The sequence below is a fragment of the Halorubrum sp. Ib24 genome (genome assembly GCF_002252745.1).
Lineage (GTDB): Archaea > Halobacteriota > Halobacteria > Halobacteriales > Haloferacaceae > Halorubrum.
On sequence record NZ_NHOX01000044.1, the window covers coordinates 1 to 113,691 of the forward strand.

Annotated in this window: 98 protein-coding genes, 4 tRNA genes and 8 pseudogenes; 55 read left to right on the forward strand and 55 right to left on the reverse strand. The window is 67.9% G+C overall.

The genetic code is table 11. The annotated features are described in order from the left end of the window. Positions 1–240: pseudogene (locus tag DJ82_RS12740) on the forward strand (nodulation protein); the annotation flags it as partial. A 76-nt stretch (positions 241–316) separates the two neighbouring features. Here DJ82_RS12740 and DJ82_RS12745 read toward each other — a convergent pair. Further along, positions 317–1,177 (reverse strand): polysaccharide deacetylase family protein, encoded by an 861-nt coding sequence (locus DJ82_RS12745; protein ID WP_094581978.1) that lies wholly within the window; start codon positions 1,175–1,177, stop codon positions 317–319. 229 nt (positions 1,178–1,406) lie between these two features. Here DJ82_RS12745 and DJ82_RS12750 point away from each other — a divergent pair, with 229 nt between their 5' ends. The 3 genes from DJ82_RS12750 to DJ82_RS12760 all read left to right on the forward strand — a co-directional run bounded on the left by DJ82_RS12750 (position 1,407) and on the right by DJ82_RS12760 (position 5,526). After that, positions 1,407–2,486, forward strand: coding sequence for a DUF1616 domain-containing protein (locus DJ82_RS12750; protein ID WP_158217307.1), 1,080 nt, complete (start codon positions 1,407–1,409; stop codon positions 2,484–2,486). Continuing rightward, positions 2,486–4,396, forward strand: a complete 1,911-nt coding sequence (locus tag DJ82_RS12755; protein WP_094581980.1) for a DUF6541 family protein — start codon at positions 2,486–2,488, stop codon at positions 4,394–4,396. Before DJ82_RS12750 ends, DJ82_RS12755 begins: the two co-directional genes overlap by 1 nt. 71 nt (positions 4,397–4,467) lie before the next feature. Then, positions 4,468–5,526, forward strand: a complete 1,059-nt coding sequence (locus DJ82_RS12760) for a glycosyltransferase family 4 protein (protein ID WP_241881526.1) — start codon at positions 4,468–4,470, stop codon at positions 5,524–5,526. On the opposite strand, the gene DJ82_RS12765 is transcribed toward DJ82_RS12760, so the two are convergent. Then, positions 5,511–5,732 carry a hypothetical protein gene (locus tag DJ82_RS12765; protein ID WP_094581982.1) on the reverse strand — a complete coding sequence of 74 codons (222 nt, stop codon included), beginning with the start codon at positions 5,730–5,732 and terminating at the stop codon, positions 5,511–5,513. The genes DJ82_RS12760 and DJ82_RS12765 overlap by 16 nt on opposite strands. Before the next feature lie 245 nt (positions 5,733–5,977). Here DJ82_RS12765 and DJ82_RS12770 point away from each other — a divergent pair, with 245 nt between their 5' ends. After that, a complete protein-coding gene (locus DJ82_RS12770) occupies positions 5,978–7,186 on the forward strand; it encodes a sulfatase (RefSeq protein ID WP_094581983.1) in 1,209 nt (402 codons plus the stop codon). A gap of 59 nt (positions 7,187–7,245) precedes the next feature. On the opposite strand, the gene DJ82_RS12775 is transcribed toward DJ82_RS12770, so the two are convergent. Continuing rightward, complete coding sequence (locus tag DJ82_RS12775) at positions 7,246–8,175, reverse strand: glycosyltransferase family A protein (protein ID WP_094581984.1); 930 nt, start codon at positions 8,173–8,175, stop codon at positions 7,246–7,248. 239 nt (positions 8,176–8,414) lie between these two features. On the opposite strand from DJ82_RS12775, the gene DJ82_RS12780 reads away from it, so the two are divergent. From DJ82_RS12780 to DJ82_RS12790, 3 genes are all read left to right on the forward strand, one after another. Continuing rightward, positions 8,415–8,729, forward strand: coding sequence for a HalOD1 output domain-containing protein (locus tag DJ82_RS12780; protein ID WP_241881519.1), 315 nt, complete (start codon positions 8,415–8,417; stop codon positions 8,727–8,729). 312 nt (positions 8,730–9,041) lie between these two features. Then, on the forward strand, positions 9,042–10,442 hold the full coding sequence (locus DJ82_RS12785) for a sulfatase (protein ID WP_094581985.1): 1,401 nt from the start codon (positions 9,042–9,044) through the stop codon (positions 10,440–10,442). A gap of 256 nt (positions 10,443–10,698) precedes the next feature. Beyond that, a complete protein-coding gene (locus DJ82_RS12790; protein ID WP_094581986.1) occupies positions 10,699–12,339 on the forward strand; it encodes an alkaline phosphatase family protein in 1,641 nt (546 codons plus the stop codon). Between the two features lie 73 nt (positions 12,340–12,412). On the opposite strand, the gene DJ82_RS12795 is transcribed toward DJ82_RS12790, so the two are convergent. Beyond that, positions 12,413–13,168: a glycosyltransferase family 2 protein gene (locus DJ82_RS12795; protein WP_241881520.1), complete on the reverse strand. Its 756-nt coding sequence runs from the start codon at positions 13,166–13,168 to the stop codon at positions 12,413–12,415. A gap of 379 nt (positions 13,169–13,547) precedes the next feature. Here DJ82_RS12795 and DJ82_RS12800 point away from each other — a divergent pair, with 379 nt between their 5' ends. After that, positions 13,548–14,684 (forward strand): hypothetical protein, encoded by a 1,137-nt coding sequence (locus tag DJ82_RS12800; RefSeq protein ID WP_094581987.1) that lies wholly within the window; start codon positions 13,548–13,550, stop codon positions 14,682–14,684. A gap of 84 nt (positions 14,685–14,768) precedes the next feature. On the opposite strand, the gene DJ82_RS12805 is transcribed toward DJ82_RS12800, so the two are convergent. The 4 genes from DJ82_RS12805 to DJ82_RS12820 form a co-directional block, all read right to left on the reverse strand. Next, the gene (locus tag DJ82_RS12805) at positions 14,769–15,389 is read right to left on the reverse strand and encodes a hypothetical protein (protein ID WP_094581988.1); all 621 of its coding nucleotides are present in this window, start codon (positions 15,387–15,389) and stop codon (positions 14,769–14,771) included. 377 nt (positions 15,390–15,766) lie between these two features. Next, positions 15,767–16,390 (reverse strand): cohesin domain-containing protein, encoded by a 624-nt coding sequence (locus tag DJ82_RS12810; protein WP_094581989.1) that lies wholly within the window; start codon positions 16,388–16,390, stop codon positions 15,767–15,769. Continuing rightward, positions 16,387–16,800 carry a dockerin type I domain-containing protein gene (locus DJ82_RS15050; protein WP_143420565.1) on the reverse strand — a complete coding sequence of 138 codons (414 nt, stop codon included), beginning with the start codon at positions 16,798–16,800 and terminating at the stop codon, positions 16,387–16,389. The genes DJ82_RS12810 and DJ82_RS15050 overlap by 4 nt, the downstream gene beginning before the upstream one ends. A gap of 1,596 nt (positions 16,801–18,396) precedes the next feature. Further along, positions 18,397–19,416 carry a sugar-transfer associated ATP-grasp domain-containing protein gene (locus DJ82_RS12820; protein ID WP_158217308.1) on the reverse strand — a complete coding sequence of 340 codons (1,020 nt, stop codon included), beginning with the start codon at positions 19,414–19,416 and terminating at the stop codon, positions 18,397–18,399. A gap of 562 nt (positions 19,417–19,978) precedes the next feature. Here DJ82_RS12820 and DJ82_RS12825 point away from each other — a divergent pair. The 5 genes from DJ82_RS12825 to DJ82_RS12845 all read left to right on the forward strand — a co-directional run bounded on the left by DJ82_RS12825 (position 19,979) and on the right by DJ82_RS12845 (position 25,462). Beyond that, positions 19,979–21,199, forward strand: coding sequence for a Gfo/Idh/MocA family protein (locus DJ82_RS12825; RefSeq protein WP_321166846.1), 1,221 nt, complete (start codon positions 19,979–19,981; stop codon positions 21,197–21,199). 147 nt (positions 21,200–21,346) lie between these two features. Next, positions 21,347–22,009: an acyltransferase gene (locus tag DJ82_RS12830; protein ID WP_094581992.1), complete on the forward strand. Its 663-nt coding sequence runs from the start codon at positions 21,347–21,349 to the stop codon at positions 22,007–22,009. Beyond that, entirely contained in the window at positions 22,006–23,085 is a 1,080-nt protein-coding gene (locus DJ82_RS12835; RefSeq protein WP_094581993.1) for a DegT/DnrJ/EryC1/StrS aminotransferase family protein, read from the forward strand. The genes DJ82_RS12830 and DJ82_RS12835 overlap by 4 nt, the downstream gene beginning before the upstream one ends. Next, on the forward strand, positions 23,082–24,098 hold the full coding sequence (locus tag DJ82_RS12840; RefSeq protein WP_094581994.1) for a Gfo/Idh/MocA family protein: 1,017 nt from the start codon (positions 23,082–23,084) through the stop codon (positions 24,096–24,098). The genes DJ82_RS12835 and DJ82_RS12840 overlap by 4 nt, the downstream gene beginning before the upstream one ends. Next, on the forward strand, positions 24,095–25,462 hold the full coding sequence (locus DJ82_RS12845; protein ID WP_094581995.1) for a nucleotide sugar dehydrogenase: 1,368 nt from the start codon (positions 24,095–24,097) through the stop codon (positions 25,460–25,462). Before DJ82_RS12840 ends, DJ82_RS12845 begins: the two co-directional genes overlap by 4 nt. Positions 25,463–25,528: 66 nt before the next feature. On the opposite strand, the gene DJ82_RS12850 is transcribed toward DJ82_RS12845, so the two are convergent. Then, a complete protein-coding gene (locus DJ82_RS12850) occupies positions 25,529–26,944 on the reverse strand; it encodes a sulfatase (RefSeq protein WP_094581996.1) in 1,416 nt (471 codons plus the stop codon). A 160-nt stretch (positions 26,945–27,104) separates the two neighbouring features. After that, a complete protein-coding gene (locus DJ82_RS12855; protein ID WP_094581997.1) occupies positions 27,105–27,659 on the reverse strand; it encodes a metal-dependent hydrolase in 555 nt (184 codons plus the stop codon). A 285-nt stretch (positions 27,660–27,944) separates the two neighbouring features. Between DJ82_RS12855 and DJ82_RS12860 the strand changes: the two genes are divergently transcribed. Beyond that, positions 27,945–28,172, forward strand: coding sequence for a hypothetical protein (locus DJ82_RS12860; protein WP_094581998.1), 228 nt, complete (start codon positions 27,945–27,947; stop codon positions 28,170–28,172). Positions 28,173–28,250: 78 nt separating this feature from the next. Here the strand turns inward: DJ82_RS12860 and DJ82_RS12865 are convergent, their stop codons facing one another. Both DJ82_RS12865 and DJ82_RS12870 read right to left on the reverse strand, forming a co-directional pair. After that, entirely contained in the window at positions 28,251–29,411 is a 1,161-nt protein-coding gene (locus tag DJ82_RS12865) for a VCBS repeat-containing protein (protein WP_241881521.1), read from the reverse strand. 102 nt (positions 29,412–29,513) lie between these two features. Then, positions 29,514–31,025, reverse strand: coding sequence for a lipopolysaccharide biosynthesis protein (locus tag DJ82_RS12870; protein ID WP_241881522.1), 1,512 nt, complete (start codon positions 31,023–31,025; stop codon positions 29,514–29,516). A gap of 526 nt (positions 31,026–31,551) precedes the next feature. Between DJ82_RS12870 and wecB the strand changes: the two genes are divergently transcribed. Continuing rightward, positions 31,552–32,652 (forward strand): non-hydrolyzing UDP-N-acetylglucosamine 2-epimerase, encoded by a 1,101-nt coding sequence (gene wecB, locus DJ82_RS12875; protein WP_094581999.1) that lies wholly within the window; start codon positions 31,552–31,554, stop codon positions 32,650–32,652. Positions 32,653–32,742: 90 nt separating this feature from the next. On the opposite strand, the gene DJ82_RS12880 is transcribed toward wecB, so the two are convergent. Next, the gene (locus tag DJ82_RS12880; protein WP_094582000.1) at positions 32,743–34,467 is read right to left on the reverse strand and encodes a hypothetical protein; all 1,725 of its coding nucleotides are present in this window, start codon (positions 34,465–34,467) and stop codon (positions 32,743–32,745) included. A gap of 1,197 nt (positions 34,468–35,664) precedes the next feature. Continuing rightward, positions 35,665–37,236 (reverse strand): hypothetical protein, encoded by a 1,572-nt coding sequence (locus DJ82_RS12885; protein ID WP_094582001.1) that lies wholly within the window; start codon positions 37,234–37,236, stop codon positions 35,665–35,667. A gap of 230 nt (positions 37,237–37,466) precedes the next feature. Here DJ82_RS12885 and DJ82_RS12890 point away from each other — a divergent pair, with 230 nt between their 5' ends. Beyond that, a complete protein-coding gene (locus DJ82_RS12890) occupies positions 37,467–38,576 on the forward strand; it encodes a DUF354 domain-containing protein (protein ID WP_094582002.1) in 1,110 nt (369 codons plus the stop codon). A gap of 152 nt (positions 38,577–38,728) precedes the next feature. Here the strand turns inward: DJ82_RS12890 and DJ82_RS12895 are convergent, their stop codons facing one another. Continuing rightward, positions 38,729–40,006, reverse strand: a complete 1,278-nt coding sequence (locus DJ82_RS12895; RefSeq protein ID WP_094582003.1) for a GNAT family N-acetyltransferase — start codon at positions 40,004–40,006, stop codon at positions 38,729–38,731. A 280-nt stretch (positions 40,007–40,286) separates the two neighbouring features. On the opposite strand from DJ82_RS12895, the gene DJ82_RS12900 reads away from it, so the two are divergent. Both DJ82_RS12900 and DJ82_RS12905 read left to right on the forward strand, forming a co-directional pair. Further along, complete coding sequence (locus DJ82_RS12900) at positions 40,287–41,549, forward strand: right-handed parallel beta-helix repeat-containing protein (RefSeq protein WP_158217309.1); 1,263 nt, start codon at positions 40,287–40,289, stop codon at positions 41,547–41,549. Further along, the gene (locus tag DJ82_RS12905) at positions 41,546–43,471 is read left to right on the forward strand and encodes a hypothetical protein (protein ID WP_094582005.1); all 1,926 of its coding nucleotides are present in this window, start codon (positions 41,546–41,548) and stop codon (positions 43,469–43,471) included. The genes DJ82_RS12900 and DJ82_RS12905 overlap by 4 nt, the downstream gene beginning before the upstream one ends. 371 nt (positions 43,472–43,842) lie before the next feature. Here DJ82_RS12905 and DJ82_RS12910 read toward each other — a convergent pair whose 3' ends face one another. The 3 genes from DJ82_RS12910 to fmdA all read right to left on the reverse strand — a co-directional run bounded on the left by DJ82_RS12910 (position 43,843) and on the right by fmdA (position 47,978). Then, complete coding sequence (locus DJ82_RS12910; RefSeq protein WP_094582006.1) at positions 43,843–44,916, reverse strand: aldo/keto reductase; 1,074 nt, start codon at positions 44,914–44,916, stop codon at positions 43,843–43,845. A gap of 101 nt (positions 44,917–45,017) precedes the next feature. Continuing rightward, complete coding sequence (locus DJ82_RS12915; protein WP_094582007.1) at positions 45,018–46,691, reverse strand: TCP-1/cpn60 chaperonin family protein; 1,674 nt, start codon at positions 46,689–46,691, stop codon at positions 45,018–45,020. A gap of 15 nt (positions 46,692–46,706) precedes the next feature. Next, on the reverse strand, positions 46,707–47,978 hold the full coding sequence (fmdA, locus tag DJ82_RS12920) for a formamidase (RefSeq protein ID WP_094582008.1): 1,272 nt from the start codon (positions 47,976–47,978) through the stop codon (positions 46,707–46,709). Positions 47,979–48,219: 241 nt separating this feature from the next. On the opposite strand from fmdA, the gene DJ82_RS12925 reads away from it, so the two are divergent. From DJ82_RS12925 to DJ82_RS12960, 8 genes are all read left to right on the forward strand, one after another. Beyond that, positions 48,220–49,122, forward strand: a complete 903-nt coding sequence (locus DJ82_RS12925) for an acyltransferase (RefSeq protein ID WP_094582009.1) — start codon at positions 48,220–48,222, stop codon at positions 49,120–49,122. Positions 49,123–49,522: 400 nt separating this feature from the next. After that, positions 49,523–50,116 carry a DJ-1/PfpI family protein gene (locus DJ82_RS12930; protein WP_094582010.1) on the forward strand — a complete coding sequence of 198 codons (594 nt, stop codon included), beginning with the start codon at positions 49,523–49,525 and terminating at the stop codon, positions 50,114–50,116. A gap of 22 nt (positions 50,117–50,138) precedes the next feature. Beyond that, entirely contained in the window at positions 50,139–50,411 is a 273-nt protein-coding gene (locus DJ82_RS15745) for a hypothetical protein (RefSeq protein WP_394338202.1), read from the forward strand. 788 nt (positions 50,412–51,199) lie between these two features. Further along, positions 51,200–52,153: an ABC transporter substrate-binding protein gene (locus DJ82_RS12940; RefSeq protein WP_094525858.1), complete on the forward strand. Its 954-nt coding sequence runs from the start codon at positions 51,200–51,202 to the stop codon at positions 52,151–52,153. Between the two features lie 3 nt (positions 52,154–52,156). Further along, positions 52,157–53,011 carry an ABC transporter ATP-binding protein gene (locus DJ82_RS12945; protein WP_094557616.1) on the forward strand — a complete coding sequence of 285 codons (855 nt, stop codon included), beginning with the start codon at positions 52,157–52,159 and terminating at the stop codon, positions 53,009–53,011. Beyond that, positions 53,008–54,318, forward strand: a complete 1,311-nt coding sequence (locus DJ82_RS12950) for an ABC transporter substrate-binding protein (RefSeq protein WP_094527253.1) — start codon at positions 53,008–53,010, stop codon at positions 54,316–54,318. Before DJ82_RS12945 ends, DJ82_RS12950 begins: the two co-directional genes overlap by 4 nt. After that, positions 54,284–55,063, forward strand: coding sequence for an ABC transporter permease (locus DJ82_RS12955; protein WP_094582011.1), 780 nt, complete (start codon positions 54,284–54,286; stop codon positions 55,061–55,063). The genes DJ82_RS12950 and DJ82_RS12955 overlap by 35 nt, the downstream gene beginning before the upstream one ends. Positions 55,064–55,169: 106 nt before the next feature. Then, positions 55,170–55,619 carry a DoxX family protein gene (locus tag DJ82_RS12960; protein WP_094525851.1) on the forward strand — a complete coding sequence of 150 codons (450 nt, stop codon included), beginning with the start codon at positions 55,170–55,172 and terminating at the stop codon, positions 55,617–55,619. Positions 55,620–55,689: 70 nt separating this feature from the next. Here DJ82_RS12960 and DJ82_RS12965 read toward each other — a convergent pair whose 3' ends face one another. The 3 genes from DJ82_RS12965 to DJ82_RS12975 form a co-directional block, all read right to left on the reverse strand. Continuing rightward, complete coding sequence (locus DJ82_RS12965; protein ID WP_094582012.1) at positions 55,690–56,766, reverse strand: CNNM domain-containing protein; 1,077 nt, start codon at positions 56,764–56,766, stop codon at positions 55,690–55,692. Between the two features lie 79 nt (positions 56,767–56,845). Continuing rightward, complete coding sequence (gene hisS / locus DJ82_RS12970) at positions 56,846–58,168, reverse strand: histidine--tRNA ligase (RefSeq protein ID WP_094582013.1); 1,323 nt, start codon at positions 58,166–58,168, stop codon at positions 56,846–56,848. Positions 58,169–58,277: 109 nt separating this feature from the next. Then, positions 58,278–59,264: a GTPase gene (locus DJ82_RS12975; protein WP_094582014.1), complete on the reverse strand. Its 987-nt coding sequence runs from the start codon at positions 59,262–59,264 to the stop codon at positions 58,278–58,280. Between the two features lie 224 nt (positions 59,265–59,488). Between DJ82_RS12975 and DJ82_RS12980 the strand changes: the two genes are divergently transcribed. After that, positions 59,489–60,952, forward strand: coding sequence for a Na+/H+ antiporter NhaC family protein (locus tag DJ82_RS12980; RefSeq protein ID WP_094582015.1), 1,464 nt, complete (start codon positions 59,489–59,491; stop codon positions 60,950–60,952). Positions 60,953–61,039: 87 nt separating this feature from the next. On the opposite strand, the gene DJ82_RS12985 is transcribed toward DJ82_RS12980, so the two are convergent. The 3 genes from DJ82_RS12985 to DJ82_RS12995 form a co-directional block, all read right to left on the reverse strand. Further along, positions 61,040–61,402: a hypothetical protein gene (locus tag DJ82_RS12985; RefSeq protein ID WP_094527259.1), complete on the reverse strand. Its 363-nt coding sequence runs from the start codon at positions 61,400–61,402 to the stop codon at positions 61,040–61,042. A 113-nt stretch (positions 61,403–61,515) separates the two neighbouring features. Continuing rightward, complete coding sequence (locus DJ82_RS12990; protein ID WP_094582016.1) at positions 61,516–62,295, reverse strand: class I SAM-dependent methyltransferase; 780 nt, start codon at positions 62,293–62,295, stop codon at positions 61,516–61,518. A 9-nt stretch (positions 62,296–62,304) separates the two neighbouring features. Continuing rightward, positions 62,305–63,189 carry an aldo/keto reductase gene (locus tag DJ82_RS12995; RefSeq protein ID WP_094582017.1) on the reverse strand — a complete coding sequence of 295 codons (885 nt, stop codon included), beginning with the start codon at positions 63,187–63,189 and terminating at the stop codon, positions 62,305–62,307. A 130-nt stretch (positions 63,190–63,319) separates the two neighbouring features. On the opposite strand from DJ82_RS12995, the gene DJ82_RS13000 reads away from it, so the two are divergent. After that, positions 63,320–63,823, forward strand: a complete 504-nt coding sequence (locus DJ82_RS13000; protein WP_198948063.1) for a DUF2240 family protein — start codon at positions 63,320–63,322, stop codon at positions 63,821–63,823. Further along, positions 63,823–64,243: pseudogene (locus DJ82_RS13005) on the forward strand (hypothetical protein). Before DJ82_RS13000 ends, DJ82_RS13005 begins: the two are co-directional and overlap by 1 nt. Before the next feature lie 34 nt (positions 64,244–64,277). Here the strand turns inward: DJ82_RS13005 and DJ82_RS13010 are convergent. Continuing rightward, on the reverse strand, positions 64,278–66,188 hold the full coding sequence (locus DJ82_RS13010; protein WP_094527263.1) for a methyl-accepting chemotaxis protein: 1,911 nt from the start codon (positions 66,186–66,188) through the stop codon (positions 64,278–64,280). A gap of 273 nt (positions 66,189–66,461) precedes the next feature. Here DJ82_RS13010 and DJ82_RS13015 point away from each other — a divergent pair, with 273 nt between their 5' ends. Then, a complete protein-coding gene (locus tag DJ82_RS13015; protein ID WP_241881523.1) occupies positions 66,462–66,794 on the forward strand; it encodes a hypothetical protein in 333 nt (110 codons plus the stop codon). Between the two features lie 160 nt (positions 66,795–66,954). Then, positions 66,955–68,253: pseudogene (locus DJ82_RS13020) on the forward strand (DNA double-strand break repair nuclease NurA). Between the two features lie 1,005 nt (positions 68,254–69,258). Here DJ82_RS13020 and DJ82_RS13025 read toward each other — a convergent pair. From DJ82_RS13025 to mvk, 3 genes and pseudogenes are all read right to left on the reverse strand, one after another. Beyond that, a pseudogene (locus DJ82_RS13025) lies at positions 69,259–70,308 on the reverse strand (Mrp/NBP35 family ATP-binding protein). A 45-nt stretch (positions 70,309–70,353) separates the two neighbouring features. Beyond that, positions 70,354–71,097 carry an isopentenyl phosphate kinase gene (locus tag DJ82_RS13030; RefSeq protein ID WP_241881528.1) on the reverse strand — a complete coding sequence of 248 codons (744 nt, stop codon included), beginning with the start codon at positions 71,095–71,097 and terminating at the stop codon, positions 70,354–70,356. A 77-nt stretch (positions 71,098–71,174) separates the two neighbouring features. Then, a complete protein-coding gene (gene mvk, locus DJ82_RS13035) occupies positions 71,175–72,227 on the reverse strand; it encodes a mevalonate kinase (RefSeq protein WP_094523904.1) in 1,053 nt (350 codons plus the stop codon). A gap of 127 nt (positions 72,228–72,354) precedes the next feature. Between mvk and DJ82_RS13040 the strand changes: the two genes are divergently transcribed. Together DJ82_RS13040 and DJ82_RS13045 are read left to right on the forward strand one after the other, a co-directional pair. Continuing rightward, on the forward strand, positions 72,355–72,903 hold the full coding sequence (locus DJ82_RS13040) for a mechanosensitive ion channel domain-containing protein (protein ID WP_094523905.1): 549 nt from the start codon (positions 72,355–72,357) through the stop codon (positions 72,901–72,903). Positions 72,904–72,967: 64 nt separating this feature from the next. Beyond that, positions 72,968–73,318, forward strand: coding sequence for a DUF4870 domain-containing protein (locus tag DJ82_RS13045; protein ID WP_094523906.1), 351 nt, complete (start codon positions 72,968–72,970; stop codon positions 73,316–73,318). Positions 73,319–73,417: 99 nt separating this feature from the next. Here the strand turns inward: DJ82_RS13045 and rpsB are convergent. The 13 genes and pseudogenes from rpsB to DJ82_RS13110 form a co-directional block, all read right to left on the reverse strand. After that, positions 73,418–74,210: pseudogene (gene rpsB / locus DJ82_RS13050) on the reverse strand (30S ribosomal protein S2). A gap of 16 nt (positions 74,211–74,226) precedes the next feature. Next, the gene (gene eno / locus DJ82_RS13055) at positions 74,227–75,429 is read right to left on the reverse strand and encodes a phosphopyruvate hydratase (RefSeq protein WP_094523908.1); all 1,203 of its coding nucleotides are present in this window, start codon (positions 75,427–75,429) and stop codon (positions 74,227–74,229) included. Then, positions 75,429–75,608, reverse strand: coding sequence for a DNA-directed RNA polymerase subunit K (locus tag DJ82_RS13060; protein ID WP_094523909.1), 180 nt, complete (start codon positions 75,606–75,608; stop codon positions 75,429–75,431). The genes eno and DJ82_RS13060 overlap by 1 nt, the downstream gene beginning before the upstream one ends. A gap of 2 nt (positions 75,609–75,610) precedes the next feature. Further along, a complete protein-coding gene (locus DJ82_RS13065; RefSeq protein ID WP_094523910.1) occupies positions 75,611–75,805 on the reverse strand; it encodes a DNA-directed RNA polymerase subunit N in 195 nt (64 codons plus the stop codon). Positions 75,806–75,817: 12 nt separating this feature from the next. Beyond that, entirely contained in the window at positions 75,818–76,216 is a 399-nt protein-coding gene (locus tag DJ82_RS13070; protein ID WP_094523911.1) for a 30S ribosomal protein S9, read from the reverse strand. Beyond that, positions 76,210–76,659, reverse strand: a complete 450-nt coding sequence (locus DJ82_RS13075) for a 50S ribosomal protein L13 (RefSeq protein ID WP_094523912.1) — start codon at positions 76,657–76,659, stop codon at positions 76,210–76,212. The genes DJ82_RS13070 and DJ82_RS13075 overlap by 7 nt, the downstream gene beginning before the upstream one ends. Further along, on the reverse strand, positions 76,656–77,009 hold the full coding sequence (locus DJ82_RS13080) for a 50S ribosomal protein L18e (protein WP_094523913.1): 354 nt from the start codon (positions 77,007–77,009) through the stop codon (positions 76,656–76,658). The genes DJ82_RS13075 and DJ82_RS13080 overlap by 4 nt, the downstream gene beginning before the upstream one ends. A 39-nt stretch (positions 77,010–77,048) precedes the next feature. Continuing rightward, positions 77,049–77,133: transfer RNA gene (locus tag DJ82_RS13085), tRNA-Leu, on the reverse strand. A gap of 167 nt (positions 77,134–77,300) precedes the next feature. Beyond that, positions 77,301–78,053, reverse strand: a complete 753-nt coding sequence (locus DJ82_RS13090) for a DNA-directed RNA polymerase subunit D (protein ID WP_094582019.1) — start codon at positions 78,051–78,053, stop codon at positions 77,301–77,303. 1 nt (position 78,054) lies between these two features. Then, positions 78,055–78,444 (reverse strand): 30S ribosomal protein S11, encoded by a 390-nt coding sequence (locus tag DJ82_RS13095; RefSeq protein WP_004046448.1) that lies wholly within the window; start codon positions 78,442–78,444, stop codon positions 78,055–78,057. A 6-nt stretch (positions 78,445–78,450) separates the two neighbouring features. Continuing rightward, the gene (locus tag DJ82_RS13100; protein ID WP_094523915.1) at positions 78,451–78,978 is read right to left on the reverse strand and encodes a 30S ribosomal protein S4; all 528 of its coding nucleotides are present in this window, start codon (positions 78,976–78,978) and stop codon (positions 78,451–78,453) included. Beyond that, complete coding sequence (locus DJ82_RS13105) at positions 78,975–79,496, reverse strand: 30S ribosomal protein S13 (protein WP_094523916.1); 522 nt, start codon at positions 79,494–79,496, stop codon at positions 78,975–78,977. The genes DJ82_RS13100 and DJ82_RS13105 overlap by 4 nt, the downstream gene beginning before the upstream one ends. A 57-nt stretch (positions 79,497–79,553) precedes the next feature. Then, positions 79,554–79,639, reverse strand: a tRNA-Ser gene (locus DJ82_RS13110). A gap of 292 nt (positions 79,640–79,931) precedes the next feature. Between DJ82_RS13110 and DJ82_RS13115 the strand changes: the two genes are divergently transcribed. The 6 genes from DJ82_RS13115 to DJ82_RS13140 all read left to right on the forward strand — a co-directional run bounded on the left by DJ82_RS13115 (position 79,932) and on the right by DJ82_RS13140 (position 84,407). Next, the gene (locus DJ82_RS13115; RefSeq protein WP_094523917.1) at positions 79,932–80,972 is read left to right on the forward strand and encodes a zinc-binding dehydrogenase; all 1,041 of its coding nucleotides are present in this window, start codon (positions 79,932–79,934) and stop codon (positions 80,970–80,972) included. Beyond that, on the forward strand, positions 80,962–81,327 hold the full coding sequence (locus tag DJ82_RS13120; RefSeq protein ID WP_094523918.1) for a hypothetical protein: 366 nt from the start codon (positions 80,962–80,964) through the stop codon (positions 81,325–81,327). The genes DJ82_RS13115 and DJ82_RS13120 overlap by 11 nt, the downstream gene beginning before the upstream one ends. An 82-nt stretch (positions 81,328–81,409) precedes the next feature. Further along, entirely contained in the window at positions 81,410–81,988 is a 579-nt protein-coding gene (gene cmk, locus DJ82_RS13125) for a (d)CMP kinase (RefSeq protein ID WP_094523919.1), read from the forward strand. 24 nt (positions 81,989–82,012) lie between these two features. Beyond that, positions 82,013–82,987 carry an RNA-guided pseudouridylation complex pseudouridine synthase subunit Cbf5 gene (locus DJ82_RS13130; RefSeq protein WP_094582020.1) on the forward strand — a complete coding sequence of 325 codons (975 nt, stop codon included), beginning with the start codon at positions 82,013–82,015 and terminating at the stop codon, positions 82,985–82,987. A gap of 22 nt (positions 82,988–83,009) precedes the next feature. Further along, the gene (locus DJ82_RS13135) at positions 83,010–84,290 is read left to right on the forward strand and encodes a succinylglutamate desuccinylase/aspartoacylase family protein (protein WP_094582021.1); all 1,281 of its coding nucleotides are present in this window, start codon (positions 83,010–83,012) and stop codon (positions 84,288–84,290) included. Between the two features lie 46 nt (positions 84,291–84,336). Next, positions 84,337–84,407 (forward strand) — tRNA-Pro (locus tag DJ82_RS13140). Positions 84,408–84,456: 49 nt separating this feature from the next. On the opposite strand, the pseudogene DJ82_RS13145 reads toward DJ82_RS13140, so the two are convergent. Together DJ82_RS13145 and DJ82_RS13150 are read right to left on the reverse strand one after the other, a co-directional pair. Then, positions 84,457–85,060: pseudogene (locus DJ82_RS13145) on the reverse strand (DsbA family protein); the annotation flags it as partial. Between the two features lie 91 nt (positions 85,061–85,151). Continuing rightward, positions 85,152–85,988: an alpha/beta fold hydrolase gene (locus DJ82_RS13150; RefSeq protein WP_094582022.1), complete on the reverse strand. Its 837-nt coding sequence runs from the start codon at positions 85,986–85,988 to the stop codon at positions 85,152–85,154. A 173-nt stretch (positions 85,989–86,161) separates the two neighbouring features. Between DJ82_RS13150 and DJ82_RS13155 the strand changes: the two are divergent. Beyond that, positions 86,162–87,678: pseudogene (locus DJ82_RS13155) on the forward strand (replication factor C large subunit). Between the two features lie 23 nt (positions 87,679–87,701). On the opposite strand, the gene DJ82_RS13160 reads toward DJ82_RS13155, so the two are convergent. Beyond that, a complete protein-coding gene (locus DJ82_RS13160; protein ID WP_094582023.1) occupies positions 87,702–88,805 on the reverse strand; it encodes a HAMP domain-containing sensor histidine kinase in 1,104 nt (367 codons plus the stop codon). Positions 88,806–89,114: 309 nt separating this feature from the next. On the opposite strand from DJ82_RS13160, the gene DJ82_RS13165 reads away from it, so the two are divergent. Further along, positions 89,115–90,200: a zinc-dependent alcohol dehydrogenase family protein gene (locus tag DJ82_RS13165; RefSeq protein ID WP_094582024.1), complete on the forward strand. Its 1,086-nt coding sequence runs from the start codon at positions 89,115–89,117 to the stop codon at positions 90,198–90,200. Between the two features lie 24 nt (positions 90,201–90,224). Here DJ82_RS13165 and DJ82_RS13170 read toward each other — a convergent pair whose 3' ends face one another. The 6 genes and pseudogenes from DJ82_RS13170 to DJ82_RS13195 form a co-directional block, all read right to left on the reverse strand. Further along, the gene (locus DJ82_RS13170) at positions 90,225–91,151 is read right to left on the reverse strand and encodes an amino acid ABC transporter permease (protein ID WP_094582025.1); all 927 of its coding nucleotides are present in this window, start codon (positions 91,149–91,151) and stop codon (positions 90,225–90,227) included. Next, positions 91,151–91,897, reverse strand: a complete 747-nt coding sequence (locus tag DJ82_RS13175) for an amino acid ABC transporter ATP-binding protein (RefSeq protein WP_094582026.1) — start codon at positions 91,895–91,897, stop codon at positions 91,151–91,153. The genes DJ82_RS13170 and DJ82_RS13175 overlap by 1 nt, the downstream gene beginning before the upstream one ends. Beyond that, positions 91,894–92,661, reverse strand: a complete 768-nt coding sequence (locus DJ82_RS13180; protein WP_094522081.1) for an amino acid ABC transporter permease — start codon at positions 92,659–92,661, stop codon at positions 91,894–91,896. Before DJ82_RS13180 ends, DJ82_RS13175 begins: the two co-directional genes overlap by 4 nt. A 1-nt stretch (position 92,662) precedes the next feature. Further along, on the reverse strand, positions 92,663–93,466 hold the full coding sequence (locus DJ82_RS13185; RefSeq protein ID WP_094522080.1) for a basic amino acid ABC transporter substrate-binding protein: 804 nt from the start codon (positions 93,464–93,466) through the stop codon (positions 92,663–92,665). 148 nt (positions 93,467–93,614) lie between these two features. After that, a pseudogene (locus tag DJ82_RS13190) lies at positions 93,615–94,450 on the reverse strand (COX15/CtaA family protein). Between the two features lie 728 nt (positions 94,451–95,178). Then, positions 95,179–95,634, reverse strand: coding sequence for a DUF5814 domain-containing protein (locus tag DJ82_RS13195; RefSeq protein WP_094526118.1), 456 nt, complete (start codon positions 95,632–95,634; stop codon positions 95,179–95,181). A 197-nt stretch (positions 95,635–95,831) separates the two neighbouring features. Here DJ82_RS13195 and DJ82_RS13200 point away from each other — a divergent pair. Continuing rightward, positions 95,832–95,904 (forward strand) — tRNA-His (locus tag DJ82_RS13200). Positions 95,905–96,047: 143 nt separating this feature from the next. On the opposite strand, the gene DJ82_RS13205 is transcribed toward DJ82_RS13200, so the two are convergent. Continuing rightward, positions 96,048–96,779, reverse strand: coding sequence for an MBL fold metallo-hydrolase (locus tag DJ82_RS13205; RefSeq protein WP_094582027.1), 732 nt, complete (start codon positions 96,777–96,779; stop codon positions 96,048–96,050). 328 nt (positions 96,780–97,107) lie between these two features. On the opposite strand from DJ82_RS13205, the gene DJ82_RS13210 reads away from it, so the two are divergent. Together DJ82_RS13210 and DJ82_RS13215 are read left to right on the forward strand one after the other, a co-directional pair. Beyond that, positions 97,108–97,296 carry a hypothetical protein gene (locus DJ82_RS13210; RefSeq protein ID WP_094522077.1) on the forward strand — a complete coding sequence of 63 codons (189 nt, stop codon included), beginning with the start codon at positions 97,108–97,110 and terminating at the stop codon, positions 97,294–97,296. Beyond that, a complete protein-coding gene (locus DJ82_RS13215) occupies positions 97,293–98,384 on the forward strand; it encodes a hypothetical protein (protein ID WP_094557072.1) in 1,092 nt (363 codons plus the stop codon). Before DJ82_RS13210 ends, DJ82_RS13215 begins: the two co-directional genes overlap by 4 nt. Before the next feature lie 264 nt (positions 98,385–98,648). Here the strand turns inward: DJ82_RS13215 and DJ82_RS13220 are convergent, their stop codons facing one another. Then, a complete protein-coding gene (locus tag DJ82_RS13220; protein WP_094582028.1) occupies positions 98,649–100,328 on the reverse strand; it encodes a Na+/H+ antiporter NhaC family protein in 1,680 nt (559 codons plus the stop codon). 254 nt (positions 100,329–100,582) lie between these two features. On the opposite strand from DJ82_RS13220, the gene asd reads away from it, so the two are divergent. From asd to DJ82_RS13235, 3 genes are all read left to right on the forward strand, one after another. After that, positions 100,583–101,629, forward strand: a complete 1,047-nt coding sequence (gene asd / locus DJ82_RS13225) for an aspartate-semialdehyde dehydrogenase (protein ID WP_094526104.1) — start codon at positions 100,583–100,585, stop codon at positions 101,627–101,629. Between the two features lie 56 nt (positions 101,630–101,685). Then, positions 101,686–101,898: a hypothetical protein gene (locus DJ82_RS13230; RefSeq protein ID WP_094522073.1), complete on the forward strand. Its 213-nt coding sequence runs from the start codon at positions 101,686–101,688 to the stop codon at positions 101,896–101,898. Positions 101,899–101,976: 78 nt separating this feature from the next. Continuing rightward, positions 101,977–102,603, forward strand: coding sequence for a class I SAM-dependent methyltransferase (locus DJ82_RS13235; protein ID WP_094522072.1), 627 nt, complete (start codon positions 101,977–101,979; stop codon positions 102,601–102,603). 17 nt (positions 102,604–102,620) lie between these two features. On the opposite strand, the gene DJ82_RS13240 is transcribed toward DJ82_RS13235, so the two are convergent. Beyond that, entirely contained in the window at positions 102,621–104,612 is a 1,992-nt protein-coding gene (locus DJ82_RS13240; RefSeq protein WP_094557071.1) for a 3-hydroxyacyl-CoA dehydrogenase/enoyl-CoA hydratase family protein, read from the reverse strand. A gap of 164 nt (positions 104,613–104,776) precedes the next feature. On the opposite strand from DJ82_RS13240, the gene DJ82_RS13245 reads away from it, so the two are divergent. Then, the gene (locus tag DJ82_RS13245) at positions 104,777–105,373 is read left to right on the forward strand and encodes a DNA-3-methyladenine glycosylase (protein ID WP_094522070.1); all 597 of its coding nucleotides are present in this window, start codon (positions 104,777–104,779) and stop codon (positions 105,371–105,373) included. A gap of 346 nt (positions 105,374–105,719) precedes the next feature. On the opposite strand, the gene DJ82_RS13250 is transcribed toward DJ82_RS13245, so the two are convergent. Then, the gene (locus DJ82_RS13250; protein WP_176451048.1) at positions 105,720–107,075 is read right to left on the reverse strand and encodes a RimK/LysX family protein; all 1,356 of its coding nucleotides are present in this window, start codon (positions 107,073–107,075) and stop codon (positions 105,720–105,722) included. Between the two features lie 120 nt (positions 107,076–107,195). Here DJ82_RS13250 and DJ82_RS13255 point away from each other — a divergent pair, with 120 nt between their 5' ends. Together DJ82_RS13255 and DJ82_RS13260 are read left to right on the forward strand one after the other, a co-directional pair. Then, on the forward strand, positions 107,196–108,464 hold the full coding sequence (locus tag DJ82_RS13255; RefSeq protein WP_094582029.1) for a hypothetical protein: 1,269 nt from the start codon (positions 107,196–107,198) through the stop codon (positions 108,462–108,464). A gap of 73 nt (positions 108,465–108,537) precedes the next feature. After that, positions 108,538–109,593: a succinylglutamate desuccinylase/aspartoacylase family protein gene (locus tag DJ82_RS13260; RefSeq protein ID WP_094582030.1), complete on the forward strand. Its 1,056-nt coding sequence runs from the start codon at positions 108,538–108,540 to the stop codon at positions 109,591–109,593. A 70-nt stretch (positions 109,594–109,663) separates the two neighbouring features. On the opposite strand, the gene DJ82_RS13265 is transcribed toward DJ82_RS13260, so the two are convergent. Next, positions 109,664–110,182: a hypothetical protein gene (locus DJ82_RS13265; protein ID WP_094582031.1), complete on the reverse strand. Its 519-nt coding sequence runs from the start codon at positions 110,180–110,182 to the stop codon at positions 109,664–109,666. A gap of 137 nt (positions 110,183–110,319) precedes the next feature. Between DJ82_RS13265 and DJ82_RS13270 the strand changes: the two genes are divergently transcribed. The 4 genes from DJ82_RS13270 to DJ82_RS13285 all read left to right on the forward strand — a co-directional run bounded on the left by DJ82_RS13270 (position 110,320) and on the right by DJ82_RS13285 (position 113,627). Further along, positions 110,320–110,775, forward strand: coding sequence for a YbhB/YbcL family Raf kinase inhibitor-like protein (locus DJ82_RS13270; protein ID WP_094522066.1), 456 nt, complete (start codon positions 110,320–110,322; stop codon positions 110,773–110,775). A 76-nt stretch (positions 110,776–110,851) separates the two neighbouring features. After that, entirely contained in the window at positions 110,852–111,712 is an 861-nt protein-coding gene (locus tag DJ82_RS13275; protein ID WP_094582032.1) for a TatD family hydrolase, read from the forward strand. Continuing rightward, entirely contained in the window at positions 111,709–112,869 is a 1,161-nt protein-coding gene (locus DJ82_RS13280; RefSeq protein WP_094582033.1) for an SDR family oxidoreductase, read from the forward strand. The genes DJ82_RS13275 and DJ82_RS13280 overlap by 4 nt, the downstream gene beginning before the upstream one ends. Before the next feature lie 176 nt (positions 112,870–113,045). Beyond that, positions 113,046–113,627: a DUF2150 family protein gene (locus tag DJ82_RS13285; RefSeq protein WP_094582034.1), complete on the forward strand. Its 582-nt coding sequence runs from the start codon at positions 113,046–113,048 to the stop codon at positions 113,625–113,627. Positions 113,628–113,691 lie beyond the last annotated feature (64 nt).

Below are 113,691 nucleotides of genomic sequence, written 5' to 3' on the forward strand. Positions count from 1 at the left end.
GACGAGGGGTACGTCCCCGACTCGGCCGAGGACCTCCCCGACGGAGTCACCCAGGAAGACGTCCCCATCTCGCCGAAGTACTTCGCGGGCTTCCGCTCGCTCGGCAGCGAAGTCAGCACGGACAAGACGACCGAGGAACCGGCGTGGCTCCAAGACCTCGAGGGGACGACCGAGCGCGCCGGCCGCGCTCAGGACAAAGAGGACCTGATGGAGCGGCTCCGCGACCTCGGCTACATGTGAGAGCGGCCGCCGCGACGGACCTTCTCCGAGATCACTCCCGCTGAGCGCGGGGGAGTCGACCTCTCCGCGCTCGACGCTACGCTTCGAGCTCCGCGGTCGTGCGCTCCGAGCGGATCTCGGTCGAATCGAGGTACCGCTCGGTCGTCGTGAAGTCGAAGTCGTTCAGCAGTCGCTGGAACTTCCGTGCCGCTCCGCCGAGGCGGTGGTAGTAAAACCAGGCGTACTCGTCGACGCGCGGGATCGTCGGATCGAGCTCCCACGGGTGAACGTAACAGACCGCCGGGTGTCCGGCCGCGACCCGGCGTTCGAGCGCGTGTCTGAGGAAGCGATACGGGAGCGCTCGGAGATAGAACCCGCCGGCGACGGGCAAATTGAATTCGAGGCCGGGGACCCGATACGTGCTGAGCGGCACTTCCCACAACCCGTCTTCGCGGGGACGCGTCAGGTCGTCGGACCCGACCTTGTACGGCCGTCTCGGCGCGTCAGGCACACCGTACAGCGGGGTTTTCACGGGGAAGATGCTCGAATCGTATCGGAACCCCCGTTCTTCGAGGACGTCGATCGCCCACGCCGTGGACTCGTTGAGGGAGAACTTGGGCGCACGGAACCCCTCGATACCGTCGACGCCGGCGTCGCGGAGCGCGTCCACGGAGCGTTCGATCTCGTCGTCGAGCTCCGCCGGGGACAGCTCGGAGAGGAGTCGATGCGAAACCCCGTGCGAGCCGATCTCGTGGCCGGCGTCGCGGATGCGTCCGACCAGGTCCGGGTGGTTCCTCGCGACGTCTTCGAGCACGAAGAACGTCGCCTCGTTGTCCGTCCGCGAGAGCATCGCCAGGATCTTGTCGACGTTCTCTACCACCCGATCGGTACGCGCGTCCCACCGCTCCATCGGGAGATCGCAGTACCAGGGTTCGACGTCGATCTGTAACACGTTCATCGGGCGCTTCTACCCCGGAGGATCCGGTTCGGGTGGCATAGTTATGCGGCGGCAAGCGAGATGCCCCCGGTCACGGATCTCGACCGACGAACGGTCCGCGTACGGAAATCGCCGTCAATGGGCGATTAGCTGAGGTATAACTATTCCACGCTGACGCGGACGTGTGGACAGTCTAATGACGGCTCGTCAAGCTTCTCGATCCGCGCCCAACCTCAGTTTTCTGTGGCCGGTGCTAACCGTTCTCCTGACCTGCCTCCTCGTGATCGGGCTCCCCGAGGGGTCCGCGGTCCGTCTGGTGGCAGCCGGCACAGCGTTGCTGTTCCTCCCCGGCTACGCGCTCACGCTCGCCGTCTTTCCGGGGAGCCGAACCGAAGAGAACGAGGCCCGGACACCGCTGAACCGCCGCTACTTCGAATCAGCCATGTCGTCTCTCGACCCCTTCGAACGGCTCGCGCTGGCGGTCGGATTCAGCGTCTGTCTGATGCCCATATACGGCTTCGTCGTCGAAATGACGGGAGCCGCGTACGACTCGTGGACAGTGATCGGCCTCGTTTCGGCCGCGACGACGTTGTTTACGGCTCTCGCGGCCATCAGATACCGAATATCTCCGACCCAGATCGACCCTCCGTCGCCGTTCGCGTATCTGGCGGAAACAGTTGCCGACGAGGTCTCCGCACCCACACCGGGGAAGCGGGCGCTGAACGTCGCGGTGGTCGTGATGCTCGTCATCGCGACCGCGACCGTGACCGTCGCGATGGCGTCCCCGGCCGAGAGCCCCGAGTACACCACCGCCGTGTTGCTGACCGAGACGGACGATGGCGAACTCGTCGCGGCCGGGTACCCGGACCGGCTACAGGCGGGCGAAACCGCGGACCTCGTCTTCCGAGTGGAAAACCGGGAGTCACTGGCGGTCACGTACGAGGTCGTCGTCCAGCTCCAGCGGGTGAGCGACGACGGGACCGTCACCGAGGTCTCCATCCGCGACCAGTTCGAACAAACCGTCGACCCCGGCTCGGCGTGGGAGCAGGACCACCGAGTTACCTCCGACATGTCTGGGGAACGGCTCCGACTCGCCTACCTCATTTATAAAGGAGAGAGCCCCGCGGAGCCGACTCTCAGCAACTCGTACCGGAATCTCACACTCTGGGTCGGCACCGAAGGGTCCGGCGTCGAGGAGAACGTGATAGACGAGCCGGTGACACCGTCGATCTCGACGGTGGATCCGGGACATCTCGATCCCGAATCGCTCACCAGTGGTCACCGCGGGACCGAAATAAATCCGGCTGAGATCGGCGCGGAGGCTATCTGATGTCTCCCGACCTCTCGAAGGCACCTGAGGATCGAAGCGCCGTGTCGGTAGCGCTGTTGATCGGGTCAGCTTGCTTTTTTGCGGCCGTAACGGTCGCGGAGGCGAACCCGGCAGCCGGATACGAGGTGTCCATCTACCGTAGCACGCCGCTCATCTTCTGGATCGGTATCGCCGTCTCACTGCTGACAGGCATCGGCGCGTTGGCACTGGGCACCTCGTTGATACAGTGGGCTGAGGGCATCGTATTAACCGGTCTCTCGATGCTGTCGGTTCCCGCGCTCCCGCTCATCCGCGGCTACTTTTTTTACGGCCTCGGTGATGGGCTCCGACACTTGGGCAGAGCCCGAGGCCTCGTGACTGGCGAGGTGGAGTTTTTCGACACCGTGTACCCCGGAGCGTACAGCTTCAGCGGGTTCTTGAGCGTATTCTCGGGGATCTCGCTGGAGCAGTCGATGCTGTTCGTCGCGTTCGCCGCGTCGGCCCTCTACGTCGTCTTCGTCGTCCTCTGCGTACGAACGATACTGCCGGGCCGACGAGCGGTTGCAATCGCAACTCTCTCCGCGCTCATGTTCCTCCCGATCAACCACATCAGCTTCCACCCGCACTTCCACACGTTCTCGATGGCGACGTTCCTAACGCCGATACTCCTCTACGTGGTGATCAAACACATCACCGACCGCGGAGCGGACGAGACGATCCCCCGGCGGCTCTCCTCGACCGACCTCGGATTCGCGGTGACCGCGCTCGCGATCGTCTTATACCACCCACAGGTCGCGCTGAACGTCATCATCGTCTTGGGAGCAATCGCGGTGATACAGAAGCTTAACGGCCGATTAATTGCGGATAACGCTCTGTCCAGTTCCCCACCTGTCTACGGCCAGTTGCTGTTCTTGGTGGTGTTTTTCGCGTTGTGGAACTTCCAGCACGACGCGGTGTTCCGCATGTCCTCGTTCCTCTTCTCGTCCGTGAACGGGTGGCTACTCGGCACCGAGCAGGCCGGACAGATAGTCACACAGCGGACCGAGTCCGCTAACACGGTTGGCCTAGGAATCGGCGAGTTGTTCGTGAAACTGTTCCTAGTGCCGGCGTTCTACGCTCTCGTTGCGGGAGCGGTCGTTGTAACGAACCTGTTATCTGATCAGTTCGACGAGAAAAGCCGGATAATAACGACGACGTTCTCGCTCGCCGGTGTCGGGCTCGGTATCTACTCGCTGGCGCACTTCGTGGGCGAGGTATCTGGCTACTTTTTCCGACACATCGGGTTCGGGATGGTGCTCGTCACGATTCTCGCCGGAATCGGGCTGACGAAAGCGGGCGCCCATGTCGACGAACTGCATTCCTCGCCCTCGCGGGCAGTGAAGATGATCACGGTCATCGGACTCGTGACTATGCTGGTGCTGTCCGTTCTCATGGTGTTCCCATCACCGTATCTCAACCAGCCGTCACAGCATGTCTCCGAACAAACGTACTTGGGTCACGAGACCGCGATGGAGTATCGAGCGGATGGTGCAGCGTTGGCGTCGCCACGCAGTGACCCCCGTCGCTATTCGACGGCGATGGGACTGGATGTCGCCTGGGGCCTCGGATGGGCCGTTCCGCCTGACGCGCTCCCATCTGACCTGCGTCGATTCCGAGGTAACAACTTCCCGACACGGGAGTTCTACTACTATATCCAGACCGATCAGGACAAGCAGGAGGAGTTGATCGCCTACGGGGGGATTCGGTACGAGGAGTCGGACTTCACGGGAGTGGACGAGACAGTCGGTGTGAGTCAGATCATAACCAATGGTGAAACCGAGGTCTATCACGTCAAGTACGACGAGCAGACCGTTGAAAACCCGCAGATCAGATCACCCGAACTGTCGTCCGATCAGGCAACGAAACCCCCGCAGAGAGGGGTAAATGCATGAGCTCTCGAACGGCACACGACGACACTGAGGTGCTCATCATCGGACCGTATCGCCCGGGCGGCAGCGGCGGGATGAATCAGTACATCTCCGAACAGTGCCGACACCTGCCGGAACGCATCCGGACGCGGGTGTACAGCGTGGCGGTCCCGCCGGGAACCGGTTCGATTCGGTTCGCCCTCGCAATGCTCGTCGCCCTCAAGCAGATGCTGCTGTTCCCGTTCCGACGCCGGCCGGACATCGTCCACGTCCACTCGGCGCAGTGGCACTCGTTCTACCAGTCGTCGTGGTACGTGTTGATCGCGTCGTTCGTGTGGCGCCGCCCGGTCGTCCTCCACGTTCACGGGTCGTCGTTCGACGAGTTTCTGGACGTGGACTCGCTTCCCATTCAGCTGCTCCAGTCCGCCGTCTTCAGCGCGAGCGACGTCGTCGTGGCGCTCTCGGACGGCTGGGCGGACGTGCTCGAAGAGCACATCGATCCCCGGAAGGTGGTCGTCCTCCACAACGCGGTCGATGTCTCCGACTACGATCCGTCGTTCTCGGTCTCGCCGGTGCGGATCTCGTTCGTCTCGAATCACATCGAGAGGAAAGGTATCCGCGAGCTTGTCGACGCCGTCGACCAGCTCGCCGAAGAGGAATCCCTAGACATCACGATCGCGGGTAAAGGCTCGCTGTCGCACCTCGCCGAGGATCTCGCTGATTCCCGAGCGGGGGTGGAGTACGCCGGGTTCATCTCCGAGGAAAGTAAGCGCGAACTCCTCAACCAGTCGACTGTGAACGTCCTCCCGACGTACGCCGAGGGCGTTCCCATTGCCATCCTAGAGGCGATGGCCGGCGGAAACGCTATCGTTTCGACCGACGTCGGAGGTATCCCGAGCGTCGTCGACGAAACGAACGGCGTGCTCGTCGAGCCCGGCGACGCGGACGAACTTGCGGACGCCCTCCGGACGCTCCTCTCGGATCCGGATCGTATCCGGTCGATGGCCAAGGAGAGCCGGCGACGCGTTGAGATGTCTCACTCGTGGAGGACGGTGTCCGACGATCTGACCGAACTGTACGACTCGCTCGTGCCGAGGGAGAGGGAAACCGCGGACGCTCCCCCGGCCACGGACGAACCCTACGCATCCAAATAGCCCAGTGAACGCAGCCGCGCTTGGACGTCTTCCTCGTCAACCTCCTCGTGCGCCTCGTCCACGTCGTCGCAGGCGACGACCTCTTCGAGAACGAACGTCACGTACTCGTCCACCGACTCGAAGTTCGTCTTCGCGATACGGCGTTCGACGCGCTCGTAGAGATGCTCTTCTATCGCCACGGACCGGCTGTCGACCTCGGTACTCATTCTGAATCCCCTCACACACCCTATCGTGGAGATTGACTTCAGTATCCCCCTGCTAATGTGATGATCCGTCGGTTCCGACTACCGGTGTCGTCACCTCCGATACGCGCGAATTCTTTCGAACCCGGCACTTCGGAGGTCACAACTCTGCCGTCTCAGATATCCCAACTCGTCCTCTCAGGGGCCGCACGGATTGTATGGAGTAAGTCGCCTATAACAATACTCGCGCTGAGGAACCGACTGGTACGATGGCAGAACCACGGAACGTCGTGCTTGTCACGGTCGACAGCCTCCGCGCCGACAGATGCGGCCACCTCGGTTCCGATGGAAATCTCACGCCGACCGTGGACGAGCTCGCAGCGGAGGGGCTGCAGTTCGACAACGCGATCGCCCCCGCCGGGGCGACGCGCGGATCGTCAACTTCGTTTATGACTGGTGACTACCCCTTCTCGCGCCCGGGAGCCGACCGGCGGGAGTCGCTTCGCGACCAGATGCGCGCCCGCGACACAATTGCTGAACGGTTCAACCGGATGGGATACGAGACGGCCGCGTTCACCGCGAATCCGTGGACGTCCCGCTCGTTCGGCTTCGACAATGGGTTCGATCACTTCGAGGACTTCATAGAGGAGACGACGTCGAATCGGTTCCGCGACGGCGGCGACGACGACGCGGGCCCCGTCAGGGAGACGGCGACGCGGCTCGTGGACTGGTGGGCGGGCCAGGAGATGTTCATGTCGTGGGAGTCGTTCTACGACGATGTCGACCGGTGGCGGCGCTCGGCAGAGGAGCCGTACTTCCTCTGGGTGTTCCTCGTCGACGTCCATATGCCGTACATCCCTCAGAGGAAGTTTCTCTCCCTCTGGCCGCTGACCTACGCCGCGAACGCTTGGCTCTTCGGCGGGGCTGACCAACGACTGAGCCCGCTGTTCCGCGACCGACTCCTCTCGGCGTACGACAGGACGATCGAGTACACAGACGAGTTCGTCGCCACCCTCCGCGACGACGTCGGCGACGACACCGCCATCTGCGTCCACGCAGACCACGGTGAGCTGTTCGGCGAGGAAGGGCGGTACGGCCACGGGCACCTCCACGAGTCGGTCATCCACGTTCCCCTCGTCGTCGGTAACGTCCCCTCCGAGCGTGTCAAAGATCCAGTCTCGCTCAGATCGCTTCCGGAGCTTCTCACGGGGGTCGCCGTCGGAGGCCGTCCGACCGTCGAACGCCCGTACGTGACCACGCGGAACAACGACGGGATGTACGTCGTTCGTGGTCGGAAATGGCGATATCAACGGACCTATGACGGTGAATCGGTCTCCGTCCGGAAGGACGGGCGGTGGCAGCGACAAGGTGACGATCACCCTCTCCACGAGATCGGTCGCTCCATCGTCGAGCAGCAGCGGGCGACGGAGGCGGAGAAACAACACGTCGTCTCGACAGTGCAGAACATCGACGCCTAATCCGGTGAATCCGTCTTCTGCAGGCGCTCCGAATCAGAACCGTTCCCGACCAGGGGTCGTCACCGAGCGATACCGAGCCGTTTCACTCGTTGCGCGAGTTCATGCGTTACCGGTCCCCCGGCCGCGGCCGCCATCGTCGCCCAGGCGAGTCCGTATGTCGGCCGGTATCTGAGGGAGACGAGCGCGTGTCGCATCGCGGCTCCGTAGCGGCCGCTCTGTAGGGCGGAGCCTGCGAGAGATCGGCTTAAGTAGGCGAGAAACTCGTCTTCACAGCCGTACTTTCTGGCGAGCCCGCGGTGTTTCTCCAGCAACAGCGGGTACGACACGTCGCGTTTCGTCTCGTAGTCGCCGCTGATCTGTTCGTGTCCCATCCGCCTGACGACGAGAGGCTCCGGGATCGCGGCGAACTCGCAGCGGGTCGACAGCCTGAAGTACCACTCGCGGTCCTGCCAGCTGGGGAAACGAACGTCAAGTGGCCCGGCCGCCTCGACGACGGCCGCATCCACCAGCATGCACGAGAACGGATTAAGCGAGGCGCCTCTCAGGATCGCCGCGGTGACGTCCCCGCTGGTGGTCGGCGCTCGGACGTTTGTCGTCTCGCCGCCCGTGACGACGCGCTGCCCGGTGTACACGGCGCCCACGTCGGGGTCGGACGACTCCATGACCTCGACTTGGCGTTCCAGCTTCGTCTCCAGCCAGACGTCGTCGTCGTCGATGAACCCGACGTACTCCCCGCCGGCCTCGTCGATGCCCGTGTTTCGGGCGGCGCAGGCCCCGCGGTTCTCCTCGTGGCGGACGAGCGTGACGTCGACACCCGCGGTGTCGACCTCGTCGAGCAGGGGCGCCACCGGCTCGGGCGAGCAGTCGTCAACGACGATCAGCTCCACCGCCGGGTACGTCTGACTCGCGACGCTGCCGACCGCCTCTTCGAAGTACTCCGGGCGGCCGTACGTCGGAAGCACGACGCTCACCGTGCCCTCGTCACTCATTCCGTCTCCCTAATCCGACTCGGTACTTCGTTATCACCCCGATACCGCCCCCTACCGGTCCGGATCGGACACAACTCTCCGCCGGAGAGGCTTTCTGTCTCGTCGTCGGTCGGTACGGAAGACGTCTCGGACAGCCAGAACCGGCCGAACGCCGATCCAAATATTTCCGGTAGAAGTTATTTATTTCTTTACCTCTATCTATTCGAATCAACGGACATCCGTCTCATCCCAGAAAGATCATGGACACGCAAAACACGCCGGACGAGACTGCTCCCGTGTACAAAGTCGACCTGAACGAGGCCAACGACCGATCGACGAGTCAGATAGTGGTCGAAAGCATTGCCGATCTGACCGACCGAGAGCCGGAGGATCTCGAACCGCTGTGGGATTACGTGGACCCGGAAGCGTTGAACTCGTTCGTCGCTCACGCGGCCGACGCTTCGACGCCGTGTCGACTCGCCTTCCGGTATCAGGGCTACACGGTCGAAATCGTCGAGAACCGCTGGCTTCGGCTCGTTCCGGACGGAGACGGGTCCTCCTCTACGAACGCGTAGTTCGACTGGGTATCGCAGTTTCGCGTCTCCCGCTCGTGTGATCCCCTCGCGGAGCGGCGGGACTGCACCCGTCAGCGAACGGAGGTTCCGCTCGACAACGCGTCCGAGCGGGTTTCAACGGAATCTCGGAGGTTAATCCGGTCGTAAACCGGCTCGGCGCCACTCCGTTGAGCGGGCGTCCCGGTCCCGGTCTGTCGTCGCGAGACCCGGTTGAAACCGGCGTTTCGACGGCGGCGCTCTCGGCTCGTTCGCCCGGGCACGGACCGGTTAGCGAGTCATGAATTAAACGCGCCTGCGGTCTGATGTCCTCCAATGACCGATCGGGACATCGTGTGGCTCACGCTCGAGAGCGTCCGGTACGACCGGACGTCCGTCGGCGGCCACGAGCGCGACACGACACCGTTCCTCCGCCGCCTCGCGAGCGAGGCCGACAGCGCCGCGTTCGAGAACTGCACTACTCACGCCATCTGGACCCGGCCGTCGTCGACGTCGATACTGACCGGCCGAGCCCCCTCGAACCACCGGACGTGGTCGACGGAACTCGCGCTCTCGGACGACGTCCCGACGATTCCGGAGGGGCTACGCGACGCCGGGTACCGGACGGTGGGCATCTCTCCCATCGCGCAGGTGAGCGCCGCGACCGGCCTCGACCGCGGGTTCGAGCGCTTTCATTACCTGGGAAAAGAGCAGCTCCTCGAGCAGGTCGGCCCCCGTATCCTCGCGCGGTATCTCCTGAACCTCCGACGGCACTCGGCCGGCTGGACGACCGACACGCGGAAGCACAGCACTGGCTACATGATCGACGCGCTGGCGAGCCGCGACATCCGCCGGGCGTCCGCCGCCGACGACCCGGTCTTCCTCTACGCGCATCTCGCGGACAGCCATCACCCCTACTACCCGCCGAAGGGCTGGAGAAGTCGGTTCGAGGAAGACCTCGACGCGCCGATGGACCGGGCTCTCGCCGCGTCCCTCGACATGTCCGATCGGGTCCACGAGCACATCGCCGACGGGCTCCCGGTCGACGCGGAGACGTGGAACGCGATCGACGTGATGTACGATTCGGCCCTAGCGTACGTCGACGCCGTCGCCTCGTCCATCGTCGAGACGGCCCGAGCCGAGCTCGACGACCCGATAATCGTCGTCACCGCCGACCACGGCGAGTTCTTCGGCGAAGAGGGACTGCTGGCGCACATGCTCTCGACGCACACGGCGGTCACGATCGTCCCGCTCGTCGTCGCGGGACTGGACGGCCTCTCCGGTGCACGGAGGGATGTCGTGCAGCACGCCGACGTGATGCGGACCGTCGTCGCGGCGCTCGGACTGGACGTGCCGGTCCCGATCGGACAGGATATTCGGACCGACCCGAGAGAGATCGCGTTCACCCAGCGCGGCGAACCCCGGAGTGAGACGAAGATCGAAGAGTTCCGCCGTCACAACCCGACGTTCGATGCGAGTCGATTCCTCACCGGGGTCGTCACCAGCGCCCGGACGACTGAGCACCGGTACCAGCGCGGCGACGACCGCGCGGAGCTCTACCGGCTCCCGGACGAGTCCGCGGACGTCTCCGAGTCGGCGCCCGACGTCGTGGAGCGTTTGGACGGCGAGATCGATTCGTGGCTCGCGACCCACGGCGCACCGGACGATTCCCGGGAACGAACCGCCGACTTCAGTCCGGAGATGGCGGAGCAGCTGGAGGACTTGGGCTACCTCTGAGTCCCCCCACCGCGGCCTGACCCGCCCGTTCCGCCCGATAGGTCGGGAGTAACAATGTGGTGGAAGGCGGTATGGACGTGACAGCTATGGACTCACTCAGCGGAGAGCGCAGTGATCGCGCCCGCGAGAGACGTGACGGCTCTCAACGCGCGCGCGCCAGCTTTCGGTCCGCGCGGGAAGACTATCGTCCCGCCCGATCGACGCCCGGCGATCGCTGCCGCGCGACGGCGAGACGTGCGACCGGGGCGATACCGCGATGACCGCGTTCGAGCCGGAGCGGGCGTTCGTTCTCGGGCTGGACGGCGTCCCGTGGTCATTGATCGAGAAATGGATGAACTCGGGAGACCTACCGACGTTTGAGCGGCTCCGACGGGGGGGCCGCGCGGGGCCGTTCGAGAGCACGGTTCCGGCCAACACGCCGGTCGCGTGGCCGTCGATAGCGACCGGCTGTGACCCCGCCGGCCACGGGCTGTTCGAGTTCACGAAACTGAACCCCCAGTACGGGCAGCGACCGAACACCGGCGCGGATCGAACCCGACCGGCGATATGGGACATCGTCTCTCCGGCCGTCGTCGGCAACGTCCCGATGACCTTCCCCGCCCGGGAGTTCGACGGCGAGATGGCCACCGGGATGATGACGCCAGAGGACGCCTCGGAGTTCACCTATCCCCCGGAGCTCGGAGCGGCGATCGACCGCCGGATCCCCGACTACGAGATCGGGCTGGACTGGAAGGAGTACTTCGGCCGGCGGGAGGCGTTCCTCGACGCGCTCGACGGGCTGCTGTCGAACCGTCGAGAGCTCATGCGACTACTCCTCGAACGGACCGACTGGAAGCTCTCCTTTTTCGTGTACACCGCGCCCGATCGACTCCAGCACCTCGTCTGGGACGAGGCGGTGCTCAAGGCGCACTACGAGGAGCTCGACGACCTGCTGGCCGAAGTCGTCGAGCGCTGCGAGCGGACCGGCGCCGTCCTCTTCGTCGTCTCGGACCACGGCTTCGGCCCCGTCTCCAGACAGGTGAACGTCAACGAGATACTTCGCCGGGAGGGTCTCATCGCGCGGCAGGAGCAGGAGGGAGTGCGGGGCGTCATGTCGTTCGCTGGCTTGGACAAGGACGACGTGCTCGACGCGTTACGGCGAGTCGGGATCGACGAGGGGACGCTCGTTCGATACCTGCCCGAGGGACTGATCAGCCGCGCGGCGACCCGCATACCGGGCGACCACGCGCTGTACGACGCCGACTTCTCGCGAACCGAGGCGTTCCTCCACGGGCTCGGGAGCGTCTACGTCAACGACACCGCCCGGTTCGCGTCGGGGACCGTTCCCCCCTCGGAGGTTCCGGCGGTCAAACGCCGCGTGACGGAGATCCTCGAAAACGTCCGGGATCCGGAGACGGGCGACCGGCCGCTCGTCGTTGTCGATCCCGGCCGCGAGACGCCGGACGCGGACGGTCCCGATCACGGAGCGGCCGCCGCGGGCGACACGCTCGAACCGGACCTCTTGGTCGAGTCGATCGACGGGTATACGGTGAACTGGCAGTTCGCCGACGAGCCGTTCACCGTCCCGGAAAAGGCCGCAGACCACGAATCTGAGGGGATCTTCTTCGCGCACGGTCCCGGGATCGAGGCGGGGTCGCGGCCGGCGGACGCCTCGGCCGTCGATCTCGTTCCCACGCTCCTGCACCTCCTCGACCGTCCGGTGCCGTCCCACGCCGACGGCGCCGTGCTCGAGGAGATATTCGCGACGGGGTCGCCCGCGGCGGGCCGGCCCATCCGGTCCGCGGAGTACGACGCCGGCGAGCCGCGGGAGGAGGGCGACGGCGAGTCGCAAGCGGAGGTCGACGGCGACTTCGACGAGGTCGAAGACCGGTTGCGCGGGCTGGGATACATGGAGTGACCGACGGACGGGCGGCCGCGGTCGTGACTCCTCGGAAGCGGCGTTCCGAGCGGCCGCCGAGCCGCTCTCGGCGTCAGTCCCGGTCGTTTGACTGCCGGTACATTCCGACCGCACGCCCCGCGAACCGCATCAGGTTCGCGCCCGAGCGGACGAGCGCGTGTTTCGGCGTGGCTCCCACGTAGTTCATCGGGTTCAGCACCGTCTGCAGCGTCCGGAAGTACTGACTCGACGACGGGACGTCGTTCATCTCCCAGAGCTGTGGCGTCTGCAGCTCCAGTTCGTACTGCTTGCGCCAGTAGTCGGTGATCGAGTCGGCGTAGGCGTGATACACGAGCAGCTCGGGGTCGTAGTAGATCGGATAGTGATTCAGTATCCGCTCTGCAAGCTCTTTCTCCTCGTGTCCCCAAGTGATGTCCTCGTTCCACATCCCGGCGTCGTCGAACACCTCCTTTCGGCAGGCCGCGTTGCAGCCCCAAAACCGGGTGACGTAGCGGGGATCGGACCCCTGGTCGTAGTGGGATGTCAGTCGCTTGATGACATCGTTTCGCGGATGGATGATCTTCCCCGTCACGACGGCTTCGCGCTCCAACAGGTCTGAGACCCGGTCGAGGTATCCTTCGACGGGCATCGAATCGTCGTCGAGGAACACGAGCTTCTCCGCGCTCGCCCGTCGAATCCCTGCGTTCCTGGCTTTCGTCGCCGAATCCTCGCTCTGCACGAGCACCTCGTAGTCGGAGAACTCGTGCTGTTCGAGCCTCGCGACGGACTCGACCTCGTCTTTCGGCTTAAGCGTCGGGACGATTATGCTCAGTTCGGGCATGGATTCCATCTGTCGCCGTCGGTCGGTTCGTCTCTTGGGTGGATAGTATCGGCCACGACTGACGAATAAATTGTTATTCCGTACATACCGAGCCGACACGCAGCACGGGACGCTCGCAAGCCGCCGCCGACGACCGCAGCCGCGACCTGACCCCGCCTCGATGGCGAAGACGACCGAACCGAGGTCCGCACGGCGCCGGCGCCGCTCGCCGGCCACGGTCGCACCCGGCGAGTTTATGAGGGGCGGCGTGCGATACGGCGGGATAGTAGCTTCATAACAAACCCGATCGAACGCGGTTCCACTCATGTCAAATGCTTCGAAGAAATCCCTCCCCTCAACAGTCGTCCGCCTCGTCGATTCGACCACGTCTTCCCGGAGTGTCGCATCGATGAAACGACAGTCATTCGACTTCTTCGGGTCGGTGCTGTTGGAGGTTCGCGGCGACGGCGGCCGCTCGACCCAACAGTTCTACACGATGTTCGATCACTTCGCGGTCGACGATCCGGAGCGAGAGCCGGATGTCGTGGTCGAACGGACGACCGAGGAGCCGGACCTCGACGCGGTTCTCGGCGACCCCTCGGACCACTACGGCTGGACCGGTGACCGGTTCGTCGTCCGCAACGGGTCGAACTTCATGACCGTCGAACCCGGGTGGGACCACATCTACGTGTCGCCGAACTGGGAGCCGTTCCTGGCAACCTATCCCGTCGAGTTCCGGATCAGACAGGAGCTCGCGAAGGAGGGGCGCGCGCTGATCCACGCGTCTGGGATCGAACTCGACGGAGAGACGACGTTGTTCCCGGCCTGGCGCGGCGGCGGGAAGACGAACACGCTCCTGTCGCTGTTGCGGGAGGGCGCGGGCTACCTCTCCGACGACCGGCTGTGGGTCGGCACCGATGGCACCGCCCTCGGCTACCCGTTATCGGTCAACCTCCAACCGTACAACATCCGGTCGTTCCCCGAGATCGAGGTCGGACACGACGACTTTCAGGACTATGTCCAGGACGAGGTGAGCCAGTTCATCGAGATGAACGTAAACGCCAGCGACGGCGTCGTTCAGAAGGTCATCAGCTTCCTGAACGAGCGGTATCTACAGGAGAACGGCCGGGAGTTCACCGACGTCTCGATGGTGTTCCCGGGTTCACAACACGTCCCCGAGTCGACGGTGGACAACGTCGTCGCCCTCAGAGCGGCGCCGAACAGCACCCACGTCGACATCGAGGAGATGTCGTCCGAGCAGATGGTGACGGAGGTCGACGCGATCAGCTACTACGAGTGGAACGAAGTCCTCATGGAGTACTTCTTGGCGTACGATGCGCTCTGCCCCGGCCCCTCCTTCGCCGACAAGTTGGACGACGTGATCGAGGCCGAAGAGGACGCGTTCCGAGAACTGTGCGAAGGCGTCGACACCTATCAGGCGCGGATCCCGCGCACCGCCGACTGGAAGTCGGACGGAATCGACCGAGAAATAGTCGACCGCATCGAATCGCTCTCTACCCGGACGCAGGCTCCCGCCACCGACTGAACTTCGACGCAACCGTCCTCCGGCTAACCACGTCGCGGCCGCCCTCTCGAACTGCCGACCGACTGTCCTCCTCTCGAGTCGAGGTCATCGCCCGCGTCGCCCGATGCGCAGCACTCCGTACAGCAACGCGAGGGCGGCGAGAACGTTGGTCACGCCGAACCCCGGCACCTCCGACTGCGTGATGCCGTCCCCTTCGGTGGACGAGGAACCCATCGTCCCGGAGCCGTTAGCCGTCGCGTCGGTTTCGTCTGCGGCGTCGTCGGAGCCGTCCGCTGAGGCGTCTCCTGCCCCCGCGGAGTCGGTCGGCGTTCCGTTCGGACTCTCGTCCGATCCGGGTGCCGTCCCGTTCGTTTCGTTCGCAGGGCGGACTGCGTGGTCGGCCCGAGACGAGTTCCCCGCCGCGACGACGAACCAACCGAGGCGCGGCGGCGCGCCGGTGAGCGTCACGGTCCCCTCGTTCGACTCGTCGACCGGTTTCGCGAGCGTCTCCCACTCCCCTGTCACCGCGTCGTAGCGCTCCATCCGCAGCCGGGTAACGTTCGCGTCCGACGCCTCGACCGCGCTCCGGTTGAGCGCGAGCGTCAGCTGGTCCGCCGCGCCGTCGGACGCCTCGGGCGAAGTGAACCTCATCACGGTAACTACCTCGCTGGCGTTGTCCCCCCTCGAGTCGGCGACGTCGCCGGGGAGCCGCTCGAACTCGGTCACGACGTAGTCGCCGGAGGCACCGGCTTCGAGTAGGAGTTCGACTCGGTCGATCGTCGGGCTACTCCCGTTGAACGTCGTGACGATCGACGCGGTTCCGTTCGGCGACGCGGTGTCGGAGGCGACGAGCGGGGGGCCCGCGGGCGACTCGTCTCTCTCGCCGGCATCGCCGGTTCCCCCACCGTTCGCGCTCCCCCCGAACTCCCGCCGCTCGCCCCGCCGCCGTTATTGCGGTCGTCGTTCGTCGCATCGTCTCCGTCATCGTTCGAATCGCGGTCGTCCGGTTACTGTCACCGTCACCTCCGTCGTACGGTCCCCGTCACTGCCGTCGGTTTCCCATCTCACCATCGCTGCCGATCGCTCCCATCTCACACATCGCATCATCGCTGTGGCGGTCTCCATCGCTCCGTCTCCACCGTCGTCCTACTCTCATCGTCCCCATCGTCACCGTCTGACCCGCCATCAGCACCGTCGTCCGACTCTGGCTCGACGGTGAGCCTAATGCCGTCGTACCCCTGTGGGTTCTGCTCCTGCGCCACGGCGTCGGAGAGCTTGGTGTCGGACTCCACGAACGCGAGCGTCGTCTCGTTTCCGGGCTGTCCGACGAGTTCGACCGTCACCGTCGCGAGCCGCGGATCGGTGACGTTCGACGCCCGGTACTGATTGAACGCGACCCAGCCGCTATCGTTGTCGACGTTGGTCACCGGGTCGTCGAAATCGTCGGTCCCCGACACGGACACGACCCGCACGATGTCCGAATCGAACGTCAGGTTGGCTTGGTAAGCGGACACGTTCGACGCGTTCACATCGACCGTCACCGTGACCGTCTCTCCGGCGGGGGCACTGGCGGTGCTGCCGCCCGATTCGTTGGTGAGCGCGACCGACGGTGCGTCCGCGCTGGCGACGCCGACGGCGGCGCCCGCGAGGGCCGCTCCGAGGAGCAACGCTGTCGCCGCGACGACCACCGTTGCCCGTCGCGATCCGCCGTCGGTTCGTCGGGTCATTCTGCCCCCGTCTCGTCGATGATCTCAACGATGTCCGTGATGTCGACGTCCCCGTCGCCGTCCATGTCTGCCGCCTCGCGGTCGATGTCGACGTCCTCGTTAGCGACGTGTCGCTGGGCGAGATCGACGTCGCGTCGTCCACATTGGCCGTCTCCGTTCACGTCGCGGCTTCCCCGCCGTCCGCTCCCGTCACCGCCGTCACTCCGTCGTCCGTCGTCCCGTCGCTGCGTCACTCCCGTCGCTGCCGTCACTCCCGTCACCCCGTCACTTCCGTCGCTCCCGTCACCGCCGTTGACTCCCTTCATTCGCGTCATTCCGTCGCTCCCGTCACCGCCGTCACCGCCGTCGGCCGGGCTCGAAGTCACGGTCAGGCGCGGCGGCGTCTCCCCCTCTGCGTCGCAAAGTCCCATCGTCGGTGCCGGAGAAGGAAGGATTCGCCCAGCCTGTGATTTAGGCTCGCCGCCGCCCACGCGCCGGACGCCGGCTGTGACGTCGATCTCTCCCTCGGGTCCTCCGGAGACGCCCGTCTTCGCTTCCGCGCCCGCCTCGCGTCGGAACGTCGGCGCTGACGCCGCCGCGACGAGTTCCAGGTAGCGCTCTCGTCCAGTTCCCTGAGCAGTCGATGTTACGCCACCGCATCGCCCATTCACGGTCTCCGACCGTTAGCGTCGCCGATTTCACGGTCGCGTCTCCTCCTTCTCTCCGAGACGCCCCAACCACGCCCCTCGGTTGTCGGTGTTCGCGTCCTTTGCACTCACCTCAACTCCTACTCTTCTGTTTGCCTCCGACTTTTCTCTTCCCTCGTAGCCGCGGTGCCCGCTGGACGAGACGGTTTCTGTCTGCAACCCTTCCCAAGTCATTCAACAAGCCTTTCATCTCTTCGTACTGTCTTTATACTTTATCCACCCAATTCGGTCGGGTCGCCCTCCCACTCGAGCATCAGTCTGAGATCTACTCTTCTCTCTCTGATTCCAATCCTACCCGACACCCGCTTTCTCGGAGTCTATACTCCCCGTTTCTAGAATGCTTAGTACCATGAACACCTGCGGGTTTCGGCTTGATGAGCCGCTGCCAGATCTGTTCGCCGGATTTCCGTTATCGTTTTTTTCCTCGACGAACTGGGGTTCGTCCCGGATTTTCATCCCAGTTCGCTACTTTCCCCTCCGTCGATACGCTGCGTCGTGACGATCGTCGCGCTCGGTACTGTCGAGCACGCTCTGTGCCCAGTCGGCGCGGCGTCTCTGGTCTCCCACTCCAGGCATAAATCGTGCCCCGTGCAGAACAGCTTAGGAGTTCATCCTCTCCCCCCTCCGCCTCAGTCGTCATGTCGAACCCATCCAATTCTAGTTTACGAGCCCACTCGTCGGACGTCGTAATCGTGATTGGCCGGGAAGCACGCTGTAAGGAACGCGCCTTGCCAATTTGACCATCGCCTGATCATAACGTTCACTGGCCGCTCTACTCTTGACGATCACTTTCGTGAGTGGACGAAGACCGGATGTTCTCCGCGTCGGCGTTCTCGGGATCCAATCGGTCTGTGGTAGGCTATACTCGTTCGGCATCTCTTTCCGCGTTAGTACTGGGTGTCAGGAAGGGCAGCGACGTTCCACGACCCCAGCGTCGGGCCATATCGGTGCTCGACGCCCCCGCGAGAGCGACACCGCCGCTGCCGATCCACCGATTCCGCACGAAACGACCGCCGCGAATCATTGGTTAGGAACCGCGCTATCCGGACCGTGATCGGGAACTGTCGGACGGGTGGCAGCCGCGTCGTCACCGTCCCTCCGGTCGGCATTGGGAAGCATTGTGACGTGACTTGCGGGAATAATTGTTTATTTGATACAAAGGTATACATCGCTTACCTTCGACCGTAATCGGGTTATCGGGAAAATAGAATGTTCGAGGAGCTCTCTCTGCGAGAATCACCGTCGGTTAAGTGGGTTCAGCAGCGGACGAACCCGTCGCAACTGTAGCTCCGTTTATGACAGCGGATATCGCTACCATCGTCAACTCACATCGTGCGGTGCGAGGGTGTTCAGAAACGCCACCACTCGTTCGTCCTCGAGCAGGCCGCATCCTAACTGTTGGAGGGACAAACCGGGAGCGCAGTTCCCTTCAATGACGACTGGCCCGTCGTCCGTCAGCACGATATCCCACCCGACGTACGGGTTCTCGCGGTGGTGCTCGGCCATTTCTATCGCCGCTTCCTTCGCCGACTCCCAGCCGGGAATCCTCTCGCCGCTCACTCTGGTTCCCGTCTCGGGATGACACTTCAGACGCTGGAGACCGCCGTCAGAAGAGTACGTGTGTAAGTCGCCGAACTCACCGGTCTCGACGTCGACGGGAGCGGCGAATCCGCCGCCACTCCAGTTGTCTACGGGGCCAGTGGAATCGTTCCCGAACCGGTGGACCGCGCTGGCCGCGAAGAACTCGCCCGTGTCCGGATTCCGCATCGTTAAGATGCGGATCGTATTTACAGAGGTCGGCGATATCGACTCAGCGTACGCGTGATTTTCCACGTACTCGGTTACGACGGAGGACTCAGTTCCATCGATCAATTCGATCACCTCCGCCTCGGAACTAGGCTCATCGTTGATACGATACCCGTCTTGGTTCGTTGAGAGATGGAAGACCCCTCTCCCGTGGGTTCCCGTTACCGGTTTGAGTATCAGGTCGCCCTCGTCGTGGAGCGCGTCCAGTAGACTACCTCCGGTCTTGGAGTACGCATGGAACTGTCCGTCCCTGATTAATCCGTAGAATTCTGAGATATGATCGACATGGCCCTCCGTCGAGAGATGGTATGCGGCTTTGTTTTCGAGGACGTCGGCGTATGCGGGGTTGACAGCTGGCCAGATGTACTTCAACTGCTGAGTTGCTGATAAGTAATTAGACGGATCGCTGTTGTCCAGATCCAGGAGAACGAAAATTCGAGAGTTAAAGCCGTGACGCCAAGCGTAGAGCCGTTTCCAAGCGGGAATCGGATATTCGTTCCACAGTTTGATTTCTCTCAACAGGTACTGTAGCACATTCCTCAGGAGTTGAAGTACGGATATCACCTGAGAAACGACCGATTTCACCTGTGTGAGCGCGAACCGTATTGATCGAAATGTGCGAGACCGGGGCGTGCGAGAGCCCATACTCTCAACAGAACTATGTGTATAATAATAATAAATAGCATAACATGAGCGGTTCACAACCCGTGATCCGTCTCTAACGAGACAGTGCCGAAATTGCTTGCAAACGATGGTCTTCCACATTCCGAAAGACACGTTAGACAGTATGTTAATATCATATAGATGATATAAAATTAATGAATATAGATCCGAGAGTTAGCGGAAGGCAATCGGAATCGTCAACGAGACACTTCACCTCGATGGGCTGGTAGCGGTGGCATCGATAAGTCAGGCACCGCCGTCTCTCTGTCTCGTTGCGGTAGAGTTGAGGGGTAAACGTCCGCAGTGAACGGATCAACCGTGTCGTGCAGCCAGCGGTGCTACCCGCGGAGACGGGCCATTTTTCCGATCCCGACGAAGGGGGAGGCGATTAATCAACGCATAGTCTAGTGCGTGTCATCGGCATGACTCGGTAATGGCAGTGAGAGCCGCGATCATCGGCACCGGAGAGAAATCCGACGACCCCGACCGGACCGGCTACGCGATGGCGTACCGACACGCGCCGGGGTATCAGCGACTCGACGGGGTCGAACTCGTGGCCTGCGCGGACATCGTCCGGGAGAACGCCGAGTCGTTCGCCGACTCGTTCGACATTCGGTCCGAGCACGTGTACGAGGACTACGAAGAGATGCTCGAGGGCGCGGAGCCGGACGTTGTGAGCGTCTGTGTCCCCCCCGCGATCCACGCACAAATCGTCGTCGACTGCGCCGAGAGCGGCGTTCCCCTCGCGATCCACTGCGAGAAGCCGATGGCGACGACGTGGGGCGACTGCCGGCGGATGGTCGAGGTGTGCGACCGCGAGGGCGTGCAGCTCTCGATCAACCACCAGCGGCGCTTCGGGGCCCCCTTCACCCGCGCGAAGTCGCTGATCGACGACGGGACGATCGGGGACCTCGACCGGATCGAGTTCGGTGAGGTGAACCTCTCCGACGCCGCCGTTCACCAGTTCGACCTCGCCGGCTACTTCACCGACTGGTCGCCCGTCGAGTGGGTGCTGGCGGGCGCCGACTTCAGCGAGGAGAACGAGTGGTTCGGCACGCGACACGAGCACCAGGGGCTCACCCAATGGTACACCGAAAGCGGCGTTCACGGTATCGCCTCCTCGGGCGAGGAACCGGGGATGGGCGCCGAGTTCGTCGGGTGTTACATGCGACTGATCGGCGAAAACGGAACGATAGAGCTCGGCGCCGAGGACGGGCCCCACCTCAGATACCGTACCGACGGCGGGTGGAACACGGTCGACACCGGCGAGACGATTCACCGACCGCAACCCGGGAAACTCCGATTGGGGCTCGGAAAAGTCGTCGAACGGGCCCCCTTCGGCGACAAGCGCTCCTTCCTCCCCACCTCGTTCGTCGAACGGGCCATCGAGGACGTCGTCGACGCGCTCCGAGAGGACCGGGAACCGGCGACCAGCGGCGACCGGTCCCTGTACGCGGCGGAGCTGCCGTTCGCGTCGTGGGAGTCGGTCAGGCGGCGCGGTCGCGTGACGCTCCCGCTGGAGATCGACGACAACCCGCTCGAGGCGCTCGTCGAGACCGAGGAGGGCGCCGACGGATCCGCCGGCGAAACCGCCGACGGCGCGAACGTCGACGGCGGGACCGACCACTCGGCGGCGACGGAGCCGAACGAGTGAGATCGGACCGGGACCGACCCCGCGATCTCGGCTTCGTCCGTTAGTTCGCTGCTACCGCGCCGTTTTCGCGAAGCATAACAAAACGTCACTGTCCTAACGTCATAACGAGATGTACAGCCACGCAGGCATCGAGATCGGGGTCACGACATGAGTTCGTCGGACGACGACGGGAACGGTGCGTCCGACGGCGACGTCGCGTCGGCCGACGACGAGCGCGCAACGCCGGACGGCGACGACACTGACATCGCGTCGGACGTGACGATCGGGACCGGAGACGGAACCGAGCCGGTCATCGGCACCGACGCGACGATTCGTTCCGATTCGGTGATCTACGACGACGTCGTCGTCGGCGACGGCTTCCAGACCGGACACGGCGTACTCGTCCGCGAGGAGACCGAGATCGGCGACGACGTGCTCGTCGGAACGCAGACGGTCATCGACGGATACTCCACCATCGGATCCGGCGTAAGCCTCCAGAGTCAGGTGTACGTACCGTCGAACACGACGATCGGCGACGACGTCTTCGTCGGCCCGGGCGCCGTGTTAACGAACGATCCGTTTCCGGTCCGCCGCGACGTGGAGCTGACCGGACCGACGATCGAGGACCACGCGTCCATCGGCGCGAACGCGACCGTCCTCCCCGGGGTCACCGTCGGCCGCGGCGCGTTCGTCGCCGCGGGTGCGATAGTCACGAAGGACGTGCCGCCGGAGACGCTCGCCGTCGGCTGTCCCGCAAGCATCGAACCGCTTCCGGACGAACTGAGCGGGAACAACCAGATCCGGGACCAGTCCGAGGCCGATACGCAATGATTCCCAGCGCGAACCCGTCGCTCGGAGCCGAGGAGAAACGCCGCGTCGAGGCGGTGATCGACTCCGGGATGTTGGCGGAGGGCGAGGTCGTCGAGGAGTTCCAGTCGGAGTTCGCCGACTACTGCGGCGTCGACCGCGGAATCGCGACCACGAACGGGACAACGGCCCTCCACGCCGCGCTCGTCCGGCTCGGCGTCGGAGAGGGAGACCGGGTGCTCACGACGCCGTTCAGCTTCATCGCGACGGCGAACGCGGTCAGACTGGCCGGGGCCGAGGTGGACTTCGTCGACGTGGACCCGCGGACGTACAACATCGACCCGGACGCGCTCGAAGCGCGGCTCCGCGACGGCGAGCCGGTCGACGCCGTCATCGCGGTCCACCTGTACGGACTCCCCGCGGACGTCGGCAGACTGGGCGAGCTCGCCGACGAGTACGACTTCCGGCTCCTCGAGGACGCGGCGCAGGCGCACGGCGCGCGCTACGACGGCGAGCGCGTCGGAAGCTTCGGCGACGCGGCCTGCTTCTCGTTTTACCCGACGAAGAACATGACGACCGGGGAGGGGGGAATGATCCTCACCGACGACGAGGCGGTCGCCGAGCGGGCGCGCCGGTTCGTCGACCACGGGCGAACGACGGGATACGAACACGCGTCGGTCGGCCACAACTTCCGGATGACGAACCTCGCGGCGGCGATCGGTCGCGCCCAGCTCGACCGCTTGCCGGAGTTCACTCGGGCGAGGCGGGAGAACGCGGCCGGGCTGACGCAGCGGCTCGCCGACGTCCCCGACGTCGTGACGCCGCTCGAACCGGACGGGTACGAGCACGTGTACCATCAGTACACGGTCCGGGTGCCGGACCGCGACGCGCTCAAAGAGCACCTCGCGAGCCGCGACATCGGCTCGGGAGTGTACTACCCGATCCCGATCCACGAGCAGCCGGCGTACGAGGACGTCTCGGGGTCGTATCCCGTCGCGGAGGCCTGCGCAGAGGAGGTGCTGTCGCTCCCCGTCCACCCCGAGCTGGACGAGTCCGACCTCGACGAGATCGCCGAGGCGACGGCGGGGGCGATCGTATGACGGCGGACGACGGCGACGGTGACGTCGACGTCGGCGTCATCGGCGTCGGCGCGATGGGACGGAACCACGCGCGAGTGTACGCGGAGCTCTCCGGCGCGCACCTCGTCGGAATCGCCGACGCTGACGCCGAGCGCGCCTCGGAGGTCGCCGGCGAGATCGGCACGACGTCGCACGCGACCGGGACGCTGCTCGACCGCGCCGACGCGGTCTCGATCGCCGTCCCGACGGAGTATCACGCGGACCTCGCCGGCGAGTGCATCGACGCGGGGGTTCACGTCCTCGTCGAGAAGCCGTTCGTGGCCTCGCTCTCGGAGGGCCGGGACCTGATCGAGCGGGCGGAGGCGGCCGACGTGCTCCTCCAGGTCGGCCACATCGAGCGGTTCAACCCGGCGGTGACGGAACTGACCCGGATCGTCGAGGGCGTCTCTCCCATCTCCGTCGACGCCCGGCGCCTCGGACCGCCGAGCGACGACGCGCGGTCGCTGGACGAGAACGTCGTCCACGACCTGATGATACACGACCTCGACATCGTCCGGTCGCTCGTCTCCGGAGAGATCGCCCGGATAAACGCCCTCCGGACCGATGACGGGCAGCACGCGAACGCGCAGCTTCGATTCGACGACGGCACCATCGCCACTCTCACCGCCAGTCGCGTGACCCAGCAGAAGGTCCGCGATCTCACGATCACGGCGGAGGAGTGTTACATCGAGCTCGACTACCTCACGCAGACGATCGAGATCCACCGGCAGTCCCGCCCGGAGTACATGGAGATCGGGGGGAACATCCGCTATCACCACGAGGGGATCACGGAGCGTCCGATGGTCCAGTCGGGCGAGCCGCTGCGATACGAGCTCGAGTCGTTCGTCGAGTCGGTCGCGGAGCACGCGGCCCCGCGGATCACGGGCGAGGACGGGCTCCGTGCGGTCGAGCTGGCGGGCGCCGTCCTCGAACGCGCGAAAGCGACCGAGGAGTCTCGAACCGACGCCCCACGCGTTGTTCGGTCGGACCGATGACCCGACCGACGACGAAGCCGGGGTCGCTGTACGACGCCGACCGAAGCGACGAGGAACTGCGCGCGCTCGTCGACGGTCGGAACGCCTCCGTCGCGGTGTACGGGCTCGGAAAGATGGGGCTCCCGCTGGCGACCGTGTACGCCGGTCGGGTCGGCGACGTGGTCGGCGTCGACGTCGACGAGTCGGTCGTCGACTCGGTCAACCGCGGCGACTGCCACATCGACGGGGAGCCGGGGTTACCTGAAACGGTCGCCGAGGCCGTCGGGAACGACGCGCTCCGCGCGACGACCGACGCCCGCGCGGCCGCGGAACGGGCGACAGTTCACGTCGTCATCGTCCCGACCCCAATCACCCACACGAAGGAGCCGGACCTCTCGATCTTCGATACGGTCATCGAATCGGTCGCTCACGGGCTCTCGCCGGGCGACACCGTGTTCGTCGAGTGCACCGTTCCCCCGGGGACGTGCCGCGACCGGCTCGTCCCGACGCTCGTCGATCGGAGCGGCCTCTCGGCGGACGAGTTCGGCGCCGCCTTCTGTCCGGAGCGCACGTCGAGCGGCCGGGCCCTCGAAGACATCACGGGCGCGTATCCGAAGGTCGTCGGCGGCGTCGACGACGAGAGCGCCCGCGTGGCCGAGTTCGTCTACGGGAACGTCACCGACAACGACGTCATCCGGGTCTCCGACGCGACGACGGCGGAGGCCGTCAAGCTGTTCGAGGGCCTCTACCGCGACGTCAACATCGCCCTCGCGAACGAGCTCGGGACCCTGGCCGACGACCTCGGGATCGACGTGCGGGAGGCGGCCGACGCGGCCAACACGCAGCCGTTCTGTCACCTCCACAGCCCCGGCGCCGGCGTCGGCGGTCACTGCATCCCGTGGTACCCGTACTTCGTGATGAGCCGGGTGGACACGCCGACGCCGCTGCTCAGAACCGCGAGGGAGGTGAACGACTCGATGCCGTCGTTCACCGCGGGGATCGTGGAGCGCGAGCTCGCGGAGCGAGGCACGTCGATCGAGGGGTCTCGGGTGCTCGTCCTCGGCGTCACGTACCGTCCGGGCGTCAAGGAGACGCGCGCGACGCCCGCCGGGCCGCTCATCACCGACCTGAAGCGCCGCGGCGCGGAGACGCTCGCGACGGACCCCATGCTCGACGACGAGACGATCTCGTCGTTCGGCGCGGAGCCGCTCTCGCTGGCCGAGGTCGGCCGCTCCGACCCGGACGCCGTCGTCGTCGTCACCCCCCACGAGGCCTTCGACGGCGTCGAGTGGGACGGCTTCGACGACGTGGTCGTGGTCGACGGCCGGGACACGCTCGGCGACATCGGCCACCCGACGTACACCATCGGCTCCGGGCGGAACTGATCGCCTCCGCGGAACGGTCCTGATCCCCTCCGCGGAGCGAACCGACCGGAGCGTGATCTACGGCCCTCAGAGGTATCCCAGGTCGGTTAGCTGCTGTTCCATCGCGTCGGAGTATGTCGCCTCGGCCTCCCCCGCGTCCGGCGTGGTCATGTCTTGGAGCCGCGCCCCTAAGCGCTCGTCGAGCTCGTCGCGGACCGTCGGATACTCGTCGCCCACCTCCGTCTCCTCGTCCGGGAGTCTGAACAGCTCCGCCTTCTCGGACCCCTTTAGGTACTTGAACTCGTCCGTGCGGAACGCCGTCATTGGCGTCTCGTGGTACCGGGAGGTGTCGAACGCCGGGTCGGCCTCTAGGTACTCGTCGAAGTGGGGAATCCCCCGCTGGCTGATCGCGCCGTCCGGGGTGGTCTCCCTGAGGTCGACACCGCTGAACTGGTCGTGAGAGACGCCGAGCCGCTCCGCGACCGTGCGCGTGACGTCGATGTGCTGGACCACGTCGTCCCGGGCATGTTCCAGTCCCTCGATCCCGGAGACGACCATCGGAACGTTCGTCAGGTGGTCGTCGAGAACGAGGTTGTGGCCGAGGATGCCCTGTTCCCCGAACAGGTCCCCGTGGTCGCCGGTGACGACGAAAACGGTCTCACCGTCGGCCACCTCCCGCACGTGGTCGAACAGCGCTCCGACGAACTCGTCCGCGTACGCGATTTCGGCGTCGTACAACGCTTTGAGCGCCTCCCAATCCTCGTCGGAGAACGGACAGCCGTCGACGATGCGCTGAATCATTCGGTCTCGGCTCGCGTACGTGTCCAGCGACAGCTCCAGCGCCTCCTGCGTCGAGTACGCGATCTCGTCGGTGAACCGGTCGATCCACTTCCGCGGCGGTGCGTACGGGAGGTGCGGATTCGGACAGTGCGTGTAGAGGAAAAAGGGGTCGTCGTCGGCCGCGAGCGAGTCGAGCCATCGCTTCAGGGCCTCGCGCATGATGTACGTCTGGTTGTGCCGCCGCACGTTGAGCGAGAATCCGGGGCCGTACTCCCAGGCGCGGAAGAGGTACTTTAACGCCGCCGTCCGCGTTTCCGGTTCGTGAAACGCGCGACGGAGCAAGGAGTGGTGATATTTCTCAAACCCCCGATCGAGCCCCGTCGCCTCACTAAGATAGGAGTTCGGGGTAAAACACGCGGTCTGGTACCCCTGATCTCGGAGCAGGTCTGGCAAGGTGGCGACGTCCGGCGGGAGCGGCTCCTTCGCCTTCCCGTCGTACCCGACTCGGTGTTCGAATAGATACGTTCCCGTGAGGATGGAGGCGCTCGACGCAGGCGTCCACATCGACTGGGAGAAGCAGTGCTGAAACGCGGTCCCATCGGGTCCCGACGCGATCCGTTCGAGGTTGGGAGTCGTCTCTCGGTCGTACCCACAGACGGACGTGTTCGCGGCCCTCACACTCTCGAGGGTTATCCAGACGACGTTGGTCGGGCCCGTATTCATAAGGCGCAGTTACGGAAATGGAGACATAACTAGACACAGAATAACCGGCGGCACGCCGCTTTTCTGAACCCCTCTGACGAAATCAGGGGGAGTATCGCACTGGCCGGGTCGGCGGCGGCGCGCCCCCAATCTGCGGTGATCCTTCGAGATCGCGAGGAACTCACTCGGTCGGGCGCAGGAATCTCGCGTGAATCGTGCTCCAGAGGTCTCTGACGCCGGGCGCACCGTCGAGAAGCCACCAGACGAAGACGGCGCTCGCGAGACCGAGTTCGACCAACACCGTCCCCTCGAGCTGCGCATTCAGTAGGTACTGAACGATCCCGACCGACGGCCTGGATCCGGTCTTCGCCTCGAAGAAGGGCCACAGGAGGAACGCGAGGTCGTGGAAACGACCGTCGAGCAGGGGCCGGATCGAATCACCGAGGAGATGCGAGTAGTAGCCGAGGGCGAACGGCCATCCCCGCAGATCGTATCGCCTGCAGAGCGCGACCGCGGCGACGACGATGAGCGTGCCGACGAGGACCGAGTGGCCGAGCGATCGACCGCTCGGGAGGATGTTAAGCGTCCACGCGAGTGGCTTGTCGATGAGGTCCGGTACCTGCGCGCCGAGCGCTACGAGCGCGACGCCGGGCCACGCCGGCCGTCGGCGATTCCAGAGGTGCACGACCGACGAGTGAAGCAGGTACGCGAACGCGAGGTGTCCCCAGGGCCACACGGCTCCTGATCTGGTCTTCCTTCGTATTTATTTGTCGGTTTTGAAACTGGTGGTGAGCGCGGTTAAACACCGTATAACTGATTCGAACAGTTCGAAACCAAGATAGCTCCGTCATTCAGGTAGTAAAAATGATATAAACACGCAGCCCGATCGATCGGTTGGGGCGCACGGCGGCACCGTCGCCTCGGAGAGGGTCGAACCGAACCAGACGGCCACCTCCTTTCGAACCCCGCTCCCGGCGAATTCGAGGCAACTACTCAAATGCCCGGCCCGCGAAGGAGGCGTATGAGCAGCGATCCGGAGTCCGACTCCCCTGCGAAAGGAGACGAGTACGCGCTCCCGAACGGGTCCACTGAGATCGTGTTCCACGTCGAGGACGGCCACGTCCTCACGGTTCGCGAGTACGAGAGCGTCGACGCGTTCGAGGAGAGCGTTTCCCGCGGGCGATACATGGGGACGCGAGAGGACGTCCTCTCGATCCCGGACCCCGAGGAGTTCGCCGACCCTGAGTGATGCCCTGCGGCGAGGAGTAGCGGGGTCGACGGCGATGGCACCGGCTCCGCTGACGCGTCGCGGGGACGGCGGCGCCGCTCAGATCTGATACCACGCGTCGACGGTCCGATGCGCGTACCCCTTGCCGACGACGTCGAGCCGTCCGTCGTCGTCAAGGTCGACCAGTTTCGCCTCGTGCGTCGGCACGCCGCTCGCGACCACCTCGGAGTCGAACGTCCCGTCACCTCGGTTCCAGAAGACGAACTGCCTCGGCTCGTGTCCCTCCTCTAACCCCATCTCGGCGACGAAAATGTCGAGGCTCCCGTCGTCGTCGAGGTCAGCCACTTGGAGCGAGTGCGGGTTCGACATGTCGTCGTGCAACACCGTCAGCTCCCACTCTGGCGGGTCGAAGACCCCGAGGCGCGCGCGCCGGTCGCCCTGATACGGGAGGTCCCCCTCGGTCACGACGAGCTCTTCCTCGCCGTCCCCGTCGACGGCCGCGGCGACGATCCGGGTCCACTCCCACCCCTCGGCGACGACCTCGCGGTCCCAGGTGTCGTCGTCGCGCCGGTGGAACACGTTCGTCCCGGCGACGATCTCGGTGCGCCCGTCGCCGTCGATGTCGAGGACCTGCACGCCCTCGAGGTTCAGGTCCTCGGCGACGAGGTGGCGGTTGGTAACGGGCCATGGCTCCAGCGTCGGGTCGTCGGGAACGTCGTAGTAGAAGACCGTCTCGCTCTCCTGTGAGAGCGCGAGTACCTCGAGGGCGCCGTCGTCGTCCACGTCGGCGACGGCCACGTCGTGGTACTTCTCGAAGTCGTCCGTGATGAGTCGGCGGGTCCACCGGCTGCGCGGGTCCGCTCCCTGCTCGAACCAGTAGAGCTCGTGTTCGTTGAGGTTCTGCCCGGTCACGAGCTCGGCTCGCCCGTCACCGTCGATATCGCCGAGCGCGGCGCCGACCGACAGCTCCGGAGACTTCGCCACCTCGTGTCGCTCCCAGCCGGGGTTCTCGTACCAGAAGACGTTCCACTCGAGTCGGTCGATGATCTCTCCCGTGCCGACGAGCTTCCCTAAGAAGATGCGCTTGTCGATGATCGGGATCGTGACGGGAGCTTTGCGTCCGACGGCGCCGACGATGACGTCGGGACGGCCGTTCCCTGTGAGGTCAGTAGTAAGACAGAAGCTCATCCGGGCGACCGGCGGATTATCGTCAATACACTCGTGTTCGAACCGCAACCGTCGTTCGTCCTGCAGTGACATACTAGTGCGGTGCGCCGGTGCGGGTATTGTAACGCTGTTGTTAATGCTTGCGGGCGGTTTCGGTGCGGGTTTCACGAACGCCCGGTCCAGCGTGTAACTGGGCTACGACGCCAGTTTCCGGTAGATCATCTCGAAGTTGTCGGTGACCGTCCACTGGGTTGCAAACTCGAGTGCCAACACCAGCGCGCCGTAGATGACGGCCCCTGTGGGAATGAGGAGCAGGAGGTTCACGAGCGAGCTGAACGGTGAGATCCCCGCGAGATACCAGACGGTGAGTCCCATCGGAACGCTCGCGATCATCGGGTAGACGAACTCATAGTATATCTCGCGCATCGGCATATCGATGGAGTTCGACATGATGTACATGTCCAGCGGGAGCATCGGGAAAACGAAGATCCCGGTGACGGTGAGCGCCGTTCCGACAATACCGTACGCGTTGGTCATCGGATAGATGAAGACGGCGATCAGCGCGACGCGGAGCGCGGACAGCTTCGTGATGTAATCCGGACGGCCGAGAGCGTGCCAGACCGGTCCGACCGTTTTGGCCAGCGCGCGCATGAGCCCGTAGAACGCGAGTACCTGCATGGCCGGCACCGCGGGCATCCAGTCTTCACCGAACACCGTCATGACGAAGTCGGGAGCTATCGCGGCGATGCCGATCGACGCGGGGAAGGAAATAAGCGCGGTGAACCGGAGCGTCTTGGAGAACGCGGCCCCAAGCTCTTCGGTGTCCGACTGCAACTTCGAGTAGGCCGGGAACATCACGCTCGTGAGCACCTGCGACAGCTCCGTTGCCGGGGCGTTGGAGAACCGGTAGGTGTACTGGTAGTACGCCAGTGCCGTGGGCGTTAGCAGCCACCCGATGAACGCGTCGTCGCCCTGAATATAAAGGAAATACAGGATCGACGAGGCCGTGAGCCACTTTCCGTAGTCGATGAGCTCCTTGGCGATCTCAAAGTCGAACGACGGGAACGGCCGGTAGTCGTGGATTGCGTACGAGAGGGTGAGTTTGGCGACGTCGGCCGCGAGAAATCCGAACACGAACGCCCACGCCGTCGGCTCGATAAGTGCGTATCCAACGCCCACGACGAATTGACTGGTATCTCCCCCGATTTTGTAGGCAAACTGCTTATGAAAATCCAGATTCTTCTGGAAGTAAACGATACCGGGGTTCCGGAACCCGAGAAGGAGCGGCGAGAGCCCGATCGCCTGTATCAACCGCACCGCACGTGGCTCCTCGAAGAACCACCCACCGACCAAGGGAGCAATCGCGAAGAGAACTCCGGCGATGAGGACGCCCCGTCCGATCTCCAGCATCCACGTCGTGTTGAGGTGGCTGTCGACGTTCTGTTCTTTCTTCTGGATCAGCGCCTTGTTAAGCCCAATGGTGGTGAGATTTTGGGTCGCACTCAGCGTCAGCATCGCGATGCCCACAAGCCCGAGCTCGGCGGGGCCGACGAGCCTGGCGAGAACTGCGAGTAGTCCCAGTTGGAGCGCCCGTCCGACGACGTTCTGACTCATCAGCCAAGCCGCGCTCTTAACGGTGCGTTCAACGGTTCCTCCACCCGGCTTCATCCGCTTGACTAAAGCGAGTAGTCGATCGAGCAGACTCATCGGCTACGTCCAAAAACAGACTCCGTTCCGGTTGATAATTGAATTTTATTTGACAACCAGGTGTGTCTCATTGAGCCGTACTGAACAGTTTTCAGTTCAATGTAATGACTTTCCTAACGCACGATGCGGGCGTAAGAGTCCACCCTCAACTCTCGGTTGGGTCGTCCGGATCTACGTCGGAGTGCCTGTCTCGCACTTGGATACGCACAGACACGATCTCCGGCTAAACACTCTCCACACTTCTCGGCTAACAGTGCGTGAACGGTGGCGGCTCTCTGAACTCCCATCGCGCGGCGGCGTTCGACACGAGGCAGCGTCCGTTAACAGCCGATGAACTATGCGCCTTCTACACGACCGATCGAATAATGCGAAACGAACTCGGCGCCACGTCGACCAACCGACCGATTGGGAGGTTAGCGGCCACTGTCTGCGTCGACTCGGGAATTCGCGGTGTCAACGAGAGAGCTCATGGGAACGGCGCGGAAACTCGCGGTTCCGACAGACACGGTCCGAGGCGGGTAGATCGATGAGCGACGCGACCGTCCTCTCGGTCGTCGGCGCGCGCCCGCAGTTCATCAAGGCGTTCCCCGTCTCGCGGCTCCTTCGCGAGCACCTCTCGGAAGTGCTCGTACACACGGGCCAGCACTACGATTTCGGGATGTCGGACGTGTTCTTCGAAGAGCTCGATATCCCCGAGCCCGACTACAACCTCGGCGTCGGTTCCGCCAACCACGCGAACCAGACGGCGGAGATGCTCCGCCGGATCGACGAGGTCGTCGAGGCCGAGCGGCCGGACCTTCTCCTCGTCCACGGCGACACGAACTCGACGCTGGCCGGAGCCCTGGTCGCGGCGAAGCGAAACATTGCGGTCGCTCACGTCGAAGCTGGACTGCGGAGCGACAACTGGGCGATGCCGGAAGAGGTGAACCGCGTCCTCACCGACCGCTGTTCGGACCTGCTGTTCGTCCCGTCCGAACGCGCGGTCGAGACGCTGACCGCGGAGGGAGTGATCGACGGCGTCACCGTCACCGGCGACGTGATGTACGACGCGATCACCCGCGTCCGTGACCGTGCGCCGTCCGCATCGACGGTCCTCGACGACCTCGGATACGGCGACGGCGAGTACGTCCTCGCGACGGTGCACCGACAGGCGAACACGGACGATCCGACGCGGCTGGCGTCCGTCGTGGAGGGGTTGGCGTCGTCGCCGCGTCCGGTCGTCGTTCCTCTCCATCCCCGGACCGAAGACGCGCTCAAGCGACACGACCTCTGGGAGCGAGCGAAGACGGAGCTGGACGTGATCGATCCGGTCGGCTACTTGGACTTCGTCGGCCTCCTTGACGGGGCGGAACGCGTGGCGACCGACTCCGGCGGCGTGCAGAAGGAGGCGTTCTACCTCGACACCCGGTGCGTGACGCTCCGCGACGAGACGGAGTGGGTCGAGACCGTCGAGGCGGGCTGGAACGAGCTCGTCGGGGCAGACGCGGAGGCGATTCGAGCGGCGCTCCGACGCACCGAGGACCTCCCGGAGAAGCCCTCGCTGTACGGCGGCGGACACGCGGCGGAGCGGGTCGTCGACGACATCGTTGCGCACCTCCGACAGGAACCGCCGAAGACTAATCGATAGCTTCGATTTCTATGAACGGACGATGCGGGAACTCGTAACTCGACCGCTGAAGATTCCGATATTTCTCAAAAAGAGACGGTTCCCCGGTTCTCAATCGATCGTCTCGAACGTCGCGACGGCCGACCCCCGGAGTTCGAGCGACTTGATGTAGCCGGAGAACCAGTACGCGTCCTTCCCCTTGTGAACGAGGCCGACGGCGGAGTCGGTCTCTATCTTCGAATCGAGCGTGTCCCACTCGCTGTCCGCCGCGACCGTGTGTTCCGGGCTCGACTCGATCGAACCGGACACGGCGAACTTGTACGAGCTGACCTCGTCGTCGTTCGACCCGTCGAAGACGATGAGGTGGCGATCCGCGGTGTCGTCGTCGACCGGTTCGCCGTCGAGGTACACCTCGACGTCCCCCGTGACGGTGAGGTCGGTCAGTTCGCCGGAGAAGTCGTACACGTGCGTTCCGGTCTCGATCGCTCCCTCGGCGCTCGAGCTGGAGATGTTGTCGGAGATATCGTCGTTCGGGCTGCTCTCGGCTTCGATCTCCCCGGACACGGTGAAGCTGTAGCTCGTGACGCTGCCGGTGCCGACGAGGCTGAGCGTGTGCGGGAGATCGTCTCCCCCGATGGTGGAGAGGTCGCCGTCCGGGACGGCGGTGTCGTTGACCGAGACGGTGACGGATCCGGGGTCAGTGACGGAGATGTCGTCGACCGAGCCGGTGAAGTGGAAGGCGGCGAGGTCGGCGGTCGATCCGTTAACGATGCCGTCGGTGACGGTGGTGTCGTCGCCGGTCGCGCCGGGTTCCACGTCGCCCGAGACAGTGAATTCGAACCCGCTGGCCCGACCATCGTCGGATTCGACGGTGAGGACGTTTTCGCCGAGCACGGCGGGGTCGACCTCACGGAGGTCCTCGGGATTCTGAAGGACGTAGTTCTCCACCTCGACGTCGACGCTCTCGTCGGCGAAGTAGACGTTCGCGTAGTCGAAGTCGCCGCCGTCGAAGTCGGTGATGTACCCGTCGACGTAGAAATTGTCCACGCCGCGGAGGCGGCCGACGCGGTCGCTCACCGTGTTACCGTCGGGCTCTTGGTTGGCGTGTTCGCCGCTCGCGAGGCCGTCGCTCGCGGTCAGTTCGTACCTGACGACCTCGCCTTCGCGCACCTGTGCGACGACGATCCTGTTTCCGCTCGTCACGGGATCCGCAGTGTCGTCCTCGTTTCCCGAACCGTCGGTGGTGTCGGAATCGTCAGTTGTGTCCGAATTCCCTCCCTGCCAGGAGTCCAACTGTGGGGCGGGACAACTGTCGCTCGACGTGAGATTCGTCGTCGTGACCTCCGCGTTCTCGAAGACCGTCGCTCGCCCGCCGACGTTCACGTTCGTGTCTTCGATCGTCGCGTCCGACGTGCCGTCGAATTTGATACCGTCGGTGTTCGGCATCTGAATACAGCTATTTTTCACCGTCGTTCCGTCGCGGTCTCGGATCTCGATGGCCGGTCTCTCGCCACCGGTACCAGTGACGGACACGCCGTCCAGACTCGCTTCGTACGGTTTCCCGGCCTTACTCGTCGATTCGTCCTGGATGAGGATCGGCCAAATGCCATCTTGATTACACTCAACGCGGGTGTCGCGTAGGTCGATCCCGCCACAGTCGCCGTGGTTGAGTATCCCCGCAATGCCGTCGCCGGCGTTATTCACGACGATCTCACAGCCCTCGACGAGCGGTCCTCCCCGTTGGACGTCATGCGTTTGGGTCCAAATTCCACGGTTTAGTTCGATTCCGCCCTGGTCGAGGACCTCCGCGTCCGGATGAAGGTCGTCGATGTCCATGATAATGGTCGTGTTCTTAACGTGTGAATCGTTTCCAGAAACACGGACGGCCGAGTGGGAGCAGTTCTTGAAATAACTATCCTCTACTCGGACAGTGCCCTTTATTTTCCCGGCGTAAAGACCGGTCTCCGTTGCGTTGTGGATCTCGAGATTCCGATACGTGAGGGTGCCGTATGTTCCCCTCCCGTTCCAGATGGTGATCGACGAGTCCCCGAACTCCGGGAACTGCGACGGTCCCCGGCGAGTAATGCCGTCGATGAGCCCTGAACCGTCCGCATCAACGAGGTTGAAATTGAGCAACCGCTCGCCGCCTGCCGGTGCCCAACCCTTGACGGAAATGTCCGTAATGTAGAGTTCATCGGATATGCTGCCCCGCATGATCCCGATCGTGCTGTCCCACTCGTCGCGGCGATCGAGTGTGACGGCTCCGACGTATAGCCCAGACGGTCTGTTTCTCGGAATAACCAGTGTGGGCGATTTTCCCGACATCGGCTTGAACACGACGTCTTCGCGGTTTCCGCTCTCACTCTCGATTCCGAAGTTGTCCGCTGGAACGTCGATCTCGTCGCCGACGAGGTACTCTCCCGGGGGGAACTGAACGAGCGTATCGCCTTCGTTCGCGACATCGCCCAGGATACCGTCAACTCGGTCTCCGTCGGAGATTCCGAGATCAGCGCCCGCGTTAAGAACCCGATCGAACGTGATCCCGTTGCGCTCTGCGCTCCCCGAGGTAGCGGCGGTCGTCCCACCGGAACCGACTCCGGCGGCGCCGACCGCCGCCGCGCTGAGACTCAGGTACTTGCGTCGATTGAGAAGCCCGTCCTCCGAGCAACCCGTGTGCTGCTCCGTTTCGTTTTCGCACTCGTTATGATGTGCTTTCGAATCCATCGCGACTGTTAATAAGTAATTACTCCTAATAACTGTTTCTTATCTTATATATTCAAGATTACGTGACTGTCTGCAGAATTCATTAAAACCGAAATTAAATTCACCGTTTCGTGAGTGTTCTCAGAGGTGCAGAAATAGCGGGTTAAGCGGTAATTAACGGGTGATTAACTCTCAAAACGGCCGAAAACCACCTCGGAGCCGTCATAGATATCAGCGGAAAATCAAATATGTGGTGAACGAAAAATCGGAGTTCCGTTCGGTAATCAGACAGTAACCGGCCGCGGTCCGCGCGCGCTAGAATGGCCTCGGCTACTCGCGCGCTCGGCGAAAACTGAGACGTTCGTTCTCCACCCCGGTAACGAGGAGCGCGCTAACGTCTTCGTCGACGTCACGGAACGGAAACACGGTTCGGTCTTCCCCGATCGGGAGCTCGAGCGAGGCGTCGAGACCGAAGTTTCCGCGTGTACTGAACTCGTTTGTACCTCTGAATTCGAGAGAGTAGTCCGTGAGCGGGACCGACGGCCGTTCGATTCTCAGCGGGATCCCCGTCGTATCGATCGTCACGTCCTCGAAGACGGTGCCCTCACTGTCGACGATCGTGATCCCGTGCCGCAGGCCGAAACTCCGAGGCGTTTCGACGGTCACGTTTCGAAGGACTGAGTTCGGGCGGTTGTCTATCTTGAGCGCCGATCCGATCGCTCCGTGCTCCTCTACCCGGACGTTCTCTAGGGTCACACCCCATGGCTTTTCGACGTGTTCCGATGGCTCGGCCGCTCGAAATGAAAAGAATTCCGTCCAGTTTTTCAGATCGGAGTCGCGAATCGTTAAGCCGCCCTGATTACCCGCAATATGTACCAACGACTGCGACCGTAACGCCGACCGGAGTTCTAGGTCCACGTCCTCGATCAAACCACCGGTGTATCCCAGGTCCCCGGATTGCATTCGAATACCACGCATTTGACCATCTCTGCCGCGATTGTCTGGGTGATAATCGCTCGAGTCGATGACCACGGTTGCGCCCTTCACGTACGATCCCTCTCCAGAAATCCGAATACTGTCGTTTCGATTGTTCTTGTAGAAACCCCCCTCGACGTGGACGTTACCGGGACACTTCGACGCGTAGACGCCGTTTTCACCGGCGTTGTGTATCTCGAGATTTCGGTACGTGACTGTCCCATGGTGGGCCCGTCCGGTAAAAATACAAATCTCGTTTTCTGGGAAAGGAAGGAACTCCACCGGACCGGTTCGGACAAACGTGTCCACGAGGGCGGTTCCGTTGGGATCAATGACGCTCAACGCAATAGCCTTGACTCCGTCCGGGTCTTCCGACGTATTCGCGCCGGCTTTCTCTACGTTGTGGAGCAAGAGGTTATCCTCGACGAAGAGCGTCATCCCCATCGCGCGGTCGAACCGATCGCCTTGGTCAAACGCGAAATTATCGAGAAGTATGTCGCTTGCGGACAGCAGCTGGAAGTCCACCCGGGTGTCCTCGTTGGTCGTGAACCGTACGTCCATTCGCTCCTCACCGGCTCCCCGAATCCCCCAGTTGGAAACGCCTTCCTCCCTTATCGACTCGAGGATCTTGTACTCGCCGGGCGGTACCTCGATGAGGACGTCTCTGTCGAAGCTCTCGACTAAGGAATCGTCGACGGGTAACAACCCGTTCGGATCCCATCCGAGATCGTCGACGGCGTCCACCCGCTCCTCGAAGCCGAACTGATCTCGCATCCTCTCCCACTCCGTCTCTCCTTGGTCAGATCCCGGACTCGACATTCCGTCAGTCGAGTTCTCTCGCGGCTCGGCCGGCTCCTGCCGCCCGCCACATCCGGCGACCGTTCCGCACCCGAGCGCGAGGGATGCGAGGAGGGCCCGTCGTTTCATGACCGGTGACAACCCCTCGACGGGTTTCGTTATACCGACGATATCACGGAATAGATTGGCAATTGATACCGATCACAGCAACTGCCACACGGTTGAGCGGGCCGAACGCGAGACGGACGGGTATTTTTCGGCTGTGTTTTACCGCGCCGATCGCGGCTCGGGGTTCCACTTCGATCGGCGGTAGATTCTCCGTAACTATACGCGAAGCTCACGTAGACACCTCAACCAGCATGCGAGTCGGCATATTCACCAACACCCCCGCGCAAGTGCACTTGTATCGTCATGCTATAGCGGAGCTCAACGAGCAGGGACACGATACTGTCGTGTTCGCCCGTGACGACGGTTGTGCCCTCGATCTCTTGGAGTACTTCGGTATAAACCATTACGTCTACGGCAGCAGGGATATCAAAAAGAGGAGTCTGCTTTTCAAACTCCCGAGTCAGTTGCGGAACATCTACCGCATCCTCCGGAAAGAGGACCTTGACCTCGTGTTCGGGATGGGTGTCTATTCCGCGTTTGCCGGCGCGGTGTCAGGGACGCAGACGGTCTCAGTGCTCGACTCGGAGCCAATGGCATGGCGCCACATCGCTACGTCTCCATTTGTGCAGGCGTTTCTCACGCCCGACGCGTTCACTCGGAATTTGGGAGGAAAACACTACGCGTTCACCGGGCTCAAGGAAACGGCGTATCTCCATCCAGACGTCTATACGAACACGGAGCGGATCCGCGAAGAGCTAGGGGTCGGTGATGATCCGTTCATCATCACCCGATTCAACGCATTCAATGGCCACCATGACGTCGGCCGTCAGGGATTCTCCCCGGCTCAGAAAGAGGAATTGGTAGACCGGCTCTCCGAGCACGCCACCGTGTTCGTGTCCGACGAGACTGGGGTGTTCGATCTTGATGAAACTGCGGCAGAGCCGTACGATGCACATCCGGCACTGATCCATGAAGCGCTGGCTGAGGCCGAGCTACTCATCGCCGATACGCAGACGATGGTCACCGAAGCCGCGCTCCTCGGAACGCCCGCGATACGCTCGAATTCCTTCGTCGGAGACGACGATATGGGGAATTTCAAAGAGCTGGAGCGTGCCGGCCTCGTCTACAACTTCTCCGAGTTCGATCCCGTCATCTCAACCGCCGAGGAACTGCTCACCGGATCCGACACGGGCGAAATGTGGGAACGGAAGCGAACGGACTTCCTCTCGGACAAGTGTAACCTGACGGCCCTCATCGTCGATATCGTCGAACGCGTGGACGCGACTGGTTCGGTTGACGCGGCAGTTCAGAGTAACAAGGACCTGATTCAGCGTCAAAAGTCATTGTTTTCGCCGATGTAACCGATCGAACGCGGTACACGGAGATGCTTCGGCAGGTAAGGGTCGGTCCTACTCGATCCGGAGATGACTGATGCTGGCGCGTTCCTCGGTCTTGGCACCCACCTGCTTGTGACCCCAGTCGGTTTTCACTGTTATTCAATCAGAAACGGCGGTCACACGACGTCGTAAAGCCCGATGAACAACGAGTCCGTTTCGAGCGGCGCCGTGTCGACGCCGTACGACGTCCACATCAGCACCTGCTTGTCGATGCGGGCCCACGCCGTTCCGGGATCTGCGTCCGAGAGCAGCAACACCATGTCCGCGTCCCGCTCGATCGCGGCCTCCTCCGCGCCGGCTACCAGCGCGTCGCGGACGTCGCCGTCGGCCGCGACGAGATCGAGGACCCACGCCTCGAGCGTGTCGGCCGTCTCGCTGAGCGCGACCGGTGCCGCGCCGACGACGGCCCCGTCCCGCCTCGCCGTGACGACGCCGAGCAGCCGCGGATGGGCGAACAGATGGCGGAGGTCGCCGGCCTCGCGCCGGAAGGCGAGATCGTACTCGGTCGTCACCTCCTCGTAGAGCGTCGCCAGCGACTTCAGGAGGTCGTCTCCGACCGACCGCTCGACGAACACTTCGACGTCGGCGACGCCCGCAGTCTCGAACGCGGACCGCGGACGGCGGTTCGATCCCGGTCGGGCGGCCGAGCCCGATTCGGCGGTCGAGGCGGACCGATCGGTCGTCCCGGACCGACCGGTCGGTATCCGGCGATTTAGGCTCTCGCGGAGCGAGTCGGCCCCCGCCGCCTCGACGGCGGCCGTCGTCGCCCACCGGGGGAACGGGACCGGCACGGACCACCGCGGATCGCTCGTCGGCTCGCCGAGCACGCGGTCGAGTCGGAGCTCGTCGCCGCCGGATCTGAGCGTTATCGCCCCGCCGAACCGGTTGAGGAGTCCCGCGATAGCCCCGTCCTCGTCGAGGACGAGCCGCGCGTAGTGCGGTATCGCGCTCGCGGGCGAGAGCACCCTGAGGTACAGCGGCAGCGTGCGGTAGTTCCACCCTCGATCGACTCCGACCTCGAACGGGATGTGGCCCTTTCGGGTGAAGATGCCGCAGAAGTCGCTCCCGCTCCGCTCGATGTCGGACTCTGTCGCGTCACGAATCCGCGAGTAGAGTCCCTTTCCACGGTGGTCCTCGGCGACGCAGGCGTCGCCGCAGACGTGGCACTCGTACCCTCCGGCCGGCCCCTCGATTTCGCGCTCGAACATCCCGCGGAACGCCGCGAGATCGCCGTTTTGAACGACGTGGTACCCCGTCGCCGGCTCGACGCCGGGCCGGTCGTACTTCCACCGCAGAAACGCCTCGCTTCCCCAGTTCCCGAAGGCCTCGTGTAACAGGTCGAGGAGCGCCTTCTCGTCCGGAAGTCCGCGAACGATCTCGTACCCGTCGGTCATCCGACTCGCGGGTCCGTCGGTGACCGCCGATCGAGGGCCTGTCGTGTCGTCGCTCGCCTCTCCGTGCTCCGCCTCTGGCGACAGGGGCCGTCAAGACTTCCGTCGCCGGTGTCTGACATTGCGTCCTCGATTGGAATCCTCGAGATATCGTTATAGACTCTGTTATTCTTATAAGCAAGCTAATAACAATCGGTGTCATCGACCATGCTCCCCCATGGTAACCGGTGAACCAGGCGAGAAGATATCGCGCCGAACAGCACTTCAGAGAGGCGGTCTCGTGGTGGTGGGGACTCTCGTGGGGCTTTCGTCGATCTCCACGACGGCCGCCGAGCCGACGGAAGTCGACAAATGCACCTCGCTCACCGAACCGGGCGAGTACGTGCTTACCACAGATCTCGAGACGGAGGGTGACTGTCTCACCCTAGGTCCGGGGGTCACGCTCGACGGCAACGGGCACGCGATCTCCGGCGACGGCTCGGGGATCGGACTCACCTTCGACCTCGGTTTTGACGAGAGCGCGGTCGTCCGAGACCTGCGGATAGCGAACTTCGGCGCGGGAGCCTCCGTTAGCACCCCGGGCGGCGAGGTCGCGCTCGAAGAGGTCTCTGTCACGGACAGCTCCGTCGGAGTTCGCGGTGCGCCGAATGGGCGCATCGCGATCCGCGACTCCGTCGTCGCCGACAACGACCTCGGCGTCGGTCCCGGCGAGGGCACCCGACTGTCGATAACGGAGAGCACGCTGAGCGGGAACCGCGACGCGGCGGTGTCCACGGACCTGGGTCACTCCATGGAATTGCGGCGCAGCACCGTCAGCGAAAACGGTGCCGGCGTCGAGGCCGGTGAGGGAACGTTCGTCGACAACGCCGTCACCGACAACGAGGGGTTCGGCCTCCGGCTGATCGGGTTCGTCGGGCCGACGGACCTGGGCTCTGCGACGATCGCCGGAAACGATATCGAAAAAAACGCGGGACCGGGGATCGAGTTCACTTCCTGCGGCGGCGAGGTTCGGGAGAACGCCCTCGTCGACAATCGGATCGGGATCCAACTGTCGGGCGTGACGGAGAGCTTCGGCGACTCGGCCCCCGAGTACGAGTTCACCGCCAACGATATCGCGGGCAACGAGGCGTTCGGGATCCGGAACGAGTCGGAGCAGTCCGCCGGAGCGTCCTGTAACTTCTGGGGCGACCCGACCGGTCCCGACGCGGAGGGGAACCCGACCGAGGAACCGGCGGGCGACGAGGTCGTCGGCGACGTCGAGTTCGTCCCGTGGGCGGTCGAATCCGTCCGGGACGGCGACCCGGTCTGTTTCGGAGGGCAGACGGTCGGCGATCGCTCGGGACAACCGACCGACCCCGACGGGGACGGTCGCTACGAGGACGTCGACGGCGACGGCGACGTCGACACCGACGACGTCGACGCCCTGTTCGCGAACCGGGACGACGACTTGGTCCGGCGCTACCCGGACGCGTTCGACTTCAGCGACGACGGCACCGTGGACGCCGTCGACGTGCAGCGGCTGTTCACGGAGGTGTCGAGCCGATGAGCGCCGCGTCAGCGACGCTGAACACGAAGGCCGTCGCCGTCCTCGTGGCGGTCGCGGTGATCGGAGTTGCCGGCGTCGGTGGGGCCATCGCCGGGGTCGGCCCCACCGGCGGTTTCGACGTCCCGTTCGTACAGGAGGCCGATCCCGCCCCGGCTCCCGAGACGCAGGTCCAGCTCCGGGCGAGCGACTCCACGGTCCGGGTCGGCGAGACGGCGACGTACGACGTGGTCGTCGCGAACGCGTCCGGCGGCGTCGGCGACCACGCCGCCGTCGTCAGCGTCGGCGATCCGAGTGTCGCCTCGATAGCCGACGTCTCTCTCCGTGGGAACCAGTCCGACGAGGCCGCCGGCGTCTCGATCGCCGCCGACGGCTCGTCGGCGAACCTGACGGCCGGACCGACGGACATCGCGGAGAACGGCGGCGTCGTCGTCGCGACGGTCACGGTCAGCGGCGACGCTACCGGGACCAGCGACGTCGAACTGAGCGTCGACGGTCTCGCTACCGAGGCCGGCGACCCGTACAACGTCACCGCCGTGCGCGGCGCCTCGCTCACCGTCGAACCGAACTCGGACCCGGCGGCGTTCCGAGTGTCGAGGCTGAACGCGTCTCACAACGTCACTGAAGGCGAGCCGTTCAACGTCTCCGTCTCGGTCACCAACGACGGCGACTTGGAAGCGACTCAGACGGTCCGGTACGGGCTGGACCTCGACGGCAACGGGACGCTTGACCGCAACGAGACCGTGGCCGCACGCGAGGTAACGCTCGCGAGTCACGACCGCGAGACCGTCACGTTCAGCGGCGTGAACGCGACCGACGTCGACCCCGGATCGCACCGCCACGGCGTCTCCACCGAGAACGACTCCGTGACCGGAGTCATCGGCGTCGAGGCGGCGGAGTCGACCCCGGCCCCCGAGACCGCCGTGCGACTCCTCCCGAGCGGGGTCCCGGCCGACGCCGACGACCCAGACGACGCCAGCGAGACGGTCGACGCCGGCGAGACGACTACCTACGAGGTGGTGGTCGCGAACGCCTCCGGCGGCGTCGGCGCACAGGACTTCCGCGTCGCCGTTGAGGACCCGACTCACGCCACGATAACGGGTGCCTCCGTGTCGGGCGGGGCGTCCGACGCGACGACCGAGATCACCTTCGTCGACGACGGGCACTCGGTGAACGTCACGGCCGCGCTGACGGACACCGCCGACAACGGAACCGTCACCGTCGCGACTCTCACGATCAGCGGTCACGCCGTCGGGACGACCGACATCGAACTGCGCGTCGACGCCCTCGGGACGGAGAACGGCACCGCCTACAACGTGACTGCGGTGACCGGCGCCTCGGTCACGGTGGAGAGCGACTACGACGGCGGGTCGACGTCGGCGGGCGACTCCGACGAGTCGAGCGACGGCGCGTCGTTCACTCCCGACGAGATTAGCCGGGCGAAGTACGGCGTCGCCTTCACGGACCTCGGCAGCGAGACGAGCGGCGAGGTGCAGGCGATCTACAACCGTCAGCCGTTCGCGGGTGACGCCGGCCCCGGCGAGATCGACACCCGGAACGAGATAAGCGAGGCCCGGTACAACGTCTCGCTCACCGAGTTGGATCGCGACGCCGTGATCGAGGTGCAGAACGCGTACGACGCGCAGTTCGGCGCGCTTCCGTCCGACCCGGCGTACACTCGCGACGAGATCAGTCAGGCGAAGTACGACACCGCCTTCGCCGACCTCAACGCGGAACAGACGGGGGAAGTGCAGGCGATCTACAACCGTCAGCCGTTCCCCGGTGACACGGCCCCCGGCGACATCCGGACTCGCGACGAGATCACCAACGACCGGTACGGCCAGGACTTCATCGACCTGAGCCGGCAGACCACGATCGACATCCAGAACGACTACGACGCGCAGTTCGGCGACGCCGAGGAGTAGCCTCCACTCGCTTCTCGCGGCGCCGCGGGCCCGCTCGCGGCCGGCGTCGCGTGGCGTTTATAAGAGCCAAGCGGCAACCAGCGACTGTGGTGGCCGTGACGACGTGTTACCCCCACTGAGCCCCTTGTGACGAGGGTTTCCTACCGAGCCACCACGTTCGACGCGCCGAGCCGCGGCTCTCGCCCGCGGGCGATCACCGCTCCGCCGGGAGCGCGGCGAAAGCGGTTTCGGCCGGGAGCGCGGCGAAAGTGGTCGGGAGCGCCGTCGACGGCTCGCAGTCCCGCGGTCTCGACGCGAAAAAGGCGGGTTCGGATCGGCGACGGTCCGTCGGAGCGGTACGTCGGGAACCCGGGACGCCGGGCGGTCCGAGGTCAGTACGACGCGGCGCGCTTGTCGAGGCCGGCCGCCTCGATGTCCTCGCCGTCGACGGAGGTGCGGAGGACGTCCATCCCGTCGTCGCGGTCGACGTCGAAGTTGCGGGCGTACAGCTCGTCCAGGCGGTCGTACTCCGCGTCGGAGATCGGCGGCACGTCGGCGGCGGCGCTCCACTCGGCGATGTCGTCGCCGTCGCGGAACGTCGGCGTGACGGACGCGACCTCGTCGTGGGCGAGCAGCCAGCGGATCGCGGCCTGCGCCATCGTGCGGGTCCCCTCGACGCCGTCCGGGTCCTCGAGGAAGCGGATCGCCTCGACCTTCTCCCAGCCGGTCTCGTACCACTCCTTCGGGCGGTGCGAGCGGTGGTCGCCGTCTTCGAGGACGGTGTCGGGCGTCACCTGCTCGTTGAGCAGGCCGGAGGAGTGCGGGACGCGGGCGATCACGGAGGTGTCCGAGCCCGTCTCGCGGACGGTGTCGACGAAGTGGCGCCCGGGCTCCTGCTCGAAGAGGTTGAACACGGTCTGGACCGCGTCGAACTCCTCGTACTCGACGGCGGCGTCGCCCTCGGCGAGCCAGCCGATCGAGGGGCCGAGCGCCCAGCCGAGCGCGCGGACGCGCCCCTCGGCCTTCCACTCGCGGAGGAGGTCGCGCACCTCTGGGGTCACCTCGTCGACGTTGGCGTTGTGAAGCTGGAGCACGTCGACGTAGTCGGTGTCGAGTCGGTCCAGCGAGGCCTCGAACGCCTCGGTGAGGTACTCCTCGTTCAGCTCCTTCGGGAGCTCGCCGTGGCCGGCCTGCGGGTTGTCGTAGAAGTCGTAGCCGATCTTCGTCGACAGCGTCACCTCGTCGCGGCGGCCGTCGATCGCTTTCCCGATGATCGCCTCGCTGTCGCCGTGGCCGTACACGTCGCCGGTGTCGACGTAGGTGACGCCCGCGTCGAGGGCCTCCTCGACCATCTCGACCGCCTGTTCGTCCGAGCGGTCGCCCCACCAGTCGGTGCCGACGACCCACGCGCCGAAGCCGATCTCCGAGACCTCGACGCCCGAGTTCCCGAGTTCGCGCTGTTGCATACCCCGATTTGGGGATCGGGACACTTAGCGGGTGCGGTCTCCCCCACGCCGCGGGACTGCGGCGCCGATTCATAAGCGACCGCCGGAGGCGGACGGCCCGATCAGTGGCTCAGCGCCCACGGGTAGCCGCCGGCGTGACCGTCGCTTTCACCTTCGCCGTCGCTCCCGTGGCCGTGACGGTCGTCCCCGGGATGACCGCGTCCGTCGCCGTCGTCCCCGTGCCCCTCGATCGCCTCCGCGTCCAGCGTCTCGTCGACGCGCAGCACGAGCCCCGCGGTCCGGACCGCGGTCTCGAGGCAGCGCGCGGGGACCGCGACCGGCTCGACCGCGCCCGCGTCGAACATGTCGCGGACCGCGCCGGAGCGGGCGACGCCGGCGGCCGTCTCCCCGTCGCGGTGACGGTTGCGGAGCGCGACCAATGCGTCGATCGGGTCCGCGCCCGCGTTCCTCGCGAGCGTTCGCGGGATCACGGTCACCGCGTCCGCGAACGCCTCCACCGCGAGCGCCGACCGATCGTCGACGCCCGACGCGCGGTCGGCCACGGCGCGGGAGACGGCCATCATGGCTGCGCCGCCGCCCGGAACCGCGCCGCCGCCGCGAGCGGCGTGACGCGCGACCGCGAGGCAGTCCTCGACGATTCGCTTCGTCTCCTCGGCGACGTGCGGCGTCCCGCCGCGTAGGAGGAGCGACTCGTGCGACTCGCCCGGGAGGCCCGAGAGCTCGATCACGGCGCCGCCGCCGACCGACCGACAGCGGACCGAACCGACCGCCCCGAGCGCGTCCCGGTCGAGGTCCGCGACCGCGGTCACTGCGGTCGCGTTCGCGGCGCGAGCGATCGCGTCGAACTCGTCCCGTCTGGTGCGCTCGACGGGGAGCACGCCGGCGCGCGCGAGTTCGGTCTTCGCCCCGTGGTCGATCGACTTCTGACACACGAGCACGTCGACATCGCGGTCCGTGACCGACCGAACCAGCCCGCTTCTGCTCGCCCGTTCGTGCTCCCTGACGGCCGCGAGGTCGTCGGGGCTCTCAACGGTCACCCGTCCCGACGCCTCGGCGGCGGGAACGGCCACCTCGCCGTCGATGAGCGCTATCGTCGGGTCCGCGAGCGCTCGGCGGCCGCCGCCCCCGGACTCGCCGACCGTCGTCGACGAGCCGTCGACGTCGACGAGGATCCCGTTCACCCGCTTCGAGTCGGCCAGTTCGCCGCCGGGATACGCGTGGACCGTGAGCCGGGCGGGGTCGCAGTCGACCGCGCGCAGCGCGTCCACCGTGATGTCGGCGAACCGCCGGGCAGACGCCGCGTCCCAGCGGCCCGTGACCGCCGTCGACGCGACCTCTCGGAGCCGCTCGTCGCCCGGCTCGACCGGCACGCTGAGCTCGCGGAGCGCGTCGCGGGCGTGCGAGGCCGCGCCGGCGTAGCCGTCCACGATCGAGGTCGGGTGGAGGCCCTGATCGGCGAGCCCGTCGGCCGCGTCGAGGAGCGCGCCGACGAGCAGGGCCGTCGTAGTGGTCCCGTCGCCGACGTGCCGCGCGTGCGCCTGAACCGCGTCCCGTATCACGCGGCCGATCGGGGCGTCGATCTCCAGCCCGCCGAGGACGGTCGCGCCGGTGTTCGTCACGACGACGCTTCCGCTCCGGTCGATCACCATTTTGTCCAGCCCGTTCGGGCCGAGCGTGCTCCGGAGCGTCGCCGCGATCGCCTTCCCGGGCCCGAGCGGATCGTCGGGTCCCCTTTCGGTGCTCGCTCCCGCCGTCGCTTCGGTCGTGAACGTCATCTCGTATCGTCTCGCTCACTCGAGCGGGTCGTCGGTGACGAGGAGGTCGCCGCGGTCCGCCCGATTGTCGAGGTTACCGGGGGAGACGTCGAACTCGAAGACGCCCTTCGGGACCGCCAGCGTCGAGCACGCGTTCGGAACGTCGACGACGCCGCTCTGGCGCCCCTCGGCGGGGACCGTCCCGAGGATATGGAGCGCCTGCTGACCCGTGTAGCCGAACTTCTTGAGGTAGTCGATGGCTTGCAGACACGCCCGGCGGTAGGCGGTGTGCGAGTCGATGTAGCGCTGCTCGCCGTCCTCGGTCACGGAGTAGCCGCAGAACGTGACGTAGTCCTCGAAGTTGGGGCCGCGGTGGCCGGGTTCGAAGATCGGGTGGTCGACGCCGTGCTCCTCCATGCCGTTCTCGATCACGTCGAACTCCAGGTCGGCGTACCCCGCCATCTCGATCGCGCCGCAGAACGTGATCTCCCCGTCGCCCTGCGAGGCGTGGAAGTCTCCCAGCGCGAAGTTCGCCCCCTCGACGTAGACGGGGAAGTACACCGTCGAGCCGATGGAGAGGTCCTTGATGTCGTGGTTCCCGCCGTGTTCGCGCGGCGGTACGGTCCTCGCGGCCTCCTCGGCCGCCGCCTCCGCCTCCTCCGGGTCCATCTCGCCCATCTGTGCGCCCTCCGTGGTCGGCGGGTTCGCGACGCCCGGCTCCGCCTCCCCGGTCGGGTGGTTCGGGATCGAGCTCGGGTCTTCCTCGTGTCTGTCGATCAGCTCTTGCTCCCGCTCGTTCCACTCCTCGAGGAGCTCCTGACTCGGCGCACAGCCCGCGAGCCCCGGATGGATCTTCCCTTCGTAGCGAACGTCGGGGACGTGCCGCGAGGAGACGGTGTACCCGTTGATCTCCCAGATCGACTTCGCGGCGTCCGGGAAGTGATCGGTGAGGAAGCCGCCCCCGTTCTGCTGGGAGAAGGTCCCGGTGAAGCCGAACTCGGAGCGGTCGTTCAGCGGTCCCATGTCGTGGAACTCGACTTTCAACAGGTCGCCGGGCTCAGCCCCCTCGACGCGGACCGGGCCGGCGAGGTAATGCACCTGCGTCAGGTCCACGTCCCTGACCTCGTTCGGGTCGTCGTTGTCCGATATCTGTCCGCCCGTCCAGTCCAGCGCTTCGAGCCGAATCGTCTCCCCCGGCTCCGCCTCCACGACGGCCGGGATGTCGGGGTGCCATCGGTTGAACGGCTTGGCCGTCGGCTGCTCGTCCGGCGGGCTGTCGACGTCGACCTCGAATTTTACTTCTGGCATGTGGTACCGCGTATCAGTACAGCGAACCGTCTCAAAAGTGTTGTTGAATCAATAATTATGTTGAAAATACATGATCTCGGACGGCTCTTCGCCGCCGATACGTCGCCTCTCGCGAGTTCCGGTCCCGAGAATCGCCCTGTTGCTCACGATCGCCGGCGCGCGGGCGCCACGACCGTCGGTCGCTGAAGCGCGCCCGCCGCACAACCGAATCCCTTTGAAGCACGGCGACGAAGGTGGCCCGATGACAAAGCGACACGTGTCCCTCCCCGACGGCGCAGAGGCCGGGGTCCGAGGGTTAATCGACGAGGTGGACGAGCGGCTCTCCTCGGACGAGGACACCTGTAACGTCGTTCGCGACGTCCTGATCGACCTCCACGGCGACCGCGAGCGCTGGGAGGCGTGGCAGGACGGGGAGTCGGTGTCGCGGGCCGAGCGCGTCCGCCTGCAGGGGTACGACCCGTGCAACGCGACGCTGGAGTCGGAGTACTACGCCGAGAAGGACGAGGACCGCTTCCAGCGCTCGAAGCACCTCCAGTGGCTCTGGCGCCAGTTCGACGCGACGCCGATGGCGGACAACGTCGAGTTCGCGCTCCGGTTCCGCCAGATGCTCGGAAACCACCTGTTCGCCGAGTGCGGGGACGACTGCCGCTTTTTCAAGGGGATCTCCGTCACGTACGGCCACAACATCGAGGTCGGCGACAACGTCGTGATCCACGACGACGTGCACCTCGACGACCGGGGGAAGCTGACGATCGGCGACCGCGCGTCGGTCTCCGACGGCGTCCACCTCTACAGCCACGACCACGACCTCGTCGATCAGACCGAGGTCCGCAACTTCCACACGATCGTCGAGGAGGACGCCCGCGTCACCTACGACGCGATGGTGCGCGCCGGTTGTCGGATCGGCGAGAACAGCGTCGTCGGCGCGCGCTCGGTCGTGCAGGGCGACGTCCCGGCCCACCACGTCGTCGTCGGCTCGCCCGCCCGCAGCGTCCGCGTGAAACCGGGCTGGGAGGAGGCCGCCGCCGACCTGGAGGACGGACGGCTCCCCGACAACCAGGACGAGCGCGAGCTCGAGTACGACCTCCCCGACGACCTCGACCAGTTCGACGAGTTCCAGCGGGACCTGCGGCCGCCGAAGTAGGACCGACTACCGGTGCGTGGCGGTTCGACCGCTCCGGTCGATGGCCCGTACATAACTGATCGAAGCCCGCTGTGGAGCGCCTCCAACGCCTCGGCCGCTCGGGTATACCTCGTTGCTGTCGGAGGGATAGCGAACACCTCCAAAGCCCCGCCCAACACAACAACCGCACCTCACGTCTCCCCAGCCTCGCGGCTCCCTTCGGTCGCCGCGTCCCTCGCGCGGTGCTGTTCGCGGCCGCCGCGGGCGGCCGCGCACAGGCACGCGCCGCCGCGCCGTGCGATTGAGTTATCAATAGCCGTCGAGCGGGTAGCGGTCGGTCACACGGTGTCGGCGTGGTATGTCATCGCTCGCCAGTACCGTTATTTGACAGCAGCGCGTATATCCGAGTGGTGTTGCACACATGACAGGACAACGGATTCTGATGATCGTCGGCGACTTCGGAGAGGACTACGAGATCATGGTCCCGTTCCAGGCGCTGCAGGCGGTGGGCCACGAAGTCCACGCCGTCTGCCCGGAGAAGGAGGGCGGAGACAGCGTCAAGACCGCGATCCACGACTTCCGCGGCGATCAGACGTACCTGGAGACCCGGGGGCACGACTTCGAACTCACTCACGGGTTCGACGACGTCGACCCGGCCGACTACGACGCGCTGGTCGTCCCCGGCGGGCGCGCGCCCGAGTACCTGCGCGGCTACGACGAGGTGCTCGACGCGGTGCGCCACTTCTTCGAGGCCGACAAGCCCGTCGCGTCGATCTGCCACGGCCCGCAGATCCTCGCGGCCGCGGGCGTGCTCGACGGCTACGAGATCACCGCCTACCCCGCGGTCAGGCCCGAGGTCGAGGCCGCCGGCTGCTCGTGGGTCGACGGCGTGACGACGGACGGGAACCTCGTCACCGGGCAGGCGTGGCCCGACCACCCGGAGTGGATCGCGGGGTTCCTCGACCTGCTCGGCACCGAGATCGACCACGACGCGCCCGCCGCCGCGGCGGAGTGACCCGTCCGGACTCCCCTTTTTAATGCGCGACCCACGCGCCGTCGCCGTCAACGTCGCCGCCAACACGAACCAGCCCGGTTTCCGCGGGCCCGTCTACCCGGACGGGTCGTTCGCGTACGTGCCGATCCCCGAGTCGGCGGCGACGCTCCCGCGCGAGCGATTCCCGTCCGACGAGCCGCTTCCGAAGTACGCACCTCGAACCTCGCCTGTCGCGGTGCGCTCCGACTTGCACGCGACGCCGGTCCCTTGGATCCGGACTCCCCGGCGTCCCACGGCCGCGACCCGCGCGACGTAACGTGCGACCCCCACGGCGTTGAAGGGCCGGCCCGGATCGCCGCCTCGCCCCGGGGCGACCTGCTGGCTGTTCTACGCGATCGCTGTCGCTTCGGCCCCGCCGGGGGGGGACGGGCAGGGCCGTCCGGCCACGCGGCGGTCGACGGCCGAACCCCCGCCGACGCCGACCTCGCCCCCGACTGGGGGCGCGACCTTCGCCGTACCGCGTCGAGCGGGTGCTCCGGTCCGGTGACGGCGACCGCTCCGAGACGGGGCGACCGGCGAACGCCGCGGTCGATCGCGAGTCGGCGGACGCGCTAAAGCGCCGGACGCAACGCCCACCTGAAGCGCCGACCCCGGTCGACGCGCGGTCGTCCGTCGGCCGCGACCCGCGGCGTCGGGCCGCTCCGCGCGTCGTCCTGAGGCGACCCGAGCGGGCGCGGACGCGAACCGCCTCGTCACGGCGCTGTCCAGCGACTCGGGGAAGGGGCCGTGGTGGCGACGGCCGATGGCGTTCGCCGCCGACGCGACGGCGACGCTGCTGGAGCGGATAGAGCGGGCCTGAGGCGCAGACATCCCGACGGCGACGGAGAAACGAACAAGTATTGTTGCTATCTCGGATGCGAACCGTTCGCTCACTCGGCCGAAAACGCCCGTGAGACGGCGTTTTGAGCCGATCGACGATCCCGTTTCCGCCGAACCGCCGACCGAACCCGTTCGGCCGCCGCAACATTTGCGCGAAGCCGGTTGCACCGCTCATCCTTGTCGGTTTCCGGAGCTATACCTTACAATAAAACTAAGAAGCATTCGATGTCAGATCTCAATGTCTCCCACGAATACTTCACGTGGAGACTGGTGCAAGACGTCGCGGAAGAGAACGGGTACTTCGAGGACGAGGGCGTCGACGCCGACCTCTCGTACTTCGCGCCCGGGACGCAGGACTTCGAGGGCGAGAACGCCTTCGACGCCGACTGGTGGGACGACATGGACGAGGACGGCGGCACCCACGGCGTCTGCGAGTGGAACGCGGTCCAAGAGGTCTCCGAGACCGACCGCGACATCGTCGGCTCCTACAGCGAGTGGGACCGCGTCGTGTTCGTTGACGCCGACGACGACGCCGAGACCATCGACGACCTGCGCGGTCGCTCCGTCGGGATCAACAAGTACGCCACCTCCTTCTACTCGATGCGCGAGATGCTGGAGAACGAGGGGTTCGAGGACGACGAGGTCGTCCTCGAACACGTCGGCGAGGCGGAGGAGCGCTTCGACGCGGTGAAAGAGGGCGAGGTCGACTCCATCGCGGTGCTGGAGCCGTTCGTCACGCTCGGCCGCTACGACGAGGAGCTGAAGGAGGTGTTCGACGGCCCGTGCCGCGCCGCCATCACCACGCGCGAGCAGCCCGAGCCGGAGAAGCTGGAGGGGTTCCTCGCGGCGCTGAACCGCGCGGTCGCCGACATCAACGACGACCTCGACGGGTACACCGACCGGTACGTCGGGCTGCTGGAAGACGAGGCGGCCGACAAGGCGGCCTTCGACGACGTGAACTTCGACCGGCTCCGCGAGGAGTTCGAGCTCCGCGAGTTCCTCCCCGTGCGCGCCCCCGACGAGGACCGGATCGGCGCGACCACGGACTGGATGCGCGAGAAGGGGTTCGTCCCCGACGACGCTGACATCGGGACCGCGGAAGAGCTCGATGACGAGGGCGTCATCCCGGACGACGAGGCGGCGTCCGAAGAGGACGAGCCCGAGGCGACGGCGGACTGATCGATGTCCCTCGAGTCCCGCGCGGCGGCGACCGACGACGGCGACGAGGAGTCCGCCGTCCGGCCCGAATCCGCGTCCGCGGTCGGCGCCGACGCCGACGTCGACGGCCGTCGCGCGACCGACGCGGCGCCGGTCGTCGCCAGCGACCTCACGAAGCGGTACGACGAGACCCTCGTCTTCGACGGGCTCGACCTCGCGGTCGACCCCGGCGAGGTCTGCTGTCTGCTCGGCCCGTCCGGCTGCGGCAAGACGACCCTCCTGCACCTGCTCGCGGGACTCGAAGAGCCGACCGGCGGCCGCGTCGAGATCGACGGCGACCGGGTGACGGGCCCGGACTACCGGTGGGGCGTCGTCTTCCAAGACCCCCTGCTGTACCCGTGGCTCTCGGTGCGAGAGAACGTCGAAGTCGGCCCGAAGCTCCGCGGCGAGGAGCCCGACCCCGACCTGATCGACGAGCTGCTCGACCTCGTCGGGCTCGACGGCGTCGCGGACGCCGACACCGCGGACCTGTCGGGCGGGATGGCGCAGCGCGCGTCGCTCGCGCGGACGCTCGCGAACGAGCCCGAGGTGCTGCTCCTCGACGAGCCGTTCTCTGCGCTCGACCAGCTGACGAAGATGGAGCTGCAGGACGAGCTGTTGCGGATCGTCGACGAGCTCGGCGTCACCGCCGTGTTCGTCACGCACGACATCGACGAGGCGGTGTACCTCGGTGACCGCGTCGCGATAATGGGACCGGTCCCGGCGGGCATCGAACACGTCGAGCGGATCGACAGCGAGACGCGGTCGCGGGACGACGAGGCGTTCCTCGCGGAGCGGGCGGCGACCTTCGAACAGTTGGAGGCGGTTGGACTCGAATGACGCACGATCATCACACGAACCACGACGACGTCGACCCCGATGTCGCCGAGAGCGCGCGCGAGCTCGTCGGCGGCGCCGGCTGGCGGAACCCCTCGGAGACGGCCCGCACGAGCGGGCTCTCCCGACGCGAATTCATGAAGGAGTCCGGGCTGGCGTCGCTCGCGGCGGCCGGCGTCGGCTCGACGGCCGGCTGTCTCGGGGGCGGCGGGGAGGGCGACGGCCCGCCGACCGCGGAGATCGGCTACCTCCCGATCACGGACTCGGCGCCCCTGCTGACGGGATACGCCAACGACCACTTCGCCGACCACGGCGTCGACGCCGCCGAGCCGAAACTGTTCCGCGGCTGGTCCGACCTCGCGGAGGCGTTCCTCTCCGGCGAGGTCAACGTCGCCCACTTCCTGATGCCGATGACGGTGTGGATGCGCTACGGCGACGAGCTGGACGCGAACGTGCAGGTCGTCGCGTGGGACCACACCGACGGCTCCGCGCTGACGGTCCAACAGGAGATCGACGAGTGGGCGGACCTCGGCGGCGGCACCGTCGCCGTCCCGTTCTGGTACTCGATCCACAACGTCATCCTCCAGATGGGGCTCCGCGAGCACGGGCTCACGCCCCGAACGGACTCCTCCGCCGACGAGGTGGCGGACGACGAGGTGAACCTCGTCGTGACGCCGCCGCCGGACATGCCCGCGGCGCTCGAGAACGGCTCCATCGAGGGGTACATCGTCGCCGAGCCGTTCAACGCGATCGGCGAGCTCGACGCCGGCGGGAAGATCCTGCGGTTCACCGGCGACGTCTGGCGCGAGCACGCCTGCTGCGTCGTCGTGATGCGCGAGGAGCTGGTGCAGTCGCGGCCGGAGTGGACGACCGACGTGATGAGCGGGCTCGTCGACGCCCAACAGTACCTCCGAGGGAATCGGTCCGAGGCCGCGCGGCTGCTCTCCTCGGCGGAGAGCGGCCTGCTGCCGCAGGGGCCCGAGCCGATCGACCGCGCGCTCACCCACTACGACGAGCACGAGCCGTACCTCGAATCGGGCGCGATCCGCAACGAGGAGTGGGACATCGACCGGATCGGCTTCTACCCGTACCCGTACCCCTCGTACACGGAGGAGCTGATCCGTCGCATGCGCGAGACCCGCGTGGAGGGCGAGGACGCCTTCCTCGACGAGTTAGAGCCCGCCGAGGTCGCCGACGACCTCGTCGCGTACGACCCCGTTCGCACAGCGTTAGAAGAAGCCGGCGGCCCGCCGGCGTTCGACGTCCCAGAGGAAGATGGCTACGAGAGACAGGAGACGATACGGTTCTGAGCTGCTCGGGGAGCGCGGCCGCCTGCTGCCGGCGGTCGGACTCCTCGGCGGCCTCGCCGTCTGGTGGGCTGTGACGGCGCTCGGGAGCGGCATCATCACGAACTTCGCGCCGGCGGCGACGGTCGCCGTCCTCGCCGAGCTCGTCGTCTCGCCCGAGTTCTACGACCACGTGCTCGTCAGCGTCTACCGGTTCGGGCTCGCGCTCGCGCTCTGCCTGACGGTCGGGCTCCCCGTGGGGATCGTCGTCGGCTACTTCGAGGCGGCCGAGCGGGCGACCACGGTCCTCTTCCAGTTCTTGCGGATGATCTCCCCGCTGGCGTGGTTCCCAATCGCCATCATCGTCTTCGGCGTGGGGACCCGGTCGGCGGTGTTCGTGATGTTCATGGCCGGCCTCTGGCCGATCGTGTTGAACACCGCCCACGGGATCGCGACCATCGACGACGACTGGATCACGGTCGGCGAGTCGCTCGGCGGCGACACGCGCGCCCTGCTCCGCCGGGTCGTCGTCCCCGCGGTGATCCCGGACATGCTGACGGGGATCCGCCTCTCGATCGGCATCCTCTGGATCATCCTCGTCCCCGCGGAGATGCTCGGGGTCAACACCGGGCTGGGCTACCTCATCCTCGACGCCCGCGACCGGTTCTCCTACGCGGAGATCCCCGCGATCATGCTGGTGATCGGCTTCATCGGCTTCTGGCTCGACCTGTCGGTCCGCCGGCTCCACGCCCGGTGGAACTGGGGATAAGTCGGCGACCGCCGCCCGACGCCCGCGCGCTCCGCGCCCTCTCGCACGTCGATGTCCGCGTCATCCCGCACGTCGATTTATGTGGCACGCTACCGTGCGTCCACACATGACCGACGACGACACCGACGACGCCGGCGACACCGAGGCGGCCGAGACGACGCCGGGCGACGAGGAGCCGACGACCGGCGGCCGCGGCGCGCCCTCGCGGCTCGGCCGCGTGCTGCTCGGGGTCGGACTGGCGGCGCAGGCCTCCGAGGACTTCCGCGACATGGACGAGACGATCGAGTACGCGGAGTCGGCCGGGGTCCCCGCCCCCGACCTCGCGGCCCCGTTCGCGTCGGGGATGATGCTCGTCTCGGGGATCGGGATCGCGCTGTGGCGAGCCCCCCGTATCACGACGGGTGCGGCCGTGACGTTCCTGACGGTCGTGACCGCGACGATGCACGACTTCTGGAACGCCGACGAGGACGACAAGAGCGGCGAGCGGCTGGCCTTCTTCGGTAACCTCGCGATGCTGGGCGGGGCCCTAGTGTTCCTGCGCGAGGCGTTCGAGTAGCGCTCCTGCGTCGCCGTCGCGGCCGTGACGAGAGCGCTCCCCCGTCGCCGTCGCGGTCGACGCCGACCGCCTACAGATCGCCCGCGTCGAGCGGGTCCTCGAGCTGTCCCATCACCGCCTCCAGCGCGTCGGTCGCGGTGAGGAGCCCGACGATCTCGCCGTCCTCGATGACGAGCGCGAGCTCCTGTGACTCAGCCTGGAACTGGTCGTATGCGTCGCTGATGCTCGTCTCCGGCGAGACCGTCACCGGCGGGGCGGCGATCTCCTCGAACGTCGTCGCCCCCGCCCGGAGCTCCTCGAAGCGGCTCACGATCGACGGGGCGTACACGATCCCTTCGAAGTCGTTCGGACCGTCGCCCACGAGCGGGAACCGCGTGTGCGGCGTGTCGCGAATCCGGTCGAGGTTCTCCTCGATCGACGCCGACGTCGACAGCGAGACGACCTCGTCGGCCGGCGTCATCAGGTCCGCCACGCCGAGCTCGTCGACGGCGAGCGCGTTGAGGACCTCCTCGCGGCGCTCCTCGGGGAGCTCGACCTCCTCCATCATCGACCCGAGGCGGTTGCGGAGCTCCGCGCGCGTCTCCAACACCTCGCTTTGGGTCTCGGTCCACGACCCGGTCATCTCGACGCCGAACAGCCCGAGGGTGGCCTTCGCGACCCAGTCGCCGAACTTGATCAGCGGCGAGATGAGCCACGCGAACCAGTACAGCGGCCGCGCGCCGTACCCGGCGACCTGCTTCGAGCGCTCGACGCCGAGGTACGTCGCGGTCTGCTCGCCGTGGGTGAGGTGGACCATGTTGATGATGAAAAAGCCCAGCAGCGACCCGGCGCCCGCTGACGCGAACGCCGTGTTCGCGAATATCGGCGCGAACAGCGCCGCGAGCCCCGGCTCCGCGACGATACCGAGGGCGATACTCGTCCCGGAGATCCACACCTGACAGGTGGTGAGGTAGAACTCCAGGTCGTCCGTCATCTCCCACGCGCGCCGCAGTCCGGGGGTGTCGATCTCCGACTCCGGATACTGCCGGAGCCGCGTGAGGGCGAACTCGACCGCCACGAAGTACGCGTTGATCAGGATGAGGGCGACGCCGGCCGCCACGCGGAGGGCGACCTCGGTCGGCGGCATCGCTGTCGCGAGCGGGATCATCGTTCCTCCGGTCCCGTCGCGACCCTGAAAAGGATTCAGGACTCCCGCCGTCTCGTCGCGACTCGTCGTCCGCCGCCCGCTACTCGTCGTCCTCGTACGTCGAGAGCCCGTCCTCGGGCGGGAACTCCTCGACCGGCACGGTCGTCTCGTCGCCGCTCGCCATGTCTTTCACCGTGTACTCGCCGTTCCCGAGGTCGCCCTCGCCGACGACCACGACGGTCTCGGCGTTGATCGAGTCGGCGTAGCCGAGTTGGGCGCCGAACGAGCGACCGGAGACGTCGCTCTCGACGACGACGCCGTCGTCGAGCGCGCGGAGGTCGCGGGCGAGCGCGGCCGCCTCGCCCCGCGTGTCGCCCACGCTGAGCACGTAGTAGTCGGTCGAGAGCTCCTCGTCGGGCCAGACGCCGGCGCGCTGACAGAGGAGCTTGAGGGTGGCGTGGCCGGGCGCGACTCCGACCGCGGGAGTCGGTTGGCCGCCGAAGCTCTCGATCAGGTCGTCGTAGCGCCCGCCGCCGAAGACCGAGCGCGACACCTCGCCCGTGGAGTCGAAGCACTCGAAGACGACGCCGGTGTAGTAGTCGAGCCCGCGGGCGGTCGTCAGCGAGACCTCGCAGAACTCGCCCGCGCCGAAGTCGTCGGCCGCGGCGAGCACGTTCCGCAGGTTCTCGACCGCGGCCGCGACCTCCTCGCCGCCGGCCTCGGCCACCGCGTCGAGGTCCTCGGGGGCGTCGACGCCCGAGATGAGGTCGTCGAACTCGCGGGCGGTCGCGCGGTCGAGCCCCGCGTCCGAGAGGAGTCCGAGGTACTCGCCGTCGTCGACCTTCGCGCGCTTGTCGACCGCGCGGATCGCCGCGGCGGTGTCGACCGCGTCGGGATCGGCGGCGAGCGCCCGGACGAGCCCGCCGAGGATGTCGCGGTGCGAGACGCGGAACTCGAAGTCGTCGCCGGTGAGCCCGAGGTCGGTGAGCGCGTCGGCGGCGACCGCGAGCACCTCGGCGTCGGCCTCGGGCGCGGACGAGCCGAACACGTCGATGTTCGTCTGGTAGAACTCGCGGAACCGGCCCTGCTGGACCTGCTCGTAGCGCCAGAACGGGCGGGTTGAGACCCACTTGATCGGCTTCGACAGCTCCTGGCCCTTCGCGACGACCATCCGGGCGACGGTGGGGGTGAGCTCCGGCGTCATGGAGACGCCGCGGCCGCCCTTGTCGTCGAAGGCGTACAGCTCCTCGACGATCTCCTCGCCGGACTTGTCGACGTACATCTCCGTCCGCTCTAGGGCGGGGGTGGCGATCTCGCGGAAGCCGTACCGGCTCGCGGCGTCCTCGATCGCGTCGGTCACTTCCCGGCGTGCGGACTGCTCCCCGGGGTAGAAGTCGCGGAATCCCTTGAGACCGTCGTACATACGCGTCGGTTCGGCGAGCGCCCGCTTGAAAGCATCCTTTCGGGGCCGCGGCGGTCGCTCCGGCGGCTCGCCCACCGGCGGCTCGCTCGCCGCCGCCTCGCCTCTCCGGCTACTCCCCGCCGTCGCGCGTCGGGAGGTCCGGCTCGAACGCGGCCGCCTCGACGGCCATGTCGAGGACGTCCTCGACGTTCTCGTCCTCGGTCACGCTCATCGTCGCGTCGACGGACTCCGCCCGCACCGCCTCGAAGCGGTCGTGTTTGTTCGCCACGGTGAGGAACGGGACCGCGTCGCCGAACAGCTCGCGGACCTCCTCGCGCAGCTCCAGCTGGACGTCCAGCGGGTAGCCGCAGTCGCCGGAGGGGTCGAGCACGAAGACGACGACGTCGGCGAGGTGTTCGAGTGCGCTGACCGCCTGCCGCTCGATGTCGTTTCGGTCCTCTTCCGGGCGGTCGAGCAGGCCGGGGGTGTCGACGATCTGGTACCGGACGTGGTCCCGCTCGAAGTGACCGATCTGGACGCCGCGGGTCGTGAACGGGTACTCCGCGATCTCGTTGGAGGCGCGGGTGACGCGGTTGACGAACGACGACTTCCCGACGTTCGGATAGCCGGCGATGACGACGGCGGGCTCGTCGGGCCGGATGTCCGGGAGCACCTTCAGCTGGTCGCGCGAGTCGCCGATGTACCGCAGGTCCTCTTCGATCTGGTCCATCACGTCGGCCATGCGCGCGAACGCCTGTTTCCGGTGTTTGCGCGCGGTGTCGACGTCGGAATTCCGGACTTTCGTCGTGTACTCGTCGCGCAGGTCCTCGATCTGACGGCTGGCCCACATCACCTGCGAGAGCGCCTGCCGGAGGCGGTCGACGTCGACGATGGCGTCGGCGAGCTCGTAGTAGAACGGGTCGACGTCGAAGCCGAAGTCCGGCCACGAGACGACGACGTTCTCCAGGTTGTCCGAGAGGACGTTGCCGGCGGTCCGTAACATCGACTCCTGCGCCTCGTGGCCGCGCTTCGCGCGTCCCGCGCGGGCCGCCCGCGAGAACGCCTTGTCGACGAGTTCCTCCGATCGGGGGGTCGTCGGGAGGCCCTCAAATATCATGTTGGCCGTTCTTGTCCACCGACGCGTATAAGACCGTCCGTTCGGGGACCCGCGCGACACGGCGGCACACGGTCGGACGCGGTGGGGTTCGGCGGCGACGGTCACCGGAGGCGACGCTCCCTCGCCGGGAGTCCCCCGTCGCCGCGTCGATGACGATGAACGATCGTTATCTTCGCTACGCATATTCCAAGACATATTTATGCTTCAAAGGAATACGGTCGCTCATGGCACGCTCGTTCACGCCCACGACGTACGAGGACATCGACCCGGACCGCCGTCCGAGCCTGGCGGCGGCGCTGGTCCCGGTCCTCGCGGTCGTGGCGTTCCTCGGTATCGGCTCGCCCGTCCTCGGCCTCGACCCGCACGCGCCGCTCCTCTGGAGCATCGCCTTCGTCGGCGTCTTCGGCCTCTGGCTCGGCTACGACTGGGACGACCTGTTCGACGGCATCGCCAACGGTCTCGTGATGGGGCTGCAGGCGCTGCTGATCATCTTCACCATCTACGGGCTCATCGCGACGTGGGTGAGCGCCGGGACGATTCCGGGGCTCATGTACTTCGGGCTGGAGACGCTCACGCCCGCGACGTTCCTCCCCGCCGCCGCGGTCGTCGCGGCGGTCGTCGCCTTCGCGATCGGCTCGTCGTGGACCACCGTCGGCACGCTCGGCGTCGCCTTCGTCGGCAGCGGCGCCGGGCTCGGCGTCCCGGACCCGATGACGGTCGGGGCCGTCCTTTCAGGCGCGTACGCCGGCGACAAGCAGTCGCCGCTCTCGGACACGACGAACCTCGCCGCCGGGGTGGCGAACACGGACCTGTACGCGCACATTCGCCGGATGCGGACCGGCACCCTCGTCGCCTTCGGGCTCGCGGTGCTCGGCTTCCTCGCGCTCGGGCTCCGCGCCAGCGGCGCGATCCCCGCGGGCCGGATCGCCGAGATCCAGGGCGCGCTCGCCGGGACGTACGCGATCACGCTGCTCGCGTTCGTCCCCCTCGCCGTCACCTTCGGGCTGGCGCTGCGCGGGTACGCCCCCCTGCCGACCCTCGTCGCCGGCGTCTTCGCCGGCGTGCTCACGACGGTGTTCGTCCAGGGCGCCGGGTTCGTCGCCGCGTGGGACACGTTCATGTACGGGACCGCGCCCGAGTCCGGCTCCGAACTGGTGAACGAACTGCTCGTGACCGGCGGCCTCACCGGCTCCGCGTGGACGATCACGGTCGTCGTCGCGGCGCTCTCGCTCGGCGGGATCTTGGAGCGGACCGGCGTGTTGGCGGTGATCGCTCACGCCTTCACCTCCGCCGTGCGGAGCCCGGGCGCGCTCGTCGCCGGCACCGGCGTCTCGGCGATCGTCATCAACGCGCTCACCGCGCAGCAGTACATGAGCATCGTGCTCCCGAGCGTCACGCTCCGGAACACCTACGAGGAGTTCGGGATGGACACCGACCAGCTCTCCCGCGCCGTCGAGGCGGCGGGGACGCCGACCGGCGCGCTGTTCCCGTGGCACGCGGGCGCCGTCTACATGGCGGGCGTCACCGACGTGCCGACGCTGGAGTACGCGCCGTACTACCTGTTCGCGTTCCTCTCGCCGCTCGTGCTGTTCGCGATGGCCGCGACCGGCTACAGCCTGAACGCGACGCCGACCGACGCGGGCGTCGGCTCCGCGGCGACGGCGCCCGCGGCGACCGACGACGACTGACGGGTCGACGGCGGCGGTCGGCCGACGCGTTCCCGCCGGTTCGTCCCTGCCTGTCGAACCCGTCAGCCGGTGAGTTGTCCCGGCGACTTACTCGTCGCCGCTCTCGGCGATGAGTTCGTACGAGGTGTACTCGATCGCGTCGGGATCGTCGGCGAGCAACGGATCCAGCAGTTCGTCCTCCCACGTGAGCCAGTCGTCCGGGTACTCGGTCTTCGCCACCGGGTCACCCGCCGGTCCCCAGACGTCCGCCCACGCCTCTCGGCTCTCGTACACCCAAACGGCCGCGAACTCCCCGGCCCGGTCCCCTCTGATACCGCGGCCGATCCGGTGTTCGACCAGCCCGGGAACGCCCTCGAACAGCCCGCGGTCGACGGCCTCCGCTACCGCGTCGCGGAAATCCGACGGGGACGCCGACTCCGCCAGCTCGTAGTGATGAACGCTTACGACCATGGTGTCTCCCCGTTTCGGGAATCGCGCGCGCCACTGATGAATGCAGCACCCCGCGTTCGGCACGGGGCCTCCCGATCGCGGGGAGTCCCGTCGGAATCGCGGTTCCGAGGCTTTCAGTCCGGGAGGCGGAACGCGAGACCGTACATCCGCCCGACCGATTCCGACCCGATCTCGCCCGCGAGCCGACGAGCGGCCGCCGCCAGCGCGTCGCCGGACTCATCGGGGCAGTCTCCGGCCATGGCGGTCGCCTCGTCGGCGTGGGCGGAGACGTGACTTTCGGTCCAGGGCACCGGCTCCAGTAGCGTCCGCTCCCGTTCGAACTCCCAGCCGTGCCCCGCGAAGAACCGCCGCAGGAACGCCGCCGGGTAGAAGGTGAGCGCCGGGCGGCCGCGGGCCAGCTCCGACGCGGCGTTCTCGACGGCGACCAGCTCGCGGATCGCGGCGTCGTCCGGGAGCGGGTCGTAGTCGTCGACGACGAGGTGCGCGCCCGGGGCCGCGACCCGCGAGAGCTCCGCGGCGACCGCCGACAGCGCCGCGGGGTCGAGGACGTTACAGAGACCGTGCGCGGTAATCAGGTCGACGGAGTCGTCGGGGAGCGGGACCGCCCGGAGGTCCGCCTCCAGCACCGCCAGTCGGTCGTCGACGGTGGCGGCGTTCCCGTCACCGTCGTCGCCGCCGTTCCCGTCACTGTCGGTGTCGCCGCCGCCGTCACCGACGCGCCGTCGCGTCGTCAGCACGTGGCCCCGGTCGTTCGTCACGGCGTACACCCGGGCGGCGCCGTTCGCGAGCAGTGCGGCGGTCGCGTTCCCGGCGCCCGCCCCGGCCTCCAGACAGCGCTTCCCGGCCACCGGTCGGTCGTCGAGCGCGGTCGCGACCGTCTCCGGAACGTCCATGCTCCGGGCTCAGTGGTGCAGCTGTTCAGGAACCGGGCTGTCTTCGTGGCGGACCCGCTCGATCAGCGACCGCTGGGCGGTCTCGTCCATCCCGGTGAAGTCGGCGGCGGCCTCGAGGATCATGGTGACGAGCTTCGGATCGCCGGCGCTGACGACGCTGGTGAGCCCCTGCGCGGCGGCGAAATCGAACCGCTCGCGGACCTCGTCGGGGGCGGTGACCGGGCGGTACCAGTTCGCGAACGGCCGGTCCGCCTCGGGGAGCTGGTCGGTCGGCGGCCACGAGCCGCCGGCGAACGCCTTGATCCCGAGCGTGCCGACGTCCTCCGCCTCGGCCCGGGCGAGGACGGCCTCGTAGTCGTATTCGTCGCCGTCCTTGCCGGCGACGACGGGGTTCAGCGGGAACATCACGGTCTCGAGGTCGTCGATGCGGTCGAGCGCGTCGAGGATGAGGTCGGGGTCGCCGTGGCTCGTCAGCCCGATGTGGTCGATCAGCCCCTGCTCTTTGGCCTCGCGAAACGCCGCGAGCGCGCCGTCGTCGCCCGTGATCGCGTCCAGTTCCTCGTCGTACTCGAGCCCGTGGAGCTGATACAGGTCGATCTTGTCGACGCCGAGGCGGTTCAGCGAGCGGTCGAGCTTGCGCCACGCGCCCTCGTACGTCCGCTCTTGGGTCTTACAGCCGAGGAATATCTCCTCGCGGTGCTGGCGGAGTTTCGGGCCGAGCTTCAGCTCCGCGTCGCCGTACGTCGGCGCCACGTCGAAGTGGTTGACGCCGTAGTCGAGGACGTGCTCGACGAGCTGGTTCGCGCCCTCCTGTTCGAGCCAGTTGAGCGCGATCGCGCCGAACGTCATCACGCTGCTGTGGTGACCGGTGTCACCGAGCGGGCGGGTCTCCATACGTGCGCCATCGCGCCGCCGCGGCATAACGGTTGGCGGCGCCCGGCCTGACGGGCCGACCGTCGCGGGTGCTCCGAACGCGCTCCGCGGTCCGGTAGGTTTACCGCCGTCGACACCCCGCCGATCGAACATGAGCTTGGAGGTCGCCGTCGCCGTCCCGTTCAAACACCGCGCGAAGGAGCGGCTGGGCGAGGGCGATTTCGTCGTCGCGCTGTCGCTCGACCGCGACTGGTTCTCGCCGGACCAGGCGAAGCGGCTGGTCGACGTCGCCGTCGGCCGCGGGCTGGTCGCCGAGGAGGACGGCGACCTCGTCGCGCGCTTCGACCCCGACGACGTGTTCGTCCCGGAGGGGTTCGCGCCCGACGAGTCGATCCTCCGGGAGCAGTCCACCTTCGAGACCGCCCTCGACGCCATCGTCGCGGCCGGCGTCGAGAAGCAGCGCGCGGTCGCCGCGATCAACGAGCGACAGCGCGCGCTCGCGGTCACCATCGAGGCGGCCGCGGTCCTCGTCGCGAAGGAGCACGGCGCCGCGGTCGATCACCTCGCGGCCGACGTGCGCGAGGAACTCGCCGCCGCCGGAGAGCCGTCCGGCGACGCCGACGAGTCGGCGACCGACGCCGCGGGTGACGCCTGATGGTCGCGGACCGACTGACCGACGGCGTCCGGATCGGCCAGCTGCTCGCGTCGGAGGTCTCCGGCAACGAGGGGCGCCTGCGGGACCTCGCGCTCGCCGACGCCGACCCCGACGTCGAGCCGACGACCGACGGCGCGCTCGCGTACCGGATCGTTCGCGAGGGCGAGGCCGGCGGCGACGCCGTCGGGCGCGAAGTCGCCGAGGTGTACGTCCACCCCGACCGCGTCCGGGTCGAGTTCGTCGGCGGCGACGCGGACCGTGAGACGGATGCTGTCGACCCGTCCGACGCGCCCGACTCGTCCGATTCGTCCGACGCGCCCGATATCCCCGGACCCGCCGCGGACGCTGGTCTTCGTCGAGGACGGCGCGCAGGTGAAGCGCGCGCTGCCGGTGCTGGAGGCCGTCGTCGACGCGATATAAAAGGGACCGCCGTCGGGCCGTCCGCGGCGGCGTCTCAGTCCGACCGGCCGCCGTCGCCCATCGCGACGTTGCGCGACGCCGACGGGTCGTCGGGCGACTCTCCACCGACCTCGAACTTCCGGAGCAGCGCGCGGAGCCGCTCGGCCTGATCGGCGAGCGAACCGGCCTCGGCCGTCGCCTGCGACATCGCGGCGAGCTGCTCGTCGGCCGCCTCGCTGACGTCGTCGGCCTCGTCGGCGGTCGACTTGCTGATCCCTGCCACCTCCTCGACCATCGACACCGTCTCCTCGGTGCTCGCGGCCTGGTCGTCGGTCGCCTTGCTGATCTCGCGGATCCCGTCGTCGGTCTCGGCGGCGTTGCCCGCCACCTCGGCGAACGCGTCCGCGGCGTCGCTGACGGCCTCGGCGCTGGCCTCCATATGTTCCTCGGCGGTCCGGACCTCTTCGACGGTCGCCTGCGTCTGCGACTGCGTGCCGGCGATGAGCTCCTCGATCTCCTGGGCCGCCTCCTGGGTCTCCTCGGCGAGCTGTTTCACCTCGTCGGCGACGACGGCGAACCCGTCGCTCCCGCCGCCGCCGCCGCCGGCCCGCGCGGCCTCGATGTTGGCGTTGAGCGCGAGCAGGTTCGTCTGTTCCGCGATGTCGCTTATCAGGTCGACGATCTCGCCGATGTCGTCCATCCGCTCGTCGAGGACCCTGACCTTCTCCGCGGTCGCGCCGATCGATTCGCGGGACTCGCCGACGCTGTCGATCGCCTCGCCGGCGGTGTCCTGTCCCTCGTTTGCGATCGACGCGGTCTGCTGGGCCGCGTCCGCGACGGTCTCCGTCGAGGAAGCGACCTCCTCGATCGTCGCCGAGAGGTTGTTCATCTCGCCTGAGACCTGTTCGAGCATCTCGCGCTGCTCGTCCGCTCCCTCTGCGATCTCCGTGACCGACCGACTCACGTCCTCGCTGCGCGCCTCGGCCGTGTCCACGCCTTCGACCGTCTTCTCGCTGGCCGCGGACACCTCGCCCGCGAACGACTGGACGTCGCGCATCGTCGACTCGATGTCGTCCATCATCTCGTTGAACGCGGCGCCGATCTGCTCCATCGCCTCGCTCTCGCTGCCGGCGTCCAGCCGGACCGTGAGGTCGCCGTCGGCCGCGCGGTCCATCGTCGCGCTGTAGTCGTCGGCCTTCGTCTCGAGGTGGTCGTTCAGCCGCTCGACCTCCTCGCGGCGCTTCTCGACTTCCGCCTTCGCCTCCTCGACGTCTTGGATCTCCGACTTCTGCTCGGCGACGAGGTCGAGCTGGCGCTGCGCCTCCTCGCGCGATTTCTCGATGGAGTACCAGTTGACCATCAGCGCGCCCACGAGCCCGAGGATGAAGAACGCGTGAATTCCGCCCCAGATGATCGGGTTCTCGATCGCCGCGGCGTGGTTGTAGACGAGGCTCGCGTCGATCAGGCTGAACGCGCCGTGGCCGATGGCGACGTACCCGACGCCGACGGCGAACGGGACCCAGTCCTCGTACAGGGCGAGCACCGCCACGAACACGAAGAAGCTGAAGTGCGCCTCGATGTAGCCGCCGGACAGCTTCACCAACGCCATCGAGACGGTCATGAGGCTGAACGCCGCGAGCACCGTCCGCTGGCGTCGACCGAGCCGAGACACGTTCGCCAGCCCCGCCGTGCCGAGGATGATCGCGACGAAGCCGCCGAGCATCCAAAGCGGCGTCGCGGGGATCTCCGCGCCGGTGAACGGCTCGGTCCCGCTGTACAGCCCCAACGCGATCAGAAACGGCACCTGTACCGCGATCGCGATCAGGACGTTCCGGTGCCGGCCGCCCCACATCTCCTTCGGCATGGACGTGCCGTCCGGGACGTATCGGACGATCTCTCGGATCGTGTGCCCCACGCCGGACGGTCCGGACGCGTCCGCCGCTGACCCAGTGGCTGGTTCGGTCATGACCGGAGGTCGACCCCACCGGTTAAAATATCCCCCTTCCCGAATATTACGACTGATACCGTAAATCGTGCGCAGACGCCGGAGAAAGCCGCAATCCGGGATCCGGAGGCCGGTTCGGCCGACACCACCGAAAACCGGTGGACCGGAGACAGGCGGAGGACGGAGACGTTCTCGAAGTCCGTACATTCACACAAAATATACGTTCTTCTTACCATGAAAATAATTTATGTACCGTCCCGGAGTAGCCCTCGTTAAGGTGATGATACCATTCCCATGCGGCCCGAACTGACACGCGAATTCGATAAAGACCTGCTTAACCAGCTCACCGGCCTCACGGGACTCGGATGGACCACGTCGGTACTGGGATACCTGAGCAGCGTGATCGGCTACGGAAACGGCCTGATAAGCCGACTCGTCGCCGAGCCGCAGTCGCTCCTCTACGTCGGCGGGAGCTTCTTCGTTCTCACGCTCGGGCTCGACCGATTACAGAGCAAAATCGCGGCGGAACCGACCGGCGAGGAGAGCCGGGAGAGCGGCGCCCCGCGCGGCGACCCGCACGAAGGGGAGATCAGCGGAGCCGGCGATCCACGCGACGGGGGGACGTGATGGGTCGGCGGTCCACACGGGGGGACGTGAGGAGTCGGCGGTCCACACCACGAGGGAACGCCGTCCGCAACCGGGAGGCCGACCGCGTCGATTTCGTCCCGCTCGCGGTCTCGCTCCCCGAGCCGACGCGTTTTATATCCCTCCGAACCGCGGTACGGCCGTGACGCTCGATCCGATCCACGTCGAGAACATCGCGCGACTCGCGTACGGGATCGCGAGCGACGTGGACACGACCGACCACGACGACCTCGCGGGGCGGGTGTGGCGCGACTGGCTCCCCGAGCTCCGCCGCGACGGCCGCGTCGTGATCGAGGCGGTCGGCGACCACGAGCGCCGGCTCGCCCCCGTCGACGACGCCTCCCTCGCCGAGCGCCCGTTCGAGACGGTCCACGGGCTCGACTCCGGCACGATCAACCCGACGACGTTTAAAAACGGACTCGTCGTCGACGTGGCCCACGCCGCGATGGCGAGCGATCCGACGGACCTGGACCTCCACCGCGACCGCACGATCGTCGGGACCGTCCACGCCGGCGACTCCACCGCCGACTTCGACGACGACTGGCGGCGGCGCGACGACGGCCACACCCGACAGCGCGTGCTCCACGCCCCGCGGGTGAACCGGTACGCGGAGGGCGTGGTCCACGCGCTCGCGCTGTACCTCGCCGAGGGGACCCACGCGCTCGACCACGCCAGCGAGGTCGGCGACCTGCTCGTCTTGGACGGCCCGATATACCCGAAGGAGCTGTTCACGTGGGACGACCGCAACCCCGAGCTCGGTGCGCTCGCCCGCGAGGCGAAGCCCCGCGCGGTCGTCGAGAAGTACGTCCGGCTGGTCGAGCGGTTCGTCGAACGCGACGTGCCGCTCGCCGGCTTCGTGAAGAACCCCTCCAGCGGGACGATCGTCCGGACGCTGGCGCGGAAGGGGGTCGAGCCGCCCTGGCCGGACGACACCGCGCTGTTCACCCGACTGCTGGAGCGGCGGGACGACGCGGGGCAGTCCAGCGGTGGCGGGGCCGGCGACCCGTCCGGAAGCGCCCGCGGCGACCGCCTCGACGACGCGCTCACGTTCACCACCTGGTTTAGAAGCCGCGGGGGCGCCGACGCGACGATGGCGGCCGACGGCGACGCGCTCGGGATCGACCGCGAGCTCGATCCCGAGCTGTACGAGCCCACGTTCATGATCGTGTACGACCCGCGGACCGACGTGACCTACAAGCTGGAGGCGCCGTACGCGTTCAACCGCGACGCCGATACGCGGGACCGGCTCACTCGGCAGGTCCTCGCCGAGGTGGCCACGACCCGCGGTCCGCCCGAGGCGGTGGCGAAGGCCGACGAACTGGCGCGGATCGACGCCACCGAGAAGGCGGCGCTCCGCCCCGGAAGTTCGAGGAGCGCTTCGGACAGCGACCAGCAGGCGACGCTACGACGACCTTGCGGTGGTTGCAATGCTGACTTCTAACGCTTTTCTGGCCCCGCCGACGTGGTCGGCGCGTTTCCTGCGAGGGCCGCATGCGCGGCCGAGGAGCAGCGCGGAGTTCGCCCGGCGGCTCCGCGCCGCCTGCAGAGAATCTCCGATTTTTTCTCGCTGGAGTCGCGAACGGAGGTGAGCGACGGCAGGCTGGGGAGGCGTGAGCGCGGTGTGGAGCGGTGCGGGCGGGGCGGGACTCAAAGGGGCAGCCGGGAGGCGGCGAGGCGTTCACGAGAGCAAAACTCTCGTTGAGCCAATCAGAACGCGAAGGCGTTCTGATGACGCGTAAGGCACTGGAGGGCATGGTGAGCGAAGCGAGAACGACCGAAAAGTGCGTGGTTCGAGACGCCCCCGGCGTCTCGTCATCGCCGGAAATTCAGAGATTTCCGGCTAGCAGTCAGAACCGCTTCTGCGTATTCTGACGACCATTTCACGAAAGGCGCTCCGCGCCCGTTCGAACGACAACGAGCGTGCGCCGTCTCCGCGGGCTGGGTCTTTGGGAGGTTTCCGTTGAATTCCAGTATCAACCGTGTAACCTCCGAGTGGCTGAGGATTTTCGGAGGGTCTTCACCACGGCACCCGTAGGCTCACATTTATAATGCGATGCGACTAAAAACCTCTCAGTCGGACCGCTCCACTGTCCAACTACCCTCCTATCCGCTCTTCCGCCCTGCTCTTGATCGCATGAGTGCCGACGTTTCAGTAAGATCTTCCTCACGGGGAATCTCATCTTTCCGGATCGTACAGGTCCGACACGCGGTAGAGGATTCGGCCGAGAGCTGGCTTGCTCTCGGACTGTCGCCGGCGTACGGGTCGCCCGCGACCTCGCGGAGGAACCGCGCGGACCTCGTCGTCGTCGGGGAACGGCCTCGGTCCGCCGCGTCTGGGACAGGAGTCCGGGACGACCGGGTCGGACGCCGGCGGCGTCGAGGGGGTCGGCGGGGTCGCCGCCGGGTCCATTCCCGTTCCCCGTCCGTCCGACTCGCTCCTTCCCGCTCATCGCCCTCGCTCACCCCGTCGCGTCACGACGCCCGCGTTGTTCGCGACGTTCTTCCACGATCACGCGGAACGCGTCGGCGTCTCGGCCCTCGCCGAGTACCACCGCTCGCCCTCGGTCGCCCGTCCGGACCGCGGGTCGAGCGGGACGCCCGCCTAGGAAGGGGAGCTCGTGCTTCCTGCGCCAGCGCCTTCCCGCCGCCGGAGCCGAGTCCGGTGGAATGCCCCCGCAGTCGGGACAGCGGAACCGCCATGTTCTCGGCGATCCGAGGCACGTCGTGTCGTTGTTTTGCCGAACATCCGGAGGCCTTTCACCGCGTCGTCGAGCGCGACCTCCTGCGGCGTCGTGACGATCACGGCGCCCGTCAGCGGGAGCGTCTGGAGGATCGTGAGCTGGGTGTCGCCGGTGCCCGGCGGCAGGTCCAACACGACGTAGTCCAGATCGCCCCACTCCACGTCCTCGACGAGCTGGGTGATGATCTTGTGGACCATCGGCCCGCGCCAGATGACGGGGTCGTCCTCGCCGGTGAGGAAGTCCATGCTCATCAGCTTCACGCCGAAGCGCTCGGGCGGAACGATCGTCTCCCCGTCGGTCTGCGGGCGCTCCTCGGCCGACACCATCCGCGGGACGTTCGGCCCGTACACGTCGGCGTCGAAGAGCCCGACGCGCGCGCCGAGCTCCGAGAGCCCCGCGGCGACGTTCACGGCCATCGTCAACTTGCCGACGCCGCCCTTCCCGGAGGCGACCGCGATCACGTTCTTCACGCCCGGAAGAACCTGCTCGTCCGCGTCCAGTTCGTCCGGGATCGACGCCGAGAGATCCACCTCGAACCCAGTGTCGGCGAGCGCGTCCCGGACGTCCTCGGCGATCGCCGACTCATGCGGCGAGAAGGGAGCGCCGAGCGCCAGCGACACGTGGACCGTGCCGCCGGTCCCGTCCGCCTCGGTCTCGACGGCCACGTCGTTCACGAGACCGAGCGAGACGATGTCGTCCCCGAGGTCGGGGTCCTCCACGCCCGCGAGCCGCTCCCGCACGTCCGCTTCGTTCATGCCCGGAGGGAGGGCGGTGGGGCGAATAAGGGTTCTGTCACCCGATCAGTCGACCCGCGTGCCGGCGTCCTCGCCGCGCAGAAACGGCGACAGCCCGTCGGCGCCGAACACGTACGCCGGCGCGTCGAGCGCCAAGAGCTCCCGCACCTTCGCCGCCATACCTCCGGAGACGTCGGTCGCGTCGCTCGCCCCGAGCGCGTCGGCGACCGCCTCGAAGGAGTCGATCGCGGGGATCACGTCGCCGTCGTCGTCGAGGACGCCCGGAACGGTCGAGCAGACGCCGACCCGTCGCGCGCCGAGCCCCGAAGCGAGCTCGACCACCAGCTCGTCGCCGGAGACGACGGTGACCCCCTCACCGGCGGTCGCGACGCCGTCGCCGTGAAGCACCGGGACGAACCCCTCGCCGAGCAGCGTCGCGGTCGAGCCGAGCGGCAGGTCGAGGTCGCCCTCGACCCCCTCTGGGCGGGCCGAGAGCGACAGCGGGTGGACCGGCACCGCGGGCACGTCGCGGTCGCGGAGCCGGTCGAGGACCGCCCCGTTTAGCGTCTTCATCGCGCCGTGGACTTCGGCCACCGCCGCCGGATCGCGGGTCCCCTCGCTCGTCGACACGCCGTGCTCGCTGGCGCGGCGGTGGCCGAAGCTCCCGCCGCCGTGGACGACGACGAGCCGGTCGACCGCCCCGTCGGCGAGGGCGTCGGCGACCGCGTCGCAGGCGGCCGCGAGCGCGTCGTCGTCGAGCGTCTCGGGCCGGTCCTTCTCAGTGATCAGGCTCCCGCCCAGCTTGAGCACGACGGGAGGCGCGGCGCCGTCGGAGACGCCGGCGGCGACGTCTCTTCCGTCCGCCTCGGTCGCCTCGCGGTCTGCGGTCACGGCTCCACCACACGAACGCCCTCGGTCGCCAACTCCGCGCGGAACGCGTCCTCGCAGCCCTGCGTGAACGAGAGCGCCGTCTCGGTAGCGTCGCTCTCGTCGAGCGCGACGATGCAGCCGCCGCCGCCCGCGCCCGTGAGCTTCGCCCCGTGCGCGCCCGCGTTCCGGGCGGCCCACACCATCGAGTCGAGCGACCGCGCCGAGACGCCGAGCGCGGAGAGCAGGCCGTGATTGAAGTCCATCAGCTCGCCGAGCTCCGCGAGCAGCTCCGCCGGCGGCTCGGCGTCGCCGGTCGGCTCCGAGCCGGAGCCGGGCGCGCCCTCGGCGACGGCGTCTGCCAGTAGCGCCTCACCGGTCCGGACGACGTCGCCGATCGACTCGACGGTGTCGGCGGCGAAGCCGTACTCCTCGCGGAGCTCGCCGACGCCGGCCACGAGCTCGCCGGTGTCGCCGGCGCCGCCGTCGAAGCCGACGACGAACGGGAGGTTCGGCGCCTCGATCGGCTCGCAGTCGTCGCCCTCGACGCGGACCGCGCCGCCCATCGTCGAGCAGAAGGTGTCGGCGCGGGAGGCCTGCCCGTCCTGCACCTCGTGCTCGGCGCGGTACGCGCGGTCGGCCAGCTCGCGGCGGTCGATCGGCTCCCCGAGCGCCCGCGTCGCGGCGTCGATGCCGGCGACGACGACGGCCGCGGAGGAGCCGAGCCCCGCCCCGAGCGGGATGTCGCTCTCGACCGTGATGTCGAAGCCGGCGTCCGGCGCGTCGGCCGCGTCCCGGGCCTGCCGCACCGCGGCGTCGACGTACCCCATCGCGGCCTCGACCAGCGGCGTCGGCACGTCGACGTCGGGGTGGTCGCCGGTGCCGCCGGAGTACTCCACCGTGAACCCGTTTAGCGAGAGGTCCTCGGCCTCGACGCGGACGTGGTCGTCCGACCGCGGTTCGGCGGTCACCGCGGCGCGTCGCTCGATCGCGGCCGGCACGGCCGGCTCGCCGTAGACGACGGCGTGTTCGCCGAAGAGGTACACCTTCCCCGGCGCTTCACAGACGGTCATACGAATCCCCTCTCTCCGGGGGCATACAGGCGTTGCGTTTGTCGGGTCGGCGTCCGGGCCCGCGCAGGCGAGACGGCGGGAGCCCCCTCCCGCCAGCTTTTCAGCATCGGCCCCCGTCGCGTTCGTCATGGCGCAGATACCGTCGCTGCTCGCGCGGTCGGTCACGAACTTCGTCGACGGCGTGGCCGTCGCGATTCCGCGGCTGCTGTCGGGACTGATCTTCCTCGCGCTGGCGTACGCGACGGTGCGGGTCGTCCTCTCGCTCGTCCGGACCTCGATCGATCGGATCTACGTCGGTGACCGCGAGCTCGTCGGCGACCTCATCACCACGCTCGTGGCGGTCTTCCTGTGGTTCGGCGTCGCGCTGACGTTCCTGAAGGTCGTCGGCATGGGGGATATCGCGGCGAGCCTCGGCACCGCCGTCGGCTTCATCGCGCTCGGCGTCTCCTACGCGCTCTCCGAGATGATCGAGGACACCGTCGCCGGCGTCTATCTCCTCCGCGACCCCGACTTCAACGTGGGATACCGCGTCGAAGCGAAGGGCGTGGCCGGAACGGTCGCGGCCATCGAGCTCCGGAAGACCCGGATCGACACGGACGACGGGGACCGAATCGTGATGGCCAACCGGGAGATAGAGCCGCGCTGGACCCACGACGTGCCCGACGGGGAGCAGTAGTTTCGCGGTCCGGGCGAAGGATATTCACCCAATACTTATCAATTCTGTCTGAGATATCTGCGGTATGTCATCCCAAGTAGATGCGAGCGCCGAGGAAACGGTCGACGGAGACACGACACTCGCCGCGCTTTCGCACGCGTCGGCGCTGGTCGCCTCGTTCTTGGGGCCGCTGCTGTTCTTAGTGCTCGCGGACGACGACGACGAACTCGTCAAGCAGAACGCGAAGAACTCGCTTAACTTCCAGATCGTCGTCTTCATCGCGATGATCGTCTCGGGGCTGTTGACGGTCGTGCTCGTCGGCTTCCTGCTCCTCCCGTTGATCGGACTGCTCGACCTCGTGTTGGTCGTTATGGCCACGCTGAAGGCCAACGAAGGGCAGGTGTACTCGTACCCGTACACGCCGAACATCGTCTGAGGACCGCGAAACCCCTCTTTTACCGCGATAGCAACGGAGAAAGCGACGGCTCTGCGCTTTCGAAACGTCTTAAAAGTCGAACTCGACGTCGAAGACCGGTTACAGCTCGTCCTCGAAGTCGTCGAGGGCGAAGACGGTGTCGGCGCCGCGGCGGTCGAGCGTCTCGTTGGCGAGCAGCCAATAGACGACCGACAGCGCGCGTCGACCCTTGTTATTCGTCGGGATGACGAGGTCGACGTTCGACAGCTGGTTGTTGGAGTCGCACATCGCGATGACCGGGATGCCGACGGTGATGGCCTCCTTGACGGCCTGCGCGTCGCCGATCGGGTCGGTCACCACGACGACGTCCGGTTCGATGTAGCCGGCGTAGTCGGGGTTCGTCAGCGTGCCGGGGATGAAGCGTCCCGTGCGGGCGCGGGCGCCGATGGCGTCCGCGAACTTCTCGGCCGGGAACCGGCCGTACTGCCGCGAGGACGTGACGAGGATCTGCTCCGGGTCGTAGTTGGAGAGGAAGTCCGCCGCGGTGCGGATCCGCTGGTCCGTCGTGCTCACGTCGAGCACGTACAGCCCGTCGTCGCGGACGCGGTGGATGAACCGCTCCATGTCCTTCGTCTTCTGCTGGGTCCCGATGTGGACACCGGCGGAGAGGTAGTCCTCGACGGGGATCAGCAGGTCGACGTCGTCGTCGGGCATGACGTCGTCGTCGAACGGGGAGGCCTCTCTCCTCGGTCCGCCTCGTCCCCTCGTGGGTCTCGGCGTCGGCGGGTGCCCCGTCGGCAGCCGCGTCGGCGGTCGGTTCCTTGGTCGTGTCGGCCTCCTCCTCGACCGCCGCGTCGACCGCCTCGGTCTCCGCGTCGTCGTCGAGTTCGACCGCGTCGTTGTCTTCGCTCATGCGTGGTGTGGGCCCGTCATACCGCGTCGTCCGCGATGCGGACCAGTTCGTTCAGCTTGGCGGTTCGCTCGCCGCCGACCGTGCCGGTCTTGATGAACCCGGCGTCGGTCGCCACGGCGAGGTGTGCGATGGTCGTGTCTTCCGTCTCGCCCGAGCGGTGGGAGATGACGGTCTCGTACCCGTTGCGGGCGGCGAGCTCGACCGCGTCGAACGCGTCCGACAGCGTCCCGATCTGGTTCGGCTTGATCAGGATGCTGTTGGCCGCGCCCGCGTCGATCCCCTCCTGGAGGCGCTCGACGTTGGTGACGAACAGGTCGTCGCCGCAGATCAGCGTCCGGTCGCCGACCCGGTCGGTCAGCTCCGCGAACGCCTCGTAGTCGTTCTCGTCGAGGGGGTCCTCGACGTACGCGAGGTCGTACTCGTCGACGAGGCCGGCGACGTACTCGACCTGCTCGTCGGTCGACTTGGTCTCGTCGCCGTACACGTACGCCTCGGAGTCGTCGTCGTACAGCTCGGCGGCGGCCATGTCGAGGCCGAAGCGGATCTCGAAGCCCACCTCGTCCTCGACCAGTTCGACCGCCTCTTCGACGACCTCGAACGCCTCCGCGTCCGAGATCGGGGGCGCCCACGCGCCCTCGTCGCCCTTCGCCGCGGGCACGCCGCGCTCGTCGAGCACGTCCGCGACCGCCGCGTGGACCGCGGCGTTCGCGAAGACGGCCTCCGAGACGCTCGGCGCGCCGACGGGGGCCGCGAGGAACTCCTGGATGTGGGTCGCCTCCTTGGCGTGCTCCCCGCCGCCGACGACGTTGCCGAGCGGGACCGGGAAGTTGCCGCCGCGGAACGCGCCCCCGAGGTGCTGGTACAGCGGCGCACCGAGCACGTCGGCGGCGGCCTTCGCGGTCGCCATCGAGATCGCGACGGCGCTGTTGGCGCCGATCGCGGAGAAGTCGTCCGTGCCGTCGGCCGCGCGGAGCGCGGCGTCGACGGCGCGCTGGTCGCCCGCGTACAGCCCCTCGAGACGGGGGACAGCGTGTTCGCGGGCCTTCGCGATCGACTCGCTCGCGGGGAGCTCGATCGCCTCGTACTCGCCGGTGGACGCCCCGCTGGGCGCCGCGCCGCGGCCGAAGCCGCCGGACTCGGTGAGCACGTCGGCCTCGACCGTGGCGTTCCCGCGGGAGTCGAGCACGCGACGCAGCGAGACGCTGGTGATGCGGGTCATCAGTTGGACTCCCTCCGGACCGTGAACGGGAGCACGCCCGCGTCGTACTCCTCCGCGGCGACGAGGATGGGCTCCGTCTGGTCCGTGTCGATCAGCACGGGCGCCCCGTACGACACCTGCAGCGCTCGCGCGCCGAGGATGCGTGCCTTCTCGTATCGATTGTATCGCTGTGTTGACATTGTTACTGGTACGGGGAGACGACGTCGACGAGGTCGCGATGGCTGACCATCATCCGGCGGCAGCAGTGCCGGTCGACCCCGAGTTCGTCGAGCACGTCGCCCGGGTCCTCTTCGCCCTCGCGGGCGCGCTCCTTGAACTCCTCCCAGTGTTCACCGATGACGTTGCCGCACGTGAAGCACCGGACGGGAATCATCATGACTGGATCACCTCAGCGGTAGGACTTCTGGTAGCGGGCACGCGCGCCGGGTCCGCCCCACTTCTTGGGTTCGGACTGGCGCACGTCGTTGACCAGCAGCGTGCGGTCGAAGCTCATGTACGCGTCGCGCAGCTCGGCGTCGCCGAGGTGCTGGACGAGACCGCGCGCGATGGCGGTCCGCGTCGCGTCGGCCTGGCCGCTGAAGCCGCCGCCCTCGACGTTGATGTCGATGTCGACGCCGTCGCGGAGCTCCTCGCCCGCGATGCGGAACGGCTCCAGCATCTTGAGCCGCGCCTGTTCCGGTTCCACCAGCTCGACTGGCTGGGAGTTGATACGAACGCGACCCTCGCCGTCGCGCACGGTGGCGCGGGCGACGGCCGTCTTCTTCTTGCCTGAGGTGTTAGTTACCATGTGACGTTGGCTCCCAGAGACTCGGAGATCTCCCCGAGCGTCGTGAACTTGATGTTCGAGAGGCGGTCGAGCGAGGTGCCGTCGAGGACGACGGTCTCGGCGTCCTCGTCGCGTTCGTAGGGGTTGCCCACGTAGACGCGGACGTTCGAGAACGCCTCGCGGCCGTCCTCCGTCTTGTACGGCAGCATGCCGCGGATGGCGCGCTTGAAGATCCGGTCGGGGCGCTTGGGGTAGTACGGCCCGCTGTCGGAGCCGAGCTCCGCGCGGGTGTGGTACGTCTCCATCGTCGCCTCTTCGTTGCCGGTGATGACCGCGTGTTCGGCGTTGACGACGGCGACCGTCTCGCCGTCGAGGACGCGCTGGGCGACCTTCGACGAGACGCGGCCGAGGATGCAGTCGCGGGCGTCGACGACGACGTCCGCGTCTATCTTCGCGAGACTCATCGGATCACCCGGACGTCGCTCCCTTCGGGGTTCTGTTGTACGAACTGTTCTAGCGACACCGCTTCGCCGGCCTGATCGATCTTCGTGCGGGCGGTGCCCGAGAAGTCGACGGCGGCGACGGTGACGTTCTTTTCGAGCACACCGCTGCCCAGCACCTTGCCGGGGACGACGACCGTCTCGTCTTCCTGAGCGTACCGTTCGATGCGGCCCAGGTTGACCTCAGCGTGCGTGCGCCGTGGCTTCTCCAGTCGGTCGGCGACGTCCTGCCACACGTTGGCACCGGAGTCGCGCGAGACCGACTTCAGATCGGCGATGAGGTTCTGTAGTTTCGGATTCGTCTTGCTACTCATAGCTGTCCCTCCTGAAGTGGAGAGTTAGTGAAAACGGAGTGCAGGGAGCAGGATTTGAACCTGCGGACCTCTACAGGACAGCGCCCTGAACGCTGCGCCGTTGGCCTGGCTTGGCTATCCCTGCGTGCACTCCTGCGTAACCCGGCTCCCTTCAAACCACTTTCGGTCCCGCCGTCGGAACGACCCGACTCGAGTCCGAGGCGATCCGACGCGGCGTCGGATCGGGCAGCGGCGCCGCGGCTCCGTGCAGGGGCGAGCGCCGGCCGCGTGGTCTGAAGGTCCGTCATTACGTTAGACCGCGACTTTCGTCTGTAGTTCGTCCGCGCGCTCCTCGATGGAGTCGATCGCGCGGAGCAGCAGTTCCTCGACGCTGAACGACCCGTCCGTCTCGATGTGGAAGACGAACGCGCCGGGGACGTCCTCGATCGCGACCTCCTTGCCGGGGAACCGCTCCGAGAGGTCGTTGTCGAACTCGTCGGTGAGCTCTATCGAACCGTCGGGCGCCTCGATGACGCCGCGGAGGATCCGCGGCTCGTCGTCGTCGAGCTCGCCGAGGTCGCCCTCGACCGAGACGCGCTGGAGGTGGCGGTAGCCGACGGAGACGCCGCCCTGGTGTTTGGCGTGCTCCTTGCCGGTGTTCAGCACCGCGTCCGCCTCGAACTCCAGCCGCTGTCCCTCCTTCAGCTCGATGATCGGCACGTTCTCGTCGGCGACTCCGACGAGCGGGTCCGCGCTCTCGATGTCGCCGGAGTACGCCGTCCCCGGTCCCTCGACGTCGAGCGCGAGGGTGACCTCGTCGCCGACCTCGAAGTCGTCGAGCGGCGTCGTCAGGGGCACCAGCCCCAGCCGAAGCCCGATCATCTCGTCGAACATGACGGAGGAGTTCTCGACGAACCGGACGGTGTCGATCGAGAACGTCGGGACGTCGGCGATCATCGCGCGGCGGATGCCGTTCGCGAACGCCGGGGTGAGCCCGCGGATAAGCACCCGCGCGCTGCGTTCGTCCCGTTCGACGTACTGAACGTCGAAGTCGTCTTCCGTCATGTCAGACTCGCTTGTTCTTTGGCGCCTTCGTCCCGTCGTGCGGGATGGGCGTGACGTCCTCGATCCGGCCGATCTCGACGCCCGCTCGCGAGAGCGCGCGGATCGTCGCCTGCGCACCGGGACCGGTGGACTTGTTGAGGTTGCCGCCGGGGCCGCGCACGCGAACGTGCACGCCCTCCAAGCCGGCGTCCTTGACGCGCTCGGCGACGACCTCCGCCATCTGCATGGCGGCGTACGGCGACGCCTCGTCGCGGTTCTGCTTCACCACGGTTCCGCCGGACGACTTGGCGATCGTCTCGGCGCCCGTCTCGTCGGTGACCGTGATGAGCGTGTTGTTGAACGACGCGTACACGTGGGCGATGCCCCACTTTCCGTCCTCGGATTCACTCATGATTGGTTACTCCTGTGACTCCGCGCGCTCGGGGTGGAGATCGTCCGCGAGCGGGCTCGTCTCGTCGAAGGCGATGGCGCCTTCGTCGTCCACGTCGACCTTCACCGAGGGACGCGTGACGCGAGCGCCGTTGACGGTGATGTGGCCGTGGACGATGAACTGGCGGGCCTGCTGCGTCGAGGACGCGAACCCCTGCCGGTAGGCGACCGTCTGGAGACGGCGCTCGAGCAGGTCGGTCACGTCCAGCGAGAGGACCGCGGAGATGTCGTCGTTGTCGCTGAGGATACCGATGCGGCGGAGTCGCGCAACGAACTCCGCACCGGCATCCTGGGCGACGTCGACGTCACCCTGGGCCTCGCCGAGCAGGCGACGCGCCTCGCGTCGCATGCTGCGCAGCTCGGACTGGGCGCGCCAGAACTCCTCTTTGTTCTTCAGGCCGTACCGCGAGAGGAGGTCGGACTCCTCGGCGATGCGCTCGCCCTGGTACGGATGATTCGGCGTCTCGTAGCCCTTCGTGTTCTTACCGGTGCTCATTCCTCGTCACCCGCTTCGTCTTCCGCCATCTCCTCGCGGATCTCCTCGACGTTGACGCCGATGGTGCCCTCGGACCGACCCGTGGACTTCGTGCGCTGGCCGCGTACCTTCTGGCCGCGCTTGTGGCGAACGCCCTTGTACGATTCGATGACTTTCATCCGGTTGATGTCGTGACGGCGCTTCTCCTGGACGTCGGTGCCGACCAGGTGCGTCGTCTCTCCGGAGTAGAAGTCGTTCTGTCTATTCGTCATCCACGACGGGACGTGGTCTTCGAGGTTCTCGGCGATGTCGACCACCGCGTCGATGTCGCCCTCGTCGAGGAGACCGAACGTGGCGTTGCGATCCACGTCGGCCTTCTCGGCGACCAGCCGCGCCGTGCGCGTGCCGATGCCGTCGAGTTCGGACAGGCTTCGCTCGACCGTCTTCGTCCCGTCGAGGTCCGCGCCCCCGATCCGGACGAAGTACTGGAGGTCTTCCTCCTCCTCCGGCGAGTCGTCCTGTGATTCTTCCGTGCTCATGTGTTGGTTGTGGTGAGCCCTACCGGCGCGAATCCGGCGGTGCTCGGTCCGTTCGAGCGTTGCGGCGGGGATTCGAACCCCGGAGGCAGTGACGCCACAGAGTTAGCAACCCTGCGCCTTGGGCCAGGCTTGGCTACCGCAACTCGCGTCGTATCGTCGCCCTCGTGGACTCGGGACCCGGCGCCCCTGCAGTTCGTGCATCCGTACGGTCCCGCTTTCGCTACTTAAACATCACGGAAGGGCGGAGCGAATGCGCCCGGTTCGCACGGGTGTGAGAGGGTATCACGGTGGAACGGGGAGTCGCCGAGTCTGTCGCGGTCGGGCGGCTCCTTCCGGTCGCGACCGTGCGGCACCGTCCGGTGGAGGTCGTCGACCGCGCGCCCCGGGGGTTCCGTTTGGCGTACTGTTTAGTGGATGCCGCGGGTGCATCGACGCATGAAGGCCGTCCAGTTCGGTTCCCACGGCGACCGCGACGTGATCGAGTACGGCGAGTTCCCCGACCCGGAGCCCGACCGCGGCGAGGTCGTCGTCGACGTCAAGGCGGGCGCGCTCAATCACCTCGACATCTGGACCCGTCGCGGCCTGCCCGGTGTCGACCTGGAGATGCCCCACATTCCCGGCAGCGACGCGGCCGGCGTCGTTGAGGCGGTCGGCGAGGGCGTGACGCGGTTCGAGCCCGGCGACCGCGTCGCCGTGAGCGCCGGCGTCTCCTGCGGCGAGTGCGAGTTCTGCCGCCACGGCGAGGAGTCGCTGTGCCCCTCGTTCCACATCATCGGGGAGCACGTCCGGGGCGTCCACGCCGAGAAGGCGACCGTCCCGAGCGAGAACCTGGTCCCCGTCCCCTCGGGCGTCGACTGGGAGGTCGCCGGCTCCGCCTCGCTCGTCTTCCAGACCGCCTGGCGGATGCTCCAGACCCGCGCGGACATCGAGGCGGGAGAGAAGGTGCTCGTGCTCGGCGCCTCCGGCGGCGTCGGCCACGCCGCGGTCCAGATCGCCGACCACGCGGGCTGTGAGGTGTTCGCGACCGCCTCCAGCGAGGAGAAGCTCTCGCACGCCGAGGCGTGCGGCGCCGATCACGTCATCGACTACGAGGCGAACGACTTCGCCGAGGAGATCGCGGGGCTCACCGGCCGCCGGGGCGTCGACGTCGTCGTCGACCACGTCGGCGAGGCGACCTACCCGAACTCCCTGAAGTCGATGGCGAAGGGCGGCCGGCTGGTCACCTGCGGGGCGACGACCGGACCGAACCCGGACGCGGAGCTCAACCGCATCTTCTGGAACCAGCTCTCCGTCATCGGGTCGACGATGGCGACGCCCGGCGAGGTCGACGACGTCCTCGAACTCGTCTGGGACGGCACCTTCGACCCGGCCGTCCGCGAGACGCTTCCGATGAGCGAGGCCGCGCGCGCCCACGAGATGATAGAGAACCGTGAGGGCTTTGGCAAAGTAGTGATTAAACCGGACAGTGAGCTCTGAGACCGACGCGGACGGGAGCACGGGCGGCTACGTCCACGTCCCCGACTCCGAGACCGACGGCGAAGGCGAGGGCGCCGTGGGCGTCGCCGACCCCGCCGCGTCGGAACCGGGCGCGGGCGATCCGGGGACCGACGAGCCGACCGCCGACGGCTTCGGCCGACGGGGATGGGCCCTGACGGCCGTCCTGTTCACCTGCGTCCTCGTCATCCCCGGCGTCATCTACCTCTACCCGTACGCCGCGGGCTGGTTCGGGCTCCCATTCTTCGCGACGTACCTCGCGCTCCCGCTCGTCCCCGCGGTCCTGCTCGGGCTGGTCGCCGTCTGGTCGATGACCGCGGCGACGCGAGACCGGTAGCGAGGGCGACGCGATCTCCCGACGGCGCCGGCCGCGAGCGCCGAACGACAACCGTTTTGAACGACACCCGCGCAGTAGCGATATGTTGATCACCGTCTCCGGCCCGCCGGGCAGCGGGAAGAGCACGAACGCCGCGGGACTCGCCGGTCGACTCGGCTTAGAGCACGTCTCCGGCGGCGACATCTTCCGCGAGATGGCGGCCGACCGCGACATGACGCCGGTCGAGTTCAACGAGTTCGCGGAGGAGGACCCGCAGTTCGACCGCAAGCTCGACCGGCGCCTCCGGGAGATCGCGACGACCCGCGACGAGTTGGTCCTGGAGTCGCGGCTCGCCGGGTGGCTCGCCGCCGATCACGCCGACTTCCGGTTCTGGTTCGACGCCCCGCTCTCGGTCCGCGCCGAGCGGATCGCCGACCGGGAGTCGAAGCCCGTCGACCGCGCGAGGACCGAGACGAGGCGTCGCGAGGACTCCGAACGCAAACGGTACGGGGAGTTCTACGGCATCGACATCGACGACCTCTCCATCTACGACGCCGCGTACAACACCGCCCGCTGGAGCCCCGACAGCTTCCTCGACGTGCTCGTCGCCACCGTCGAGGCGTACGACCCCGATGACGACGAGGGGAAGGCGCCCATCGAGGGCGTGACCTACGACTTCTGAGCCGCGACCGCACGCAATCTCCCAATGACCGACACAGCCGACGACACACCCGATCCCGCGGACGACCCCCTTCGGGCACCGCCCGGCGAGCGCACGGTGCCCGAGCTGCTCCGATTCGGCGTCGTCAACGTCGACAAACCCGCAGGCCCGTCTTCCCACCAGCTCTCGGCGTGGGTGCGCGACGCGATCAACGACGCCCTCGCCGCGCTCGATCCCGAGGGCGAGCCGATCGACGGCGTCGCCCACGCCGGCACCCTCGACCCGAAGGTCACCGGCTGTCTGCCGACGCTCACCGGCGACGCGACGAGGGCGGCGCAGGTCTTCTTGGAGGGGACGAAAGAGTACGTCGCCGTCCTCGAGCTCCACGGGTCGCCCCCGAGCGACTTCCGCGAGGTCGTCGGCGAGTTCGACGCGCAGATCTACCAGAAGCCGCCGCGGAAGAGCGCCGTGACCCGCCGGCTCAGGACTCGAACGATCCACGACCTCGACGTCCTCGAAGTCCGGGACCGGCAGGCGCTCCTCCGTATCCGGTGTGAGTCGGGGACGTACGTCCGGAAGCTGTGTCACGACGTCGGCCTCGCGACGGGAGTGGGCGCCCACATGGGCCACCTCCGCCGGACCGCCACCGACCCGTTCGACGACGGCGACCTCCACGCGCTCCAGGACCTCGTCGACGGCCTCGCGTGGGCTCGTGAGGGCGACGAGTCGCTGCTCCGCGAAGTCGTCCGGCCGGCGGAGGACGCCCTGGTCCACCTCCCGTCGGTGACGGTCGCGCCGTCGGCCGCGCGGAACGTCGCCACCGGCGCGCCGGTGTACGCGCCCGGCGTCATCGACGCGGACGCGGACGCCCGATCGATAGACCCGTCGGCGGGATCCGACGACCGGCCGCTCGTCGCGTGCCACACGCCCGACGGCGTCGCGGTCTGTCTCGGCCGGCTCGTCGGCGACCCCGACGCCGAGTCCGGCGTCGTCGTCTCGCTGGAACGCGTGCTTTTATAATCGCGCCGTCGCGGGTCGGGGTATGGACGAGAGCGAAGGGAGCGGGCCCGACGGCGACGATTCCGAGGACGGCGACTCCGGTGAGCGCGGCGGTCGACCGGTCTCCCTCGGCACCGCGAGCGCCGCCCCGGGCGAGGTCGCCCGGGGGTGGTTCGAGGTCGCGGAGCTGCCGACGGGCGCCGCCGAGCGGCTCCCGGTCGTCGTCGCGAACGGGTCGGGAGACGGGCCCGTGCTGTGGCTCACCGGCGGCGTCCACGGCGACGAGGCGACCGGCGTCGCCGTCGTGCAGGACGCCATCGCGACGCTCGCAGAGGACGCCCTCGCGGCGCTCGCCGGCGCGGTCGTCGCGGTGCCGGTCGTCTCGCCCGCCGGTCTCAGACGGAACTCGCGCCACACGTACTACGACGACGAGGACCCGAACCGTCACTTCCCGGACGCCGACGCGGAGTCCGCGCGGCCGCCGAAGCTACAGGAGCGGATCGACGCCAGGCTGTACGCCGCGATCACGGGCGAGACGGTCGAGGGCGCCGTCGAGGGTCCGGCGAGCGCGGGCCGCGACGGGTCGGACCGCGAGCCGGTCGACCCCCCGGTCGCGGAGCCCGCGGGAACGGGCGTCGTCGCCGACGCCCTGATCGACTGTCACACCGCGGGCGTCGCCAGCGAACCGTTCGCGATCCGCGACCGCGTGCTGTACGGGGAGCGCCGCAGCGAGGACGACGCGGTCGCGCTCTCGGACGAGCTCGGGCGGCTCGTCGACGCCTTCGGCTTCCCGACGCTGCGCGAGTACCCGGCCGCGGAGTACGTCGAGGAGAACCTGCAGCGCTCGACCGCGGGCGCCGTGCTCAACGAGGCCGGAATCCCGGCGTTCACCGCGGAACTCGGCGCGCACAGCGTCGTCGACGACGCGCTCGTCGAGGCCGGCGTCGCGGGGGTGTTCGCGGTCGCGGTCGAGATGGGGATCCTCGCGGCCGAGGACGTTCCGGACTCCGTGGGGAGGCCGATCGACCGCCCCACCCCCGCGCCGGTCGAGTTCCCGGTCCGTCGCTTCCGCGGCCCGACGACCGACGTCTCCGGGCTGATCCGTCACCGCGTCGCCGCGGGCGACGCGTTCGCCGGGGGCGACGTCCTCGCCGACGTGGTCTCGGCGACCGGTGAGCGCCGCGGGACCGTCCGCGCCGACCGCGACGGCTACGTGCTCGGCCGCGCCGAGGGATTGGCGGTCTACGAGGGCGACCCGATCGGGAACCTCGCGGTACGCGACGACGGCGACCTCGTGGTCCCGCGCGAGGACGACGACGAGTGAAGCGAAGTCCTTAATTACCGCACTCTCATTTCTCCGCGTGCAGACAGGGACCGTGGGGTAGTGGTATCCTATGCGGATGGGGTCCGTATGACCTGAGTTCGACTCTCAGCGGTCCCACTTCGACTTCTCAAACAGTTAGCGGCGCCGCTGTCGCCGAGAGGCCCTCTCAGACCCCTTCCACGAGCCGGTCCAGCTGTTCGGGCGGCACCGCGCCCCGGGCCGTGCGTCCGTCCTACCTGAACGTCGGGACGCCGGAGACCGCCGCGTCCCGCGCGTCGGAGAAGTCGCTCCGGAGCCGGTCGCGCCGCTCCTCGTCGGCGATCGCGGTCCGTATTTCGTCGGCGTCCAGCCCCGCGTCCTCGGCGAGGTCGGCCAGCACGTCGGCGTCGCCGATGTCCCGTCCGTCTACCCAGAGCGCCTCGAATATCGCCTCGTCGAAGTCGGGCCACCGGTCCCGGCGCTCCTCGCTCACGTGCAGCGAGGCGACCTGCGCGTCGAACGAGTCCACGCGCTCGGGGAGGTCGTCGAGGTCGAGCATCGCCTCGGCGTCGTACCGATCTCGGAGGCGGTCCACGTCCCGTCGGACCCGCTCGAAGTACTCGTCGTCTTTCCCCGTCGTCGATCGAGTGGATGACCTCGCCATCGGGACCGCGCTTGTGCCCCCGGCGGTCGTACGGGTGCCAGTCGATATCGAGATCGCGCTCCCGCGTCTCCCGGTACGCCGCCAAGGACCGGCGCCCGAGGTAGCAGAACGGGCAGACGTAATCCGACTAGATCGTGACGACGGCCTCGTCCGAACTCATTACCGCGGGCGGTCGGGTGCCGACTGAATTCCGGTACCGGAGGGTCCGACCGGACCCGTTACGACAGGAAGTCGGTCAGGTGCTCGGTGAACGCGGCGGGCCGGTCCTCCGGGACCCAGTGGTTGGCCTCGAGGCCGACGAGTTCGCAGGAGTCGATATCGGCTTCGAGCCGCTCGGCCCACTCGATCGGTTGGAACTCGTCTTCCGTCCCCCACAACAGGAGCGTGTCGGCGGTCACGTCTCGGGGGTCGATCTCCGTCGTGTGGCTGGTGTTCGTCGCGCTCGCGTTGCGGACGACGCTCGTGACGCCCTCCTCGCTGGCCCACGGCGCCGTCATTCCCTCGAGGAACGCCTCGTCGTGGTCGTCGCCGAGGAGCGTGTCCCGAAACAGCGCGTCGAGCATCCCCTGCAGCTCCTCAACGCTCGTCTCCCGTGCCGTCTCGGGGAGGCCGAGGTCGGTGATCGTCCCGATCGGCCACGAGTCGTAGGCGACGGAGTTCGACAGCACCAGCCGGTCGACGGCGTCCGGGGTCCGCACCGCGTAGCGCAGCCCGACGCCGCCGCCGAGGTCGTGGCCGACGAAGTCGATCGCGTCGAACCCGAGTTCGTCGACGAGCCCGCGGACTGCGAGCTCTTGGGCGCGAATCGGCCGGTCGAACCCGTCGCGCATCGCCGACCCGCCGTAGCCGATCATGTCCGGTGCGATCGCGCGCCGCTCGGTCGCGATCGCCTCGAACTGGTCGCGGAAGAGGTACGAGTTCGTCGGGATCCCGTGGAGGAACACGACCGGATCCCCCGTCCCCTCGTCTCGGTACGCCATCTCGACCTCGTGGTCGTCGACCGCGACGGTCGTCCGCTCCTGTGCGTCCGTCCAGTCGGCGTACGTCGTCGTCATCGCGGTTTCACCTCCGTGGGGGTTCGGCCCAATGGGAGAAATGCGTGGTGCGTAGTAGCAGCGATACGCACAACCGGGCGGAGCGCGAGCGGGGACGCCGTCGCCCCGGGGAAGCGCCCACCGCCTCCCACCGCTCCGGAACCACTAAACGCCGCACCGACCTACCGCGGGTAATGGCTGATTGGACGGAGAAGTACCGCCCGAGCACCCTCTCGGAGGTCCGCGGCAACGACAAGGCCCGTGACGCGTTCGCGGAGTGGGCTCGCTCGTGGGACGACCACCGCGAGGCCGTCGTGCTCCACGGGAGCCCGGGCGTCGGGAAGACGAGCGCGGCCCACGCGCTGGCGAGCGACATGGGCTGGGAGACGGTCGAACTGAACGCCTCGGACCAGCGCACCGCCGACGTCATCGAGCGCTTCGCGGGGCGGGCCGCCCGCAACGCCACCCTCGGCGGGAGCGCGGCCGGCGGCGGCGCGACCGGCGGGGACACGGCCTCCCGCCAGCTCGTCATCCTCGACGAGGCCGACAACATCCACGGCAACTACGACCGCGGCGGCGCCTCGGCGATCACGAAGCTCGTCAAGGAGTCGGGCCAGCCGATCGTCCTCATCGCCAACGACTACTACGACATGGCGCGCGGGCTGCGCGACGCCACTCAAGAGATCGAGTTCCGCGACGTCTCCGCGCGCTCCATCGTTCCCGTCCTCCGCGACGTCTGTCGCAAGGAGGGAATCGAGTTCGAGTCCGACGCGCTCGAGCGGATCGCCGAGCGGAACCGCGGCGACCTCCGCGGCGCGATCAACGACCTGCAGGCGGCCACGGAGGGGCGGGACTCGATCGCGATCGAAGACGTGGTCACCGGCGACCGCGACAAGGCGCTCGGGCTGTTCCCGTTCCTCGACGCGGTCCTCAAAGAGGAGTCGGCGGAGGAGGCGCTGCAGTCGGCGTACGCCGTCGACGAGACCCCCGACGACCTCACGAAGTGGATCGAGAACAACGTCCTCGACGTGTACGAGCCGTCGGAGGCGGTCCGGGCGTACGACTTCCTCGCGAACGCCGACGTGTGGCTGGGTCGCGTGCGCGCCACGCAGAACTACACCTACTGGCGCTACGCGACCGACAACGCGGCCGCCGGGGTCGCCGCCGCCCGCGACGGGGAGAAGGGCGGGTGGACCCGCTACGGTCGCCCGCAGTTCTGGAGCTCCTCGGACGCGACCGCCGACGAGGTGGTCGGACAGATCGCGGCCGCCAGCGGCTGCAGTATCGCCACCGCTCGCCGCGAGGTGCTCCCCTTCTTGCAGACGGTCACGCACCACTGCAAGCCGCGCGAGCTGACGGTCGCGATGGCGGCGGCCTACGACCTCGACGAGGCGGGCGTCGCCTTCGTCACCGGCTCCGGCGAGTCGACCAACAAGGTCGCGTCGATCGTCGAGGACGCGCAGGCGCTCCGCGAGGTCGGATGGAGGACCACGCGAAGGCGCGTTTCGCCGGCGGCGCGCGGGCGGCGGAGGCGAACCGAGCCGACCGGGCCGCGGCGCCGCCGCGCGAAGGGCCGGCCCCCGGCGCGAGCGGCGGGACCACTGACGACGCGGCCGGGGGCGACCTCAGTCACGCCGGCGACGCCGGACGCGACGGCGGCGACGGAGACGAAGAGGACGACGGACAGGCCGGGCTGAGCGACTTCTTCTGAGCACGCCGTCGCCGCTCGCGGCGCTACGTCGGCGGCGAGCCGCCCGGTTCGGTGGCGACGCTCTCCCGGTCCGACTCCGTCGAGTCGACCTCGTCGACGCTCTCGACGCCCGCGAACTCGAACCGCGCCCCGCCCGCTCGGCCCTCGGTCACGGACACCGACCAGCCGTGGGCCTCCGCGATCCGTTCGACGATCGCGAGCCCGAACCCGGTGCCGTCGTCAGCCGTCGTGTGGCCGGGCTCGAAGACGGACTCGCGCTCCGAGGGGTCGATTCCGGGGCCGTCGTCCGCGACGTAGAACCCGTCCGAGAGAACCCCGACGAGGACCCGGAGCGACCCGTCCGCCGGTTCGACGCTCCCGCTCGTCGCGTCGCCGACGTCCGCGTCGCCCTCGCCGGACACCTCGCCGGGCGAGCAGTCGTCGGACGCCCCGTGTTCGATCGCGTTGCGGAAGAGGTTCTCCAACGCCTGTCGGAGTCGGCTCCGGTCGCACTCGACCGTCGGAAGCGGGTCCTCGACGACGAGCGCGGCCTCGGGGCCGGCTCCGACCGTCCGCCACGCGGCGTCCACGACCGCCCGGAGGTCGACCGTCGCGGTCTCCTCGACGGTGTGTCCCTCGCGGGCGAGCGCCAGGAGGTCGGAGATGAGGTCGTCCATCCAGTCCAGCGCCTCGTGGGCTCGGTCGAGTCGCTCGTCGGCCGCCTCGCCCTCGAACTCCTTCGCCAGTTCGACGTTCCCGACGGCGACCGAGAGCGGGTTCCGGAGGTCGTGGGAGACGACGCTGGCGAACTCCTCCAGGCGCTCGCGCTGTCGCTCCAGCCGGCGGCGACGCTCGTCTCCCTCGCCGGCGGGGAGGAGGTAGCCGACGACGTCGCCGTCCCCGTCGCGGCGTCCGCACTCCCGGACCCACAGGGGGCCGTCGCCGGTCGCGAGGCGGTATGTGACGTCGACGTCCCCGCCGTCGAGCGCCGACCGGAGGCGCTGACGGTCCGCCTCGGCCGTCGCCTCCAACCAGCCGGTCCGTGGGAGGGCGTCGACGTCCAGCCGCGACTCGCCGCCGGCTTCGACGACGAATCGGTCCGGATCGCCGTTGGGGCGTCGATAGGCGACGCCCGGTCGGCGCTCCATCGGTAGTGACACGTTTCGATCGCTATCGTATAGGATATTAAACCTTACTTAACTATCAGTTGTCTGACTGTCGGTATCAATCTCGGTTCGTATGAAATCAAGGCGTAACGTGGCGAAAATAGCATTTTACCCCGATTTATTGACATCCGCAGCAAGCAGATCGGACTTTTATATCAAGTAGAAAATGCGTGTCTGACGGTGTAAATTGGGGGTATCCGGAGCTATCCGAGCCGACCCGAGGCGCCGCCCCCGGTTCGGGGCTATCCGAGGCCGGGAGGGTTTACCACGCTCCGTCTCCTCTCGACGGCTATGCGCGCGGCGATCCTTCGCGAGTACGGCGAACCGCTGGCGGTCCGCGAGGTGCCCGCCCCCGAACCCGGACCCGACGAGGCGGTGGTCCGCGTGGCGGCCTGCGGCGTCTGTCGGAGCGACTGGCACGCCTGGATGGGCCACGGCGAGTGGGCCGACGACCGCGTCCCGCGCGGGCAGGTGCTCGGCCACGAACCCGCGGGCGAGGTGGTCGCAGTCGGAACGTCCGTCGACCGCTTCGAGCCCGGCGACCGCGTCGTCGTCCCCTTCTCGCTCGGCGACGCCACGTGCCCGTACTGCCGCCGGGGGGCCGGCAACGTCTGCGCCGACGGGCGGGCGCTCGGCTTCGAGGCGGACGCGCCGGGCTCGTTCGCGGAGCGGGTCGCCGTCCCCGCCGCCGACTACAACCTCGTCGAGCGCCCCCCGTGGCTCGACGCGACCGCCGCGGCCGCGCTCGGCTGCCGGTACATGACCGCCTACCACGCGCTCGCCGAACGGGCGGGGTTGTCCGGCGGCGACGCCCTCGCGGTCCACGGCTGCGGCGGGGTCGGGCTCTCGGCGGTCCAGATCGGCGACGCCCTCGGCGCCCGCGTCGTCGCCGTCGACGTCGACGACGACGCGCTCTCGCTCGCGAGCGACATCGGCGCCGACGCCCTCGTGAACGCGGCCGACGCTCCCGACGTCGAGGCCGACGACTCCGTCCCGGACCGGGTCAGGGACCTCACTGACGGCGGCGCCGACGTCTCCGTCGACGCGCTCGGGATCGCCGAGACCTGCCGCAACTCGGTCCGCTCCGTTCGGCCCCGCGGGACCCACGTCCAGGTGGGACTGACCACCGAGGCCGAGCGCGGCGAGGTGTCGCTCCCGACCGACTGGATGACCCGCTGGGAGGTGTCGTTCGTCGGTTCTCGTGGCATGCCGCCGACGAGCTACGACGACCTGTTCGCGCTCGTCGAGGCGACCGATGTCGACCCCGGCGCGCTCGTGAGCGACGAGATCGCGCTCTCTGCGGTCCCGGACCGGCTCGCCGCGCTCGGCGAGTACGACGTGCACGGGGTCGAGGTCGTCACCGACTTCGAGGGGTAGGCCGTGCGCGCGGCCGTCAGCGCCTCACTCCTCCCGTTCGACGCCCAGCCCGGGAATGGCGACCGCTCCCTCGACGCGAGCCATCAGCTTCGACGCGGTGAGCACGAGCGCGAGGTACGTCACGCCGGTCACGACGAAGATGAGCGTGTACCGGAACGTCTCGGAGGCGATCTGGTCGGCCCGGTAGTACAGCTCCGGCACCGTGATGAACGCCGCCAGCGACGAGTACTTGATCAGGTAGACGAACTCGTTGGTCCACGACGGGATCGCGTAGCGGAGCCCCTGCGGGAGCACCACGTAGTAGATCGTCTCCAGCTTCGAGAGCCCGATCGCGCGGCCGGCGGTGATCTGGCCCTCCTCGACGCTCTCTAAGGCGCCGCGGATGTACTCCGCCTGGTAGGCGGCGCCGTTGAGCGTGAACCCGAGGATCGCCACCCACACCACGTTCCGCGGGAAGACGCCCGAGAGCGCGCCGGGAACGTAGCTCGCGAGGTTGAGCCCGTAGTAGAGCACGAACAGCTGGGCCAGCAGGGGCGTCCCGCGCAGCAGCTCGGTGTACCCGAGCGAGAGCCACGAGGAGAACCGACCGTACACCCGCGCCACGGCCAGCGGGACGGCGATGAAGAACCCGAGGACGAGGCTCACGGCGGTGATAACGACCGTGAGCCACGTCCCCCGCGCGAGGTCCGGGGAGAGCTCCACGACGAACGCGGCGTCGCTCGCGTAGGCCGCGAGCCCGGGGAGCGCGGCGAGCGTCGCCTCCACCGCTCCCGCCGGAACGAGCGGCTGCCCGACCGGAACGAGAACGCCGCCGAGCCACCGGTTGACCCAGCTGACGACGAGCCAACCCCAGAACAGCGCGCCGGCGGCGACGAGGAGGAGCCGACCGACCGCGCGGTCGGCGGCGGCCACGCGTTCCCGGACCGTCGCGGGTCTCGTCGCGCTCGCCATCAGTCGTGACTCTCGATCCGTTCGAGGAAGCGGCCGGTCCGCTCCTTCTCGGGTCGTTCGAACAGCTGTTCGGGCGGCCCGCGCTCGACGACGTGGCCCTCGTCGAGGAACACGATCTCGTCGGCCACCTCGCGGGCGAAGCTCATCTCGTGGGTGACGACGAGCATCGTCATCCCCTCGTCGACGAGCCCGTGCATCACCTCCAGCACCTCGCCGATGAGCTCCGGGTCCAGCGCGCTCGTCGGCTCGTCGGGCAGCATCAGCTTCGGCTCCATCGCCAGCGCGCGGGCGATGCCGACCCGCTGCTGCTGCCCCCCGGACAGCTCGGCGGGGTAGGAGTCCATCTGGTCGGCGAGCCCGACGCGGTCGAGCTGCGCGGCCGCCCGTTCCCGGGATTCGGACTCAGAGAGCCCGAGCACGCGGCGGGGACCGAGCGCGACGTTGCCGCGCGCGGTTAAGTGCGCGAACAGGTTGAACCCCTGGAACACCATGCCGACCTCTCTGCGGAGGTCGTCGACGTCGATGTCCGGCGAGAGCACCTCTTCCCCGTCGAGCCGGATCGACCCCTCCTGCGCCTCGGCGAGGCGGTTGACGCACCGCAGCATCGTCGACTTGCCGGAGCCGGACGGGCCGATGAGGACGGTCACGTCGCCGCGGTCCATCTCGAAGGAGACGTCGTGGAGCACCTGCTCGTCGCCGTACCACTTCGAGACGTCGGTCACGCCGAGGAAGTCGCCGTCACTCACGCCGACTCACCCTCCGGGATCGCGTAGCGGGTGCCGAGGTAATCGAGCGCGCGGTTCGTCGTGAACGTGAGGACGAAGTAGATGGCACTGATGAAGAGGATGACTTCGAGCACCGCGGTCGTCTGCTCCGAGAACAGGTCGTATCCCCGGGTCAACAGCTCCGCGAGCCCGATCGCGAAGACGATGCTCGTGTCTTTCAACACGATCGTGAACTCGTTTTGGAACCCCGGGATCGACCGGCGCAGGGCCTGCGGAACGACGACGTACCGGACGGCCTCGAACCGCGAGAGCCCGATCGAGCGGCCGGCCTCCAGCTGGCCGGCATCGACGCTCGACAGCGCCGCACGGAAGATCTGCGACTGGTAGGCCGCGCTGCGGAGGCCGAGCCCGAGTATCCCGGCGGTGACCGCGGAGGATATCGAGGCGACCCCGAGGTTGATCTGCGGGACGCCGACGACGAAGTACATCACGATGAGGATCACGACGATAGGCGTTCCTCGGAGGACGATCCCCGCGGCGTTGACGGCCCGTTCGAGGTAGCCGTCGCCGTACACCTCGACCGCGCCCGCCGGGAAGCCGACGAGGAAGCCGAGGAGGATCGAGGCGAATGTGAGCCCGATCGTCAACAGCGCGCCGACGCCGAGGTAGTCCGCGTTCCTGAAGACGAACTCCCAGTCGGCGGCCTCGCCGACGAACGGCCAGTTTAGGGCCGCGGCGCCGAGGCTCTCGACCGCGGCGAGCGCGAGCGTCCCCGCGGCAGACATCCTACTCTTGCCCGAACCAGGTGTTGGTTATCTCCTCGTACGTGCCGTCCTCCTGTACGGTCGCGAGGCCGTCGTTCAGCGCCGACTGGAGCTCCGACTCGCCCTGACGGAGGCCGAACCCGAACCGCTCGCCGGTCTCCTCGACGAACGCGACCGTCACGTCGCGGTTGGCCGCGAACGTCTCGGCGACCGGGTTGTCGACGACGACGGCGTCGATGTTGCCGTTTTCGAGGTCCTCGACGGCGAGGACGTAGCTGCCGTACGTACTGGCGTCGTCCTCGGCGATGACCCCCGGTTCGACGAGGTTCGACTGCACCTGGTCGGCACCGGTCGTCCCGGACTGCGCGCCCACGCTGACGCCCTCGAAGTCCTCCCAGCCCGACGGCTGGAAGTCGCCGCCGTCGCGCACGAGGATCGCCTGGTCCGACTCCCAGTACGGGTCGGAGAAGGCGATCGTCTCCCGACGCTCGTCGTTGATCGTCATCGCCGCCGCGATCACGTCGATCTCCTCGTTCTGCGTGAGCGCCGGGATGAGCGAGCTGAACTCGAAGGTGGCCCACTCGCCGATCTCGTACTCGGTCTCTTCGACGACCGCCTCGAGCAGATCGATGTCGAACCCGACGAGCTCGCCGTCCTGCTGCATCTCGAACGGCGGGAACCCCGGCGCGGTACCGGGCGTGATCGTGGTGCCGCTTCCGCCGTCGCCGAGGCACCCGGCGACGCCGGACAGCCCGACTGCGCTGGCGCCGCCGGTCAGCTTCAGATACGTCCGACGACTCACGTCGGTCTCCGTTCGATGTGACATACCGGTGTGAGAACGGGGACTGATTTCAACCTTTCCTCCGCGAGCGGGACGCCTCTCGTCCGCCGTCGGCCGAGTCCCGCCCGATCGATCGGGCGGGACTCGGCCGCGGAGGGGGGTCCGACGTCGGTCCGGTCAGTCGCCACCGCGGTCAGTCGCCGCCGATCGGTTCCGTCGCGGTGCCCGCGCCGTCGGCGCGCGGGCGACCCACGCCGCGCCCGCCGCGAGCGCGACCGCGACGCCCAGCGCGGCGAGATTGATCCGCTCCCAGCCCGCGGTGTACAACACCAGGTCGCGCCCGAGGAGGAGCGTCGCGACGAGCGCGGCCATCGCTCCGGCGGCGAGGAGTCGGACCGTGGCGGCCGTGGACCGACTCACGCCCGCGTAGCCCGACCGGACCGCCTCGGTGGCGAACGCGACCGTCGCGACGAGTCCGAGATGCCCCGCGAGCCCGGTCGCGTAGAAGCCGGCCTGCGCGCCCGGCGAGTACGTCACGAACGGGACCGCCCGCGAGAACACCGCGCTGGCGACGATCCCGACGAGTCCGACGGTCGCCGCGATCCGGAGGAGCCGCGCCGACCCCCGGCCGCCGCCCCAGATGGTCGTCAGTCCGAGCAGCGTGAAGATCGTCAGCGCGACGATCAGGTGGGCCGCGTGCGTCGAGACGGTGTAGCCGCCGGGGACGAGACCGCCGACGGTGACGGTGATCGCGCCGACGGTGATCTGCAGCGGGAGGATGGCTACCGCGAGCGTCGCCGCGAGACGCGTCCGGCGGTCGAAGCTACCGAGCCACGTCCAGCCGGCGGTCCCGATGATGAGGAACCCGGTGATCATCGCCCACGCCCGGTGGAACCACTCGATGAAGTCCGGGTTGATCGTCAGCGCGGGGATGAGCTGGTCGGAGCAGAGCGGCCACTGGGCCTCGCACGCCAGCCCGGAGCCGGTCGCCGCGGTGTAGACGCCGAGCGCGAACAGCGTCAGCGTCATCCCCGTCGTCGCCGCCGCGTATCGTCTGAACGTCAGCCACGCGGGCCGAAGACTCATTGATCGAGTTCGGGCGCGAGCGCACTTAGACCGTTCGGAGGCTCCACGTGGACGGGAAGACGAATCGGCCGGAAGCCGGCGCCACGATTTATAAATAGGAACGCGGTGGCGCGTGCCGAGGAGCGCCCGGAGGGCGCGACTCGCTCGCGCGAGGGAGTCGGCCGCCCGAAGCAACGCGGAGGGCGGCCGACGAGGTTGGGGAGGCGTGAGGCGGCGGTGCGGTTGCGGTCCCGCGAGCGAAGCGAGCGGGAGCACGGAAGTCGCAGCACGCGCAGCGAACGGAGTGAGCGAGCAGGACCGTCTTCCGGCGGTCGGGTGGGATTCAAAGGGGCAGTCGCGATTCTCGCGAGCAACGCGAGCGGGAAGACGGGAGACGAAGCCTCCCGGAAGGACGAAGCACGACGACGGAAGCAGCGTGGCGCTACGCGCCACGGGCAGCCGGCGGCGAAGCCGCCGCCGACACCACAGCGAGGGAGCGAGAGCGACCGAGCGAGGAGCGCAACGAGTCGCGCGAGTCCTCGCGGCTGGGGCTTTGGGGTGTCCACCGTTGATTCCAGATCAGTTGTTTATAAGTAAGCGGCTGGGGGTTCGGGAGCGTTCACCGCCCCACCGACGGAAACGATATATAAGTGAACGTTCGAACCGACGGAATCGCAGCTCCTCGTTTCGTCTTACCCCGACAGCTCTCGTTTCGCTCGCCGCGCCCGCTCGGACATCTCCTCGTTGCCCTCGACGTCGGCGAGGGTCTCGACGGCCTCCAGGTTCCGCACCGCGTCGTCGAGGAAGGAGAGCACGTCGCCGGTGTACGCGTACACCATGTAGTCGTCAGTCATCACGTCCACGATCGCCTGCGGGCCGAGCCCCTCGGCCCGAAGCTCCAGCACGTATCGCATGAACTTCTCCTCGGGACAGCCGCAGTAGGGGTTCGCCTGACAGTCGCAGTCGAGGAAGTCCTCGGCGAAGTCGAGGATGCGGTCGCGGGTCGTGGAGTCGAGCTTCGAGAGCCCGTCACCGGTGAACAGCATGTCGAGGGTCGCGCCGGCGAAGGCCCCCTTCGGGACGTTCGCCTCAAGCTGGGAGGCGAGCTGCCGGTGGTTCTTCACGTAGATCTTGTCGGTGAACGCCACGGTTATCGTGAGATACGCCGGCTGGCAGTAAAAACGTCGTGGTCGCCGTCGCCGTCGGTGAAACGGTCGTCCGAGGCCGAGCGCGGCCGGTCACCGACCCGGGTCGAGCGCGACCGATCGCCGAACGGCATCGGGTCACACGCCCGTCCGGGAGTCGTAACGGTTATTTATCAAAGCGGGGTAGATATCGACGCGTGTCCGGGTTAGGGTAGTGGACTATCCTTCAGCCTTGTGGAGGCTGAGACTCGGGTTCGATTCTCGCACCCGGACCTTCTCACGACGACCGCAGGGAGGAGTGACAAGGCCGGAAGGCGAAATTGAATCACGCGAGACGAGCGGAGCGAGTCTCGCCTCGGGTTCGATTCTCGCACCCGGACCTCCTTCAAAAAGCCACCACTGAGACAGCCGCGCGGCTAGAACCCGATAACTTCGCCGTCCTCCGGCACCAGCACGTCCTCCGTCTCCGACCGGAGCTCCTCGCGCGAGAGCAGACAGTGGTTGATCGCCTCCATGTGGACCACGGCGACCGCCGCGTCGGTGGCCTCGCGGACGGCGGCGACGTCGTCGACGCCCATCGTGATCGGCGGCCCCTGATTGAACCGCGCCTCGCCGCCGTTGAGCACGACGGCGTCCGGCTCGAACCGGTCCAGCGTCTCCGCGACCGGCTCGTACCAGACCGTGTCGCCGGCGACGTACAGCGTCTCGTCGCCGTCGAGGACGAAGCCGGAGACGGGACCCATCTTCTCGGCCAGTTCCCCGTGGCCGTGGCGACCGGGGGTCCGGTGGAGGTCGACGCCCGCGAACGACGCCGCGTCCTCGACGGGTCGCACGTCGGTGAACCCCTCGTCGACGAACGCGTCGGCCTCGCTCGGCTGGCAGAACACCGGGACGTCCGGATCGAGCGCCTCCGTCGCCGCGTCGTCGAAGTGGTCCGGGTGGCGGTGGGTGACGATCACCGCGTCGTGCGACAGGTCGACGTCGGGCATCGGGACGAGCGGGTTCGCGCGGTCGTTCGGCGTGTCGTCGATGGGCGGCAGCGCGCCCCGAGACGCGACCAGCGGGTCGACGAGGAAGGTGCTCCCGTTCACGGTCGCGAGGACGGTGGCGTTGCGGACGAGAGTGACGCTGAGGTCGGGGGCGGACATACGGGTCCGTTCGGCGAGCGCGCGGTTGTGGCTTGCGGCGGGACAACGCCCCCCGGCGGCGTCGCTCGAAGGTCCGGAGAAGCCCGAGCGCCAACCGGGCCGGCTCTGAGCGGACGGAGATGGCGCCCTCGGAGCGGGAGAACCGTCGGCCTAGCCACCGCGACGCGACCGTCAGCACCGCGTGGCCGTCGCCCGGAGTGGCGGTTCGATAGGCCGCGCCAAAATCCGCTCACGGCGCCGGAGTCGCCCGAACTGTTCGCGTAACGCACCGTGTATTTATGTGCCGGACGGGCGTCGTGTCCCCCGTCATGTACGGACGTGAGTCGCCGTGAGACGCCGGAATCGTATCCGAGCGGGAACCGGGGCCGACGCGGCCGGTGTCGCGGGCGGTCTCGCGGGCCGCAGGCGGCGCGACGGACCGCCGCTCAAGGAGGGGTTCGAGCACGACATGGGCGACCGGGAGGCGGACGCGACTCACGGCGTCACCGACCCGTCGGTGCGCGTCGAGGCCCGATGACCGCCGAGAGCGACGCGGACGAAGCCGCCGCCGACCGACCCGACCGGCCCGACGCCACCGACGACTCCGCCGGCACGATGCGCGGACGGGCCGGGGAGAGCCGGCTGAAGCTCTGGCTCCTGTTGCGGGCGAACCGGCTCGTCGTCGCCGGGGCGCTGACGGTCCTCGTCTTCGTCGTGTCGGTCGCAATCGCCGCGGGAATCTCCCCGTCTCTCGCCGCGAAGGTCGAGGCGAAGGACCCGATCGAGACGCTGTTCTCGGCGATGATCACGGCGATCGTCACCGGGGCGACGCTGGTGGTCACGATCGGTCAGCTCGTACTCACGCAGGAGAACGGTCCGCTCGGCGACCAGCGCGATCGCATGGACGGCGCGCTCGCGGTCCGGGAGACGGTCGCGGAGCTCCTCGGCTCGCCGGCGCCGACCAATCCGGCCTCCTTCCTCGACGCGCTCCTCGGCGTCGCGTCGGAGCGCGCCGACGCCCTCCGCGAGTCGGTGCGCGACCGTGACGCGGGTGGGACGGGCGAGACCGACCGTCCCGACGAGCCCGCCCTCCGGGAGGACGTCGACGAACTGGCGTCGTCCGTCGGCGAGAGCGCCGACGCCGTGCGCGACCGTCTCGACGGCACTCGGTTCGGCTCCTTCGACGTGGTGTTCGCCGCGCTCGACTTCCCGTACGGCCGCGAGATAGCGCACGCGGAACGCGTCGCCGCCGACCACGGCGAGGCGCTCACCGACGACGAGCGCGACCTCCTCGGGGACCTGACGGAGGCCCTGTCGCTGTTCGGTCCCGCCCGCGAGCACGTGAAGACGCTGTACTTCCAGTGGGCGCTGATCGACCTCTCGCGGCTGATCCTCTACGCCGCGGTGCCGGCGCTGGTCGTCGCGGGCGCCATGGTCGCGGTCGTCGACGTCGGGACGTTCCCGGGGCGCACGCTCGGGGTCGACCACCTCACGCTGGTCGTCGCGGGCGCGTTCGCGGTCACGCTGCTCCCGTTCTCGCTGTTCGTCTCCTACGTGGTCCGCGTCCTCACCCTCGCGAAGCGGACGCTCGCCATCGGACCGCTGGTGCTGCGGGACACGGAGTAGGCGAGCGCGGCCGCTCTCCGGGGGAGGAATGTCGCCCGCAACACTAACGACCGGTCTCATCTCCGGCGGCGTGCCGCGTCGACCGGGAAACCCTCGTGGCGGGCGGTAGCCTGCGCGGCGACGGGCGGGTCGCGTCAGCGACCGGATGTGACGCGCCTGGGTTCTCCGCGCTGTCATCGCTCCCATCGGGGAGTACTCGGGCGGGGACTGAGGGCGCGCGTCCGACGGTAGCCGGCGGACGCGTTTAAAAGGTCCGCCGCGCGCTCAGTCGTCCTGCTCGGTGCCGGCGACGATCACGGCGCCGCTCTCGTCGTCCTGCCGCTCCGACACGGAGACCGGGTCGATCCCGCGCCGGGAGGCGTCGAACTCCGAGAGCAGGTAGACGAGGCCGGCGAGCAGGAGCGCGCCGAACGGGAGCAGGGCGAGCGGCGTTACCCGGGTGACCCCCCAGACGACGAGCAGGAGGACGACCACGGCCGCGACCGTGACCGCGTAGTAGATCTGCGTGCGGACGTGGTCGATCAGGTCGGCGCCGGCGAACGTCGCCGAGAGGACGGTCGTGTCGGAGATCGGCGAGCTGTGGTCGCCGAAGATGGCGCCCGAGAAGATGACGCCGACCATCGCCGCCACGAGCGTGTGGCCCGCCGCGCCGCCGCCGCTGATCTCCCACGCGATCGGGATCGCGATCGGGGTGACGATCCCCATCGTCCCCCACGAGGTGCCGGTCGAGAACGCGATGAGGCCGGCGACGACGAACACGAGCGCCGGCAGGAGGGAGGCCGAGACGGAGCCCACGGCGACGTTCGCGACGTAAGCGCCGGTGCCGAGCGCGTCGATCGCCTCGCCGATCCCCCACGCGAGCACGAGGATGGAGGCCGCGGTGAGCATGATCCCGAACCCGTCGATCGTGTACTCGGTCGCGTCGCCGACCCCGAAGATGTCGTAGGCCCGTCCGAGGACGAACCCGCTGGCGACCATCGCGAACGAGCCGATCATGAGCGCCACCTCGTAGGAGGCGTTGAGCGCGGCGTCCCACAGCCGCCCGCCGGCCGCGCCGCCCTCGCCGGCGAGGAGGTCGCCGCCGAAGCCGACCGGTGAGAACTCGCCGGACCACAGCGCGGTCCCGACCGTCACGGCGATCAGCACAGCGACGGGCACGAAGAAGTTGGCGAGCCGCGGCGTCGACGCCGGGGGATCGCCGAGCTCGCCGGCGACGTCCTGCATCGGCACCGCCTCGTCTCGGGTCACCTTCCCGGCGGTCCACGACCGGTGTTCGGCCGTGAGCATCTCGCCGTAGTCGCGGCCCGAGCCGACGATCAGGAGGACCATTACGATCGCGAGGATGGCGTACATATTGAACGGGATCGAGGAGACGAACACCTCGAAGGTGCCGGGCCGGTTCGCGGCCGCGACCCCGGCGGAGTCGTACCCCTCGGCGATGAGCGAGAGTTGGAACGCGACCCACGAGGAGATCCCCAGCGTCGCCACCGGCGCGGCGGTGGAGTCGACGATGTACGAGAGCTTCTCGCGGGAGATCCGGAGGCGGTCGGAGACGTCCTTCATCGCCGACCCCACGATCGCGGTGTTCGCGTAGTCGTCGAAGAAGAGGACGATCCCGAGCCCCCAGGCGACGAGCCCGGCCTGTCGCTGGGAGTCGAGGCGGTCGAGCGCCCAGTCGCGGACCGCGGCGGTGCCGCCGAGGTTCCACACCATGGCGACGCCGGAGCCGAGAAGCAGGGTGAACACGAGGATCGTCGCCTGAAACTCGTCGGAGACCGCCGCGACGATCCACTCGAACGTCTGGACGATCCCGAGCCCGCCGGTGACGATGACGGCCCCGGACCAGATGCCGAGGAACAGCGAGAGCACCGCCTTCCGGGTGATCACCGCGAGGACGATCGCGAGCAACGGCGGGGCGACGGACAGCGCTCCGAAGTCGGTCATGGCCACCACCACTCACGCGAGAGTATTTAATACCTCCCCGACACGAGAGTTGACGTATCACCGGAAATATAACTTATAGGCGAATTTACATAGCTGTATATTCGCTGTGAGCGACCGTTCGTCGATCGGTGATCGCTCTCGACGATGGATCGTCGACCGGCTCGGTCGACGCTACGACGGCGGTCACCGCCCGCGACCGGCGGAATCGGCGCGTATCCGAACGCACTTACGTCCCTGTGACCGACCCACGCGCAATGTCTGTACGAGTCGGCATCCTCGGCGCCACCGGCGCCGTGGGTCAGCGGTTCATCCAGTTGCTCGACGATCACCCGACGTTCGACCTCGCGGCCGTCACCGCGAGCGCGGACAGCGCCGGGAAGACGTACCGCGAGGCCGCCAAGTGGCGCGTTGACACGCCCATCCCGGAGAGCGTCGCGGAGATGACGGTGACGGAGACGACGCCCGCGGGGATCGCGGACGACGACGTCGACCTCCTGTTCTCCTCGCTCCCCTCTGGAGTCGCCGCCGAAGTCGAGCCCGCCTTCCTGGAGGAGGGGTACGTCGTCTCCTCGAACTCCTCGAACGACCGCATGGCGGCGGACGTCCCGCTCACGATCCCGGAGATCAACCCCGGCCACCTCGACCTGATCGAGGTCCAGCGCGACGAGCGGGGCTGGGACGGCGCCCTCGTGAAGAACCCGAACTGCTCGACGATCACGATGGTGCCCACCCTCGCGGCGATCGACCGGTTCGGCCTAGAGAGCGTCCGCGTCTCCACGCTACAGGCGGTCTCAGGCGCGGGCTACTCCGGCGTCACCTCGATGGAGATCCTCGACAACGCCATCCCGCACATCGGCGGCGAGGAAAACAAGATGGAGACGGAGTCGCGGAAGCTCCTCGGCGAGTTCGACGGCGCGGAGGTCAACCTCCACGAGGCCGACGTCGCCGCCTCCTGTAACCGGATCCCCACCCTCGACGGTCACTTGGAGAACGTCTTCGCCGAGTTCGCCGAGGACCCCTCGGCCGCGGACCTCCGCGAGGCGATGCGCTCGTTCGAGGGCGTCGGCTCGCTCCCGAGCTCCCCGGACCAGCTCATCAAGGTGTTCGGCGAGGACGAGCCGGAGCGCCCGCAGCCCCGCCTCGACCGCACGTACGCGGACGGGATGGGCATCGTCGCCGGCGGCGTCCAGTCGACCGACGCCGGCGCGAAGTACAACTGCCTCGCACACAACACGATCCGCGGCGCGGCGGGCGCCTCGCTGCTGAACGGCGAGCTGCTCGTCGAGGAAGGGTACGTCTAAGCGAGCCGACCCGCGACCGTCAGAAACTTACTTCTCCGCGTTCCGCTCCCGACGCTATGTCAGAGACGACCCTCGAACGGTCCCTCCGCAGGGGCGTCGCCGTGCTCCTCGTCCCGCTGTCCGGCGCGACGACCCTCCCCGAATTCGTCGAGTCCGCGCTGCCCGGAATCTCGAACGTCCTCGGCGCCGCGCTGTTCGTCGCGGCCGTCGCGTACCTCGTCGTCAGCGTCGGCGGACAAGTGGTCTCGGCGGCCGACACCCCGCTGTAGTCGAACGGCGAAGCGAGGGACCGGCGGTCGCCTCCGGCGACCGAAGGCTTCAACAGCCGCGTCTCGGATTCGGCTCACATGGTGGACAAAGACGTCGTTCGTCGGGGCTACGACGCGCTCGCGGAGACGTACGCCGCCGACCGCGGTCGGGAGGGTCGCGGGAGAGCGATCCTCGCTCGGTTCCGCCGGTCGCTGCCCGAGTCGGCGCGCGTCCTCGACGCGGGGTGCGGGCAGGGAGCACCCGTGTTGCGCGACCTGAGCGCGTCTGCGACCGCGACCGGGCTGGACGTCTCCCGAACGCAGTTGGAGTTGGCCGCCGAGAGCGTTCCGGACGCGTCGCTCGTGCAGGGCGACGTGGCCGCGCTCCCCTTTCGCGCCGATTCCTTCGACGCGGTGACGGCGTACCACTCGCTGATCCACGTCCCGCGGGACCAGCGCCGACGGGTCCTCGAGGAGTTCGCTCGCGTGCTCGTCGACGGCGGACGGCTGCTCCTCTCGGAGGGAACGGACGAGTGGGCGGGGACGAACCCGGACTGGCTCGACACCGGCGTCGAGATGCAGTGGTACATCGCCGGGGCCGCCCGGACCCGCGAACACCTTCGAGAAGCGGGCTTCACCGTCGAGGCCGAGCGGGAGGCCGCCGACTCTCTAGACGACGGGAACGAGGGGCGGTGGACGTTCTTCGCCGCGGAGCTGGGGAGGTAGGCGGAGCGAACGGAACCTCACTTCCCTTCGAACTCCGGCTCGCCGTCGCCCATGAACGCCGTGACGCCCTCCATGAGGTCGTCCGTGTTCATCACGTGGCCGAAGCCCATCGCCTCCACCTCCAAGCCCGCCTCGCCGTCAGTGCGGCCGGCGTGCATCGCGCGCTTCGTATACTTCTGGGCGATCGGCGGGCCGGCGGCGAGCGACTCGGCCAGCTCGCGCCCGCGCTCGGCGAGTTCCTCGCCGGGGACGACCTCGTTGACGAAGCCGTAGTCGGCCAGCGTCTCGGCCTCGTAGCGCTCGGCGGTGAAGATGATCTCCTTCGCGCGCCCCTCGCCGACGATCCGGGCGAGGCGCTGCGTACCACCCCAGCCCGGGAGGAGCCCGAGGTCGTGCTCGGGCTGGCCGAGCTCGGAGCGGTCGGAGGCGATCCGCATGTCGGCCGCGGTGGCGAGCTCCATCCCGCCGCCGAGGCAGTAGCCGTCGATGGCGGCGACGACGGGGCTGTCCGACGCCTCTAGCTTCCCGAACGTCTGCTGCCCCTGCCGCGAGAGCTCGACGGCGCTTATCGGCTCCGCGCCGCCGGCGGCCATGCTCTGGACGTCGGCGCCGGCCGAGAAGGCGCGGTCGCCGGCGCCGGAGAGGAGGATCGCCCGTACCTCGTCGTGCTCGTCGAGCCGGTCGATCGCGTCCGCGAACTCGTCGAGCAGCTCCCCGCTGATCGTGTTCATTCGGTGCGGGCGGTCGATCTCGACGTGACCGACCCGGTTCTCGACGGAGACGTTGAGCGTGTCGTAGTCCGCGAGCGCGTCGTCGCCCTCGGCGTCTTCCCCGTCGTCGGTCCCGCCGTGGAACCCGCCCGCCTCGGCGGCCTCGCGCAGGTAGTCGGTCGCCTCGTAGCGCGCCTCGCCGGTCTCCTCGCGGAGGTCGTCGAGGACGTCGACCAGCTCGTCGAGCCCCTCGCCGTCGGCCAGCTTCGCGGGGCCGTCGGGGAAGCCGGCACCGAGCATCACGGCGCGGTCGATGGCGGGCGCGTCGGCGACGTCGTTCCCGATCAGCCCGGCGACCTCGTTGGCCATCACGGCGAGGAGCCGCTTCCGGACGTCCCCGTCGATCGCGTCCGAGGGGATCTGCGCGCCCTCGCCGTCCTCGTAGTCGTAGAAGCCCGAGCCGGTCTTCTTCCCGAGCGTCTCCGCCTCGACCTTCTCGACGAGCAGCGGGCAGGGGCGGTACGCCTCGCCGAGGGTCTCGTGCATGTAATCCAGCACGTGGTACCCCACGTCGATCCCGACCTGGTCGGCGAGCTCGAACGAGCCCATCGGGAGCCCCATGTCGAACTTCGTCGTGGAGTCGACCGCCTCCATCGTGGCGTCGCCGGACTCGACGATCCACGCCGCCTCGTTCATCAGCGGGACGAGGATTCGGTTGACGATGAAGCCGGGGCTGTCCTTCCGGACGCGGACGGGGGTCTTCCCCATCGACTCCGCGAGCCCCTCGATCAGTTCGAGGGTGTCCTCCGAGGTGTGCTTCCCGGAGATGACCTCGACGAGGTCCATCCGGACCGGCGGGTTGAAGAAGTGCATCCCGCAGAAGCGCTCGGGCCGGTCGGTGACCTCGGAGAGCTCGGTGATCGAGAGGCTGGAGGTGTTGGTGACGAAGACGGCCTCTTCGGGCGCGTACTCGACGACCTCGTCGTACACGTCCTTCTTGATGGCCATCTTCTCGGGGACGACCTCGACCACCACGTCGGCGTCGGCCAGCGACTCCTCGAGGTCGACGTACGCCTCGACGCGGTCAAGCGCCGCCTCGGCCTCGTCGTCGCCGATGCGGTCCTTCTCGGCGAGCTTGCCGAGCGACCACTCGATCTGGTCGTAGCCGTCTTGGACGAACTCCTCTTCGATGTCCCGCAGCGCCACGTCGTAGCCGGCGAGGGCGGCGACCTCCGCGATGCCGTGGCCCATATTTCCGGCACCGAGCACCGTCACGTGCTGGACGTCTTCCAGTTGCATACGGCAACGGTCGGAACCGTCATGGTTGAACGTTTCCATCTTCCAAACGGGAAACCCAAGGTAAGTTTATATCGGGTCCGACCCGCGGGCCGACGGGGTCGTCGAGAGCGTAACCGCGGCCGCGACCGAAACGGTCGGGTGGCTCCGGCCCGAACCCCGGACCGATGGACGACCGAGTCGCGGCGACCCTGCGGGAGGACCCGACGATGGCGGCGCTTATCGACCGACACGGTCGGCTCGCGATCGAGCCCGCGGCCGACGAGTTCGCGCGCCTCTGCACCTCGATCGTGAACCAGCAGCTCTCGACAGCCTCCGCGGCGGCCATCCGCGAGCGGTTCCTGGACGTCCTCGGCGGCGACCCGACGCCGGACCGCGTGCTCGCGGCCGACGAGGGCGCCCTGCGCGAGGCCGGGCTCAGCGGGACGAAGGTCGAGTACCTGCGCGCGACGGCCGAGGCGTTCCGCGACGGCGACCCCGACCTGACCCGCGAGGGGCTGGCCGACGCGAGCGACGAGGCGGCCGTGGGCCGGCTCACCCAGATCCGCGGCGTCGGCGAGTGGACCGCGCGGATGTACCTGATCTTCGCGCTCGGACGCGAGGACGTGCTCCCGCTCGGCGACCTCGCGGTGCGGAAGGGGATCGAACAAGTGTACAACGATGGGGCGGAGCTGACTCGGGGAGAAATGCGGGAGATCGCCGAGGCGTGGCGCCCGTACCGGAGCTACGGGACGCGGTACGTCTGGGCCGAGTACGAGTCGTGAGCTGTTGCCCCCGGTTCGACGGTGGATCGTTCAAACGTCCCAGCCGCTCGCTTATAAATAGGTGATTGCGGAGTAACGGTGAACACTTCCAAAGCCCCAGCCGTGAGGACTCGCGGGACCGCCGGAAGACGGTCCTGCTCGCTCACTTCGTTCGCTGCGCGTGCTGCGACTTCCGTGCTCCCGCTCGCTTCGCTCGCGGGACCGCGACCGCCCCGCACCTCACGCCTCCCCAGCCTCGTCGGTCGCCTGCGGCGACCGACTCCCTCGCGGTCTCCTCGCGGTCGCCGGTGGCGACCGCTCGGAGGCGCGCCACCGTGATTCCTTAAATAGTCGACCGCGAACCCGTCTACTCCTCTTCTTCGAGGATCTCGCCGGCCTCGGTGCGCTCCGTCTCGTCGGTGTCGGCGCGCCGTCGGACGTCGACGCGGTAGTCCGTGAGGATGTCGCGGCCGAGGAGGAGCGGGTACTCCATGTGGCCGCGGTCCTCGACGCTGGCGGTGACGGTGTGCTGGTTCCCGCCGATACCGATCACGAGGTCGACGACGGGGCGGGCCTTCCCGCCCTTCACGCTGCCCGACTTCACGCGCGTCATGCTCTTGATCGGGCCGGCGCCGATCTCGGCGGCGAGCTGGGTGTCGATGCTCGTCCGGGTCGCGCCCGTGTCGGACTTCGCGAGCGCCTGCGTGGAGCCGGAGGTGCCGGTGACGACGACCTCCTCGATGTAGCCGATGTCGGGCTGTTCGGTCGGGCTCGGCTTCGGGGCGGGCGCGCAGGAGGGCCGCGAGTCGTCGAGCGTGGCCGCGATGCGCTCGACCTCGTCGTCGTCGACCTCGCCGCCGACCGTCTCGATAGCGAGCCGCGCGATGTGGGGGGCGGGGCTCGTGCCGGTCGCCTCGTAGAGCCCTTTGAACCCGGCCGTCGGGTTCACTTCGAGGACGTACCAGCCGTCGTACCCCTCGACGAGGTCGACCCCGGCGTAGTCGAGGTCCATCACGTCGGCCGCGTACAGCGCGGTCTCGGCGGCCTCCTCGGGGATGTCGTCGGTGGCGTCCTCGACCGCGCCGCCGAGCGCGACGTTGGTGCGCCAGTCGCCCTCGGGCGCGTAGCGGTACATCGAGCCGACGATCTCGTCGCCGACGATGTACACGCGCAGGTCGCGGTGCTCCTCGTCGTCGCGGTCGATGAGCTTCTGGAGGAACGCCTGTCGGTTGCCCACCTTCGGGTTCACCCGCTCGGTGAGGTCGACCTTCCACGTGCCGCCGCCGTGCGTCCCGATCGCGGTCTTGTAGACGCCGACCTCGCCGAAGCGCTCGCGCCCCTCGTTGAGCCGGTCGTTCGAGAGTGCGAGCAGCGCGTCGGGCACGCGGATGTTCCAGTCCGCGAGCGTCGCCGCCGTCGCGAACTTGTGGATCGACGCGAGCACGGCGTTCGGCTCGTTCAGCATCGGCCTGATGCGCTCGAACGTCGTCGCCAGCCCGAGCAGTTCGGCGGGCTGGTCGGTGTTCGACAACAGCAGGCGGTTCGCGATGACATCGACGGCGGGCTCCACCGAGACGTCGCCGTCCTCGACGCTGATCGCGGCGTTTTCCTCGCGGAGCCAGACGGGCTCGTGCCCCAGGTCTTCGACCGCGTTGCAGATCGCCTTCGTTTCCTTGCTGTTGTGCAGCGACAGCACTCCCACCCGGACCGGGTCCGAACTCATGCCCACACCTGCGTGGCCCCGGGTAAAAGGTCGCCCGATCGGTGAGGGTCGGCGGCGACAGGGCGAAGACATCGACCGGGGACGCGCACGGTTATTGCTCCGGCGACCGAACGCGGACGCGTGAGCGCTATCGTCAGGGCGTTCGCTCGACGCCGCGCGAGGGTGTTCTGCACCGCACGTCGCGCCGACGGCGCTGGGACCGCCGACGCGCTCGAGGCCCTCGTCGGCGAGGTGCGCGCGGACGAGACCGACCCGGCGGAGAGCGCGCGACGCGTGCTCCGAGGGGCGGCCCCGAGCGGCGGCTTCGAACTCGTCCGCGGCGGCGAACCGCTGTCGGTCTCGGACGGGGCGACCGACCGGACCGTGTACCCGTTCCTGTTCGAGGGCGCCGGCGGCGCGGGCGACGACGCGGCGGCCGACCCGATGGCCGTCGACGGCGAGTGGCTGTCGCCGACGGCGTTCCTCACGCGCGAGGCGGCGCCGCGGCTGTGGGAGAGCTACCGCCGCGTCGCGCCCGACGTCGACCTGCTCCGGACCGACGAGACGCACGGCGCCGCGTGGCTCTCCGTCCGGGCGCTGGAGGTGGTCCGCGACACGGCCGGCGCGGTCGCGTTCGGCGCCCTGGACGGCGGGGTCGAGCGGATCGCGGACCGCGCTCGCGTGCTCCGCCGCGCCCGCCCGAGCATGGTCGTCGTTCGGAACCGGGTCGACCGGGCGATGATCGGCTCGGACCGGACCCCCGAAGCGATCCACGACCGCGCCGTCGACGCGCTCGACGACGCGCTCGACGCGGACCGCGAAGCCGCGGAGCGGGCCGCGGCCGCGCTCGCGGACGCGTCCGGGAAGACGGCGACGCTGTCGCGGTCCGGAACCGTCGCGCACACGCTGCGTCGGGTCGGGCGCCCGGTCGTCGTCGGCGAGTCCCGACCGAGCCGCGAGGGGGTGGCCGCCGCGGAGGGCCTCGCCGCCGCCGGCGTCGACGTCACGCTCGCGACCGACGCCGCGCTCCCCGGTCTCGTTCGTGAGAGTGAGGTGGGGTGCGTCCTGCTCGGCGCCGACCGGGTCCTGCCCGGCGGCGACGTCGCGAACAAGGTCGGGTCGTACCCGCTCGCGCTGGCGGCGGCCGAGGCCGCGGTCCCGGTGTACGTCGTCGCCGCCGCCGACAAGATCGCGACGGCCGACGAGGTCGTTCGGGAGTCGGGCGACGCGGCGACGGTGTACGACGGCGACCGCCCGATCGGCGTCGCGAACCCGATCTTCGAGCGCGTTCCGGGGGATCTGTTGACCGGGGTGATAACCGAGGACGGCCCGCTGGATCGGGCGGCGATCGCGGAGCGGGCGCGGGAGCACGCGTCGCGGGCCGAGTGGGTGACCCGACGGGGCCCGTGACCGGAGACCGCCGGTCCGGCCGCGGGGCGACCGGGTCGTCATATATATACCCCCCGCCCTGCTCCCTCGTGACATGAGCGACGATCGGATGTTCACGTACAACGGCGGCGCGGTGCCGCCGGGCGAGACGCAGAACATCCGCTACGGGATCAGCGAGACCTACCTCGGCGACCCGGTTCGGATCCCAGTGACGATCGTCAACGGCGAGCGCGACGGGCCGACGGTGTTCCTCACGGCGGCCGCGCACGGCGACGAGCTCAACGGGATCGAAGTGGTGCGCGAGGTCGCACACGACTGGGACCTCTCGTCGCTGTGCGGCACCCTCGTCTGCCTCCCCGTCCTCAACGTCCCCGGATTCATCGCACAGCAGCGGTACCTCCCGGTGTACGACCGGGACCTCAACCGCTCGTTCCCCGGCGAGCCCGGCTCGACGAGCTCGAAGCGGATGGCGAACCAGATATACTCCAACTTCATCGAGCCCTGCGACTTCGGGCTCGACTTCCACACCTCCACGCGGGGCCGGACCAACATGCTCCACGTCCGCGCGGACATGGCCGACGCCGGCGTGCACCGCCTCGCGATGGCGTTCGGCTCGAAGGTGATCATCGACAGCGACGGGCCGACCGGCACCCTCCGCGGCGAGGCGACGGCCGCCGAGATCCCCACGATCACGATCGAGATGGGCGAGGCCCACCGCTTCCAGCGCCCGCTCATCGACGACGCCCTCGACGGCGTGCGCTCCGTCTTCGCCGAGTACGGACTGCTCGAGACCGACACGGTGCGGTGGCCCGGCTGGCGGACCATCGTCGCCGGCGCGGGCGAGAAGACGTGGCTCCGCGCCGACTCCGGCGGCATCGTCGACACCCACTTCGAGAGCGGGTCGCTCGTCCGCGAGGGCGACCGGATAGCGACGATCACCAACCCGTTCAAGGAGGACGCGGTCGGGGTCGAAGCCCCCTTCACCGGACTCCTCATCGGACTCTTGGAGAACCCCGTCGTCTACCCCGGCAACCCCCTCTGCCACCTCGTCGAGATCGACGAGGCGGTCCGCCGCGCGATCGAGACCGGGGACTCGCCGACCCCGGTGGGGCAGCCGGAGCCGTCGGAGCCGTCGGAGCCGGCGGACTGAACCGTTGGAGCCGAGGGAGCCGGCGGACTGAACCGTCTGAATCAGCGGACTGGGCCGCCTGACGACGCGGTCACGTCACGGTTGTCCCACCGAGCCGTCCGCGGTACGCGACCGCGACGGCGGCGACGACCGCGAAGAAGCCCGCGAGGAACGCGACCGGCTGGAGGAGGACCCGCTGGGCGACCACCGCCCCCGGCTCGCGCGCGACGGTCCGCGTCCAGAACTCGTAGCGCTCGCCTCGGTAGTCGACGATCACCAGCCCGTCGCCGAGCGTCGGCTCAGCGGGGTACGACAGCGAGTCGACGCGGGCGTCCGGCTGCCCGACGCCGAACCCGCCCTCGGCCTCGCGAGCGCGGTCGAACGCCTCTCGGGCCTCGGGGGTGAGGTCGCCGTAGTCGACGACGTCGCCGTCGCTCAGCCCCTCGGCGTCCACCCCGGAATCGGCCACCGACGACCCGCCTTGGACCGGCTGCACCGTATGGGTGTACGCCGGATCGGGTTCGCCGACGGCCACGGGGAGGTACAGCGGGTTCGCCATCAGGAGGACGCCGACCGCGAGGCGGCCGGCGGCCGCGAGGCGGGATACCATTCGGGACTCCCTTCGGCCGGGCCGGGCTTGAGGGTTTCCGCGCTCGCCGTCCGTCGGAACGGCGGATCCGCGGGAACGCTTTTGCCGTCGACGTGACAATCGCAACGTGTCCGGACCAGATCCGGACGGGTGATCACATGAGCGAGCTCAGACTATCGAGTACGGCGTTCGGTGACGGCGAGCGCATCCCCGAGGAGTACGGCTACGCGGAGCGGAACGTGAACCCGCCGCTGCGGATAGACGGCGTCCCCGACGAAGCGGCGGCGCTCGTGCTCATCGTCGACGACCCGGACGCGAAGGAGCCGGCGGGAACGGTGTGGGACCACTGGCTGGTCTGGGACATCGACCCCGGTCGCGAGGCGATCCCCGAAGGCTGGTCGCCGACGGCGGCGACCGAGGGGCAGAACGATTTCGGCGAGCACGGCTACGGCGGGCCGAATCCACCGGACCGCGAGCACACCTACCGGTTCCGGCTCTACGCGGTCGACGAGCCGATCGGCCTCCCGCCGTCCGCCGACAGGGAGGACCTCATCGACGCGATGACCGGGCGGATCGTCGCCAAGGCCCGGATCGAGGGGACGTATCCGCCGTGACGGGCGACGGCGGGCGTCGGAGCCGCAGCGAGCTCGCGACCGAGTCCTATATTCCGTCGCGGGCGAACCACCGACCATGACCGAGGACCTCGACACGCCGGTGCTGGACAACCACCTCCACCTCGACCCGCGCCACGGGCGCGGGATCGACGCCGTCGAGGACTTCGTCCGGCTCGGCGGCACCCACCTGCTCGTCGTGAACAAACCCTCGTGGCACCTCGGCGTCGAGCCCGACGAGCCGGCCGACTTCCGGCCCGTCTTCGAGGAGACGCTCGACGCGGTCGCGGCCGCGACCGAGGTCCTCCCGGGCCGCGCGTGGCCCGTCCTCGGCGTCCATCCGGGCCTGATCAGCCGGTTGGTCGACGAACGCGGCTTCGCGCCCGAGGCGGCCCGCGACCTCATGCAGGGCGGCCTGGAGGTCGCGAGCGAGTTCGTCGCCGACGGGCGGGCGCTCGCGCTGAAGTCGGGCCGCCCGCACTACGACGTGAGCGACGCGGTCTGGGACGCCTCGAACGCGGTCACCCGCCGCGCGTTCGAACTCGGCGCCGCGCTCGACTGCGCCGTGCAGCTCCACACCGAGGCCAGCGAGGACCTCACCGACCTGGCCGCCGTCGCCGAGGAGTCCGGACTCGACCCGACGAACGTCGTGAAACACTACGCCGAAGGGCGACTCGCGGGCCCGACTCCGAGCGTGATGAGCGAGAAGGACCGGCTGGAGCGCGCCGCCGACTCCGGCGAGCCGTTCCTGATGGAGACCGACTTCGTCGACGACCCCGAGAAGTCGGGGATGGTGATGGGCCCGAAGACCGTCCCGCGCCGCGTCCGCTGGATGTTAGGGGAGGGGTACGACGAGGCGGTCCGCCGCGCGCACGTCGAGACGCCCGAGGCGGTGTACGGGATCGACACCGAGGCGACCCTAGAGGGACCGACGCCGTGAGCGACGCCGCCGCGGCCGCCCGCGCCGCGCCGCCCGAAGTCCTGTTCACTGGCTTCCCCGGGTTCCTCGGGTCGGCGCTCCTCGAGCGGGTCCTCGCCCGCGGCGACGGCCCGGTCGCCTGTCTGATACAGCCGCGGTACCGCGACCTCGCCGAGCGGCGCGCCCGGGAGATCGTCGCTGCGGTCGGCGGCGACGCGCCCGGGAACGACGGCGTGCCCGGCAGCGACCCCCGCGCCTCGGCCGTCCACCTCTACGAGGGCGACCTCACGGAGCCGAACCTCGGGCTCGGGTCGGCGCTCGACGACCCGGAGCTGCTGGGTGGCGTCGACGAGCTGTACCACCTCGCGGCCGTCTACGACCTGAGCGTCGACGCCGACCTCGCCGAGGCCGTGAACGTCCGCGGGACCGAGCGCGTCCTCGACGCGGTCGAGCGGCTCGACGTCGACCGCCTCCACTACGTGAGCACGTGTTACGTCAGCGGCCGGTACGACGGCGTCTTCACCGCCGACCGCCTCCGCGAGGGCCAGTCGTTCAACAACCACTACGAGGCGTCGAAGTACCGGGCGGAAGTCGCGGTGCGCGAGCGGATGGGCGACGGGCTCCCGGCGACCGTCTACCGCCCGGCGATAGCGGTCGGCGACAGCGAGACCGGCGAGACCGACAAGCTCGACGGGCCGTACAACCTCCTCCGACTGCTCTTCGCGCAGCCGAAACGGCTCGCGGTCGCGTTCTCGGTCCCGGGCGCGGCCGAGACCGAACTGAACGTCGTGCCGCGCGACTACGTCGTCGACGCGATCGCGGCGCTGAGCGCCCGACCGGAGACGGTCGGCGAGACGTTCCAGCTCTGCGACCCGGACCCGCTGACGGTCCCGGCGTTCGTCGCGGCGCTGAGCGACGCCGCCGACCGCCGGACGGTGAGCGTCCCGATCCCGAAGCGGGCGGCGAAGGCCGCGGCCCGCCTGCTCTCGGCCGCGGGGGTCGCCGTCGAGCCGGCGACGATCGACTACCTCGACCACCCGACCCGCTACCGCTGTCCGAACGCGGACGAGGCGCTGGCCGGGACCGGAGTTTCGGTCCCGCCGTTCGAGTCGTATGTCGACCGCCTCGTGGCGTTCGCCCGGGAGAACCCGTCGGTCGGCGACGATCCGATGACGTGACGGGCACGTCGAGCGCTCCGCACCAGAGAGCGCGAGCCGCTGGCGCGGCCGGGACGCGACCCGAACGCGGGACGGGAGCGCCGATCCCCCGAATCCCGCCGCCGAGCGGGTGAGACGCCCTCTCTCGCGGCGATCGATAGGAAAGGCATTTGAGTAGTCCGGGCGACGTACCGCACATGACCGACGACGACGCCGTCGAAACGTTCTATACCGACGACCGCTGGCAGAACTGGCTCGACCGGCTGGAGGAGGAGGACCTCGACCCCGAGAACGAGGACTCTGCGCGGCTCCTGTTGAACCTCCAAGACGACGCGGCGATCGCCGTCGTGAAGGTGCTCGCGGCGCTCGACGAGGACCGCATCGACGAGGACCGCGCGGTCGAGGAGATCCGGGGCGTGCGCGACATCGTCCTCGCCGACGTCGACTTCGACGACGAGGACAAGGTGATGCTGATCGACGGCGTCCAGACCTCGCTCGTCCCCGTCTTCTACGCGGCCGAGGAGTACGTCGTCGGCGGCGTCGTCGGGGGCGACGTGACCGAGTTCGTTCGCGCCGCGGCCGAGGCCGAGGCCGAGGACGACCTCGACGCCGCGCTCGGCTACGTCGTGCAGGCCGGCACCCGCGTCATCGACGGCGAGACGCTCGACATCGACGTCGTCGAGGACCTGGAGTACGGTCTCGTCTCCGAGTGGGTCAACGGGCTCGACTCCCTGCAGTCCGCGATCGAGGACCCGGAAGTCGTCGAGGAAGAGGACTGAGCTCGGCGGCGGACGACGGCCCCGTCCGAGATGAACCGTTTTGAACCCGCGCGACGTTAGCGAG

Coding starts and splice junctions, on each gene's coding strand:
- DJ82_RS12745 (WP_094581978.1), bottom strand. CDS start 1,177: ATGAACGTGTTACAGATCGACGTCGAACCCTGGTACTGCGATCTCCCG.
- DJ82_RS12755 (WP_094581980.1), top strand. CDS start 2,486: ATGTCTCCCGACCTCTCGAAGGCACCTGAGGATCGAAGCGCCGTGTCG.
- DJ82_RS12760 (WP_241881526.1), top strand. CDS start 4,468: ATGAATCAGTACATCTCCGAACAGTGCCGACACCTGCCGGAACGCATC.
- DJ82_RS12765 (WP_094581982.1), bottom strand. CDS start 5,732: ATGAGTACCGAGGTCGACAGCCGGTCCGTGGCGATAGAAGAGCATCTC.
- DJ82_RS12770 (WP_094581983.1), top strand. CDS start 5,978: ATGGCAGAACCACGGAACGTCGTGCTTGTCACGGTCGACAGCCTCCGC.
- DJ82_RS12775 (WP_094581984.1), bottom strand. CDS start 8,175: ATGAGTGACGAGGGCACGGTGAGCGTCGTGCTTCCGACGTACGGCCGC.
- DJ82_RS12780 (WP_241881519.1), top strand. CDS start 8,415: ATGGACACGCAAAACACGCCGGACGAGACTGCTCCCGTGTACAAAGTC.
- DJ82_RS12785 (WP_094581985.1), top strand. CDS start 9,042: ATGACCGATCGGGACATCGTGTGGCTCACGCTCGAGAGCGTCCGGTAC.
- DJ82_RS12790 (WP_094581986.1), top strand. CDS start 10,699: ATGACCGCGTTCGAGCCGGAGCGGGCGTTCGTTCTCGGGCTGGACGGC.
- DJ82_RS12795 (WP_241881520.1), bottom strand. CDS start 13,168: ATGGAATCCATGCCCGAACTGAGCATAATCGTCCCGACGCTTAAGCCG.
- DJ82_RS12800 (WP_094581987.1), top strand. CDS start 13,548: ATGAAACGACAGTCATTCGACTTCTTCGGGTCGGTGCTGTTGGAGGTT.
- DJ82_RS12810 (WP_094581989.1), bottom strand. CDS start 16,390: ATGACCCGACGAACCGACGGCGGATCGCGACGGGCAACGGTGGTCGTC.
- DJ82_RS15050 (WP_143420565.1), bottom strand. CDS start 16,800: ATGGGACTTTGCGACGCAGAGGGGGAGACGCCGCCGCGCCTGACCGTG.
- DJ82_RS12825 (WP_321166846.1), top strand. CDS start 19,979: ATGGCAGTGAGAGCCGCGATCATCGGCACCGGAGAGAAATCCGACGAC.
- DJ82_RS12830 (WP_094581992.1), top strand. CDS start 21,347: ATGAGTTCGTCGGACGACGACGGGAACGGTGCGTCCGACGGCGACGTC.
- DJ82_RS12835 (WP_094581993.1), top strand. CDS start 22,006: ATGATTCCCAGCGCGAACCCGTCGCTCGGAGCCGAGGAGAAACGCCGC.
- DJ82_RS12840 (WP_094581994.1), top strand. CDS start 23,082: ATGACGGCGGACGACGGCGACGGTGACGTCGACGTCGGCGTCATCGGC.
- DJ82_RS12845 (WP_094581995.1), top strand. CDS start 24,095: ATGACCCGACCGACGACGAAGCCGGGGTCGCTGTACGACGCCGACCGA.
- DJ82_RS12850 (WP_094581996.1), bottom strand. CDS start 26,944: ATGAATACGGGCCCGACCAACGTCGTCTGGATAACCCTCGAGAGTGTG.
- DJ82_RS12860 (WP_094581998.1), top strand. CDS start 27,945: ATGAGCAGCGATCCGGAGTCCGACTCCCCTGCGAAAGGAGACGAGTAC.
- DJ82_RS12865 (WP_241881521.1), bottom strand. CDS start 29,411: ATGTCACTGCAGGACGAACGACGGTTGCGGTTCGAACACGAGTGTATT.
- DJ82_RS12870 (WP_241881522.1), bottom strand. CDS start 31,025: ATGAGTCTGCTCGATCGACTACTCGCTTTAGTCAAGCGGATGAAGCCG.
- wecB (WP_094581999.1), top strand. CDS start 31,552: ATGAGCGACGCGACCGTCCTCTCGGTCGTCGGCGCGCGCCCGCAGTTC.
- DJ82_RS12880 (WP_094582000.1), bottom strand. CDS start 34,467: ATGGACATCGACGACCTTCATCCGGACGCGGAGGTCCTCGACCAGGGC.
- DJ82_RS12885 (WP_094582001.1), bottom strand. CDS start 37,236: ATGAAACGACGGGCCCTCCTCGCATCCCTCGCGCTCGGGTGCGGAACG.
- DJ82_RS12890 (WP_094582002.1), top strand. CDS start 37,467: ATGCGAGTCGGCATATTCACCAACACCCCCGCGCAAGTGCACTTGTAT.
- DJ82_RS12895 (WP_094582003.1), bottom strand. CDS start 40,006: ATGACCGACGGGTACGAGATCGTTCGCGGACTTCCGGACGAGAAGGCG.
- DJ82_RS12905 (WP_094582005.1), top strand. CDS start 41,546: ATGAGCGCCGCGTCAGCGACGCTGAACACGAAGGCCGTCGCCGTCCTC.
- DJ82_RS12910 (WP_094582006.1), bottom strand. CDS start 44,916: ATGCAACAGCGCGAACTCGGGAACTCGGGCGTCGAGGTCTCGGAGATC.
- DJ82_RS12915 (WP_094582007.1), bottom strand. CDS start 46,691: ATGACGTTCACGACCGAAGCGACGGCGGGAGCGAGCACCGAAAGGGGA.
- fmdA (WP_094582008.1), bottom strand. CDS start 47,978: ATGCCAGAAGTAAAATTCGAGGTCGACGTCGACAGCCCGCCGGACGAG.
- DJ82_RS12925 (WP_094582009.1), top strand. CDS start 48,220: ATGACAAAGCGACACGTGTCCCTCCCCGACGGCGCAGAGGCCGGGGTC.
- DJ82_RS12930 (WP_094582010.1), top strand. CDS start 49,523: ATGACAGGACAACGGATTCTGATGATCGTCGGCGACTTCGGAGAGGAC.
- DJ82_RS15745 (WP_394338202.1), top strand. CDS start 50,139: ATGCGCGACCCACGCGCCGTCGCCGTCAACGTCGCCGCCAACACGAAC.
- DJ82_RS12940 (WP_094525858.1), top strand. CDS start 51,200: ATGTCAGATCTCAATGTCTCCCACGAATACTTCACGTGGAGACTGGTG.
- DJ82_RS12945 (WP_094557616.1), top strand. CDS start 52,157: ATGTCCCTCGAGTCCCGCGCGGCGGCGACCGACGACGGCGACGAGGAG.
- DJ82_RS12950 (WP_094527253.1), top strand. CDS start 53,008: ATGACGCACGATCATCACACGAACCACGACGACGTCGACCCCGATGTC.
- DJ82_RS12955 (WP_094582011.1), top strand. CDS start 54,284: ATGGCTACGAGAGACAGGAGACGATACGGTTCTGAGCTGCTCGGGGAG.
- DJ82_RS12960 (WP_094525851.1), top strand. CDS start 55,170: ATGACCGACGACGACACCGACGACGCCGGCGACACCGAGGCGGCCGAG.
- DJ82_RS12965 (WP_094582012.1), bottom strand. CDS start 56,766: ATGATCCCGCTCGCGACAGCGATGCCGCCGACCGAGGTCGCCCTCCGC.
- hisS (WP_094582013.1), bottom strand. CDS start 58,168: ATGTACGACGGTCTCAAGGGATTCCGCGACTTCTACCCCGGGGAGCAG.
- DJ82_RS12975 (WP_094582014.1), bottom strand. CDS start 59,264: ATGATATTTGAGGGCCTCCCGACGACCCCCCGATCGGAGGAACTCGTC.
- DJ82_RS12980 (WP_094582015.1), top strand. CDS start 59,489: ATGGCACGCTCGTTCACGCCCACGACGTACGAGGACATCGACCCGGAC.
- DJ82_RS12985 (WP_094527259.1), bottom strand. CDS start 61,402: ATGGTCGTAAGCGTTCATCACTACGAGCTGGCGGAGTCGGCGTCCCCG.
- DJ82_RS12990 (WP_094582016.1), bottom strand. CDS start 62,295: ATGGACGTTCCGGAGACGGTCGCGACCGCGCTCGACGACCGACCGGTG.
- DJ82_RS12995 (WP_094582017.1), bottom strand. CDS start 63,189: ATGGAGACCCGCCCGCTCGGTGACACCGGTCACCACAGCAGCGTGATG.
- DJ82_RS13000 (WP_198948063.1), top strand. CDS start 63,320: ATGAGCTTGGAGGTCGCCGTCGCCGTCCCGTTCAAACACCGCGCGAAG.
- DJ82_RS13010 (WP_094527263.1), bottom strand. CDS start 66,188: ATGACCGAACCAGCCACTGGGTCAGCGGCGGACGCGTCCGGACCGTCC.
- DJ82_RS13015 (WP_241881523.1), top strand. CDS start 66,462: ATGCGGCCCGAACTGACACGCGAATTCGATAAAGACCTGCTTAACCAG.
- mvk (WP_094523904.1), bottom strand. CDS start 72,227: ATGACCGTCTGTGAAGCGCCGGGGAAGGTGTACCTCTTCGGCGAACAC.
- DJ82_RS13040 (WP_094523905.1), top strand. CDS start 72,355: ATGGCGCAGATACCGTCGCTGCTCGCGCGGTCGGTCACGAACTTCGTC.
- DJ82_RS13045 (WP_094523906.1), top strand. CDS start 72,968: ATGTCATCCCAAGTAGATGCGAGCGCCGAGGAAACGGTCGACGGAGAC.
- eno (WP_094523908.1), bottom strand. CDS start 75,429: ATGACCCGCATCACCAGCGTCTCGCTGCGTCGCGTGCTCGACTCCCGC.
- DJ82_RS13060 (WP_094523909.1), bottom strand. CDS start 75,608: ATGTCAACACAGCGATACAATCGATACGAGAAGGCACGCATCCTCGGC.
- DJ82_RS13065 (WP_094523910.1), bottom strand. CDS start 75,805: ATGATGATTCCCGTCCGGTGCTTCACGTGCGGCAACGTCATCGGTGAA.
- DJ82_RS13070 (WP_094523911.1), bottom strand. CDS start 76,216: ATGGTAACTAACACCTCAGGCAAGAAGAAGACGGCCGTCGCCCGCGCC.
- DJ82_RS13075 (WP_094523912.1), bottom strand. CDS start 76,659: ATGAGTCTCGCGAAGATAGACGCGGACGTCGTCGTCGACGCCCGCGAC.
- DJ82_RS13080 (WP_094523913.1), bottom strand. CDS start 77,009: ATGAGTAGCAAGACGAATCCGAAACTACAGAACCTCATCGCCGATCTG.
- DJ82_RS13090 (WP_094582019.1), bottom strand. CDS start 78,053: ATGACGGAAGACGACTTCGACGTTCAGTACGTCGAACGGGACGAACGC.
- DJ82_RS13095 (WP_004046448.1), bottom strand. CDS start 78,444: ATGAGTGAATCCGAGGACGGAAAGTGGGGCATCGCCCACGTGTACGCG.
- DJ82_RS13100 (WP_094523915.1), bottom strand. CDS start 78,978: ATGAGCACCGGTAAGAACACGAAGGGCTACGAGACGCCGAATCATCCG.
- DJ82_RS13105 (WP_094523916.1), bottom strand. CDS start 79,496: ATGAGCACGGAAGAATCACAGGACGACTCGCCGGAGGAGGAGGAAGAC.
- DJ82_RS13115 (WP_094523917.1), top strand. CDS start 79,932: ATGAAGGCCGTCCAGTTCGGTTCCCACGGCGACCGCGACGTGATCGAG.
- cmk (WP_094523919.1), top strand. CDS start 81,410: ATGTTGATCACCGTCTCCGGCCCGCCGGGCAGCGGGAAGAGCACGAAC.
- DJ82_RS13130 (WP_094582020.1), top strand. CDS start 82,013: ATGACCGACACAGCCGACGACACACCCGATCCCGCGGACGACCCCCTT.
- DJ82_RS13135 (WP_094582021.1), top strand. CDS start 83,010: ATGGACGAGAGCGAAGGGAGCGGGCCCGACGGCGACGATTCCGAGGAC.
- DJ82_RS13150 (WP_094582022.1), bottom strand. CDS start 85,988: ATGACGACGACGTACGCCGACTGGACGGACGCACAGGAGCGGACGACC.
- DJ82_RS13160 (WP_094582023.1), bottom strand. CDS start 88,805: ATGGAGCGCCGACCGGGCGTCGCCTATCGACGCCCCAACGGCGATCCG.
- DJ82_RS13165 (WP_094582024.1), top strand. CDS start 89,115: ATGCGCGCGGCGATCCTTCGCGAGTACGGCGAACCGCTGGCGGTCCGC.
- DJ82_RS13170 (WP_094582025.1), bottom strand. CDS start 91,151: ATGGCGAGCGCGACGAGACCCGCGACGGTCCGGGAACGCGTGGCCGCC.
- DJ82_RS13180 (WP_094522081.1), bottom strand. CDS start 92,661: ATGTCTGCCGCGGGGACGCTCGCGCTCGCCGCGGTCGAGAGCCTCGGC.
- DJ82_RS13185 (WP_094522080.1), bottom strand. CDS start 93,466: ATGTCACATCGAACGGAGACCGACGTGAGTCGTCGGACGTATCTGAAG.
- DJ82_RS13205 (WP_094582027.1), bottom strand. CDS start 96,779: ATGTCCGCCCCCGACCTCAGCGTCACTCTCGTCCGCAACGCCACCGTC.
- DJ82_RS13215 (WP_094557072.1), top strand. CDS start 97,293: ATGACCGCCGAGAGCGACGCGGACGAAGCCGCCGCCGACCGACCCGAC.
- DJ82_RS13220 (WP_094582028.1), bottom strand. CDS start 100,328: ATGACCGACTTCGGAGCGCTGTCCGTCGCCCCGCCGTTGCTCGCGATC.
- asd (WP_094526104.1), top strand. CDS start 100,583: ATGTCTGTACGAGTCGGCATCCTCGGCGCCACCGGCGCCGTGGGTCAG.
- DJ82_RS13230 (WP_094522073.1), top strand. CDS start 101,686: ATGTCAGAGACGACCCTCGAACGGTCCCTCCGCAGGGGCGTCGCCGTG.
- DJ82_RS13235 (WP_094522072.1), top strand. CDS start 101,977: ATGGTGGACAAAGACGTCGTTCGTCGGGGCTACGACGCGCTCGCGGAG.
- DJ82_RS13240 (WP_094557071.1), bottom strand. CDS start 104,612: ATGCAACTGGAAGACGTCCAGCACGTGACGGTGCTCGGTGCCGGAAAT.
- DJ82_RS13245 (WP_094522070.1), top strand. CDS start 104,777: ATGGACGACCGAGTCGCGGCGACCCTGCGGGAGGACCCGACGATGGCG.
- DJ82_RS13250 (WP_176451048.1), bottom strand. CDS start 107,075: ATGAGTTCGGACCCGGTCCGGGTGGGAGTGCTGTCGCTGCACAACAGC.
- DJ82_RS13260 (WP_094582030.1), top strand. CDS start 108,538: ATGAGCGACGATCGGATGTTCACGTACAACGGCGGCGCGGTGCCGCCG.
- DJ82_RS13265 (WP_094582031.1), bottom strand. CDS start 110,182: ATGGTATCCCGCCTCGCGGCCGCCGGCCGCCTCGCGGTCGGCGTCCTC.
- DJ82_RS13270 (WP_094522066.1), top strand. CDS start 110,320: ATGAGCGAGCTCAGACTATCGAGTACGGCGTTCGGTGACGGCGAGCGC.
- DJ82_RS13275 (WP_094582032.1), top strand. CDS start 110,852: ATGACCGAGGACCTCGACACGCCGGTGCTGGACAACCACCTCCACCTC.
- DJ82_RS13285 (WP_094582034.1), top strand. CDS start 113,046: ATGACCGACGACGACGCCGTCGAAACGTTCTATACCGACGACCGCTGG.